The 96,205-nt window shown below is 69.7% G+C and carries 84 protein-coding genes, 3 tRNA genes and 1 pseudogene; 39 read left to right on the forward strand and 49 right to left on the reverse strand.

Features of this window, described 5'->3' with window-relative positions:
• Positions 1 to 255: 255 nt before the first annotated feature.
• From LIU39_RS18610 to LIU39_RS18625, 4 genes are all read right to left on the reverse strand, one after another.
• Positions 256 to 600 carry a rhodanese-like domain-containing protein gene (locus LIU39_RS18610; RefSeq protein ID WP_227047886.1) on the reverse strand — a complete coding sequence of 115 codons (345 nt, stop codon included), beginning with the start codon at positions 598 to 600 and terminating at the stop codon, positions 256 to 258.
• 10 nt (positions 601 to 610) lie between these two features.
• The gene (locus LIU39_RS18615) at positions 611 to 1,606 is read right to left on the reverse strand and encodes a J domain-containing protein (protein ID WP_227047887.1); all 996 of its coding nucleotides are present in this window, start codon (positions 1,604 to 1,606) and stop codon (positions 611 to 613) included.
• A gap of 403 nt (positions 1,607 to 2,009) precedes the next feature.
• A complete protein-coding gene (locus tag LIU39_RS18620) occupies positions 2,010 to 3,443 on the reverse strand; it encodes a DUF2252 domain-containing protein (RefSeq protein WP_227047888.1) in 1,434 nt (477 codons plus the stop codon).
• Positions 3,444 to 3,809: 366 nt separating this feature from the next.
• Positions 3,810 to 5,096 carry an ABC transporter permease gene (locus LIU39_RS18625; RefSeq protein ID WP_227047889.1) on the reverse strand — a complete coding sequence of 429 codons (1,287 nt, stop codon included), beginning with the start codon at positions 5,094 to 5,096 and terminating at the stop codon, positions 3,810 to 3,812.
• Between the two features lie 125 nt (positions 5,097 to 5,221).
• Here LIU39_RS18625 and LIU39_RS18630 point away from each other — a divergent pair, with 125 nt between their 5' ends.
• Entirely contained in the window at positions 5,222 to 5,656 is a 435-nt protein-coding gene (locus tag LIU39_RS18630; protein ID WP_227047890.1) for a MarR family winged helix-turn-helix transcriptional regulator, read from the forward strand.
• A 49-nt stretch (positions 5,657 to 5,705) separates the two neighbouring features.
• Here LIU39_RS18630 and LIU39_RS18635 read toward each other — a convergent pair whose 3' ends face one another.
• Entirely contained in the window at positions 5,706 to 6,068 is a 363-nt protein-coding gene (locus LIU39_RS18635) for a winged helix-turn-helix transcriptional regulator (protein WP_227047891.1), read from the reverse strand.
• 133 nt (positions 6,069 to 6,201) lie between these two features.
• Between LIU39_RS18635 and LIU39_RS18640 the strand changes: the two genes are divergently transcribed.
• Positions 6,202 to 6,852: an FMN-dependent NADH-azoreductase gene (locus tag LIU39_RS18640; RefSeq protein WP_227047892.1), complete on the forward strand. Its 651-nt coding sequence runs from the start codon at positions 6,202 to 6,204 to the stop codon at positions 6,850 to 6,852.
• Positions 6,853 to 6,961: 109 nt separating this feature from the next.
• Here LIU39_RS18640 and LIU39_RS18645 read toward each other — a convergent pair whose 3' ends face one another.
• A complete protein-coding gene (locus tag LIU39_RS18645; protein ID WP_227047893.1) occupies positions 6,962 to 8,164 on the reverse strand; it encodes an MFS transporter in 1,203 nt (400 codons plus the stop codon).
• 121 nt (positions 8,165 to 8,285) lie between these two features.
• Between LIU39_RS18645 and LIU39_RS18650 the strand changes: the two genes are divergently transcribed.
• The gene (locus LIU39_RS18650) at positions 8,286 to 9,176 is read left to right on the forward strand and encodes a LysR family transcriptional regulator (RefSeq protein WP_227047894.1); all 891 of its coding nucleotides are present in this window, start codon (positions 8,286 to 8,288) and stop codon (positions 9,174 to 9,176) included.
• Between the two features lie 208 nt (positions 9,177 to 9,384).
• On the opposite strand, the gene LIU39_RS18655 is transcribed toward LIU39_RS18650, so the two are convergent.
• Positions 9,385 to 9,468: transfer RNA gene (locus LIU39_RS18655), tRNA-Leu, on the reverse strand.
• A gap of 503 nt (positions 9,469 to 9,971) precedes the next feature.
• On the opposite strand from LIU39_RS18655, the gene LIU39_RS18660 reads away from it, so the two are divergent.
• The 6 genes from LIU39_RS18660 to pknB all read left to right on the forward strand — a co-directional run bounded on the left by LIU39_RS18660 (position 9,972) and on the right by pknB (position 18,035).
• Positions 9,972 to 10,802 (forward strand): FHA domain-containing protein, encoded by an 831-nt coding sequence (locus LIU39_RS18660; protein WP_227047895.1) that lies wholly within the window; start codon positions 9,972 to 9,974, stop codon positions 10,800 to 10,802.
• A 10-nt stretch (positions 10,803 to 10,812) separates the two neighbouring features.
• Positions 10,813 to 11,337, forward strand: a complete 525-nt coding sequence (locus LIU39_RS18665) for an FHA domain-containing protein FhaB/FipA (RefSeq protein WP_227047896.1) — start codon at positions 10,813 to 10,815, stop codon at positions 11,335 to 11,337.
• Between the two features lie 132 nt (positions 11,338 to 11,469).
• Positions 11,470 to 13,035, forward strand: coding sequence for a PP2C family protein-serine/threonine phosphatase (locus LIU39_RS18670; protein WP_227047897.1), 1,566 nt, complete (start codon positions 11,470 to 11,472; stop codon positions 13,033 to 13,035).
• 22 nt (positions 13,036 to 13,057) lie between these two features.
• Positions 13,058 to 14,443, forward strand: a complete 1,386-nt coding sequence (locus LIU39_RS18675) for an FtsW/RodA/SpoVE family cell cycle protein (protein ID WP_227047898.1) — start codon at positions 13,058 to 13,060, stop codon at positions 14,441 to 14,443.
• Positions 14,440 to 15,909, forward strand: coding sequence for a peptidoglycan D,D-transpeptidase FtsI family protein (locus LIU39_RS18680; protein ID WP_227047899.1), 1,470 nt, complete (start codon positions 14,440 to 14,442; stop codon positions 15,907 to 15,909). Before LIU39_RS18675 ends, LIU39_RS18680 begins: the two co-directional genes overlap by 4 nt.
• 146 nt (positions 15,910 to 16,055) lie before the next feature.
• On the forward strand, positions 16,056 to 18,035 hold the full coding sequence (gene pknB / locus LIU39_RS18685; RefSeq protein WP_227047900.1) for a Stk1 family PASTA domain-containing Ser/Thr kinase: 1,980 nt from the start codon (positions 16,056 to 16,058) through the stop codon (positions 18,033 to 18,035).
• Between the two features lie 138 nt (positions 18,036 to 18,173).
• Here pknB and LIU39_RS18690 read toward each other — a convergent pair whose 3' ends face one another.
• From LIU39_RS18690 to LIU39_RS18715, 6 genes are all read right to left on the reverse strand, one after another.
• A complete protein-coding gene (locus LIU39_RS18690) occupies positions 18,174 to 18,914 on the reverse strand; it encodes a class E sortase (protein WP_227047901.1) in 741 nt (246 codons plus the stop codon).
• Positions 18,915 to 18,939: 25 nt separating this feature from the next.
• On the reverse strand, positions 18,940 to 20,523 hold the full coding sequence (locus LIU39_RS18695; protein WP_227047902.1) for a class E sortase: 1,584 nt from the start codon (positions 20,521 to 20,523) through the stop codon (positions 18,940 to 18,942).
• Complete coding sequence (locus LIU39_RS18700; RefSeq protein ID WP_227047903.1) at positions 20,520 to 21,158, reverse strand: aminodeoxychorismate/anthranilate synthase component II; 639 nt, start codon at positions 21,156 to 21,158, stop codon at positions 20,520 to 20,522. Before LIU39_RS18700 ends, LIU39_RS18695 begins: the two co-directional genes overlap by 4 nt.
• Positions 21,155 to 21,331, reverse strand: coding sequence for a hypothetical protein (locus LIU39_RS18705; RefSeq protein WP_033266980.1), 177 nt, complete (start codon positions 21,329 to 21,331; stop codon positions 21,155 to 21,157). The genes LIU39_RS18700 and LIU39_RS18705 overlap by 4 nt, the downstream gene beginning before the upstream one ends.
• 83 nt (positions 21,332 to 21,414) lie before the next feature.
• Complete coding sequence (locus tag LIU39_RS18710) at positions 21,415 to 22,107, reverse strand: class E sortase (RefSeq protein WP_227047904.1); 693 nt, start codon at positions 22,105 to 22,107, stop codon at positions 21,415 to 21,417.
• A gap of 36 nt (positions 22,108 to 22,143) precedes the next feature.
• Positions 22,144 to 22,914, reverse strand: coding sequence for a DUF881 domain-containing protein (locus tag LIU39_RS18715; RefSeq protein ID WP_227047905.1), 771 nt, complete (start codon positions 22,912 to 22,914; stop codon positions 22,144 to 22,146).
• A 197-nt stretch (positions 22,915 to 23,111) separates the two neighbouring features.
• On the opposite strand from LIU39_RS18715, the gene crgA reads away from it, so the two are divergent.
• Positions 23,112 to 23,366: a cell division protein CrgA gene (crgA, locus tag LIU39_RS18720; RefSeq protein ID WP_227047906.1), complete on the forward strand. Its 255-nt coding sequence runs from the start codon at positions 23,112 to 23,114 to the stop codon at positions 23,364 to 23,366.
• A gap of 280 nt (positions 23,367 to 23,646) precedes the next feature.
• Here crgA and LIU39_RS18725 read toward each other — a convergent pair whose 3' ends face one another.
• Entirely contained in the window at positions 23,647 to 24,555 is a 909-nt protein-coding gene (locus tag LIU39_RS18725; RefSeq protein WP_227047907.1) for a rhomboid family intramembrane serine protease, read from the reverse strand.
• A 177-nt stretch (positions 24,556 to 24,732) separates the two neighbouring features.
• Complete coding sequence (locus LIU39_RS18730) at positions 24,733 to 25,266, reverse strand: peptidylprolyl isomerase (RefSeq protein ID WP_227047908.1); 534 nt, start codon at positions 25,264 to 25,266, stop codon at positions 24,733 to 24,735.
• 351 nt (positions 25,267 to 25,617) lie between these two features.
• Here LIU39_RS18730 and LIU39_RS18735 point away from each other — a divergent pair, with 351 nt between their 5' ends.
• On the forward strand, positions 25,618 to 26,334 hold the full coding sequence (locus LIU39_RS18735) for a DUF5324 family protein (RefSeq protein ID WP_227047909.1): 717 nt from the start codon (positions 25,618 to 25,620) through the stop codon (positions 26,332 to 26,334).
• Positions 26,335 to 26,554: 220 nt separating this feature from the next.
• On the opposite strand, the gene LIU39_RS18740 is transcribed toward LIU39_RS18735, so the two are convergent.
• Positions 26,555 to 26,627 (reverse strand) — tRNA-Ala (locus LIU39_RS18740).
• 128 nt (positions 26,628 to 26,755) lie between these two features.
• Here LIU39_RS18740 and LIU39_RS18745 point away from each other — a divergent pair.
• Positions 26,756 to 27,304 carry a helix-turn-helix domain-containing protein gene (locus LIU39_RS18745; protein WP_227047910.1) on the forward strand — a complete coding sequence of 183 codons (549 nt, stop codon included), beginning with the start codon at positions 26,756 to 26,758 and terminating at the stop codon, positions 27,302 to 27,304.
• A 54-nt stretch (positions 27,305 to 27,358) separates the two neighbouring features.
• Positions 27,359 to 28,699 carry a serine/threonine-protein kinase gene (locus LIU39_RS18750; RefSeq protein WP_227047911.1) on the forward strand — a complete coding sequence of 447 codons (1,341 nt, stop codon included), beginning with the start codon at positions 27,359 to 27,361 and terminating at the stop codon, positions 28,697 to 28,699.
• A 43-nt stretch (positions 28,700 to 28,742) separates the two neighbouring features.
• On the opposite strand, the gene LIU39_RS18755 is transcribed toward LIU39_RS18750, so the two are convergent.
• The 12 genes from LIU39_RS18755 to dnaA all read right to left on the reverse strand — a co-directional run bounded on the left by LIU39_RS18755 (position 28,743) and on the right by dnaA (position 45,353).
• A complete protein-coding gene (locus LIU39_RS18755) occupies positions 28,743 to 30,167 on the reverse strand; it encodes a hypothetical protein (protein WP_227047912.1) in 1,425 nt (474 codons plus the stop codon).
• Positions 30,161 to 32,137, reverse strand: a complete 1,977-nt coding sequence (locus LIU39_RS18760; protein ID WP_372463969.1) for a vWA domain-containing protein — start codon at positions 32,135 to 32,137, stop codon at positions 30,161 to 30,163. Before LIU39_RS18760 ends, LIU39_RS18755 begins: the two co-directional genes overlap by 7 nt.
• A 189-nt stretch (positions 32,138 to 32,326) precedes the next feature.
• Complete coding sequence (locus LIU39_RS18765; RefSeq protein WP_003958712.1) at positions 32,327 to 32,461, reverse strand: DLW-39 family protein; 135 nt, start codon at positions 32,459 to 32,461, stop codon at positions 32,327 to 32,329.
• Between the two features lie 190 nt (positions 32,462 to 32,651).
• Positions 32,652 to 32,725, reverse strand: a tRNA-Ile gene (locus tag LIU39_RS18770).
• A gap of 88 nt (positions 32,726 to 32,813) precedes the next feature.
• The gene (locus LIU39_RS18775) at positions 32,814 to 33,494 is read right to left on the reverse strand and encodes a DUF3566 domain-containing protein (RefSeq protein WP_227047914.1); all 681 of its coding nucleotides are present in this window, start codon (positions 33,492 to 33,494) and stop codon (positions 32,814 to 32,816) included.
• Between the two features lie 15 nt (positions 33,495 to 33,509).
• A complete protein-coding gene (gyrA, locus tag LIU39_RS18780; protein WP_227047915.1) occupies positions 33,510 to 36,134 on the reverse strand; it encodes a DNA gyrase subunit A in 2,625 nt (874 codons plus the stop codon).
• Positions 36,135 to 36,184: 50 nt separating this feature from the next.
• A complete protein-coding gene (gene gyrB / locus LIU39_RS18785; protein WP_308409397.1) occupies positions 36,185 to 38,239 on the reverse strand; it encodes a DNA topoisomerase (ATP-hydrolyzing) subunit B in 2,055 nt (684 codons plus the stop codon).
• A gap of 310 nt (positions 38,240 to 38,549) precedes the next feature.
• Positions 38,550 to 39,083 carry a DciA family protein gene (locus tag LIU39_RS18790; protein WP_227047916.1) on the reverse strand — a complete coding sequence of 178 codons (534 nt, stop codon included), beginning with the start codon at positions 39,081 to 39,083 and terminating at the stop codon, positions 38,550 to 38,552.
• Complete coding sequence (recF, locus tag LIU39_RS18795; protein ID WP_227047917.1) at positions 39,080 to 40,261, reverse strand: DNA replication/repair protein RecF; 1,182 nt, start codon at positions 40,259 to 40,261, stop codon at positions 39,080 to 39,082. The genes LIU39_RS18790 and recF overlap by 4 nt, the downstream gene beginning before the upstream one ends.
• Positions 40,262 to 40,299: 38 nt before the next feature.
• The gene (gene gnd, locus LIU39_RS18800) at positions 40,300 to 41,178 is read right to left on the reverse strand and encodes a phosphogluconate dehydrogenase (NAD(+)-dependent, decarboxylating) (RefSeq protein WP_227047918.1); all 879 of its coding nucleotides are present in this window, start codon (positions 41,176 to 41,178) and stop codon (positions 40,300 to 40,302) included.
• A 192-nt stretch (positions 41,179 to 41,370) separates the two neighbouring features.
• A complete protein-coding gene (gene dnaN, locus LIU39_RS18805) occupies positions 41,371 to 42,501 on the reverse strand; it encodes a DNA polymerase III subunit beta (RefSeq protein ID WP_227047919.1) in 1,131 nt (376 codons plus the stop codon).
• A 953-nt stretch (positions 42,502 to 43,454) separates the two neighbouring features.
• Complete coding sequence (dnaA, locus tag LIU39_RS18810) at positions 43,455 to 45,353, reverse strand: chromosomal replication initiator protein DnaA (protein ID WP_227047920.1); 1,899 nt, start codon at positions 45,351 to 45,353, stop codon at positions 43,455 to 43,457.
• Between the two features lie 377 nt (positions 45,354 to 45,730).
• On the opposite strand from dnaA, the gene rpmH reads away from it, so the two are divergent.
• From rpmH to LIU39_RS18855, 9 genes and pseudogenes are all read left to right on the forward strand, one after another.
• Positions 45,731 to 45,868 (forward strand): 50S ribosomal protein L34, encoded by a 138-nt coding sequence (gene rpmH, locus LIU39_RS18815; protein WP_143940007.1) that lies wholly within the window; start codon positions 45,731 to 45,733, stop codon positions 45,866 to 45,868.
• A 24-nt stretch (positions 45,869 to 45,892) separates the two neighbouring features.
• Positions 45,893 to 46,261: pseudogene (gene rnpA, locus LIU39_RS18820) on the forward strand (ribonuclease P protein component); the annotation flags it as partial.
• 62 nt (positions 46,262 to 46,323) lie between these two features.
• Positions 46,324 to 46,641 carry a membrane protein insertion efficiency factor YidD gene (gene yidD / locus LIU39_RS18825; RefSeq protein ID WP_227047921.1) on the forward strand — a complete coding sequence of 106 codons (318 nt, stop codon included), beginning with the start codon at positions 46,324 to 46,326 and terminating at the stop codon, positions 46,639 to 46,641.
• A 3-nt stretch (positions 46,642 to 46,644) separates the two neighbouring features.
• Positions 46,645 to 47,826: a membrane protein insertase YidC gene (yidC, locus tag LIU39_RS18830; protein WP_227047922.1), complete on the forward strand. Its 1,182-nt coding sequence runs from the start codon at positions 46,645 to 46,647 to the stop codon at positions 47,824 to 47,826.
• Positions 47,827 to 47,840: 14 nt separating this feature from the next.
• Entirely contained in the window at positions 47,841 to 48,347 is a 507-nt protein-coding gene (locus LIU39_RS18835) for a Jag family protein (RefSeq protein WP_227047923.1), read from the forward strand.
• Positions 48,348 to 48,485: 138 nt separating this feature from the next.
• The gene (gene rsmG, locus LIU39_RS18840) at positions 48,486 to 49,211 is read left to right on the forward strand and encodes a 16S rRNA (guanine(527)-N(7))-methyltransferase RsmG (RefSeq protein WP_227047924.1); all 726 of its coding nucleotides are present in this window, start codon (positions 48,486 to 48,488) and stop codon (positions 49,209 to 49,211) included.
• A gap of 297 nt (positions 49,212 to 49,508) precedes the next feature.
• Positions 49,509 to 50,579: an AAA family ATPase gene (locus tag LIU39_RS18845; protein WP_308409398.1), complete on the forward strand. Its 1,071-nt coding sequence runs from the start codon at positions 49,509 to 49,511 to the stop codon at positions 50,577 to 50,579.
• Positions 50,576 to 51,673 (forward strand): ParB/RepB/Spo0J family partition protein, encoded by a 1,098-nt coding sequence (locus LIU39_RS18850; RefSeq protein WP_227047925.1) that lies wholly within the window; start codon positions 50,576 to 50,578, stop codon positions 51,671 to 51,673. The genes LIU39_RS18845 and LIU39_RS18850 overlap by 4 nt, the downstream gene beginning before the upstream one ends.
• A 306-nt stretch (positions 51,674 to 51,979) precedes the next feature.
• Positions 51,980 to 52,597 (forward strand): GNAT family N-acetyltransferase, encoded by a 618-nt coding sequence (locus LIU39_RS18855; RefSeq protein WP_227047926.1) that lies wholly within the window; start codon positions 51,980 to 51,982, stop codon positions 52,595 to 52,597.
• A 74-nt stretch (positions 52,598 to 52,671) separates the two neighbouring features.
• Here LIU39_RS18855 and trxA read toward each other — a convergent pair whose 3' ends face one another.
• The 7 genes from trxA to LIU39_RS18890 all read right to left on the reverse strand — a co-directional run bounded on the left by trxA (position 52,672) and on the right by LIU39_RS18890 (position 62,396).
• Positions 52,672 to 52,998 (reverse strand): thioredoxin, encoded by a 327-nt coding sequence (gene trxA / locus LIU39_RS18860; RefSeq protein ID WP_227047927.1) that lies wholly within the window; start codon positions 52,996 to 52,998, stop codon positions 52,672 to 52,674.
• Positions 52,999 to 53,047: 49 nt separating this feature from the next.
• Positions 53,048 to 54,019, reverse strand: a complete 972-nt coding sequence (gene trxB / locus LIU39_RS18865; RefSeq protein ID WP_227047928.1) for a thioredoxin-disulfide reductase — start codon at positions 54,017 to 54,019, stop codon at positions 53,048 to 53,050.
• A 114-nt stretch (positions 54,020 to 54,133) separates the two neighbouring features.
• On the reverse strand, positions 54,134 to 55,063 hold the full coding sequence (locus LIU39_RS18870) for an anti-sigma factor family protein (protein ID WP_227047929.1): 930 nt from the start codon (positions 55,061 to 55,063) through the stop codon (positions 54,134 to 54,136).
• Entirely contained in the window at positions 55,060 to 55,755 is a 696-nt protein-coding gene (sigM, locus tag LIU39_RS18875) for an RNA polymerase sigma factor SigM (RefSeq protein WP_227047930.1), read from the reverse strand. Before sigM ends, LIU39_RS18870 begins: the two co-directional genes overlap by 4 nt.
• A 192-nt stretch (positions 55,756 to 55,947) precedes the next feature.
• The gene (locus tag LIU39_RS18880) at positions 55,948 to 57,642 is read right to left on the reverse strand and encodes a protein kinase family protein (RefSeq protein ID WP_227047931.1); all 1,695 of its coding nucleotides are present in this window, start codon (positions 57,640 to 57,642) and stop codon (positions 55,948 to 55,950) included.
• Positions 57,643 to 57,749: 107 nt separating this feature from the next.
• A complete protein-coding gene (gene murJ / locus LIU39_RS18885) occupies positions 57,750 to 59,996 on the reverse strand; it encodes a murein biosynthesis integral membrane protein MurJ (protein ID WP_227047932.1) in 2,247 nt (748 codons plus the stop codon).
• Between the two features lie 45 nt (positions 59,997 to 60,041).
• Entirely contained in the window at positions 60,042 to 62,396 is a 2,355-nt protein-coding gene (locus LIU39_RS18890; RefSeq protein WP_227047933.1) for a DUF6049 family protein, read from the reverse strand.
• Between the two features lie 179 nt (positions 62,397 to 62,575).
• Between LIU39_RS18890 and LIU39_RS18895 the strand changes: the two genes are divergently transcribed.
• Positions 62,576 to 64,057, forward strand: coding sequence for a CCA tRNA nucleotidyltransferase (locus LIU39_RS18895; protein ID WP_227047934.1), 1,482 nt, complete (start codon positions 62,576 to 62,578; stop codon positions 64,055 to 64,057).
• Between the two features lie 298 nt (positions 64,058 to 64,355).
• Here the strand turns inward: LIU39_RS18895 and LIU39_RS18900 are convergent, their stop codons facing one another.
• The 3 genes from LIU39_RS18900 to LIU39_RS18910 all read right to left on the reverse strand — a co-directional run bounded on the left by LIU39_RS18900 (position 64,356) and on the right by LIU39_RS18910 (position 67,518).
• On the reverse strand, positions 64,356 to 65,633 hold the full coding sequence (locus LIU39_RS18900) for an MFS transporter (protein WP_227047935.1): 1,278 nt from the start codon (positions 65,631 to 65,633) through the stop codon (positions 64,356 to 64,358).
• Between the two features lie 78 nt (positions 65,634 to 65,711).
• Positions 65,712 to 66,794 carry an inositol-3-phosphate synthase gene (locus tag LIU39_RS18905; protein ID WP_227047936.1) on the reverse strand — a complete coding sequence of 361 codons (1,083 nt, stop codon included), beginning with the start codon at positions 66,792 to 66,794 and terminating at the stop codon, positions 65,712 to 65,714.
• 46 nt (positions 66,795 to 66,840) lie between these two features.
• The gene (locus LIU39_RS18910) at positions 66,841 to 67,518 is read right to left on the reverse strand and encodes a PadR family transcriptional regulator (RefSeq protein ID WP_227047937.1); all 678 of its coding nucleotides are present in this window, start codon (positions 67,516 to 67,518) and stop codon (positions 66,841 to 66,843) included.
• Positions 67,519 to 67,879: 361 nt separating this feature from the next.
• Here LIU39_RS18910 and LIU39_RS18915 point away from each other — a divergent pair, with 361 nt between their 5' ends.
• Both LIU39_RS18915 and LIU39_RS18920 read left to right on the forward strand, forming a co-directional pair.
• Positions 67,880 to 70,525 (forward strand): transglycosylase domain-containing protein, encoded by a 2,646-nt coding sequence (locus tag LIU39_RS18915; protein WP_227047938.1) that lies wholly within the window; start codon positions 67,880 to 67,882, stop codon positions 70,523 to 70,525.
• Positions 70,526 to 70,657: 132 nt separating this feature from the next.
• Positions 70,658 to 72,133, forward strand: coding sequence for a glycosyltransferase family 87 protein (locus LIU39_RS18920; protein WP_227047939.1), 1,476 nt, complete (start codon positions 70,658 to 70,660; stop codon positions 72,131 to 72,133).
• Between the two features lie 95 nt (positions 72,134 to 72,228).
• Here LIU39_RS18920 and LIU39_RS18925 read toward each other — a convergent pair whose 3' ends face one another.
• The 3 genes from LIU39_RS18925 to LIU39_RS18935 form a co-directional block, all read right to left on the reverse strand.
• A complete protein-coding gene (locus tag LIU39_RS18925) occupies positions 72,229 to 73,260 on the reverse strand; it encodes an alanine racemase (RefSeq protein ID WP_227047940.1) in 1,032 nt (343 codons plus the stop codon).
• Between the two features lie 66 nt (positions 73,261 to 73,326).
• Positions 73,327 to 74,445, reverse strand: a complete 1,119-nt coding sequence (locus tag LIU39_RS18930; protein ID WP_227047941.1) for a lipid II:glycine glycyltransferase FemX — start codon at positions 74,443 to 74,445, stop codon at positions 73,327 to 73,329.
• Between the two features lie 173 nt (positions 74,446 to 74,618).
• On the reverse strand, positions 74,619 to 74,933 hold the full coding sequence (locus tag LIU39_RS18935) for a hypothetical protein (RefSeq protein WP_227047942.1): 315 nt from the start codon (positions 74,931 to 74,933) through the stop codon (positions 74,619 to 74,621).
• Positions 74,934 to 75,162: 229 nt separating this feature from the next.
• Between LIU39_RS18935 and rpsF the strand changes: the two genes are divergently transcribed.
• The 4 genes from rpsF (at position 75,163) to rplI (ending at position 76,940) form a co-directional block, all read left to right on the forward strand.
• Positions 75,163 to 75,453 (forward strand): 30S ribosomal protein S6, encoded by a 291-nt coding sequence (gene rpsF / locus LIU39_RS18940; RefSeq protein ID WP_003978891.1) that lies wholly within the window; start codon positions 75,163 to 75,165, stop codon positions 75,451 to 75,453.
• Positions 75,454 to 75,534: 81 nt separating this feature from the next.
• Positions 75,535 to 76,134 carry a single-stranded DNA-binding protein gene (locus tag LIU39_RS18945; protein WP_227047943.1) on the forward strand — a complete coding sequence of 200 codons (600 nt, stop codon included), beginning with the start codon at positions 75,535 to 75,537 and terminating at the stop codon, positions 76,132 to 76,134.
• Positions 76,135 to 76,238: 104 nt separating this feature from the next.
• Positions 76,239 to 76,475 carry a 30S ribosomal protein S18 gene (rpsR, locus tag LIU39_RS18950; protein ID WP_003978893.1) on the forward strand — a complete coding sequence of 79 codons (237 nt, stop codon included), beginning with the start codon at positions 76,239 to 76,241 and terminating at the stop codon, positions 76,473 to 76,475.
• An 18-nt stretch (positions 76,476 to 76,493) separates the two neighbouring features.
• Positions 76,494 to 76,940: a 50S ribosomal protein L9 gene (gene rplI / locus LIU39_RS18955; protein WP_227047944.1), complete on the forward strand. Its 447-nt coding sequence runs from the start codon at positions 76,494 to 76,496 to the stop codon at positions 76,938 to 76,940.
• Positions 76,941 to 77,025: 85 nt separating this feature from the next.
• Here rplI and LIU39_RS18960 read toward each other — a convergent pair whose 3' ends face one another.
• Together LIU39_RS18960 and LIU39_RS18965 are read right to left on the reverse strand one after the other, a co-directional pair.
• The gene (locus tag LIU39_RS18960) at positions 77,026 to 77,883 is read right to left on the reverse strand and encodes a trypsin-like serine peptidase (protein WP_227047945.1); all 858 of its coding nucleotides are present in this window, start codon (positions 77,881 to 77,883) and stop codon (positions 77,026 to 77,028) included.
• 40 nt (positions 77,884 to 77,923) lie between these two features.
• On the reverse strand, positions 77,924 to 79,261 hold the full coding sequence (locus LIU39_RS18965) for an MATE family efflux transporter (protein ID WP_227047946.1): 1,338 nt from the start codon (positions 79,259 to 79,261) through the stop codon (positions 77,924 to 77,926).
• A gap of 464 nt (positions 79,262 to 79,725) precedes the next feature.
• On the opposite strand from LIU39_RS18965, the gene dnaB reads away from it, so the two are divergent.
• The 4 genes from dnaB to LIU39_RS18985 all read left to right on the forward strand — a co-directional run bounded on the left by dnaB (position 79,726) and on the right by LIU39_RS18985 (position 86,135).
• Positions 79,726 to 81,198: a replicative DNA helicase gene (gene dnaB, locus LIU39_RS18970; protein WP_227047947.1), complete on the forward strand. Its 1,473-nt coding sequence runs from the start codon at positions 79,726 to 79,728 to the stop codon at positions 81,196 to 81,198.
• Positions 81,199 to 81,914: 716 nt separating this feature from the next.
• The gene (locus tag LIU39_RS18975) at positions 81,915 to 83,513 is read left to right on the forward strand and encodes a serine hydrolase domain-containing protein (RefSeq protein WP_227047948.1); all 1,599 of its coding nucleotides are present in this window, start codon (positions 81,915 to 81,917) and stop codon (positions 83,511 to 83,513) included.
• A gap of 125 nt (positions 83,514 to 83,638) precedes the next feature.
• Positions 83,639 to 84,775 carry a pyridoxal-phosphate-dependent aminotransferase family protein gene (locus LIU39_RS18980; RefSeq protein ID WP_227047949.1) on the forward strand — a complete coding sequence of 379 codons (1,137 nt, stop codon included), beginning with the start codon at positions 83,639 to 83,641 and terminating at the stop codon, positions 84,773 to 84,775.
• 679 nt (positions 84,776 to 85,454) lie between these two features.
• The gene (locus LIU39_RS18985) at positions 85,455 to 86,135 is read left to right on the forward strand and encodes a TetR/AcrR family transcriptional regulator (RefSeq protein ID WP_443742998.1); all 681 of its coding nucleotides are present in this window, start codon (positions 85,455 to 85,457) and stop codon (positions 86,133 to 86,135) included.
• Here the strand turns inward: LIU39_RS18985 and LIU39_RS18990 are convergent.
• Entirely contained in the window at positions 86,119 to 86,571 is a 453-nt protein-coding gene (locus LIU39_RS18990; protein ID WP_227047950.1) for a GNAT family N-acetyltransferase, read from the reverse strand. The two genes, LIU39_RS18985 and LIU39_RS18990, sit on opposite strands and share 17 nt — an antisense overlap.
• Positions 86,572 to 86,720: 149 nt before the next feature.
• Positions 86,721 to 87,245 carry a MarR family winged helix-turn-helix transcriptional regulator gene (locus LIU39_RS18995; protein ID WP_227047951.1) on the reverse strand — a complete coding sequence of 175 codons (525 nt, stop codon included), beginning with the start codon at positions 87,243 to 87,245 and terminating at the stop codon, positions 86,721 to 86,723.
• A gap of 170 nt (positions 87,246 to 87,415) precedes the next feature.
• Here LIU39_RS18995 and LIU39_RS19000 point away from each other — a divergent pair, with 170 nt between their 5' ends.
• The 4 genes from LIU39_RS19000 (at position 87,416) to LIU39_RS19015 (ending at position 92,522) form a co-directional block, all read left to right on the forward strand.
• Complete coding sequence (locus LIU39_RS19000; protein WP_227047952.1) at positions 87,416 to 88,648, forward strand: MFS transporter; 1,233 nt, start codon at positions 87,416 to 87,418, stop codon at positions 88,646 to 88,648.
• 148 nt (positions 88,649 to 88,796) lie between these two features.
• Entirely contained in the window at positions 88,797 to 89,432 is a 636-nt protein-coding gene (locus tag LIU39_RS19005) for an HAD family hydrolase (RefSeq protein ID WP_227047953.1), read from the forward strand.
• A 464-nt stretch (positions 89,433 to 89,896) separates the two neighbouring features.
• Positions 89,897 to 91,618, forward strand: coding sequence for a globin domain-containing protein (locus LIU39_RS19010; RefSeq protein ID WP_227047954.1), 1,722 nt, complete (start codon positions 89,897 to 89,899; stop codon positions 91,616 to 91,618).
• A 49-nt stretch (positions 91,619 to 91,667) separates the two neighbouring features.
• Positions 91,668 to 92,522, forward strand: coding sequence for a pyridoxamine 5'-phosphate oxidase family protein (locus tag LIU39_RS19015; protein ID WP_227047955.1), 855 nt, complete (start codon positions 91,668 to 91,670; stop codon positions 92,520 to 92,522).
• A 7-nt stretch (positions 92,523 to 92,529) separates the two neighbouring features.
• Here LIU39_RS19015 and LIU39_RS19020 read toward each other — a convergent pair whose 3' ends face one another.
• The 4 genes from LIU39_RS19020 to LIU39_RS19035 all read right to left on the reverse strand — a co-directional run bounded on the left by LIU39_RS19020 (position 92,530) and on the right by LIU39_RS19035 (position 95,223).
• On the reverse strand, positions 92,530 to 93,009 hold the full coding sequence (locus LIU39_RS19020; protein ID WP_227047956.1) for an NUDIX domain-containing protein: 480 nt from the start codon (positions 93,007 to 93,009) through the stop codon (positions 92,530 to 92,532).
• A 144-nt stretch (positions 93,010 to 93,153) separates the two neighbouring features.
• Positions 93,154 to 94,284: a cystathionine gamma-lyase gene (locus LIU39_RS19025; RefSeq protein ID WP_227047957.1), complete on the reverse strand. Its 1,131-nt coding sequence runs from the start codon at positions 94,282 to 94,284 to the stop codon at positions 93,154 to 93,156.
• Positions 94,281 to 94,769 carry a low molecular weight protein-tyrosine-phosphatase gene (locus LIU39_RS19030; RefSeq protein WP_264482985.1) on the reverse strand — a complete coding sequence of 163 codons (489 nt, stop codon included), beginning with the start codon at positions 94,767 to 94,769 and terminating at the stop codon, positions 94,281 to 94,283. The genes LIU39_RS19025 and LIU39_RS19030 overlap by 4 nt, the downstream gene beginning before the upstream one ends.
• 73 nt (positions 94,770 to 94,842) lie before the next feature.
• Positions 94,843 to 95,223, reverse strand: coding sequence for a phage holin family protein (locus LIU39_RS19035; protein WP_227047959.1), 381 nt, complete (start codon positions 95,221 to 95,223; stop codon positions 94,843 to 94,845).
• A 48-nt stretch (positions 95,224 to 95,271) separates the two neighbouring features.
• Here LIU39_RS19035 and LIU39_RS19040 point away from each other — a divergent pair, with 48 nt between their 5' ends.
• Both LIU39_RS19040 and LIU39_RS19045 read left to right on the forward strand, forming a co-directional pair.
• Positions 95,272 to 95,589 carry a cupin domain-containing protein gene (locus LIU39_RS19040; protein WP_227047960.1) on the forward strand — a complete coding sequence of 106 codons (318 nt, stop codon included), beginning with the start codon at positions 95,272 to 95,274 and terminating at the stop codon, positions 95,587 to 95,589.
• Between the two features lie 189 nt (positions 95,590 to 95,778).
• Positions 95,779 to 95,997, forward strand: a complete 219-nt coding sequence (locus LIU39_RS19045) for a DUF5326 family protein (RefSeq protein ID WP_227047964.1) — start codon at positions 95,779 to 95,781, stop codon at positions 95,995 to 95,997.
• Positions 95,998 to 96,205: the final 208 nt, after the last annotated feature.

A 96,205-nucleotide genomic window follows, 5' to 3' on the forward strand; every position in this document is an offset into this window, starting at 1 on the left:
GCGTACCGGTGCGGCATCCGGATCGCCGGCACGGAGGTCCGTGGCCCGCGGATACAGGAGCCCGCAAGCTTCTCGGAACCAACACGGGAACACAGCCCTCAGCCCGACCGCGCTTGTACCGCGGCCGAGGCATCTGCCAAACAGAACCAACCGAACCGACAGCCCGAACGAAGCCGCCCCGGGCTCAGCGAACCAAGAAGAACCGAAGCAGCCCGGTCCGAACCGGGCCGGCCCCCGCAATCGTACGAAGCGTCCTCAGACGACCGTGCCCGCGCCGCCCCGGCCGTCCGTGACGGGGCGTCCGGCGGCCTCCCACGCCTGCATGCCGCCGTCGACGTTCACCGCTTCAATGCCCTGCTGGATGAGGTACTGCGCGACCTGCGCGGACCGCCCACCGACCCGGCAGAGCACGTAAATCTTGCCGTCCGCGGGCGCGGCCTCGGTCAACTCGCCGTAACGGGCAACGAATTCGCTCATCGGGATGTGCAGCGCACCTTCAGCATGCCCCGCCTCCCACTCGTCGTCCTCACGCACGTCCAAGAGGAAGTCCTGGGGCGTGAGCGCGTCGACACCAACCGTGGGCAGAGAACCAAATCGCATGTCCCCGACGCTACCCGACCAGCTGGGCGAGGCGGGCCTCGCGCTCTGTGACATCGGCGAGCAGCTTCTCGGCGATCTCGTCCAGCAGGGCGTCCGGATCCTGTGGCGCCATCTTGATCATCGCGCCGATCGCGCTCTCCTCCAGCTCGGCGGCGACAGCGGCCAGCAGCTCCTTGCGCTCGGCCAGCCACTCCAGCCGCGCGTACAGCTCCTCGCTCTCGCTGAGCCGCTCCTCGGCAGGCGCAGGACCGGTCTCCCACTCCTGCGCCAGCTCACGCAGCGCCGCCTCGTCCCCCGCGCCGTACGCGGCGTTGACCCGTGCGATGAAGGCATCCCTGCGCTCCCGCTCCGCGTCGTCACGTGCCAGGTCGGGGTGTGCCTTGCGCACCAGGTCGCGGTACGCCTTGCGGGCGCCCTCGCTGGGCCGCACCTTCTGCGGTGGCCGCACCGGCTGCTCGGCGAGCATCGCCTGTGCCTCGGGGAACAGCCCTTCCGACCCGATCCAGCCGTGGAACAGCTCCTCGACATTCGGCATCGGCAGCACCGAAGCACGGGCCTCGCGTGCCTTGCGGACGTCCTCCGGATCGCCGGTACGGGCCGCGACCGCCTCGGCGATCTGCGCATCCAGCTCGTCCAGCCGCGCGTACATGGGGCCGAGCCGCTGGTGGTGCAACCGGGAGAAGTTCTCCACCTCCACCCGGAAGGTCTCCACCGCGATCTCGAACTCGATCAGCGCCTGCTCGGCAGCCAGCACCGCCTTCGCCAGCCGCCGGGTCGCCGCGTCCCCGGCCGCCAAGTCCCGCTCGCCGCCGGCCGACGCCTCCGCGGCCCCGGACGCGCTGCCCTCTCCGGACGCCGCCCGCCCGCCGGACTCACCAGGCGCTCCCGGCACACCCGTCGCATCCGGCGTGCCCGCCACCCCCGGTCCATCGGTGGCGTACGCCGCTCCCGGGGCGTCCGGTCGGTACTGGCCGTCCTGCGCGTTCTCCGCGTGCGAGTTCGTCACCCGGTCAGCGTACGGCCCCCTCCCCGGCACCCGGTTCAGCGGCCGGTCGGCCTGCCTCCGCCGCTGCTCCATGGGTTCCTGCCACGGAGGGGGAACGCCCACTGCGCCGACCAGGACCGGCGCTGGCCCTCTCCTCCGCCGCCTTACGCCCCTTCCCCCTCCCCCAACCCACCCACCCCGCCACCACCACACCCGCCCCATCAGGGCCCCCACCACACCAATGTCAGCCCACTCACCAGCCCCGGCCCGGCACCCGGACCCGGCCGCGCACCCGCACCCGCACCCGCACCCGCACCCGCACCCGCCACACAACGCCCGCCGGCGCACGACCCACTCATCGGCGTCCCGGCCGACGTCTCGACCGACACCCACACCGCCACCCGTCACCCCGCCCCGACGCGCCTCACACCCCCCTCTCCGCCGCGATACGCCCGCTGTCCACCGCCGCCACCAGCTCCGCGTGATCCCGCTCCGTACGGTCCGCGTAGGCCACCGCGAAATCCGCCATCGCGTCGTCCAGCTCCTCCGACTTGCCGCAGTAGCCGGCCACCACCCGCGGGTCGGCACTGTGCGCATGGGCACGGGCCAGCAGCGCGCCGGTCATCCGCGCGTAGTCGTCCAGCTGCTCGCCGGTCAGCGCGGACGGATCCACGCTGCCCTTGCGGTTTCTGAACTGGCGTACCTGGACGGGGAGTTCCCGGTACCTGCCGCATCCGGCAGCGGCTTCTCCCGGCAACGGTATTCGCACCGTCGCCCAGCCCAGCAGGATGTCGCTCACCACCTGCATCCTGCGCTGTCCCGTCACCACCCGGCGCCCTTCGTGCGCCACCGAAGGCACCGGGAAGCCGGCCTTCGCCACGAACGGTGCCAGCACCGAGCCGCGCGCCTCCTTCACCTGCAGCACCAGAGGCTCGCCCCGGTGATCGAGGAGCAGCACCACATACGAACGCAGGCCCACACTGCCCGTGCCGACCACCCGGAACGCGACGTCGTGCAGGGCGTACCGGGCCAGCAGCGGCAGCCGGTCCTCCGGCAGGGTCTCCAGATATCCGGCGAGCGAGGAAGCCACCGCTGCCGCCTCCTCGTCCGGGATCTGCCGCAGCACCGGCGGCGCGGCCACGAACCGGCGCCCGCCCTCCGGCGTCCGTTCCGTGGACTTGGCGGCGAACCGCGCGCTGGTGTTCCTGCGGGCCTTGGCCGCCACCCGCTCCAGCGTCCCCACCAGGTCCTTGGCGTCGGTGTGCGAGACCAGCGCCTCGTCGGCGACGGCATTCCACGCCTCGGTCACCGGCAGCTTCGCCAGCAGCCGCATCGTGCGACGGTACGCACCCGCCGCGTCCCGCGCCGCCGCCCGGCAGTCGTCCTCGCCCGCGCCCGCCTCCCGGCCTGCGAGCACCAGCGAAGCAGCCAGCCGTTTGAGATCCCACTCCCAGGGCCCGTGGAGGGTCTCGTCGAAGTCGTTCAGGTCGATGACGAGGCCGCCACGGGCGTCACCGTAGAGTCCGAAATTCGCCGCGTGGGCGTCCCCGCAGATCTGCGCTCCGACACCCGTTACGGGCGAGGCCACCAGGTCGTACGCCATCAGCCCGGCGGAGCCGCGGAGGAAGGCGAACGGGGAGGCGGCCATCCGGCCGACGCGTATCGGTGTCAGCTCCGGCAGCCGGCCGGCCTGGGACGTCTCCACCGCCGCGACCGCGTCCGGGCGGCCCGCCGCGATCGACAGCCCGGCCTGCGCCGCCCGCGGCGCCCGCTCCCGCAGCGCCCGGCCGACGGCCTTCGCCGACGGTCTGGGCGCAGCCGCCTGCGCGAACCCCGGTACGTATGGCAACCGCGACATCACGGCACCACCTCCCCCTTCGACGTCCCGCTCCGCCCGGCGTGAGCGGCGTCCGTCAGGCCCGCCCACCGACTCCGGCCTGTCCACCCACGACGTTACCGACCACGTCTCCCGTCCGGCAGACCTGTGGATAACTCCCCACGGGCCCAACGGGATCGGGCGGAAGGGAACCAAGAATGAGAGAGCCAGAATGGGGCAAAGGGTCCTGGCAGAGCGCCAGTTGACGGTGCTGCCCACACTCAGGCGCCACGGCCGAAACTGACGCCTCACCAGGCCGAACGCACCCCACCGCCACCCCAGACACCGCTACGGGCCGGGGCATCCCACGCCCCGGCCCGTACCAACCGCCCCTCCCTGCACACCCCGCTACACCCCCACAGCCTCCTCCATCTCCTCTTCCTCAGCCTCGGCTCCCGACTCCGCGTCACAGCCCCGCCGCCGGCCGTCCGCACGCGCTGCCTGCTCCGGGTGCCGTCCGCCGTCGGTCACCGTCGCGGCCACCGCGGCGGCCGCGACCGCCGTGGCCCGTTCCGCTGCCGCTTTCTCGGCGGCCTTCCTGCGGGATTCGGCCAGGCCGGCGATACCGGCCGACGCCGCGCCGATCACCAGCCAGATCACCAGCGTCCCTACGTGCCCGGCCAGTCCGTAGCCGTTGAAGTAGACGTGGCTGCGGGTGCCTTCGACGAAGCCTGCGCCGTTCCAGAACGAGTGCAGGGCGGCGAAGAATCCATTCTGCATCTCGGGCCGGAAAATGCCGCCGGACGAGGTGAAGTTGAGCATCACGAACAGGGCCATCACGCCGAGCGTGGTCCAGCGCTTGAGGAAGGTGTGCAGTCCCGTTCCGATCAGCAGGATGCCGGCGGAGTACAGCCAGGCCATGCTCCACAGCCCCCACATGCCGTGGTCGACGAGGTGGAAGACCGGGCCGGCGAAGAGCGTCCCGATGATGCTGACGACGAAGGAGGTGCCGACGGCAAGCAGCGCGCGCAGCCGCATCGGCAGCACCGCCCCGGCCCCGCCGATCACCGCGACCGAGGCGTACGAGCCGATGCTGATCGCGACCAGCAGGAAGAAGATGCCCTGGCCCGTCGGGTCGTGCTGCGCGGTCGGCGCGACGTCGGTGACCTTCAGGGGCCTGCCCTGCTGGGCGGCGATGGGGGTGAAGACCTTCTGCACCACGGAGGCGCTGGTGTCCGATCCGGCGGTCGCGACCATCAGTTCCGGCGCAGGTCCGGTCGTGCCCGCGGCCTTGGCGGAGCGGGCGGAGTCCGTGCCGTGGGTGCCCGAGGCGGTCGTTCCGCTCTTCCCGTGGGGGACGTAGGCGCCGAAGATGTCCTGGTGCCGCAGCTGTTCGGTCGCCGTCGCGCGGTCGGGGACCGTGCGTGCTTCCAGGTCGCCGCCCGCCTTGTCGTTGATCGACTGCGCCAGCAGCTGTGCGCTCTGTCCTGAGCCGACGACCGCGACCGGCAGGTGGTGCGGCGCCGGATCGGCGAACGCCCCGAGGTAGGCCAGGCCCATCCCGATGCACATCAGCAACGGTGTGACCAGGTGCAGCAGGACGTGGCGCAGCCCGGCCGTGTGGGGGCTTCGGCGGTCGGGGCGGTGATCAAGTCCGTGATCACGGTGGCGGTCGGAACGGCGGACCGGACTCATGGTGCCTTCTCAAGCTAGTCGGCTCGGATACAGCCAGTAGATGGCTTTTACAACTGTCGGTGGTTGGTTTATACAACTCCCAATCCACGTTGTACTATACAACTACTTCAACGAAAGGCAAGCCCGTGGCCCACCGCGACGACTCCGTCGAGACCATCCAGCAGGAGCTGACCGCCTTCGCCCGGCGGGCCCGCGCCACCGCGGCCCGCATCCATCCGGAGTTGTCGCTGGTCTCGTACACCCTGCTTGCGCACCTCGATGACCAGCAGGGATGCCGGGCGACGGACCTCGCGGCGCACTACCTCCTGGACAAGTCCACGGTCAGCAGGCAGATCGCCGCACTGGAGAGGCTCGGGTTCGTCGAGCGCCGCCTGGACCCCGCCGACCACCGCGTCCAGGTGCTGCACCCCACGGAGGAGGGCGCCCAGGTGCTGGCCAACGCCTCGAACAGCCGCCGGCAGGCGTTCCACGAGCGGCTGGCCGACTGGAGCGAGGCGGATCTCGACCGCTTCGCGCTGTACCTGCTGCGCTACAACGCCGCCCAGGAGCGGCTCGGCTGACCGCCGCCGCCCCATGACACCCCGGTCTCGACCGCGGCCCCGGTGTGCGCTACTTCCGGAAGCGATCCGGGCACTGCCCGCCCTCGGCCAGGTAGGTCTCGGCCCAGCGGGCCAGTTCCTTGAGTGAGGGCTCCATCGCCAGACCCGCCTCCGTCAGCCGGTAGGCGACCCGCAGCGGAGGCCCGGCGTCCACTTCGCGCACCACCAGGCCGGTCGCCGCCAGCTCCATGAGGCGGTCGGACAGCATCCGCTCGCTGATGCCGGGAATCGCCCGCCGCAGGTCGGCGAAGTGCACCGGTCCCGGCATCAGCGTGGCGACGATCAGGCCGGTCCAGCGCTTCCCGAACAGCTCGAAGACGCGCGTCATGCCGCCGTCGACCTGTCTGCACGTCGCCTCACTGTGATCCGCCATGCCCTCAGCGTACCGCTTTCCCGTTGGCTACTGCGGAAAAGTAAGTCACTGTGTTATGAATAGTGACGTACGGAATTCAACCATCGTGCCGCGGCCTCGCCCGCCGGCCGTGAACCTCTGAGGAACGATCACCATGGCCACGCTTCTGCACCTCGACTCCTCCGTTTTCCCCGAGACCGGCTCCGCCTCCCGCGCCGTGACCGCGGCCTTCCGTACGGCATGGCAGGAACAGCACCCCGACGGCACCGTCATCTACCGCGACCTGGCGGCCGACCCGCTGCCGCACCTCGACGGGACCGCCGCATCCGCCGGCTTCTCCGACCCCGCGACCCACTCCCCCGAGCAGCAGGCCGCCTTCGCGCTGCGCACCCGGCTCGCCGAGGAGCTGGAGCAGGCCGACGCGATCGTCATAGGCGCCCCGATGTACAACTTCACGATCCCCTCGACGCTCAAGGCATGGCTCGACCAGGTGATCATCATGGGCCGCACGGCCGGCGCCGAGCCGTCCGCCAAGGGCACCCCGGTCACCGTCGTCGCCAGCCGCGGCGGTTCGTACGCCCCGGGGACACCCCGTGCGGGCTTCGACTACGTGCAGAACTACCTGGAGGCCGTGCTGGGCAACGCCTTCGGCCTGGAGGTCGACTTCATCATCCCGGAGCTGACCATGGCGCCCGCCAACCCGGCGATGGCCGAGCTGGTCCCGCAGTACGAGGCGTCCCGCGAGAAGGCCCTCCAGGAGGCCGTATCGAAGGCCAAGGCCGTCGCCGAGCGCGCCGCCGCCTGACGCAGCGGCCACCGTCCCGTCCCACGGAACCGGCCCGCCCCGGGGAGCGCCGCCCGCACCGCGCTCCCCGGGGCGCCGTATGCCGGCGGCCCCAGGAGGCCCGCCGCCGTCATCCGGCCGCCGGCGCCCGGCCGACCCCCACCGTCACCAGCGCCCCCACCACGAGCACGCCGCCCAGCCAGAGCACGCCCACGGCGCCCCAGCTGGCCGCCGCCCGGCCGCCGGCCAGCGCGCCCAAGGCGATGGCCCCGTTGAACACCGCCACGAAGAGGGCCGAAGCCGCCTCGCGCTCACGTGGCGCCGCGGCCATCAACCAAATCTGGGTACTGACCGACACGCCCCCGTAGGCGAGCCCCCACGCCGCGAGCGCCACCGCGCCGCCCACAACACCCCACGCGCGCCCGGACACGGGCATCAGCAACACCGCCCCCGCCAGCACCGCGCAGATCACCAGCAACGCGCCACGCGGCGACCTGGCCGCCCCCGCACCGGCCACGAAGTTGCCGACGAGCCCCGCGACACCGAACACCAGCAGCAGGGTGCCGACGTGCGCGGCGTCGGCCCCCGCCACCTCCTCCAGCACCGGCCGCACATACGTGTACGCCGCGAAATGGCCCGTCACCAAGAGCGCCACCAGCGCAAGACCGGTCCGCACCGACGCCCTGCCGCACAGCGCCTGCACGCCGCCGAGCCGTACCGCCCCCGTGGACGGCAGCGACGGCAGCAGCACCGCCAGCGCCCCGCCCACCACGCCGCACACCACCCCCATCGCCACGAACGCCGCACGCCAGCCGCCGAGTTGACCGACCAGCGTGCCGACCGGTACGCCCAGCACCGATGCGGCGGCGACTCCGCTGAAGACCAGCGACGTCGCCGCCGACACTCGCCGCTCCGGCACCAGCCGCACCGCGAGACCCGCCGCCAGCGCCCACACCCCGCCCATTCCCAGCCCCACCAGCACCCGGGCCACCAGCAGCACCACGACGCCCGTAGCGGCCGCCGCCAGCAGATTCGCCGCCGCCAGTGTCCCCATCAGCGCGACCAGTACGGAACGCCGGTCCCAGCGCCCCACCAGCATCGTCAGCAACGGTGCCGACACCGCCGCGACCAGCCCCGTGACGGTGAGCGTCAGCCCCGCCGTCCCGTCCGAAACCCCCAGGTCACCGCCGATCGGCGTGAGCAGCCCCACCGGCAGCATCTCCGACGTCACCACCGTGAACGTCGCGGCCGCCAGCACACCCACGGCCGGCCAGCCGCCCCCGGCGCGCCCCAACACGCCGCTTTTCCCCACCACTTCACCGGTCTTCGTCATGCCCCCAGCCAACGCCCGCCCGCCGCAGGGAACAACGCCGAAGTTCTCACCCTTCCATGAGCAGGACTCATGGATCTTCCACAAGCAGACCCCCTGGCCGACACCCACCGAAGGGATCCCCGTGAGCGGCATGGACCTACGCGAGCTGGAGTGCTTCCTCGTACTCAGCGAGGAACTGCACTTCGGCCGCACCGGCGAACGGCTCCGCCTCTCGCAGAGCCGCGTCAGCCAGCTGCTGCGCGCCCTGGAGTCCCGCATCGGCGCCCGCCTCGTGGACCGCACCAGCCGACGGGTCCGTCTCACCCCTCTGGGAGAGAACTTCCGCACCACCCTGCGCCCCGCCTACGCGACCCTGCACGCCGCTTTCGACGCCACCCGCAGCGCCGCCCGGGGCATCGAGGGCACCCTCACCATCGGCTTCCAGGGCACCGCCGACCACCGCATGATGCGCGCCATCGACACCTTCCACACCCGGCACCCCGGGTGCGTCACCTCCCTCACGGAAATCCCGCTGTGCGACCCCTTCGGCGCGCTGCGCGCGGGCACCGTCGACGTCGCCGTGGTCCTGCTGCCGGCCGCCGAGCCCGACCTCGTCACCGGCCCGGTCTTCGCCGCCCAGCCGCAGACCCTCGCCCTCTCCGTACGGCACCCGCTCGCCGCCCGCGACGCCCTCGCCGCGGAGGACCTCGCGGCCGTACCGCTGATCTCCGTCGACGGCCCGGCCCCCGCCTACTGGCGCCGGGCGCACGCCCCCACGGCCACCCCCGGAGGCCGCCCGATCCCTCCGGGCCCCGCCGTCGGCACCCTCCAGGAGGGCCTCACCCTCGCCGCCGCAGGCCGCGGCGCGATGCTGCTGTGCCGCCCCACCGCCGACTACCACGCCCGCCGGGACCTCGCCTTCCTCCCCGTGTCCGGCCTGCCCGGCTCCGTCCTCGGGCTGCTCCACCACGGCGCACAGGAGACCGCCCGGATCCGCGCCTTCGGCACCGCGGTGGCGGACGTGGTGGCGTAGCCCACAACTCCCCGTCCCAGCGCCGCCGTCGGGCTTCCGGACGACGGTGCACATGCCCAACGCCCTTATGGGAAAGGGGAATTGCGTCCGCAGCGTCCTGCCGGCCAGGCGGCTTCCGGACAGGAACGGCCCGCGGGCCCGGCCGTTTCCGGACACAACGAAAGACCCCCGGTCTCCGGATTTCTCCGGAGACCGGGGGTCTCATCTGTGCGCGAGGGGGGAGTTGAACCCCCACGCCCTTTCGGGCACTGGAACCTGAATCCAGCGCGTCTGCCTATTCCGCCACCCGCGCATGGGTGCTGCCGAATGATTCTCTCACGCGATCCGGGCTCTTCGGTCCGGTTCTTGTGTGAGCGCCTTCCGACATGCAGAACATTAGCACGGCGTGGCGGGTGGTTTCACCTGCCCTTTCTGTGCCCCCGCAACGCGGTCCGCCGGGTGCTTCCGCACCGGCCGGCCGTCGCGGAAGCACTCACCCCCGGAGCGAGCGCCGGCGCACCCGCCGCCCCAGGTGACCCGGCGTCCGACGGGCCGGCCGGGACGCCATCGGGCAGCGTCCCGGCCCCCCGCCCGGCAAGAGAGGTCGGCGGTTGCGGGACACTGTCTTCGGGGCCCATCTACCATCGCAGTGCACAAGCAACCGGCCGAGGAGCGAGGAAGCAGCGGGCAACCCTGTGAGGGCGACACTCGTCACTCCGGGCGGGAAAGGGGAACCAGCCGATTTCCCGACGCGTGGATACGATCAGTAAGCAGTATCAGGACGACCCTGACGAAGCCTGAGGAAGGAGGTGTCCCGTGGGAGTACTGAAACGCTTTGAGCAGCGTCTTGAGGGGCTCGTCAACGGCACCTTCGCCAAGGTGTTCAAGTCCGAGGTGCAGCCCGTTGAGATCGCCGGTGCGCTGCAGCGCGAGTGCGACAACAACGCCACCATCTGGAACCGCGACCGCACGGTCGTCCCCAACGACTTCATCGTCGAACTGAGCACCCCCGACTACGAGCGGCTCAGCCCCTACAGCGGGCAGCTCGGTGACGAGCTGTCGGGCATGGTCCGCGACTACGCCAAGCAGCAGCGGTACACCTTCATGGGTTCGATCAAGGTGCACCTCGAAAAGGCCGACGATCTCGACACCGGCCTGTACCGCGTCCGCAGCCGCACCCTTGCCTCCAGCACATCCCAGGAACAGCCGGGCCAGGCAGCGGCCCCACGCGCCTCTTCGGCGCCGCGGGGCGGCTACACCGGCGGAGGTCACGTGGGCCCGCCCCCCATGCCCTCGTCCCCGCCTCCCGGCGCGCAGCCCGTACCCCGTACGGCGCCGCCAGGTGCAGGACCGCAGCCGCACGCACAGACCAGGCGCTGGATCGAGATCAACGGCACCCGCCATCAGATCTCGCGCGGCACTCTCGTGCTGGGCCGCAGCACCGACGCCGACGTACGGATCGACGACCCCGGGGTTTCCCGGCGGCACTGTGAGATCCGGGTCGGAACGCCCCCCATGATCCAGGATCTGGGCTCCACGAACGGGATCGTGGTGGACGGGCAGCACACCACCCGCGCTAATCTCCGCGACGGCTCGCGGATCGTCGTGGGCAGTACCACCATCGTTTACCGGCAAGCCGAAGGGTGAAGCGGGGGCAATGTCAGAGCTGACCCTCACGGTCATGCGGTTGGGTTTCCTCGCCGTACTGTGGCTGTTCGTCATCGTGGCCGTTCAGGTCATCCGCAGCGATCTGTTCGGCACGCGCGTCACACAGCGCGGCGCCGCCCGGCGGGGCGGCCAGGAGGCGCGTACGCAGCGCCAGCCCGCCACACCACCGCAGCAGCGCCGCCAAGAAGGCGGCCGCGGCAACAACCGCCAGCGCCGCGGTGCACCCACCAAGCTGGTGGTCTCCGAAGGCACCTTGCAGGGCACCACCGTCGCGCTGCAGGGCCAGACCATTTCGCTGGGCCGCGCGCACGATTCCACGATCGTCCTGGACGACGACTACGCGTCCAGCAGGCATGCCAGGATCTATCCGGACCGTGACGGCCAGTGGATCGTCGAGGACCTCGGTTCCACCAACGGCACGTATCTGGACCGGAGCCGGCTCACGACGCCGACCCCGATTCCGCTGGGAGCCCCGATCCGCATCGGCAAGACCGTCATCGAGCTGCGGAAGTAGTACGACAATGAGCGAGCGGAGCGAGCGAGCCGCGGCGGTCCACTCGACGGACCCGAGCGTGCTCCCGACCGGAGGGTGGGCAGTGTGGCTCGACGAGACCGGCTGTACCCCGAGCCGACGGGTGAGGTGCGCATGAGTCTGTCACTGCGCTTCGCCGCCGGATCGCACAAGGGCATGATCCGCGAGGGCAACGAGGACTCGGGCTATGCGGGCCCGCGCCTGCTGGCCATCGCCGACGGCATGGGCGGCCAGGCGGCCGGCGAGGTCGCCTCGTCCGAGGTGATCTCCACCCTGGTCCAGCTCGACGACGACGTCCCGGGCTCGGACATCCTCACCTCGCTGGGGACGGCCGTACAGCGCGCCAACGACCAGCTGCGGGTGATGGTCGAGGAGGACCCCCAGCTGGAGGGCATGGGCACGACCCTGACCGCCCTGCTGTGGACCGGTCAGCGCCTCGGCCTGGTGCACGTCGGCGACTCGCGCGCCTACCTCCTGCGGGACGGCGTCCTCACCCAGATCACCCAGGACCACACCTGGGTGCAGCGGCTCGTCGACGAGGGCCGGATCACCGAGGAAGAGGCCACGACCCACCCGCAGCGCTCGCTGCTGATGCGGGCGCTGGGCAGCGGCGATCACGTCGAGCCCGACCTGTCCATCAGGGAGGTCAGGGCCGGCGACCGGTACCTGATCTGTTCGGACGGGCTGTCCGGCGTGGTCAGCCACCAGACGCTGGAGGAGACCCTCGCCGGCTACCACGGCCCGCACGAGACCATCCAGGAGCTGATCCAGCTCGCGCTGCGCGGCGGCGGCCCCGACAACATCACCTGCATCGTCGCCGACGTCCTGGACGTCGACGGCAACGAAGCCCTGGCCGGGCAGCTCAACGACACCCCGGTCATCGTGGGCGCGGTCGCCGAGAACCAGAACCAGCTCAGCGACCCGAGCACGCTGCAGACGCCGGCCGCCCGCGCCGCCGAGCTCGGCCGCAACAGGGACGTCCCGCAACAGGCCGCCCCCGGTGGCGCGTTCGGGCCGCCAGGAAGCGGCGACGGTGACCTCGCCGGACCGCCCCAGGGTTCGTTCGGCGCGTTCACCGATGAGGACTTCCTCAAGCCCGAGCGGCGCGGGAAGTGGCTCAAGCGGTCGCTGGTCGCCGTCCTCGCGCTGGCCGTCGTCGGCGGTGGTCTCTACGGGGGCTACCGCTGGACGCAGACCCAGTACTTCGTCGGCGCCAAGGACGATCACGTCGCGCTCTACCGGGGCCTCAGCCAGGACCTGGCGTGGATCTCGCTGAACAAGGTCGACAAGGATCATCCCGAGATCGAACTCAAGTACCTGCCGGTGTACCAGCAGACCCAGGTCAAGGAGACGATCCCGGCCGACAGCCGCGACGAGGCGGCCGAGAAGGTCACCGAGCTGGGCAAGCAGGCCCACGCCTGCCTCGACAAGGCACAGCGGGAAGCCGCCGAGCGCGCCGCCGCGAAGACCAAGGGCCAGAGCCAGGCCGGCGGTACGTCGGGCAAGCACGGCGGCAAGTCCGGCGACAAGCCCGCCACCCCCGACAGCAAGACCGGGAAGACCGGCACCGGCGGCACCGTCGGCACGCTCGCGGCGACATCGACTCCCACTCCCACCACCAGCCAGGCCCCCTCCGAGGAGCAGCAGAAGCTGGAAAAGAATTGCAGCACCCAGCAGTGAGGGCGTAGGGGGCCGTACTTTTATGAGCAGCAGTACCACCAACACCACCACCATCGGCACCATCGGAGCGCCCAGCCGCCGTAACACCGAGCTGGCCATGCTCGTCTTCGCGGTGCTGATCCCGGTGTTCGCGTACATCAACGTCGGCCTGGCCAAGGACCACACCGTCCCGGCCGGTGTCCTGGGCTACGGCCTCGGCCTCGGTCTGCTGGCCGGGGTCACCCACCTCGTCGTCCGCAAGTGGGCGCCGTACGCCGACCCGCTGATGCTGCCGATCGCCACACTCCTGAACGGCCTGGGCCTGATCTTCATCTGGCGGCTCGACCAGGAGCCCACACTCGGCAAGGCCATGGCGCCGAACCAGCTGATGTGGTCGACCCTGGGTGTCGCGCTCTTCCTCGGCATCCTGATCTTCCTCAAGGACCACCGCGTCCTGCAGCGCTACACCTACATCTCCATGGTCGTCGCGCTGGTCCTGCTGATCGCCCCGATGTTCTTCCCCGGCGTGAACGGCGCCAAGATCTGGATCACCATCCCGGGCCTCGGCTCGCTCCAGCCCGGAGAGTTCGCGAAGATCATCATCGCGATCTTCTTCGCCGGCTACCTGATGGTGAAGCGGGACGCGCTGGCGCTGGCCAGCCGCCGGTTCATGGGCCTCTACCTCCCCCGCGGACGTGACCTCGGACCGATCCTCGTCATCTGGGCGCTGAGCCTGATGATCCTGGTCTTCGAGACCGACCTGGGCACCTCGCTGCTCTTCTTCGGCCTCTTCGTCGTCATGCTGTACGTCGCCACCGAGCGCACCAGCTGGATCGTCTTCGGCCTGCTGCTCAGCGCGGGCGGCGCGGTCGCCGTGGCGACCTTCGAGTCGCACGTCCAGGAGCGTGTGCACAACTGGCTCAACCCGCTGGCAACGCTCAACGGCGGCGTCACCGAGACCGCACAGGCCATGTACGCCTTCGGCTCCGGCGGCATCCTCGGCTCCGGCCTCGGCCAGGGCTACTCCCGGCTGATCCTCGGCATCGCGCCGAAGAGCGACTACATCCTCGCCACCGTCGGCGAGGAGATCGGCCTGGCCGGTCTGATGGCCGTTCTGCTGCTGTACGGCCTGCTGATCGAGCGCGGTATCCGTACGGCGCTGGCGGCCCGCGACCCGTTCGGCAAGCTGCTCGCCGTCGGCCTGTCGGGGGCCTTCGCCCTCCAGGTCTTCGTCGTCGCCGGCGGCGTCACGGGCCTGATCCCGCTGACGGGCATGACGATGCCGTTCCTCGCCCAGGGTGGCTCCTCCGTGATCGCCAACTGGGCGCTGGTCGCGATCCTGCTCCGCATCAGCGACACCGCGCGGCGGCCCGCCCCGGCCCCCGCCCCGTCCACCGACGCCGAGATGACCCAGGTGGTCCGTCCGTGAACAAGCCCCTGCGCCGGGTCGCGATCTTCTGCGGCCTGCTCGTGCTCGCCCTGCTCGTCCGCATCAACTGGGTGCAGTTCGTGCAGGCCGACGAGCTGAAGAACGACCCCAACAACCGCCGGGTCGCCATCGAGCGCTACGGCACCCCGCGCGGCGACATCATCGTCGACGGCAAGCCGGTCACCGGCTCGACGGTCACCGGCAGCGGCGACTTCAAGTACAAGCGGACGTACACGAACGGCAAGATGTGGGCGCCGGTCACCGGCTACGCCTCGCAGGCGTTCGACGCCAACCAGCTGGAGAAGCTCAACGACTCCATCCTGACCGGCACCGACGACAAGCTCTTCTTCAGCCGCACGGTCGACATGCTCACCGGCGGCAAGCAGGAGGGCGGCAACGTCGTCACCACCCTCAGCACCAAGGCCCAGAAGGCCGCCTTCGAGGGGCTCGGCGACAAGAAGGGCGCGGTCGCCGCGATCAACCCGGAGACCGGCGCGATCCTGGCGCTGGCCAGCGCCCCGTCGTACGACCCCTCCACCTTCGCGGGGATGAGCGACAAGGACTCCAAGGCGTACAACGCGCTGCTGAAGCAGAACAACCCGGACGATCCGACGCTCAACCGGGCGCTGCGCCAGACCTACCCGCCCGGCTCCACCTTCAAGGTCGTCACCGCGTCGGCGGCGCTGGAGAACGGCCTCTACACCGACATCGACGCCAAGACGCGCTCGCCGCTGCCCTGGACGCTGCCCGACACCGCCGGCCAACCGCTGAACAACGAGGGCGACCTCCCCTGCGAGAACGCCAGCCTCCGCGAGGCGCTGCGGGTGTCGTGCAACAGCGTCTTCGGCAAGATCAGTGCCGACCTCGGCAACAAGACGATGAAGGCCGAGGCGGAGAAGTTCGGCTTCAACAATGCGAAGGTCGACACCCCGGTCCGGGCGTCCGAGAGCGTCTACCCGGAGGACAACCGGCCGCAGAACGCCATGGCGGGCATCGGCCAGGCATCCAACCGCGCCACTCCGCTCCAGATGGCCATGGTGACCGCCGCGATCGCCAACGGCGGCAAGCTCATGCAGCCGTACATGGTCGACAAGCTGGTCGCGCCGAATCTGAACGTCGTGCAGCAGCACACTCCCAAGGAGATGAGCAAGCCGCTGTCGCCGGAGAACGCGCAGAAGATCCAGGACATGATGGAGACCGTGGTCGAGAAGGGCACGGGAACCACCGCCCAGATCGACGGCGTGAAGGTCGGCGGCAAGACGGGTACCGCCCAGCACGGTGCGAACAACAAGGACAACCCGTACGCCTGGTTCATCTCCTACGCCAAGACCGGCAAGGGCACCCCGGTCGCCGTCGCCGTCGTCATTGAGGGCTCCGACACACTTCGCGGCGACATCGCGGGCGGCAAGCTCTCCGCCCCGATCGCGAAGAGCGTGATGGAAGCGGTGCTCAGCGACAAGAAGTGACCCTGGGCATGGCCATACCGGTCGGATATCAGGTTGCGGCTACGGCCCGGACCGGAGCAGTGCGCCGGGTACGGTATGCCCGGACAGCACACCGCCGGACCACACACGGGTGCGGTCGGGACTGACGGAGAGGGCTGGAGAAGCTTATGGAAGAGCCGCGTCGCCTCGGCGGCCGGTACGAGCTGGGCTCGGTGCTCGGCCGCGGTGGCATGGCCGAGGTGTACCTCGCGCACGACAGCCGCCTGGGCCGCACCGTAGCGGTGAAGACGCTCCGGGTGGACCTCGCCCGCGACCCGTCTTTCCAGGCCCGGTTCCGCCGTGAGGCCCAGTCGGCCGCCTCGCTGAACCATCCGTCCATCGTCGCGGTCTACGACACCGGCGAGGACTACGTCGACGGCGTCTCGATCCCGTACATCGTCATGGAGTACGTCGACGGTTCCACCCTGCGGGAGCTGTTGCACTCCGGGCGGAAGCTGCTGCCCGAGCGGTCGCTGGAGATGACCACCGGGGTGCTTCAGGCGCTGGAGTACTCGCACCGGGCCGGCATCGTGCACCGCGACATCAAGCCGGCCAACGTGATGCTGACCCGCACCGGCCAGGTCAAGGTCATGGACTTCGGTATCGCCCGCGCGATGGGCGACGCCGGAATGACCATGACGCAGACCGCCGCGGTCATCGGCACCGCCCAGTACCTCTCCCCGGAACAGGCCAAGGGCGAGCAGGTCGACGCCCGGTCCGACCTGTACTCCACCGGCTGCCTGCTCTACGAACTGCTCACCGTGCGGCCGCCGTTCATCGGCGACTCCCCCGTCGCCGTGGCCTACCAGCACGTGCGCGAAGAACCGCAGAAGCCCAGCAACTTCGATCCCGAGATCACGCCGGAGATGGACGCCATCGTCCTCAAGGCGCTGGTCAAGGACCCCGACTACCGCTATCAGTCGGCCGACGAGATGCGGGCCGACATCGAAGCGGCCCTGGACGGGCAGCCGGTGGCGGCCACCGCGGCGATGGGCGCCGGCGGCTTCGACCAGGACCAGCCCACCACCATGCTGCGCCCGCAGGACCCGGCGGGCCAGACCTCCATGCTGCCGCCGATGAACCCGGACGACGGCGGCTACGACGACCGGGCCGACCGGCGCCGCGGCGGGGCCTCCAGCGGCCAGAAGAAGAGCCACACCTCGACGGTCCTGCTCGCCGTCGCCGGCGTCCTCGTCCTGGTCGGGGCGATCTTCATCGGCAAGGCGATGTTCAGCGACAACAAGACCAGCGGTTCGGTGCCGGTGCCGCCTCTCATCGGCAAAACGCTGGACCAGGCCAAGGAGTCGGGCCGCAACGGCAGCTTCAAGGTCGTCAAGGGCGGCAGCGAGTCCTGCGACAACGCCGACAAGGGCCAGGTCACCAAGCAGGCCCCGGAGGCCGACAGCAACGTCGACAAGGACGGCACGGTCACCGTCACGATGTGCACCGGGCCGGTCGAGATCTCGGTCCCGAGCCTGACGAACCTCACCGAGGCCGACGCCCGGGCCGACCTCAAGGACAAGGGCTTCACCAACATCGAGACCCAGCCCGTCGTCTCCAACCGGGAACCCGGCACGGTGGTCTCGCAGGACCCGAAGCCGGGCACGAAGAAGCCCAAGGACACGACGATCACGCTGTCCATCGCCAAGGCGAACCCGAAGGTCAAGGTCCCCGACGTCGTCGGCAACGACTTCGCCGCGGCGGAGAAGCAGCTCAAGGACCTCGGCCTGCAGGTGACCAAGCAGGAGCAGGACGTGTCCGACCCGGCGCAGGTCGGCAAGGTCACCGCGATGAACCCGCCGGGCACCACCGAGGTCGAGAAGAACTCGATGGTCACGCTGACCGTCGGCAAGGCCGCCGCGCAGACGCCGGTGCCGAGCGTGCTCGGCCAGAAGGTGAAGGACGCCAAGAAGGCCCTGGAGCAGGCGGGGTTCACCAACGTCCAGTTCGCCGACGGCAGTTCCGATGACGACAACGCCCACGTGGTCTCGCAGGACCCCGCAGGGCAGACCCCGTCCGACCCGAAGTCGACGACCGTGACGCTGACCACCATCGGTGGCGGCGGCAATGGCAACGAAGACGGCGGCCTCTTCGGCTGGCACCACTGACGGCCCGCTGTGGCCCCGGCTCCCAGGCCGCAGCGCGAACAAGTACGACGTGAGCCCCGGCGGCCCTGGAAAGGGCCACCGGGGCTCACGTCATGGGTGCCGTCCGTGCCACGCCGGCCCGCCCGCGGCGGCGGTGCCTCAGCGGATCTCCGGGGGCGGCGTACGGTCGGCGTCGACCTTCTCCGTGCGTTCCAGCTCGCCCCAGACGATGTAGCGGTAGTCCGAGGTGTAGACCGGGGTGCAGGTGGTGAGCGTGATGTAGCGGCCCGCCTTGCGCTTGCCGGACTCCTTGGGGACCGCGTCGAGGACATCGACGTTGTACTTCGAGGTCTGGGGGAGCGTCGCGTAGACCTTGTAGATGTACCAGGTGTCCTTGGTCTCGAAGACGATCGGGTCGCCGTCCTTGAGCTTGTCGATGTTGTGGAACTTGGCGCCGTGTCCGTCACGGTGGGCGGCGAGCGTGAAGTTGCCCTTTTTGTCCTGCGGCAGCTCCGACTTGACCGGCTTGGTGTAGTAGCCGGCCACCCCCTCGTTGAGGATCGTGTCCTCGGTGCCCTGCTTGACCAGCACCTCACCGTTCTTCATCGCCGGTACGTGCAGGAAGCCGATGCCGTCCTTGGTGTCCAGCTTTCCCGGCCCCTTCGGAGCGCTGGACGCCCAGTGCTTACGCACCTCGTCGCTCTGCTTGTGGGAAGCGCGGTCGGCGAGGACGTTCGTCCACCACAGGGAGTAGACGACGAACAGGCCCAGGATCAGCCCCGCGGTGATCAGCAGCTCGCCGAAGACGCTGATCACGGAGGCGATCGCCCCTCGCACCCGGCGTGGGCGGCGTGACGGCGTGGACCGGTCGGTGTCCTGTTCGTGGTCCGTGGCAGTCACCGCGTAATACCCCTCTTACCCTCGGTCAGCCGGTGAGCGCAGCCGGTTCGCCCTTGCTCCGCGGCCGCTCGTCGACCATCTTGCCCCAGACGATCATCCGATAGGTACTGGTGAATTCCGGAGTGCAGGTCGTCAGTGTGATGTAGCGGCCCGGCCCCTTGAACCCGGACGCCTGCGGCACCGGTTGGATGACGCTGACGTTCTGCGGGCTGGTCTGCGGGAGGATGCTCTCCATTTGGTACGTGTAGTACGTACTCTGCGTCTCCACGACGATCTTGTCGCCCGGAGTGAGCTTGTTGATGTAACGGAACGGCTCGCCATGGGTGTTGCGGTGGGCGGCCACCGAGAAGTTGCCCTTCTTGTCCCACGGCATCGCGGTCTTGATTCCGCTGCTCTTGTCGTAGTGCCCGACCATGCCGCGGTCCAGCACCGTGTGCTTGTCGATCCCCTCGGCCACCGGCGCCTTCACGTCCAGCTTGGGGATATACATGATCGCGAAGCGCTCGCCGGGTGTGAGCGTCTTCTTCTCCTCGCCGCCCTCGTCCCAGGTGTGCTGGAGGGTACTGGCGGCGCCGCCGGCCTCTTCGTTGGCCAGCACGTTCGTCCACCACAGCTGGTAGGTCACGAACAGCAGCATCAGCACGCCGAGCGTGATGAACACCTCGCCCACGGCGCGGCTGGCGATCAGGCCGAGGCTGTCCTTGGCAGCTCGGGCCGCGCGGCGGGCCTCCAGCCGTGAGGTGGGCGCGGGCGGCGGCTCGGCCGCGGCCGGTGCGGCGGCCGCACCACCGTGCTTGCCGCGCTTGCCGCCGCGCTTGGCCGCTTGCTGGGCGGCCTTGCGCCGGGCAGCACGTCCGCCCGGCGCCGGGTCGGTTTCACGTGAAACCGACCGGCTCAGCGCCGAGTTGGTTTCACGTGAAACGCCGTCACCGTCACCGCCCGCAGCGCTCTGGCCGCCGGTCGCCGCAGGCTCCTCGGCCTGACGCAGCGCCATCGTCGACTCGTCCAGCCCTGGGCCGGGACGGGACGACGGGACCGGGGAAGAAGCCGGCGAGGGCACCGCCGCGGAACGGGAAGGGCGGGCGGCGGCCGGGCGCGGGGCCGCCGGCTCGCCGCCGGAGAACGGATCGGCGGCGGGCGGAACGGATATCGGGTCGCCGTGCACCGAGTGAGGTTCGTAGCCGGTGCCGTACGCGCCGCGGGGCTTCGGGGGGTAGCCGCCGCCGTGAGGCTGCTCGCCGCCGTGGGGAGCGGTCGCGTCGCCCGACGGCTGCGGTGTCTGGAGGTGCGGGCGGAACCAGGGGGAGCCCTGCCCGCCCGGCGCCTGTCCGGCCCGCTCGCTCCCGGGCCCGGCCCGGCCCGCGGCGCCCTGCTGCTGCCCCGCCGAGCCGTCCGGCCCGTCCAGGGGATCGGCCGCGCCCGCGCCGTACGTCCCGGCGGGCGGTCCGGCCGGGCCCGGCAGCGGATCCGTCAGCGGGTCGTTGAGCTGTCCCACCGCCGCCTCGAAGGCCGCATCGCCCCCGTACGGATCGGCGGCCTCGTACCCGGGCGACGGCTGGTCGTACGGATCCTGGGATCTGCCGTCACGCTCGGGGCGCGTGGTGGTCACGCGCCGGCCTTGCCGACCACCGGGGCAAGCCCCGTCGAACGCTCCGCTGCTCCCGTGTCGCCGCAATCCACCAGCCAGTTGGCCAGCATCCGGTGGCCCCATTCGGTCAGCACCGACTCGGGGTGGAACTGCACGCCCTCGACGGGCAGTTCACGGTGCCGCAGCCCCATCGGAATGCCGTTGCCGGTCCAGGCGGTGACGGTCAGTTCGTCCGGCACGGTGCCCTGCTCGACGGCCAGCGAGTGATAGCGGGTGGCGGTGAAGGGCGAGGGCAGGCCGCGGAAGACGCCGGCGCCCTCGTGCGAGACCAGCGAGGTCTTGCCGTGCAGCAGCTCGGGCGCCCGGCCCACCACACCGCCGTACGCGACCGCCATCGACTGCATCCCCAGGCAGACGCCGAAGACCGGCACGCCGGTGTCCGCGCAGTGCCTGACCATGTCGACGCAGACACCCGCCTGCTCGGGGGTGCCGGGGCCCGGGGAGAGCAGCACGCCGTCGAAGCCGTCCTGGGCGTGGCTCAGGGCGACCTCGTCGTTGCGCAGCACCTCGCATTCGGCGCCCAGTTGGTAGAGGTACTGCACGAGGTTGAAGACGAAGCTGTCGTAGTTGTCGACGACCAGAATGCGTGCGCTCATCGGACGGCTGCCATCCCTTGATCGACCGTGACGTCATTGAAGGGGAGCAGCGGCTCCGCCCACGGAAAGACGTACTGGAAAAGCACGAAGACGACCGCCAGCACCAGCACCAGTGAAATCAGCGCCTTCACCCATGTGTTGCCCGGCAGATGCCGCCAGATCCAGCCGTACATGCTGTCGCTGCCCCTACTTGCCGATGACGATGACGATGTCGATTGCCCCTCCAGACTAAGGGGAGAGGGTGGGGGCACGTGGGTCAGCCGGGCAAAGCCGATGGCCTTCCCTGTGCCAAGGGTTGGGTGGAATCCAGATGCGCCCAGGTGATCAGCCGGTGACTGTGGCCCCATTCCGGCTCGCAGGTCGTCAGCGTCAGGTAGCGGCCTGGACCGTTGTACCCGGAGGCGCGGGGCACCGGGTCGATCACGCCGATGTCGCTGGGCAGCGTGGTGTAGGGACGCCTGTCGATGCGGTACGTGAACCAGGTGGTGCCGTCGGTCAGCACCACGGCGTCGCCGGGCCGCAGCCGCGGGAAGTCCTTGAACGGGTCGCCGTAGGTACGGCGGTGCCCGGCGACGGCGAAGTTGCCGACCACGCCGAGCCGCGCGGTGCCCGCGTAGTGACCGAGACCACGCTTGAGGACGTCGGTCGCGGTGCCTTCGATGACGGGCTTGGACCAGTCCGTCCCGAGGCGCGGGATGTACATGACGGCGAAGGGCCTGCCCGCTTCGTAGGGGCGTGGCCGGGCGGACGGCGCCGGGCCGGGTGTGTCGTGGTGCCCGGCGGCCGGGGCGGCCGACCACTGCTCGCGCAGCGTGCCGAGTTCGCCGTCCATCGCGTCGTCGGCCCGCACCCCGGTCCAGAACAGGGTGTAGACGACGAGGAGGACGATCAGGGTGCCGGCGGTGACACAGATTTCGCTGAGGGTCCGTACGATCCACCGCACCGTCATCCGGCCCCGCCCCTCCCCGCCGGCCCGGCGGGCGGGCTACGGCTTCACAGGCTGTGCGTAGTGGAGTTCCACTGTGCCGGAGTAGCCGGGAAGAGTCACCGCCTCGTGCTGCTCGACTTTCCAGCCCAGGCCGTAGGCGTTCACGTACTGCAGGTAGTTCTGGATCGCGGGCGAGGCGTTGAGCGCCTTGCTCAGCGCCTCGCGGTCACCGATCGCGGTGATCGTGTACGGCGGTGAGTAGACGCGGCCCTGGAGGATCAGGGTGTTGCCGACGCAGCGCACCGCGCTGGTGGAGATCAGCCGCTGGTCCATGACCCGGATGCCCTTGGCGCCGCCCTGCCACAGCGCGTTCACCACGGCTTGCAGGTCCTGCTGGTGGATGACGAGGTCGTTGGGCTGCGGCTCGGGGACGCCGGGGATCTTGGCGGTCGCGTTCGGCGGGGCATCGGTGAGGCTGACGGACATGCCCTGGCCGCGCAGCTTCTCGGTTCCGGCGTTCTCCTCCAGGGCCTTGACCTTGGCGTCCTGGGCCTCGGAGCTGCCGTTGTCGCGCCGGGCGAGTGCCTCGACGTCCTCGCGCAGGGCGGCGTTGCGCTCGTCGTGCGTACCGTTCTTCTGGCTGCGTTCCTGGATGAGGTCCGACAGCCGGAGCATGGAGTCGTCCGAACGCAGATCCGTGCCGCGGGCGGTGTCAAAGCTCAGCCAGAACATCAGCCCGGCGAGGGCGAAGACCGCGAGAGTGAGCAGACGCACAGGCCGCAGACGCGAGCGGGGCGGGCGTGCGGAGGAGTCGGCGGAAGTGCTCAACGTACCCTTGCTCCTTACGACGCCGCGGAAGCACTACGCTAACGGACGCCCCGGGGCGAGGAACCGCTCCCCGGCGCTTCCATCCGGCACCCATCCCGTACGCCCCCGCCATCCCGTACGCCCCCGCGTGGAAGGGGCACCTCCCGCTCGACGGAAGTCGAGAGTGGGGGAGCAGCGCATCGACAGGAGAGTTCCTCGTGCCGAAGTCACGGATCCGCAAGAAGGACGACTTCACGCCGCCGCCGGCGAAGACCACCAGCCTGAAGGTGCATTCAGGCCGTGGCTGGGTCGCGCCGCTGATGCTGGCGATGTTCCTGATCGGTCTCGCCTGGATCGTGCTGTTCTACGTGTCCGAGGGCGATCTGCCGATCAAGGCCATGGGCAACTGGAACATCGTGTGCGGATTCGGCTTCATCGCGGTGGGCTTCGGCGTCTCCACACAGTGGAAGTAGCGCAAGCCCTGCCCAAGGCCATCCACACGGTTATCCACAACCGGGGAAAACTTCAGAAGATCTGTGGATAACCTCTCGGATGTTGACGCCGGTGTGACCGGTGGCACCCCCACCGACCCCCCTGCGCCCCCTGTCCTTACTGGGGAAACGCAGGTCCGTGCAATCCGGGGCAGGTGTTCCCCACAGCGTGCACAAGATCCGCCACGCGCTGTGGACAACTTGACGGAACGGGGCCTCGTGCCCTAGTTACCCCCAGCCCCGACGAGGCGCAGCGGGCCCTTCAGCCCACCAGCTGGAGGGTCCGTACCCACACCACGGCGACGATCGCCAGCAGCGCGACCACGCACGTCAGGGTGTGCACCAGCGTCCGGCGGTCGCGCGGCGCGTGCACCATGCCGTACGCGACCGCGGCGCCCATCACCAGACCGCCGACGTGCGCCTGCCAGGCGATATTCGGCCACAGGAAGGTGAAGACGAGGTTGAGGGCGAGCAGGATCAGGACCGGCTTCATGTCGTGGTTCAGCCGGCGCAGCAGCACTGCCGTCGCGCCCAGAAGCCCGAAGATCGCGCCGGAGGCGCCGAGCGAGGGCTGGTTCTGCGCGGCGAGGAGATACGACAGGGCGCTGCCGCCGAGCCCGGCGATCATGTAGAGCGCCACGAAGCGGACCCGGCCGAGCGCCGCTTCGAGGGGCGGGCCCAGCCACCACAGCGACAGCATGTTGAACGCGATGTGCGCGATCTGCTGGTGCAGGAACATCGCGGTGACCAGGCGGTACCACTGGCCCTCCGCGACGCCGACGAGCTGGTACTGATCCGGGTCGAAGGCCAGGCCGATCAGGTCGAGGCGGCCGACCAGGCCGGCGTCGGCCGCGGACACCGCGATGAAGAGGGCCACGTTGAGGCCGAGCAGGATCTTGGTGATCAGCCGCGGGTCGGCGGCGATCGTGCCGCCCGCGATCGTGCGCGGGGCCGTCGCGTGCGCCGAATGTCCGGTGCCGCTGCCGTCGCGTACGCAGTCCTGGCACTGGAAGCCGACCGAGGCGCTGACCATGCACTCCGGGCAGATGGGCCGCTCGCAGCGGGTGCAGTGGATGCCGGTCGCACGGTCCGGATGGCGGTAGCAACCGGGGAGGCCGCGCTCGCCGTCCGCGTTCTGCGGCTCCTGTGGGCTGCCTGGCACCTGATCCATCGGTCCCTCGTCCTCTCTGCGGCTGAGCGCGTCATCACAGCACACCCGCCGGTCGCCCGGCCAGCGCCCATGGCAGGCATCGCGGCCTTGGTACGCCGCCCGGACACGCTGTACGCCCCGCCTGGTCTACGACCGGGCGGGGCGCAATGGTTCCCTCGGGCGGGATGCCCGTGTGCGTCAGCCTTCGCGGGTCTCCACGACGACCGACTCGATGATGATGTCCTGGACGGGACGGTCGGTGCGCGGGTTGGTCCCGGTGGCACCGATGGCGTCCACGACCTTCTTGCCGGCCTCGTTGCCGACCTCACCGAAGATGGTGTGCTTGCCGGTCAGCCAGGCGGTCGGGGCGAGGGTGATGAAGAACTGCGAACCGTTCGTGCCGGGGCCGGCGTTGGCCATGGCCAGCAGGTACGGCTTGGTGAAGGCCAGCTCGGGGTGGAACTCGTCGCCGAATTCGTAGCCGGGTCCGCCGGTGCCGTTGCCCAGCGGGTCGCCGCCCTGGATCATGAAACCGCTGATGACACGGTGGAAGACGGTGCCGTCGTACAGCTTGTCCGTGGACTTCTTGCCGGTTGCCGGGTTGGTCCATTCCCGCTCGCCGGTGGCGAGTTCGACGAAGTTCTTGACCGTCTTGGGTGCGTGGTTCGGCAGCAGCCGAATCTCGATGTCGCCCTGGTTGGTCTTCAGGGTGGCGTAGAGCTGCTCAGCCACGGATCTACCTTCCATAAGTCTTCGCTGTCGGTTCCCGATCCTCGCACGGGGCGGCTCCCTCGTCGCCCGGCCACCGCTCTCCGGGCGGGCATGGCGGCTCTTTTCCGCCGCCGCCCCGCCGCGCCTCCGGACGACGCGCGACGGGGGCCCGCCGGATCCGGGGCGCGGTGCGGCAAACCGTGGCATTGTCATCCCAAGGCTCCGGAAGGTCCCCAATGACCCGGATGCCCGCCAGCACCTGCCGTGCGATGAGCGAGCGGGCATGATCTTCAATCGGGTGGACAGGCGACACAGCAGACATGGGGGAGCAGCCCCCACAGCCCCGGACACGCCACCGAGGAGGAGGATCCCGTGACCCGCAAGGACAGCGTGCGCGCCGCGACCGGTACGGCCAAGGACAGCGTGCGGCACGCCGCGGAGGTGGTGGCTCCGTATGCCGGTACGGCCAAGGACACCGCGGTGCAGTTCGCCCAGGAAGCGCGTACGCGCATGACACCGCTGATGGCGGAGGCCGCCCAGCAGGCCCGCGACCGGTACGACGCCCATCTCCACCCGCGGATCGAGCACGCCCGTGGCGCGCTGCCGCCCCGGGTCGACGCGGCGGCGACCCGGGCCGCCTGCCGTACCCGCAGCGCCGCCAGGCAGGCCGCCGACTACACCGCGCCCCGGGTGGAGAGCGCCGTGCACACCGCGCGCGCGGCGGCCGAACCGGTGCGCGATGAGGCGTTCGCCCGTGGCAGCGCCGCGCTCGCCGCGCTGCGCGGGCAGGTGACGGCGGCCGAGATCGAGAAGCTCGCGAAGAAGCACCGCAGGCGCTGCAGGACCGGCAAGGTGGCCAAGCGGCTCGTGGTGGTCGGCATCCTGGCCGGCGGTGCGGTCGCCGCCTGGAAGTGGTGGGACAAGCAGGCCAACCCCGACTGGCTGGTGGAGCCGCCGGCCCCGACCGAGGTCAGCGGCCGGGGCCGGCTCAGCTCGGTCGACGGCAGCGAGGGCGCGGCTCTGGACCCGGAGGTCCAGGCCAAGCAGGCCGAGGCCGACGAGCGCGGCAAGGGCGGCAGCAGCGCCTGACCGGCGGCGGCAGGTGTGCCGGCGGTGCCCGTCATCCCACGGTGGGGTGACGGGCACCGCCGTGCCGGCAGCCACTACCGGGTGGCCTGCACGACCGTGGCGCCGCCCGGCGGACGGGCCGGTCGCCAAGGAGGTTTCGGGCCCCCGCGGCCGTCTCGCCCGCGGCAACGAAAAGACCCCCTCCGGTCCGCTGTGATGCGGTTCGGAGGGGGTCTGGCTGTGGAGCCTAGGGGAGTCGAACCCCTGACATCTGCCATGCAAAGACAGCGCTCTACCAACTGAGCTAAGGCCCCTTCGCGGACCAGGGTACCTGGTGCTCCGGTGGTTTCCCGACCGGGTATCGCCGGACACCGTCGCTCTCCGTAGGATGCACCGCGAGATTCGCGGCAGCGAAGCGGGATCGGGGAGATGGGGAGACGGCATGGATACAGCACAGCAGGAAGCCACCGCGCGGGCCCGGGAACTACAGCGCAGTTGGTACGGGGAACCTCTGGGTGCGCTGTTCCGCCGTCTCATCGATGATCTCGGTCTCAACCAGGCGCGGCTCGCCTCCGTTCTCGGTCTTTCCGCCCCGATGCTGTCGCAGCTGATGAGCGGTCAGCGCGCGAAGATAGGCAACCCGGCCGTGGTGCAGCGGGTGCAGGCGCTGCAGGAACTGGCCGGCCAGGTCGCCGACGGCAGTGTGAGCGCCGCCGAGGCCACCGACCGCATGGACGAGATCAAGAAGACCGCCGGAGGCTCGGTGCTGAACAACACCGCGCAGGCGGCGTCGTCGACCGGTGCGACGACGGTGCGGCGCGTAGTGCGCGAAATCCAGTCACTCCTGCGGTCTGTTTCGGACGCAGGCGACATCATCGATGCGGCGAACACCCTCGCCCCCACTCACCCCGAACTGGCAGAGTTCCTCAGGGTCTACGGTGCCGGTCGCACCGGCGACGCGGTCGCGCACTACGAGGCGCACCAGGGTTAAGCACAGCGCGGACCCGCAGCGGAGCGAGCGGATTTCGGGAGCGGACGGGGCACCATGGGTGAGATCTTCGCCGGTCGGTACGAGCTGATCGACCCGATCGGACGCGGTGGTGTGGGTGCGGTCTGGCGCGCCTGGGACCACCGGCGCCGCCGCTACGTCGCGGCCAAGGTGCTCCAGCAGAGCGACGCGCACACCCTGCTGCGGTTCGTCCGCGAGCAGGCGCTGCGGATCGACCATCCGCACGTGCTCGCCCCGGCGAGCTGGGCAGCCGACGACGACAAGGTGCTGTTCACCATGGATCTGGTGAACGGCGGCTCGCTGGCGCATCTGACCGGTGATTACGGCCCGTTGCCCGCACGGTTCGTCTGCGTTCTGCTGGACCAGTTGCTGGCCGGGCTGACCGCGGTGCACGCGGAGGGTGTGGTGCACCGCGACATCAAACCGGCGAACATCCTGCTGGAGTCGACCGGCACCGGCCGCCCGCATCTGCGGCTCTCCGACTTCGGGATCGCGATGCGCAAGGGTGAGCCGCGGCTCACCGAGACCAACTACGTGGTGGGCACGCCGGGTTACTTCGCGCCCGAGCAGATGTGGGGCGCCGAACCGGACTTCCCCGCCGATCTCTTCGCCGTCGGCCTGGTCGCGCTGTATCTGATCACGGGCGTCAAGCCGGACTCCGAGGCGCTGGTGGGGCACTTCTTGGAGCACGGTGTCCCGAACGCGCCCGAAGGGGTGCCGGAGCCGCTGTGGCAGGTGCTGGCCACGCTGCTGCACCCGGACCCGGAATCGCGGTTCAGGACGGCGACGGGGGCGCGCAAGGCGGTGCTCTCCGCGGCCGAGCTGCTACCCGAGGCGACGATCGAGGAAGAGATCGTCGAGGTCTTCGACCACATAGGGCCGCTGCCTTCGGGCTTCGGTCCCGACGGGCCGCTGCGCGCCGCGAAGGGCGGCGACGGCATCGGGGGCGGCACTGCGCCGGCGGCCGGGCAGACCTCGATGTCCGACACCGGAAGCTTCGTTCTCGCGCCTCCTGGTGGGCAGTTGCCCGTGCCGCAGCCGCCGAGCGCCCCGCCGACGCCGGTGCCACCACGGCCGGATACCGATCCTCCGGTGCCGCGGATGCCCGCCGCGCAGGCCGGGCCGCCCCCGGGAGCGGGGTACCGGCCGACCGCGGCGGTGCAGCAGGATCCACCGGCGACCCGGCCGTACACGGCGGCTCCGCACCCGGCCACCGGACAGCCCCCGGTCATGGCGCCCGGTGGGCACCCGCCCCTGGCACAGGCCGTCGCCGCACCGGCGAGACGGCCGGGACCGCCCCCGAAGGTGGCGGTCCCGGTACTGATCGTCGCGCTGCTGTGCATCGCGTTCGGGGTCTGGGCGCTGCTCTCCTCCTGACACGCCGGTCCTGCGGGCGCCGGGGCGGGCGGCCCCGGCGGCACTACCAGCCCCGCGGCTGCCCGAACTGCTCCGGCGGCAGGCCCTCTTGGGACGGCGGGGCAGGCGGTGCCGGGCGCTGCTCCGTGGTCCGGGACGGGGACACCTGCTGCGGGAGGGACGGCGGCGCGGCCGGGACCTGCGCGGCCCCCTGCCGTCGCGCCATGAGCGTCCAGGCCGCCAGGCCGGCCAGCAGCACCACACCCGCGCCCAGCCCGGCGTAGCCCAGCGCCCGCAGGCTGCCGCCGTCCGCCGCCTGCTGCGCGGTCAGGCCCTTGTCCGCCGTCTCACGGTCATCGGGTGTGACGGTGAAGTCGCGGGTCGGCTCGGCATATCCGGGCCCGGCGTGGGCCTTTCCCCGGACATCGACCCGCAGGGTGAGGTCGGTGCCCTTGGGGAAGAACGGGGCCGTGTCGGGGTGGAGGGTGACCTCCAGGTAGTACCAGCCCGCGAACCGCATCGCCTGGACGGAATCGCTGTAGCCGAAGCGGTTCCCGTAGTCGACCGGCGCGGTGAACAGCTTGGCGGCGGCCGGCTTCCCGTCGTACGGGACGAAGGCGTTGTCGTCGACCGTGCCGCGCGCCGGGTTGTAGACGGTCAGGCCGAGTGCATCCGGGACGTGCGCGGAGGCGGTGGCGGTGGAGTTGGGGAGTTCGGCGCTCAGGTTCAACCGCTGGCCCCAGTCGACGGGCACCCGGTAGAAGCGGGTCTCGCCCGGCCGGATGCGGTCCTTCCACAGGCCCTGTCCGACGGATCCCGCGTCGTTGAAACCCGTGCCGCCCCGCGCCTTGCGCTTGCTGCCCGTGGTGGGCGGGGGCGGCGTCCCGGTGGGCCGGCTGCCCTCGGCGGGTTTGCCCGGGGTGCTGCCCTTGAGGGCGGGCTCGGTGAGGCGGGTCAGCTCGATCGGCCAGGGGTCGGGCCCGGAAGTGGCCGAGCCCTCGCGGCCGACGACGAGGTAGTACGGGCCGGCGCTCTGGCAGGCCGTACGGTCGGGGCCGATCCGGCGGGTGGCGTAGTCCGCGATGGGATAGGGCGCGCCGCCGCCGTGGAAGGCCGCATCGGCGTCCCTGTCACAGGTGGTGCCGCTGCTGTCCTGCACGCTGAGGGTCAGCTTGTCCCTGTGGTCCTCGACCTTGGCGCCGTGCGGCGGTGCGGCGACCACGGAGAAGTAGGCGTTGGTGCGGGCGTCCAGAGGGATCGCGTAGTACTTCCGCTCACCGCGCTTGAGGGTGTCGGTGTGCGGACCGTTGCCGAACTCCGGTACATCCGCCGTGCTGGCGGCGCCCCTGATCGGTGTCGCACCGTCCGCCGTCCGGTACGCGGGGAGGCCGTCGGCCGAGGCCACGCCCACCGCTCCCGGCATGATGGTCACCGCCGCCAGCGCCGTCAGTACGGCGAGCCCTCTGTGCGTCGTACGCCCCGTCACCACGATCCACCCCTCGTCGGATCTGCCTTCCCGCCGTCCGGCCGCGGCTTCCTGCGCGCGCGCAGGAAGGCCACCGCGAGGCCGGCGAGCAGCAGCACGCCCACACCGATGGAGACAACCGGCAGCCACGGACCGGAAGTCCATCCTCCACCGCGGCCGGGCCCGTTGTCCGCCGAGGCGGTGGAATGGTCCGGTGCGGCCTCCGCCAGCGCGGCCGAGCCGGCCTGCGGGCCGGCCTTCGCCGTGCCCAGCACCGCAACCCGCAGCACCACACCGATCTGCCGATCGCGGGCGATCTCGGCGGCCTTGGCGCCCAGCGTCACCGCGATGTAGAAGTCGCCCTTGCTGTGCACCGGCGTCACGTTGGGGTTCGTCTCGTAGCGGTTGGTCCAGGCGACCGGCACGGTCCCCATCCGGAGCGAGGCGGGGCGTCCGGTGTAGAGGGTCTGCGAGGTGAACTCGCCGGTTCCGCTGCCCACCGGGGCGCGGTGGGGCGTGTAGACCTGGGTGCGCCCGAAGGAGAAGCGCCCGCCGCGTCCCTTGACGGTCGGTTCGTTGGCGAACTCTACGTCGTAGCGCAGCTGCTGGCCCCAGCCGACCGGCACCTTGTACCAGAGGGTCTGTGCGGGCAGCAGGCGGTCCCGCCACACGCCCTGGCGCAGCGCGCGGGCGTCATTGAAGCCGGTGCCGCCCGTGACGTCCTGAGGGGCTCCTGTGGGCAGCGAGGCGCCCTTGCCGCCCGCGCCGTACTCCGGCTCCGACTGTGCCGGCGTGACGCCCTTCTTGAGCGGATGTTCCACGTGAAACATCAGCTCCAGCGGCCAGCGCGCGGCGTCCGACCCCTTGGCCGCCTTGCGTTGGACGGCCAGCCAGTAGCGGCCGGCCTTGTCACAGCCGCCGGTGCCGCTCTGGGACGGGATGCGGCTGACGGCAGAGGCGAGCGGAGTGGCTCCCTCGCGCTGGCCGAACAGTTCCGTGGTGGAGCCGCAGGAGCTGTCGGTGCCGTGCACGACCCGGGTGTTCAGGGCGTCGAGGGAGTCGACGGCGGCGCCGGGCTGCGGCGCCACGGTCGCCGAGAAGTCGGCGGTCGAGGTGGCGTCGAGGTCCGTGGCGTAATAGCGGGTCTCGTTGGGGCCGATGGTGTCGAGGTACTGCCCGGGAACAATGCCGGGGGCGCCCGTGCGGGCGGTCGTGCCGCGGACCTTCTCGCCCTTGAAACGGTAGCCGTCGGCGGAGAGTTGGCCGGCCCTGTGGAGCTGACGGGCCAGCGACCGGGCGTCCGGCGCATCGTAGTAACGGCCGTTGCCCGCCTTGGCGATGCACTCCAGCTGTTCCCTGGCCTGGCCCGCGACCTGGAAGCCGATCGCGTCGATCCGCAGGCCGTCGCCGCCCTTGCCGAGCTGTGCCGCCACCTCACAGGGCGGCGGCGTACGGCAGTTGTTCTCGCCGTCGGAGATCAGCAGGATCGTCCGGCTGCCGGCGGAACGGGCGCTGCGGGGCGGCAGATCCTTCGCTGCGCTGCGCAGGGACAGCCCTACGGGGGCGTCGCCCTGGGGCTGGACGGCGGCCACCGCCTTCTTGATGCCGGCCCGGTCCAGCGCGGTGACCGGCTGGGCGAGGCGGGTGCCGGCGCAGCCCTTGGGCCGGTCCGCTCCGTAGACCCGCAGTCCGGTGGGGTATCCGTCGGGCAGTGCGTCCACGGCCGTCCCAACGGCCTTGCGTGCGGCGGCGATTCGGGTGCTGCCTGAGCCGTCACTGCCGGCCATCGAGCCGGAGGAGTCCAGCACCATCACCATGCCGGAACCGTCGCCGGCCGGCGCTGCGGGCGCGGCCGGAGCGGCTGCGGCGGCCTGGAGCGGCGCCGCGCACAGGGCCAGCAGCAGCCCGCCGACCAGCGCCGCAGCCCGTCCTCGATGTCGTCGTAACACGTCCCTCTTCCCCCCTTGCGCCCCGTGCGGCACGCTCGCCCACATCAATTTTGCCAATGCAACTCAATAATGTGCTGTAGCAAACTCACGAGTGAGGCGTCACGGTCCCACAACGGCGGCCGCAGGCCCACCCGCCCGCGGCATTGACCGCAGCCCCGCCCGTCCCGCGACGCACGGAACCCCGGCCGCCAACAGGCGACCGGGGTCCGTACGAAATGTGCTGTGCGTCTGGTCTCACACACCCGAACCTGCGGGCACGGAGTCGGTCGCCTCCGTCCACAGATCCTGCTCGGCGCGATCCGCCTGGATCTGGCGGTACACGAGGAGCCCGCCGATGGCGGCCAGTGCGACCAGGAGAAGCTTCTTCACCGCGCGACCTCGTCTTTCGTTGACGTAGGGGACCTATGTGGGCCGATGATACACACCGGTCGATACCGATCGGTTACCTAGTCCACCGTTGGCAACGACCTGGCTCCGGCGCCGCGCGCAGCACCAACTTCCGTCCCCTGCAAAAGCATCGGCCCGGCCGGAGAAATCTCCGGCCGGGCCGATGCTGCGGTGCGGCTACCAGGACTTGAACCTGGGGCCTCTTCCTTATCAGGGAAGCGCTCTAACCGTCTGAGCTATAGCCGCTCGTTCGCTGCACCGAAAGATTAGCGCACTTCAGAGGCGTTCCCAAAATCGGTGAGCGGGCCGCCTCCACGGCCCGCTCACCGACCCGCTATTCGTCCTCGGCGAGCGTCAGCTCCACCCCGCCGACGAAGCCCGCCGACAGGTTGTAGATGAACGAACCGAGGGTCGCCAGCGCCGTCGCGAGCACCACGTCGATCACCGCGATGATCGTGGTGAACAACAGCACCCGCGGCAGCGAGAGGAACGACTCCAGGTCGAAGCCGCTGCCGTCGCTCGATCCGGTCGCCTGGCTGATCGTCCCGCCGACGGTGGTGAAGACGCCCATCGCGTCCATCACCATCCACAGCACGGCGACCGCCACGATCGTGCAGACACCCAGCGCGATGGACAGCAGGAAACTGACCTTCATCACGGACCACGGATCGGCCCGCGCCACCCGCAGCCGGGCCTTGCGCGTCCGCGGCGCCGTACGGGCCCCGGTGCGGGGCAGCCGCACCGACGGGGCGTCACCCTTGCCGCCGCCCGTGGCGTACGCCTGGGGCGGCTCGTAGGGCTGCCGGCCCGGCTGCTGCGCGGGCTGCGGCTGTGATTGCTGCGGGTACGGCTGGCGTGTATCGGTCACGGTTCCCCCCTGGTGCGAGCCCTCTTCCCGGGGGCCGCCGGATACGGCGGAGCCACGGGCGCTGTCATCCGTCACGGTTGCGGGTCCGGACGACGAGCCCTTCCCGGCTCCCGATCCACCCGCCGCAGCGCCCGTGGCTCCACTCACGACCTACTCCTCGTGCTATTCCGCCGCGGGCTGCCCGCCCTCGGCCGCCGCCGGCTCGGTCCCCTCGGCCTCAGTGGTCTCATCGGGCCCCTCGACCCCATCGACCTCTTCGGCCTCGCGTCCGGCCTCGGCGTTCCGTGCGATGCCGACGACGGCATCACGCTTGCCCAGGTTGATCAGTTGGACGCCCATGGTGTCACGGCCGGTCTCCCTGACCTCGCTGACCCGCGTACGAATCACGCCACCGCCGAGCGTGATCGCCAGGATCTCGTCGCTCTCCTCGACGACCAGCGCCCCGACCAGCGAACCACGGTCCTCCACGATCTTGGCCGCCTTGATGCCCAGACCGCCGCGGCCCTGGACGCGGTACTCGTCCACCGGTGTGCGCTTGGCGTACCCGCCATCGGTCGCGGTGAAGACGAAGGTATCCGCACGCACCACATTCATCGAGAGCAGTTCGTCATCCGTGCGGAAGCTCATGCCCTTCACACCGGAGGTCGCACGGCCCATCGGGCGCAGGGCTTCGTCCGTGGCCGTGAAGCGGATCGACTGCGCCTTCTTGCTGATCAGCAGCAGGTCATCGGCGCCCGACACCAGCTCGGCGCCGATCAGTTCGTCGTCCGTGCCGTCCTCCTGCTCGCGCAGGTTGATCGCGATCACGCCGCCGGACCGCGGCGAGTCGTAGTCCTTGAGCGGGGTCTTCTTCACCAGGCCCGCCTTGGTGGCGAGCACCAGGTACGGGGCGGCGTCGTAGTCCCGGATCGCCAGGATCCGGGCGATCTGCTCGTCCGGCTGGAAGGCCAGCAGGTTGGCCACGTGCTGGCCGCGCGCGTCCCGTCCGGCGTCCGGCAGCTCGTACGCCTTGGCGCGGTAGACCCGGCCCTTGTTCGTGAAGAACAGCAGCCAGTGGTGGGTGGTCGAGACGAAGAAGTGGTCGACGATGTCGTCTTCCTTGAGCTTCGTACCGCGTACGCCCTTGCCGCCGCGCTTCTGCGAGCGGTAGTCGTCGGTCTTCGTCCGCTTCACGTAGCCGCCGCGGGAGATCGTGACGACGATGTCCTCCTCGGCGATCAGGTCCTCGATGGACATGTCGCCCTCGAAGGGCACCAGCTTGCTGCGCCGGTCATCGCCGAACTTGTCGACGATCGCGGCCAGTTCGTCGCTGATGATCTGCCGCTGCTTCTCCGGCGACGCGAGGATCGACTTGTACTCGTTGATCTTCTGCTGGAGTTCGTCGTGCTCCGCGGTGATCTTCTGGCGCTCCAGAGCGGCCAGTCGGCGCAGCTGCATCTCCAGGATCGCGTTCGCCTGGATCTCGTCGATGGACAGCAGGCCCATCAGACCCTCGCGCGCCACGTCGACCGTGTCGCTGCGCCGGATCAGCGCGATGACCTCGTCGATCGCGTCCAGCGCCTTGAGCAGACCGCGCAGGATGTGCGCCCGCTCCTCGGCCTTGCGCAGCCGGAACTTCGTCCGGCGGACGATGACCTCGACCTGGTGGTTGACCCAGTTGCGGATGAACGCGTCCAGGGAGAGGGTGCGCGGCACCCCGTCCACCAGCGCGAGCATGTTGGCGCCGAAGTTCGTCTGGAGGTCGGTGTGCTTGTAGAGGTTGTTGAGGACGACCTTGGCGACCGCGTCCCGCTTGAGGACGATGACCAGCCGCTGGCCGGTGCGCGAGGACGTCTCGTCGCGGACGTCCGCGATGCCGCCGATCTTGCCGTCCTTCACCAGGTCGGCGATCTTCTGCGCGAGGTTGTCCGGGTTGACCTGGTACGGCAGCTCCGTGACCACCAGGCACTGGCGGTTCTGGATCTCCTCGACCGCCACCACCGCACGCATCGTGATCGAGCCACGGCCGGTGCGGTACGCCTCCTCGATGCCCTTGCGGCCGACCACCAGCGCGCCGGTCGGGAAGTCGGGGCCCTTGATGCGCTCGATCAGCGCTTCCAGCAGCTCCTCGTTGGACGCCTCGGGGTTCTCCAGCGCCCACTGGGCACCGGCGGCGACCTCGCGGAGGTTGTGCGGCGGGATGTTCGTCGCCATGCCGACCGCGATGCCGGCCGAGCCGTTGATCAGGAGGTTCGGGAACCGCGCCGGCAGGACCGTCGGCTCCTGGTTACGGCCGTCGTAGTTGTCCTGGAAATCGACGGTTTCCTCGTCGATGTCCCGCAGCATCTCCATGGAGAGCTGCTTCATCTTGCACTCGGTGTACCGCATGGCCGCGGCCGGGTCGTTGCCCGGGGAACCGAAGTTGCCGTTGGAGTCGACCAGCGGCATCCGCATCGACCACGGCTGCGCCAGGCGCACCAGGGCGTCGTAGATCGAGGAGTCGCCGTGCGGGTGGTACGTACCCATGACGTCACCGACGACGCGGGCGCACTTGTAGAAGCCCTTCTCGGGCCGGTAGCCGCCGTCGTACATCGCGTACAGCACGCGGCGGTGCACCGGCTTGAGGCCGTCGCGCACATCGGGCAGCGCACGCGAGACGATGACGGACATCGCGTAGTCGAGGTAGGAGCGCTGCATCTCCGTTTCGAGCCCGACGGGCTCGACGCGCATGCCCACGCCTTCAATGGCGGCAGGGGCGCCCTCGGCGGTCACGCCGTCCGGGATGATCGGGGGGTTCTCGTCGGCCATGCTGGTTCAAAATCCTTTCGAGCTGCGGCTGTTGTACGGGCCGACAGGGCTCAGATGTCGAGGAAACGGACGTCCTTGGCGTTGCGCTGGATGAACGAGCGGCGCGCTTCGACGTCCTCACCCATCAGCACCGAGAACAGGTCGTCCGCGCGGGCCGCGTCGTCCAGCGAGACCTGGCCGAGCACCCGGTGGTCGATGTCCATGGTCGTCACCCGCAGCTCCTCGGCGTTCATCTCGCCGAGACCCTTGAACCGCTGGACCGAGTCGTCCTTGATCCGCTTGCCGGCCTGCTTGCCCATCTGGATCAGCGCGTCGCGCTCCGGGTCGGAGTAGGCGTACTCGAAGTCGTCCCGGCCCCACTTGATCTTGTAGAGCGGCGGACGGGAGAGGTAGACGTGTCCGGCCTCGACCAGCGGCCGCATGAAGCGGAAGAGGAAGGTGAGCAGCAGGGTGTTGATGTGCTGGCCGTCGACGTCGGCGTCCGCCATCAAGATGATCTTGTGGTATCGGAGCTTCTCGATGTCGAAGTCCTCGTGGACTCCGGTGCCGAACGCCGAGATCAGCGCCTGGACCTCGTTGTTCTGCAGGATCTTGTCGACCCGCGCCTTCTCGACGTTGAGGATCTTGCCCCGGATCGGAAGGATCGCCTGGTACTCGGGGTTACGGCCGGACTTCGCCGAGCCGCCGGCCGAGTCGCCCTCGACGATGAAGATCTCGCACTTCGTCGGGTCGTTGGACTGGCAGTCGCTGAGCTTGCCCGGCAGCGACGCCGTCTCCAGCAGCCCCTTGCGGCGGGTCAGATCGCGCGCCTTACGGGCGGCGACCCGGGCGGTGGCCGCCTGGATGCCCTTGCGGATGATGTCCGCAGCCTCGTTGGGGTTGCGGTCGAGCCAGTCGGTGAGGTGCTCGTAGACCACCTTCTGGACGAAGGTCTTCACCTCGGTGTTGCCCAGCTTGGTCTTGGTCTGGCCCTCGAACTGCGGCTCGGCGAGCTTGACCGAGATGATCGCCGTCAGGCCCTCGCGGATGTCCTCACCCGTGAGGTTGTCGTCCTTCTCGCGCAGCAGCTTCTTGTCCCGCGCGTACCGGTTGATCAGGCCCGTCAGCGCCGCGCGGAAGCCCTCTTCGTGGGTGCCGCCCTCATGGGTGTGGATGATGTTCGCGAAGCTGTAGACGCCCTCGGTGTACTGGGTGTTCCACTGCATCGCGATCTCGACCGAGAGCATCCGCTCCTTGTCCTCGGCCTCCACGTCGATGACCGTCGGATGCACCAGCTCGCCCTTGCGCGAGTTCAGGTACGTCACGAAGTCGACGATGCCGCCCTCGTAGTGGTAGCGCACGGAGAGCGGCTTGCCCTCCTCGTCCACGTGATCGGGCCGCTCGTCGCGCAGCGAGATCGTCAGGCCCTTGTTGAGGAACGCCATCTCCTGGAAGCGCCGGGACAGCGTCTCGAAGCTGTAGACGGTGGTCTCGAAGATGTCGCCGTCGGCCCAGAACGTCACCGAGGTGCCGGACTCGTCCGTCGCCTCCTGCTTGGCGAGCGGCGCGGTCGGCACACCGAGCTTGTACTCCTGCGTCCATCGGTAGCCGTCCGTGCGGACCTCGACCGCCACCCGCTGCGACAGCGCGTTCACGACGGAGACACCCACGCCGTGCAGACCACCGGAGACCGCATAGCCGCCGCCGCCGAACTTACCGCCGGCGTGCAGCACCGTCATCACGACCTCGACGGCCGGCTTGTTCTCCGACGGCACGATGCCGACCGGGATACCGCGGCCGTTGTCGACCACGCGCACCCCGCCGTCGGGCAGGATCGTCACGTCGATGGTGTCCGCGTGACCGGCCAGCGCCTCGTCGACGGAGTTGTCGACGACCTCCTGGACGAGGTGGTGCAGACCCCGCTCACCCGTCGAGCCGATGTACATGCCGGGGCGCTTGCGTACCGCGTCCAGGCCCTCAAGGACGGTGATCGCGCTGGCGTCGTACGACGTCTCCACCGAGGAGTCGCCCATGGCGCCGGCCGGAACCCCCTCTTCGGTAGAAGCCGTGTTGTTCTCGTTGAGGTCGCCGGAGTCGGCCACGAAGCGCCCTTTCTGGCACAGCACGAGCCCTTCCGCGCCTGTGGGGAAAACCCCTGACAAGACAGGCGGGAGCGGCTGCGTCGTTCGACATGTTCCGCAAGTGGGCGGGATTGCCATCAGTCTACCGGTAGCGCCGACACTCATGGGGGTTTGCAGGCACCTGAGTCGTCATGTGCCGCCCTGAACTCACGTCCGCCGAATCCCCATATCCGAGAAGGGGCCCCAGGACGCTCACGCGGGCACTCAGCGCTTCGGGCTGTCAACCGGCCGCAACCGTGAGCGGGGTCTCACCGGAACCGCTCCCGGACGCCCGTCACCAGGGCTTGTGCACGGCTCAGCCGTACGTGTCCCCCGGGCCCTTGCTGCCCGGCGCCCGCAGCGGTCCGTACCGCCGCGCGGGGCCGCCGGGCCCCAGCACCTTGATCAGCTTGACGGTGCCCTGCCCCAGGTCCTGGTTGAGCCGCGCCACCAGCTGCGGCGCCAGCAGCCGCAGCTGCGTCGCCCATGCCGTGGAGTCGCACTGCACCGTCAGCACCCGGGCGTCCTCGTCGTACTTCTGCGGCTCGCAGTGCTGCGCCACCTCGGGCCCCACCAGCTGCGGCCACCGCCCCATCACGCCGCCGACCGCCGCCGGCGTCTCCCAGCCGCGCTCCGTGATCAACCGGTTGATCGCGGCGCCCAGCGGCAGCGGATCCCGGCCGTCCGCCCGCGCGCCCGACCGCAGCCCGCCGCGCCTGGCCTGCTTCTTCTGCTGCACGGCCGCGCCGCGCGCCCGCGCCTGCTCCTTCGCCGCCACCAGCGCCTGCCGCGCCAGATCGACGCCGGACAGCTCCGGCGGTTTGGGCGGCTCCGGCTGTTGGCCCGTCACGGCGCCAGCTTTTCCGCGGTGCCGTCGGACACCGCGAAGCGCGCACCGGCCAGCACCCCCGGCACGTCCTCGGCCACCGCAGCCGTCACCAGCACCTGCTCGCCCGGCGCCACCAGCTCCGCCAGCCGCTCCCGGCGCCGCGCGTCCAGCTCCGCGAAGACGTCGTCGAGGACGAGGACCGGCTCGCCCACCCGCCGTTCGCCGCCCTCCTGGGCGAGCCCCGCGGAGTGCTCCCCCTCCGACCGCAGCAGGTCGTAGGAGGCCAGCCGCAGCGCCAGCGCGTACGACCAGGACTCGCCGTGGCTCGCGTACCCCTTCGCCGGCAGCTGACCGAGCTTCAGCAGCAGGTCGTCCCGATGCGGCCCGACCAGCGTCACCCCACGCTCGATCTCGTTCTTGCGCGCCCCGCCCAGCGCCTCCAGCAGCACGCCGTACAGCTCCTGACGGGTCGAAGCCTCGGCCATCGCCTCGCCCGCCGAGCCGCGGTACTCAAGCCCCACCGGGCCGCCGCCCGGCGCCAGTTGCTCGTACGCCTTGTCCACCAGCGGCTGCAGCGTGGCGATCAGATCGAGCCGCTGCGCCAGCAACTCGGCGCCCGCGCGGGCCAGATGCTGGTCCCACACGTCCAGCGTCGACAAGTCCATCTGACGCCCGCCGTGCCGCCGCGCCAGCGCCGCGGTCTTCAACAGGGTGTTGCGCTGCTTGAGCACCCGGTCGTAGTCCGAACGCACCCCGGCCATCCGCGGCGAGCGGGCGGTGATCAGCTCGTCCAGGAACCGGCGGCGCTCGCCCGGGTCGCCCTTGACCAGCGCCAGGTCCTCCGGCGCGAACAGCACCGTCCGGACGATCCCCAGCACGTCCCGCGGCCTGACCTGCGAGGACCTGTTGATCCTGGCGCGGTTCGCCTTGCCCGGATTCAGTTCCAGCTCGACCAGCTGCTGCCGCTCGCCCTGGACGACGGCGGCCCGGATGATCGCGCGCTCGGCGCCCATCCGCACCAGCGGTGCATCGGACGAGACCCGGTGGCTGCCGAGCGTGGCCAGATAGCCGACCGCCTCGACGAGGTTGGTCTTGCCCTGGCCGTTGGGGCCCACGAACGCCGTGACGCCCGGTTCGAGCGGGACCTCGACCCGGGCGTACGAGCGGAAGTCGGCGAGCGACAGATGCGATACGTGCATGGAGCTGCGCCGACCTCCCGCGGCTGCGGACCTGCTGGTTACTTCTTGTTCTCCACCGCGTGACCACCGAACTGGTTGCGCAGCGCGGCGATCATCTTCATCTGCGGGGAGTCGTCCTGACGGGACGCGAACCGTGCGAACAACGATGCGGTGATCGCGGGCAGCGGCACGGCGTTGTCGATCGCGGCCTCGACCGTCCAGCGGCCCTCGCCGGAGTCGGCGGCGTACCCCCGCAGCTTGTCGAGGTGCTCGTCGTCGTCCAGGGCGTTGACCGCGAGGTCGAGCAGCCAGGAACGGATGACCGTGCCCTCCTGCCAGGAGCGGAAGATCTCCCGCACGTCGGTGACGGAGTCGACCTTCTCCAGCAGCTCCCAGCCCTCGGCGTACGCCTGCATCATGGCGTACTCGATGCCGTTGTGGACCATCTTCGCGAAGTGGCCCGCACCGACCTTGCCGGCGTGCACCGAGCCGAAGTCGCCCTCGGGCTTGAGCGCGTCGAAGATCGGCTGCACCTTGGCGACGTCCTCAGCGGAGCCGCCGTACATCAGCGCATAGCCGTTCTCCAGGCCCCAGACACCGCCGGAGACGCCACAGTCGACGAAGCCGATGCCCTTGGCCTTCAGCTCCTCGGCGTGCTTCTCGTCGTCGGTCCAGCGGGAGTTGCCGCCGTCCACGACGATGTCACCGGGCGAAAGCAGCTCGGCCAGTTCGTCGACCGTCGCCTGGGTGGCGGCACCGGCCGGCACCATGACCCAGACCACCCGCGGACCCTTGAGCTTGCCCACAAGCTCTTCGAGGCTGGGGACATCCGCCAGGTCAGGGTTGCGGTCGTATCCGACGACGGTGTGGCCGGCGCGGCGGATGCGCTCGCGCATGTTGCCGCCCATCTTGCCGAGACCGACGAGACCGAGCTCCATCAGAGACCCTCTTTGCACGTAGTCGTTGCTTTTCGTACCTGCATCGAGCCTACGCCCGAAGGTGCGTGCACACCTGTGGGCTCAAGCGCTCATAAGCCGGTCGCCCCAAGGGGTCCGGGCCGCCCCCGCCCGGTGCCTCGCCAGGCCGATCGCCTGACGTGGCCGTCCGGACGGGCGCCCGGCTCCGGGCCGTCAGCCCGAGAGCCGCACCGGCATGATCAGGTACTTGTACGCGTCGTCCGCCTCGGCGTCCTTGGCGGGCCGGCCGCTGAGCAGCGCGGGCTTCGTCGAGGTCGTGAAGGACAGCTGGGCCACCGGGGAGTCGATGGCCGACAGGCCCTCCAGGAGGAAGCCGGGGTTGAAGGCGATCGAGATGTCGTCGCCCTCCAGGTCCGCGTCGACGCGTTCCACAGCCTGTGCATCGTCGCTGGAGCCGGCCTCCAGGATGAGCACACCCTGCTCGAAGCTCAGCCGGACAGGAGTGTTCCGCTCGGCCACCAGCGCCACACGCTTGACCGCCTCGACGAACGGCGCGGTCTCGATCACCGCCACGGAGTTGAACTCGGTCGGGAAGAGCGTGCGGTACTTCGGGAGGTCGCCTTCCAGCAGCCGGGTGGTCGTACGGCGCCCGGCCCCCTCGAAACCGATCAGCCCCTCACCGGAGCCGGAGCCCGACAGCGCCAGGGTCACGGTGTCCCCGCTGCTCAGCGACTTGGCGGTGTCCAGCAGCGTCTTGGCCGGGACCAGCGCGACGGCCGACGCATCCGGGTTCTCCGGCTTCCACAGGAACTCGCGGACCGCGAAGCGGTAGCGGTCGGTGGAGGCCAGGGTGACGGTGTCGCCCTCGATCTCGATCCGCACACCGGTGAGCACCGGAAGGGTGTCGTCACGGCCGGCGGCGATGGCCACCTGGGCGGCGGCAGCGGCGAAGACCTCACCGGGGACGGTGCCGGTCGCGGTGGGCATCGTCGGCAGGGACGGGTACTCCTCCACAGGCAGGGTGTGGAGGGTGAAGCGGGAGGAGCCGCAGACGACGGTCACGCGTACACCGTCGGTGGAAATCTCCACCGGGCGGTTGGGGAGAGCGCGGCAGATGTCGGCGAGCAGCCGGCCGGAGACGAGGACCGTGCCCTCCTCATCGACCTCGGCGTCCACCGAGACGCGTGCCGAGACCTCGTAATCGAAGCCGGAGAGGCACAGGGTGCCGTCCTCCGTCTTCAGCAGCAGGCCCGCGAGGACGGGCACCGGCGGACGGGCCGGGAGGCTCTTGGCCGCCCAGGCCACTGCCTCCGCGAGTACATCGCGCTCCACCCGGATCTTCACCGGAAACCGCCTCCTGCTGTTGCTGGCTCTCGCCCTGCTGGCTTTCGTCGTCGGCTGAGTTGCCGGAGACCAGTCTGACGTACGCCACCGACAGTCGGTGCTGCTCGGGGTCAAGTCGGCTCGGCGGGCGGTCGGCGCTCCGGGCCCGAGTTGTGCACAGGCCCCGTTTCCGAGCAAGTTCCCCGGTAGATATCCGTGGTCGTAGTAGTAGGGCCTGTGGAAACCGTGGACAACTGCTTTTTCGCAGGTCAACACCGATTTTTTGTCCACCGGCCCTGTGGGCGGCGGTCGTGGATAACCCGGGCTTTCTGTGGACCGCCCAAAGTTCTGCACACCCGATACACAGGCGAGGGCCACTTCTCCCCAGCGCCGTCCCCAGCTTTACCCACGTTCCCCACAGCCCAACCCACCACCTTGGTGTGACCGCTTTCACTCGGCACGGTGAGGGCGGGTGTTGCGTTGCCGAACAGTGGACAGGGGTGTGGAGAAGCTGGGGACAACCCCCGCTCACCTGTGGGCAGCCGGTGGACAAGTGAAACCTGCCCCTGTGGACGGATTCTTCGTCCACAGCCTGTGGATTACGGTTGGCCACAAATCCACAGCCCTCTGACCTCGTCCGATGATCCGTCAGGACACCGGCCTGTGGATCCCACAGGGATAACTTTCCAGTCCCCAGGGTGTGGACGGAAGATTCTTGCCCAATCTGTGGAGAGAGGCCGTGACCTGCCACGGAATCGAACAGAGCCGGCGCCTTCCACAGGTTCGGGACGGCGGATGACAGCGCCAGGAAGCCCGGATCCGGCGTCCGGAGGACCGCACACCGCCGCCTCGGAGGCTCCGCGGGAGGGCGCCGCCGCCCGCAGAATCCCGTACGGCGAAGGGCGCCCCGGGAACCCGTCCCGGAGCGCCCTGGAGCACGGCAGCGGCGGCCCGCACGGCCTCCGGCCGGCGCGTCAGCCGTTCTTGATGCGGTTGGTCAGCTCGGTGACCTGGTTGTAGATGGAACGGCGCTCGGCCATCAGCGCCCGGATCTTGCGGTCGGCGTGCATCACCGTCGTGTGGTCGCGGCCGCCGAACTGCGCGCCGATCTTCGGCAGCGAGAGATCGGTCAGCTCCCGGCAGAGGTACATGGCGATCTGGCGGGCCGTCACCAGGACCCGGCTGCGTGAGGATCCGCAGAGGTCGTCGACGGTCAGCCCGAAGTAGTCCGCGGTCGCCGCCATGATCGCCGTCGCCGTGATCTCCGGTGCCGCGTCCTCGCCGCCAGGGATGAGGTCCTTGAGCACGATCTCGGTCAGCCCCAGGTCCACCGGCTGGCGGTTGAGCGAGGCGAACGCGGTGACCCGGATCAGCGCGCCCTCCAGCTCGCGGATGTTGCGCGAGATCCGCGAGGCGATGAACTCCAGCACCTCCGGCGGGGCGTTCAGCTGCTCCTGGACCGCCTTCTTGCGGAGGATCGCGATCCGGGTCTCCAGCTCGGGCGGCTGGACGTCGGTGATCAGACCCCACTCGAAGCGGTTGCGCAGCCGGTCCTCCAGGGTGACCAGCTGCTTGGGCGGCCGGTCACTGGACAGCACGATCTGCTTGTTCGCGTTGTGCAGCGTATTGAAGGTGTGGAAGAACTCCTCCTGCGTCGACTCCTTGCTCGCCAGGAACTGGATGTCGTCGACGAGCAGGATGTCCATGTCGCGGTAGCGCTTGCGGAACGCGTCCGCCTTGCCGTCGCGGATGGAGTTGATGAACTCGTTGGTGAACTCCTCCGAGCTCACGTACCGCACCCGGGTGCCCGGGTACAGGCTCCGCGCGTAGTGCCCGATCGCGTGCAGCAGGTGGGTCTTGCCGAGGCCGGACTCGCCGTAGATGAACAGCGGGTTGTACGCCTTGGCCGGAGCTTCGGCGACGGCGACCGCAGCGGCGTGCGCGAAGCGGTTCGACGCACCGATGACGAAGGTGTCGAAGAGGTACTTCGGATTCAGCCGGGCGGTCGGCTCTCCCGGGCCCGTCGCGGGCGCCGGCTGCGCGGCGAGCGGACTCGGTGCACCACTGGGCGCGGGCAGCTGGGAACCGGGCCCGGCGTGCCGGCCGTGCGAGGGCTGGTGCTCGGAGAGGTCACGGCGCGGCGGCTGTTGGTCGTACTGCCCCCGGCCGTCCGAGTGCTGCGGTCCGCCGGAGCGCTCGGGCCCCTGCGAGCGGTAGTCGTTCTGCGGCTGCTGATGCTGGGGGTGCTGCTGCTGTACGTGTGAGGGCGGCGGCGAGGCGTACGGGTCGCGCTCGGGGAAGCCGCCGAGACGCTGCTGCTGCCAGCCGTACTCCTCGCGCGGACCGGCGCCCATGGAAGAGGAGTGCTGCGGCCAGGAACCGGGCTCGTGGCGGGGCTGCTGGTGCTGCTGCTGATAGTCGGGGTACGCGGGCCGGACGTTCGGCAACTCGTCGCCCTGGCGGCCGTAGCCCTGCCGGTTGTCGTAGCCGTCGTAGGCATCGTGCTGCTGCTGCGGATGCGACTGCTGCTGTTGGTTCTGGCCCTGGTGCTGCTGCGGCTGCTGGTACTGCGGGGGTGCCTGCGGCGCCGAGGGTTCCTCGGCGGAGTCGTCGACCGTGATCGCGATCCGGATCGGGCGGCCGCACTCGTGGCTGAGGGCCTCCCCGATCAGCGGCGCCAGCCGGCCTTCGAGCACGCCCTTGGCGAATTCGTTGGGGACAGCGAGCAGTGCGGTGTCGGCGACCAGCGCCAGCGGCTGCGTCCGCTTGAGCCAGTCCTGGTCCTTGGGCTTGAGACCGTCGCCGTCCGCCCGTAGGAGGTGATCGAGTACGCGCGGCCACACTGCGGCAAGATCGGCAGGTACATCAGCCACGGGGCACGCTCTCTCAGCAGTCCCACGAATGTGTGATTCTCAGGACGGGCGGGAAGGAATCGGGGTTCGGCCACGGTAGTCAGGCCGGGCCTGGGGTTTCAAGTCGTTGTCCACAGGCTGTGCATAGTGTGTCCTGACAAGAGTCCGGTACGGGGCCCGGTACCACCGGTTTGACCGGATGGCGTAGCCGCGCGTACCGTGACCAGGTCGAGTTGTCGATGGCTGCTGCCGCCTGCCTCCGATGGGCAAAGATCACTCTCAGTGGTCATGAAGCGGTGCACTTGGGCGTTGCGAGCTACTCGTGGGCGCACGGTGACAGCCAGTCGACGCCCCACATCTGTCTCGCATGAGGCAACAAGCATTCCTGGAGCCCCCGAGTGAGCAAGCGCACCTTCCAGCCGAACAACCGTCGCCGCGCGAAGACCCACGGCTTCCGTCTGCGCATGCGGACCCGCGCCGGCCGCGCCATCCTGGCCTCCCGCCGTGGCAAGGGTCGCTCCAGCCTGTCGGCCTGAGCAGCCAGACCCTAGGTCCATGACGTGCTGCCTACCGAGCATCGGCTGAGGCGGCGCGAGGACTTTGCGACCGCGGTACGCCGGGGACGCAGGGCCGGGCGCCCGCTCCTTGTCGTTCATTTTCGTAGCGGTGCAACGGACCCGCACGCAGCGGGGGAACACGCTTCCCCCGCGCGTGCGGGTTTCGTCGTGAGCAAGGCCGTTGGGGGCGCCGTCGTCCGCAACAAGGTCAAGCGCCGACTGCGTCATCTCCTGCGCGACCGGCTGTACCGGCTGCCCGCCGGTAGCCTGGTTGTCGTACGGGCGCTGCCCGGTGCGGGTGAGTCGGGCCATGATCAGTTGGCCCGGGACCTGGACGCCGCCTTGGAGCGGCTGCTGGGTGGGGTGCCGCGCAGCTGCAATCCCACGGGGGGCAACCCTCGGATCCCCGGTCGGGAACCGGGAGGGAGCGCACAGTGAAGTACCCGCTGCTGCTGTTGATCAAGCTGTATCAGTGGACCATCAGCCCCTTGCTGGGCCCGGTCTGCAAGTACTACCCGTCGTGCTCGCACTATGGCTACACCGCCATCGACCGGCACGGCGCGGTAAAAGGGACTGCGTTGACCGCCTGGCGCATCCTGCGTTGCAACCCGTGGTCGCTCGGTGGCGTCGACCACGTTCCTCCCCGGAAGCGTCCGGTTTGGCATCAGCGGCTGAGGAGCCGCCTGGGTGGGACCGACGTCCCTGAGCCCGTCGCCCAGCCCGAGACTCAGCCCAACGCCCAAGGAGCCTGATTCGTGGACACGATCCTCAAACCTCTCTATTACGCCGTTTCCTGGATCATTGTCCAGTTCCACTCGTTCTACAGCCTCATTTTTAACGAGAACAGTGGCGCGGCGTGGGGGCTGTCCATCGTCTCGCTGGTGGTGCTGATCCGCATCTGCCTGATCCCGCTCTTCGTGAAGCAGATCAAGTCGACGCGGAACATGCAGGCGCTCCAGCCGAAGATGAAGGCCATCCAGGAGCGCTACAAGAGCGACAAGCAGCGCCAGTCCGAAGAGATGATGAAGCTCTACAAGGAGACGGGCACCAACCCGCTTTCGAGCTGTCTCCCGATTCTGGCCCAGTCGCCGTTCTTCATCTCGCTGTACCAGGTCCTCAGCCACATCGCCCAGAACAAGACCGTCGGCGTCATCGACCCGTCGCTGCTGCAGAGCGCGCAGAAGGCTCACATCTTCGGCGCCCCGCTGGCCGCGAAGTTCATGGACAGCGCCGACAAGATCCAGTCCCTGGGTGCTTCGCTGGTCGACGTCCGGGTGGTCACGGTCATCATGATCGTGCTGATGTCGGGCTCGCAGTTCTACACGCAGCGCCAGCTGATGACCAAGAACGTCGACCTGACGGTGAAGACGCCGTTCATGCAGCAGCAGAAGATGCTGATGTACGTCTTCCCCATCATGTTCGCCGTCTTCGGCATCAACTTCCCCGTCGGTGTCCTCGTCTACTGGCTGACCACCAACGTGTGGACCATGGGCCAGCAGATGTTCGTCATCCGTCGTAACCCCACTCCGGGCAGCAAGGCGTTCACCGAGCGCCAGGAGCGGCTGCGGGCCAAGGGCAAGATCGTCGAGGACCCGGCCGAGATCGAGGCGAAGCAGGCCGCCGAGGAAGCCCGGCAGAACCGCCAGCAGCCCAAGCGCCAGCCGAAGTCCAAGCGGCAGACGTCCACCACCGTCGGCGGCGCCCGTCCCGCAGGCACGCCGGGTGCGCGCACCCGTGCCGGCACGCAGTCCGCGGCCGACCAGGACGCTTCGAAGAAGCAGTCGCTGGAGAAGAAGGCTCCGCAGGACAGCAAGACCACCCAGAGCGGCAAGGGGAAGGGCGGCTCTGCGGAGAAGGGCGGCTCCTCCGGATCCCGCACCACCAAGTCCGGACAGCGCAAGGGCCAGCAGCGCCCCAAGCACCCGTCCAAGAAGTAAGAAGGAGTCCTTTCGTGACGGACACGACCCCTGCCGCCAAGGGCGCCGACACCCTGACCCGTCTGGAGCAGGAAGGGGAGATCGCCGCCGACTACCTTGAGGGCCTGCTGGACATCGCGGACCTCGATGGCGACATCGACATGGACGTCGAGGCCGACCGTGCCGCAGTGTCGATCATCAGCGACTCGACCAGCCGCGACCTGCAGAAGCTGGTGGGCCGCGACGGTGAGGTGCTGGAGGCGCTGCAGGAGCTGACCCGTCTCGCGGTGCACCGCGAGACCGGCGACCGCAGCCGTCTGATGCTCGACGTCGCCGGTTTCCGCGCGCGGAAGCGCGAGGAACTGGCCGAGCTGGGCGCGAAGGCGGCGGAAGAGGCCAAGAGCACGGGACAGCCGGTGAAGCTGGACCCGATGACGCCGTTCGAGCGCAAGGTCGTCCACGACGCCGTGGCGGCGGCGGGCTTGCGCAGCGAGTCGGAGGGCGAGGAGCCGGAGCGCCGAGTGGTTGTCCTCCCGGCCTGACCCGGCTCCACACATCCAGATGTCTTTGGCCCCGTCTGCACGCAGGCGGGGCCAAAACTTGTCAGCCTTCTGTGTTATCCCGGGGGACACATCCCCGGTTCCCGGCAGCATCAGCAGTCCAGAGGAAGGGCGGTTCCCGTGACGGAGGCAGCAGCAGAGCTCCCTCCCGCGCCGAAAGAGGCGCAGGAGGTATTCGGTGAGCGCTTTGCGGAGGCCGTGCGGTACGGCGAGCTGCTCGCCGACGCCGGTGTGACGCGGGGGCTGATCGGCCCACGTGAGGTGCCACGGCTGTGGGAGCGGCACCTGCTCAATTGCGCGGTGCTCTCCGAGGTGGTTCCCGAGGGCGTCTCGGTCTGCGACGTGGGCTCCGGCGCCGGTCTCCCCGGTATCCCGCTGGCCTTGGTGCGCCCGGACCTGAAGATCACGCTGCTGGAGCCGCTGCTGCGGCGTACGAACTTCCTGCAGGAGGTCGTCGAACTGCTCGGCCTCGATCACGTCACCGTTGTACGGGGGCGCGCTGAGGAAGTGATGGGGAAGATGCCGCAGGTCCATGTGGTGACCGCACGGGCGGTTGCCCCGCTCGATCGTCTTGCCGGCTGGGGCGTGCCGCTCCTGCGTCCCTACGGTCAGATGCTGGCGCTCAAGGGCGATGCCGCCGAGGAGGAGCTGAAGGGGGCGCGGGCCGCTCTGAGCAAGCTCGGCGTGGTGGAGACTTCGGTGGTGCACGTCGGCGAGGGGATCGTGGATCCGCTCTCGACCGTGGTGCGTGTCGAGGTGGGCGAGAGTCCTGGCGGTGTGCGGTTCGCTGCCAAGCGGGCGAAGGCGGCACGGGCAAGTCGGGTGTCGCGAGCGCGGCGCCGCTGACGCGGGAGGCGCGCAGCTCGGGATGGGCACGAGGGCGGGCCTCCAGCAGCGAGCGGGTGCAGGTGCTTGCCGCAAAGGCGACCAAATGGGCACAAGGCGGAGTGTCGCGGCTTAATCGGGCGCGACGCTGGCATCGTGTTTCACGTGAAACGTCGTTCTCTGTTGCAAGGGATCATCGGGCGTGGTCGAGCGGCTGCCGCGCCACGACACCACAAACCCACACGGGCCACCGAAGTATCCACAGAGGTGGATTCATCCACAGGAGAACGGACCTCACTGGTTCGTGGCACCGAAAGCATGGCAGGCTCTGAACATTGCGAGCCTGATGTCGAGGAGAGTGAATCCGTGCGGTCCGACGCCAACATCGCGGGACCGATGACCGATCCGGTCCCCGGTCCCCGAAGCGAGTCGCTCGGGGAGGACGTTTCACGTGAAACGCCGCCCCCGATGGACGACACCCCGATCGGTCGTGCAGCTCAGTTGGCGGTGGAGGCACTTGGCCGCGCAGGCGAGGCGCTGCCGCGGCCTGAGCAGACACGAGTCATGGTGGTCGCCAACCAGAAGGGCGGGGTTGGCAAGACCACGACCACGGTGAACCTGGCCGCTTCCTTGGCGCTGCACGGAGCCCGTGTCCTCGTCATCGATCTCGACCCCCAGGGCAATGCCTCCACCGCGCTGGGAATCGACCACCACGCCGAAGTGCCGTCCATCTATGACGTGCTGGTGGAGAGTAAGCCGCTCTCCGACGTGGTGCAGCCGGTGCCCGACGTCGAGGGCCTTTTCTGTGCGCCCGCCACCATCGACCTGGCCGGCGCCGAGATCGAGCTGGTCTCGCTGGTCGCACGTGAAAGCCGCCTGGACCGGGCGATTCAGGCGTATGAACAGCCGCTGGATTACATCCTGATCGACTGTCCGCCCTCACTCGGCCTGCTGACTGTGAACGCTATGGTCGCCGGCGCAGAGGTGCTGATCCCGATTCAGTGCGAGTACTACGCGCTGGAGGGCCTGGGCCAACTCCTGCGCAACGTCGAACTGGTGCGGGGCCACCTCAACCCCAAGCTCCACGTCTCGACGATCCTGCTCACCATGTACGACGGCCGCACGCGTCTGGCTTCCCAGGTCGCCGACGAGGTGCGCAGCCACTTCGGCAACGAGGTGCTCCGTACGAGCATCCCCCGCTCGGTGCGCATCTCAGAGGCGCCCAGCTACGGGCAGACGGTGCTCACCTACGACCCGGGATCCAGCGGCTCGCTCTCGTACCTTGAAGCGGCCAGAGAGATTGCCCTGCGCGGCGCGGGACGGACCGCGGGCCAGGGGCTGAGTGTGAACTATGAAGCGCAGCACAGCACGCCGGAGGGGACGCAATGAGCGAACGACGTAGAGGGCTCGGCCGTGGGCTCGGTGCGCTGATCCCCGCGGCACCGCAGAGCACCGAGCAAGGAGGGCCCACGGTGGGGCGGGGGACGACATCGCCGTCGGCCGTACCGGTCCTGACTCCCGAGCGGGGCGTGGCAGCGGCAAAGGTCGCCTCACTTCCGGCCGCCGCTGTTTCCCGTGAAACAGCGGCACCCGCCGCGGAAGTGGAGCCGGCTGCCGAACGGGAAGTCGCCGGCGCGCATTTCGCCGAACTACCGCTGGATTCGATCACACCGAACCCCCGGCAGCCGCGCGAGGTCTTCGACGAGGACGCGCTCGCCGAGCTGGTCACCTCCATCCAGGAGGTGGGGCTGCTACAGCCGGTGGTGGTGCGTCAGGCCGCACCGGAGCGGTACGAGCTCATCATGGGCGAGCGCCGCTGGCGTGCGTGCCGTGAGGCCGGCCTGAAGAAGATCCCGGCCATCGTGCGGGCCACGGACGACGAGAAGCTGCTGCTCGACGCACTGCTGGAGAACCTGCACCGGGCTCAGCTCAACCCGCTGGAAGAGGCGGCCGCCTACGACCAGTTGCTCAAGGACTTCAAGTGCACGCATGACGAACTGGCGGACCGTATCGGGCGTTCGCGACCGCAGGTCTCCAACACGCTGCGCCTTCTGAAGCTGTCGCCGACCGTGCAACGCCGGGTCGCGGCAGGCGTGCTCTCCGCGGGCCATGCCCGTGCGCTCCTGTCGGTCGACGATTCGGAGGAGCAGGACCTTCTTGCCCGCCGCATCGTGGCGGAGGGCCTCTCCGTCCGGGCGGTCGAGGAGATCGTCACGCTGATGGGTTCGCAGCCGGCCGGCGCGAACAAGGCCAAGGGCCCCCGCGCGGGCACCCGGGTCTCCCCCGCGCTCACCGGCCTTGCTTCCCGGCTGTCCGATCGCTTCGAGACACGCGTGAAGGTCGACCTCGGGCAGAAGAAGGGAAAGATCGTCGTCGAGTTCGCCTCGATAGAGGATCTGGAGCGGATTCTTGGCACGTTGGCTCCCGACGAGGGGCCCGTTCTGGGAACGTCACTGTCCGAGGAAAGCGACGACGAAGACTGAGCTGACCGCCGCAGGCTCGGAGGGCGGGCCGTGTTCCGGAATTCACACCGGGACACGGCCCGCCCTTTGCGTTCTCGCAGTACCCGCGCCCATAAAGGGTGGATACGATGCGACCGGTATGGCACATCCAGATGGAGACGCCTCACATCGAGGAGAGAGCCATGCGATCGGTGAGCCGCACCGGACTGCCGGCCGTGGGATTCGCCTGGCAGCCGCCGGAGGGTTCGTCGGCGGCCTGCTCGGTGAGCGGGCGGCGCTGACAGCACTCTGCAGTGCGGCAGGCGAGGGAAGTGAGGACCTGGCTTCATGGGCCGTCGGCTCGTACCGCTCACATTGGACAACCTTCCGGACGTCCCCAAGCGCTGCCGCTCCTGTGTGTTCTGGGAGCTGGATCCCGTCAGCGGCGAGGCCGCGGTAAAGGCGGGCCGGCCCGACCTGGAGAAGGAAGCCTGGATCTCGGCAGTGCTGCTGGAGTGGGGATCCTGTGGGCGGGTGGTCTATGTCGACGACGTACCTGCCGGGTTCGTGCTGTACGCCCCTCCTGCCTACGTGCCGCGTTCCACAGCATTCCCCACCAGCCCGGTGTCCGCTGATGCTGTCCAGCTGCTGACCGCGCGGCTGCTGCCCGGATTCCAGGGGCAAGGACTGGGGCGGGTGATGGTCCAGACGGTCGCCAAGGACCTCATCCAGCGTGGCTTCAAGGCCATCGAGGCGTTCGGGGACGCCCAGTGGTCCGAGCCGGCGTGTGTATTGCCGGCTGACCATCTCCTTGCGGTGGGCTTCAAGACCGTCCGGCCGCACCCGCGGTTTCCGCGGCTGCGGCTGGAACTGCGATCCACCATCTCGTGGAAGGAAGACGTGGAGTTGGCTCTCGATCGCCTGCTGGGCGCCGTCCAGAAGGAACCCGCCCTGCGGCCTTTGTGAAACGAACGGAAACAGAGAACGGGCCCACCCCTTGGAGGGGCGGGCCCGTTTCCCGTGAAACGTTACGGCGTGCCTCAGGCGAGGTAATCCGACAGGTCGCGCTCGATGGCGGCCTTCGGCTTGGCGCCGACGATGGTCTTCACGACCTCGCCGCCCTGGTAGACGTTCATGGTCGGGATCGACATGACGCCGTACTTGGCGGTGGTTCCCGGGTTCTCGTCGGTGTTCAGCTTGGCGATGACGATCTCGTCGTGCTCGGCGGCAATGGCCTCCAAGGACGGAGCGACCTGGCGGCACGGGCCGCACCAGGTGGCCCAGAAGTCCACGAGGACGGGCTTGTCGCTCTTGAGGACGACCTCTTCGAAGTTGTCGTCCGTCACGGTTACCGTGGCGCCGGCCATGGCAATCTCCTTACTGGGTGGGTGGTGAAAAAGCTGGGGAGTTGAAGGATCAGACGGCCGGGGTCTTCTCGGGCTCGGCTGCCTGGCCGTCCGCCAGCGCCGCGAGGAAGCGCTCGGCGTCGAGCGCCGCGGAGCAGCCGGTGCCGGCCGCGGTGATGGCCTGACGGTAGGTGTGGTCGACGACGTCTCCGGCGCCGAAGACGCCTTCGAGGTTCGTGCGGGTGCTGGGCGCGTCCACCTTGAGGTAGCCGTCGTCGTCCAGCTTCAGCTGGTCCTTGAACAGCTCCGTGCGCGGGTCGTGGCCGATCGCGATGAACAGGCCGGTCACCGGCAGCTCGGACGTCTCGTCGGTCTTGAGGTTGCGCAGCGTCAGCCCGGACAGCTTGTTGTCGCCGTGGATCTCGGCCACCTCGCTGTCCCACACGAACTTGATCTTCGGGTCGGCGAAGGCACGCTCCTGCATGGCCTTGCTTGCCCGGAGGGTGTCGCGACGGTGCACGATCGTGACCGACTTGGCGAAGCGCGAGAGGAAGGTGGCCTCCTCCATCGCGGTGTCGCCACCGCCGATCACGGCGATGTCCTGGTCCTTGAAGAAGAACCCGTCACAGGTGGCGCACCAGGAGACACCACGACCGGACAGCTCGTCCTCACGGGGCAGGCCGAGCTTGCGGTGCTGCGAGCCAGTGGTCACGATGACGGTCTTCGCGCGGTGCACCGTGCCTGCGGTGTCGGTGACGGTCTTGATCTCCCCGGAGAGGTCGACCGAGACGATGTCGTCGGGCACCAGCTCGGCGCCAAAGCGCTCGGCCTGTGCCCGCATGTTGTCCATCAGGTCCGGGCCCATGATGCCTTCGCGGAAGCCGGGGAAGTTCTCCACGTCGGTGGTGTTCATCAGCGCACCGCCGGCGGTGACGGCACCTTCGAAGATCAGCGGCTTCAGGGACGCGCGGGCCGTGTAGAGCGCAGCGGTGTAACCCGCGGGCCCGGAGCCGATGATGATCACGTTGCGGACGTCGCTCACGGGTGTCTTCCTTGTCTCTGCCGACTGCTTGCTGGGGCTCTGGGAACTCTCACCCCACCCAACGGATCCTACGGGTCGAGCATTCCCGCCGTGCCGCAGCGCACATGCCGCCGTTCAGTCTCGCGGGTACGAGTGGATCAGCAGGACCTTGCCGGGAGACGGCGGTGCGGCGGAGACGCAGGACGAGTCGACGACGTACGCCGTGACGCGCTTGGGGTCCGAAGGGTCAGGAAGAACGACGAGGTAGGCGTCCTTGCCTTGGTACCGGCTCTGGCGAGAGGCGATCGGAGCCTCGGGACGGCCGATGCCCCGGCTGACGCAGGAAGGAACAGTACTGGCGCTGCCGCGCATCGGGGTCTCGGGCTCGCTGCGCGTTCCGACCTCGGGAGATTTCTGCGATCCCTTGGACGCGAGCAGATCACGGACCTGCGTCCCGAGAGTCGCGGACGTCAGGCCGGGATGGCCGCCCGTGCTGCCCTCGGCCGCCGTCGTGGGCCGGTCCCGGCCGCCGTCGTGGCCGGCATTGTCCGTGGCGTTCTGGATCAGGAGCCCGCCGACGCCGAACACTGCCGCGGCCGCGGCAGTGCCCAGCAGGATCCTGGGCCAACGGCGAGCCCGGGGCGAGCGGCCACCGGCCGTGCGCCGCCCGGGGCCGGAGGAGCCTCGCGGGTGTCCTGCGGGTCGGCTCGGGCCACCGGCAAGGGAAGTCCCGGTGGCTGTTTCACGTGAAACAGTGTCCGAGCCCTCTGCCGTTTCACGTGAAACATTGGGTTTCACGGCGGGCGAGGTGGCGTCGAGCAGCGCCTCGGCCGCCAATGCCGCATCGATGCGGCCGGCGATGTCCGCCGGCATCCGCACGGGGCCGGGAAGCTCCCCGAGCAGTCCCCGGATCTCCTCCAGCGAGGCGTGGACGTCTTCACACAGTGCGCATGTGGCGAGATGTTCGCGCAGCTCGGCGGTGCGGGACGGAGAAAGAAGTCCGTCCGTGAGGTCGGAGATCTCTGCGACCTCCGGGTGCTCATCCGTGCCGGTTGTCGACGTCATGTTCGCCCACCTCCGCCCTTCACGGCACCTGTGTCTTCGGGTCCTGGTGTCGGTGGGACGGATGTCCTCGGCACCTGGTTCCTTGCCGTGTCCTTCGTTCTCCCGTCGCCGTCATCGGTGCGGAGATGACGGACCAAGGGGAGGAGCCGGGCGCGGCCTCGTGCGCAGCGGCTTTTCACCGTGCCGGTGGGTACCTCAAGGATTTCCGCCGCCTCGGCAACGGGATATCCCTGCATGTCGACGAGGACGAGAGCGGCCCGCTGCTCCTCGGGGAGCGTGCGCAGAGCACCGAGCAGTTCGCGGTGCAGATCCTGCCGCTCCACCGGAAGAGCGGCCGATTCCTCCGGCTCCAGGAGCTGGTCCAGGTGCTCGGTCTCGGCGATGGGAGAAGTGCGTCGGGACGCGGCCTTGCGGGCGCGGTCCAGGCAGGCATTCACGGTGATCCGGTGCAGCCAGGTCGTCACGGCGGACTGGCCGCGGAAGGTGTGGGCCGCGCGGTACGCGGAGACCAGGGCGTCCTGGACGGCGTCGGCCGCTTCTTCACGATCGCTCAGGGTCCGGATCGCCACTGCCCAGAGACGGTCGCGGTGCCGTCGGACGATCTCCCCGAAGGCATCGGGGTCGCCTTTCACGTGCAGGGCAAGGAGGTCGGCGTCGGTTGGTGGCGAAGCCTCATCGCTCTCGGTGGACACTGGCCCCCCGGCCGTAGCTGCGTGATCTCGGTCCATTGAATCCTGCGGCACAGGGAATGTAAATGAGAGCGGTCGGCGGCTCTCTGCCGCAAGTCGACGCGTATCCGGGGGCGGAGTGGTATTGACGCGATACCTGGCGCGAAATGGTGCCTGTGTCGGCCGAGGCGGATCGCAGCGCGCCAGGTAAGGACGTCAGCCGATGACCTTGATGTCCGTGACCTTTCCGCGGTAGTCGCCACCGGTGTCCTGCGGGATCTTTGTCAGCCAGACCAGGACGTACCGCGTCTCCAGAGGCTTCGAAGGCTTGAGGTTCACCTTGCTGCCGGAGCCCTCCGCGACCTTGGTGAAGGCGTCGAAGCTGGTCGGCATCTCGGTGGCGTCCTTGGACGCCGCCAGCAGCTGGACGGAGGTGTCGCCGATGAAGGTGACGTCGGTGCTGCCGATGCGCTGCTTCTTGCCCAGGTCGAGGATGAGCCCGACGCCGGGCTTGAGGCGCCCGAAGTTGGGCCAGTTCCGGTACGACGACGTGGGCCAGTACGAGTTCGGGTCGGAGTCGTACGCCTTGCCGGTCTCGTCGGGGTTCTCGCTTTGGTCTCCGAAGGGGTCGAAATCCTTCGCGGTGACGATGCTCAGGGGCTTGCCCGTCAGCTTGTCCTTGCTCTTCTGGGACGGCTGGGAGTGGGGCTGCGGCTCCTGCTTTTCGCCCTTCAGCAGGGTATCCGCCAGCTGCCAGCTGCCGAGCCCCAGAGCGGCGATCAGCAGGGCGGAGACACCCCACTTCAGTACCTTGCCGGTACGGCTCTGCAGCGGCGGCGGGGGGCTGGGGACGGGCTGCGTGGCCCGGTTCGGCTGGCCGTTGCGCGCCGCGGGCTGGCCGTAGCTGCCCTGCTGGTACTGGGTCCGCTGATACGGCGGCGGGGTGGTGAAGGAGGTCTCCGGGGGCCGGATGCGCGGCAGGGCGGCGACCGCCTTGGCCAGCTCGTCCGGGGTGGTGCACGGCTGTTCCTGGCGCGATGCGGTGGCACCGTCATTGACCACTGCGCGCATGGCGAGCTCGGACAGCCCGCGGTGGACGCCGGCCCGTACCTGGTCGGGGGCGATCAGCCCGACACCCTTCGGCAGCCCGGACAGGCCGTACGCGTCGTTCTCGTAGGGCCAGCGCTGGGTCAGCGCGGCGTAGAGCAGCGCGCCGATGGCTTCGGTGTCGGTGCGCTGCGGCTCGTCGCACGTGATGCCGCGCAGCGCGGCCATGATGGCGAGGCCGCGGATGCGGTACTGCCCGGACTCCGTGCGCAGCACCGAGCCGGGATTGATCCGCAGGTGGGCCAGGCCCTCGCGGTGCGCGGCGGCCATGGCTTGGGAGACCTGGCTGACGAGCTGGTAGGCGTCATGCGGTTCCAGTGGCCCGGCGGCGAGTACGGCGGACAGTTCGGTCGCGTCCGGCAGCCACTCGTGGACCACGTAGACGAGGTCGTTTTCCTCGACCGCGTCGAGGACCTGCACGAAGCGGGGATCTCCGAGGAGCGCGGCGGAGCGGGCTGCGGAGAGTACGGGGCGGGCCCGCGGGTGGTCGGCGGGCAGGATGTGCACGCCCACGGCCCGGCGCAGCTTTTCGTCGACCGCGCGCCAGCTGCTGAACCCCTCCAGACGGGTGACGCACTCCTCAAGGCGGTAGCGTCTGGCGAGCTTGTGGCCGCTGTGCAGCTCGGGCGGCTCTGTTTCGGCCGCTGCTGCCGTTGCGTCATCGGTGCCCGCGGCATCCTTCTCCGCGTCGGACACCTTGTCGGCCTTCGCACCGTCGTCCGTGGCCTTACCCGCCTTGGCGGTCAGCGGTTCCTCACCGCTTGTGTCGGCCACGTCGACGGCAGCCGTGCTCCGTTCCGCCACCGTCGTTCCTGCCTCCCCATCCGTTGCAGGCTCAATGAGCCAAGACAATTGTGCCCACAGTCCGCCACTATGCACGACACGCGGTGGCGGTCGATGGTTGTGCGTCCTCAGCGCCCCAGCTTGGCGCGGACCATGCCGACCAGTGCGGTGAGCTCTTCGATCCGCATTTTCCGTGCGGCCACGTAGAAGACCCCCAGAAGAGCGACGCAGCCGACGATCAGCGCGGCCAGCGAGCCGAGAACGTTGCTGCCGAGTCCTTGCATGATGCCGTACACCGCCGCACCGGCGACGAGGGTGGCCGGAATGCTCGCACCCGCCAGCCGTGCGTACGTCCGCACGATGCGGGCGCTGTCCAGGTCGCCGCCCATCCGCTTGCCCAGACGGCGCCAGGCCACGCCGACGCCGATCATGTAGGCGAGGCCGTAGGAGGCCGCCATGCCGATCACTGCCCAGCGCGCGGGGAGGATCAGGAAGCAGGCTGCCGAGGCGACCGCGTTGACGGCGGCGACGATCACCGTGTTGTAGAACGGCGTCCGGGTGTCCTCGTACGCGTAGAAGGCGCGCAGTACGACGTACTGCACCGAGAACGGGATCAGGCCCACGCCGAAGGCCATCAGCATGTAGCCCATCGGTACCCCGGCGCCGGACGAGCCGTAGACCAGGGTGCACAGCGGGATGCCGAGGGCGAGGAAGCCGAAGGAGATCGGGACGATGGCGACGGCGGAGGTGCGAAGGCCCTGGGAGATGTCGTCCCGGACGGCTCCGGTGTCTCCGTCATGGGCCGAGCGGGACAGGCGGGGCAGCAGCGCCGCCATCACGGAGACGGTGATGATGGCCTGCGGCATGTTCCAGATCAGCTGGGCGCTGGCGTAGGAGATGAAGCCGGTGCCGGGGTGGCCCTGCCGGTCGGCGGTGTTGCCGGCCCAGGTGGAGAGCTGGGTCACGACGAGTACGCCGGCCTGGTTGGCGAGGACGAACAGCACCGTCCACTTCGCGAGCTTGGCGGCCTTGCCCAGCCCGTGGCCGCGCCAGTCGAAGCGCAGCCGGAACCTGAAGTCGGCGTCCCGCAGGTACGGGATCATCGCCAGCGCCTGGACGACGAGACCGAGCAGCGTGCCGATGCCCAGCAGCCGGATGCCGTCCGTGGGGATGGTGGTGACGCCGATGTCGGAGGTCTCGGCGGTGCCGTACACCCAGATGAACAGCCCGAAGGTGGCGATCATGACGATGTTGTTCAGGACCGGGGTCCACATCATCGCGCCGAACCGGCCGCGGGCGTTGAGGATCTGTCCCATCACGACGTGCAGACCCATGAAGAAGATCGTGGGAATGCAGTAGCGGGTGAAGGCGACGGCGACTTCGTTGGCCGCTGGGTCGCGGGAGATGTCGAACGACACCAGTTTCACGAGGAGTGGCGCCGCGAAGACGGCCACGACCGTGAGGATGCCGAGGACCACGATCACCAGCGTGAGCAGCCTGTTGGCGTATGCCTCGCCGCCGTCGTCGTCCTCCTTCATCGCGCGCACCAGCTGCGGGACGAACACCGAGTTCAGTCCGCCGCCGATGGTCAGAATGAAGATCATCGTCGGGAGCTGGTAGGCCACCTGCCAGGAGTCGCCGAGTACGGCGCCACCGAGCGCGGCGACGATCAGCGCCGACCGGATGAAGCCGGTCAGCCGGGAGACCATCGTGCCGGCCGCCATCACCGCGCTGGACTTGAGCAGGCTGGAGGCACGGCCCCCGGACGGCTTTCCGGCGGCCGCCACCGGACCGGCTTCCTGCGCCGGCTGCTCCGGTACGGACTCCGGGCCCGGAGCTCCTCCGGCCTCTACGGGCCCCGGCTCGGGCACGACGGGACGGCGCTGTGGCTCGTACGACTGCTGCTGATCGCGGAAGAGGTGCGCGAAGGCGTCAGGCTCGGGACGTTCGTCGGCGGCCTGGGTGACCAGATCGTCGACGCCTACGAACTGCGTCGGCCCAGCGGCGTCACCGTACGGAAGATTGCGGCCCGGTCCCTGCGGCTCGGGCGCCGGCGGCGCGGCCCACAATTGCGGGTCGGGCGTGTGCTGCCCCGCGGGCGGCTGCTGGTAGAGCTGGTGCTCGGGCGCCGGTCCTGGCGGGGGCGGGGGGTGCGAGGCACGGTCGTAGAGCGCTTCGGTGACCGGGTCCTGGACCGCCGGATCGTGCGCACGGTGCGGGTCGTGGCGATACGCGTCCTGGACGTACGGGTCCTGCGCGTAGGGGTCCTGCGCGTAAGGACCCGGGGCCCCGGGTCCTTGCGGCGCCGGTGGGACCGGCCCCGCGGGTTCGCCATTGGCGCCCCGGCCGCGGTCACCGTCATACGGCGCGTTCATCGCTGCCCACCTCATCCGTCGCCGGCCATCCGGCCCCGCCATATATCAACGGTCCACTTTCTCACCTGAGCCGGACGGGCCCGTGTTTTCCGAACCGGTGTCCGGCGTGGGGTCACTCGGCTGCTCGGCCCCATCGCTGCCTGCATCGCCGCTGTTGTCGTCCTTGCCGCCGGGGCCGTCCGTACCGTCCTCGTCATCGGGCCCGTCAGCGGATTCGGGGCCGTCCTCGCCGTCGGGACCGTCCTCGGCCCGACGGGTGGCCGCCCGCTTGCGCTGGAGGTAGATCCGCACGCCGGCCAGGACGAGCAGCAGTACTCCGCCTGCGATGACGAGCATGACCGTGGCGGTGATCTCGGTGACGTTCACGACGAACGTCATCGCGTTACCGTACGGCGTCCCGTCCGCGGTGTAGAGCTGGGCCTTCACCCGCACCGGGCCGTTGGCGTTCGCCGTGGTGTCGAACTTGAACGACTGGCTGTGCCCGCCGTCGACCTTGATCCGCTGCGGTTTGCCCGCGTCCAGCCGGTTGGGCTGCGAGGACGTCAGCTCCAGCGTCATGCCCTCGACGCCCTGGAGCAGGTTGTTCTGCACCGTCACCGGAATCGTGGCGCTGCGGCCGGAGAGCGTGGCCTCCGACTTCTGGATCAGGTGGACCTTCTTGGTCAGACTGGCGAGATAGCTCCGGACCGAGGTACGGAACGTGCCGGCGCCGGTCCTGTTGCCGCGCCATTGCGTCGACATCTCGCGCATTATGGCGTTCCCGAACGGGGTCACCACGCGCTCCGGCTGGTCCAGGATCACCCGGAAGGCGTCCAGCGCGGACTGGGTGTCCTGGATCTGCTGGAACGCCGCGGTGGGCAGCTCCTGGCGGCGCAGAGCGGATGGGTAGGAAGCACTGCTCGGAATGTGGCGGGTGGCCGCGGAATCGGGCTCCGCCTTGGCGGCTCCGCTGAGGTTCAGCGGCCGGCTCCAGCGGCTGGAGTCCAGATTCCGCAGGGCGGACGCCATGGCCTGGGCCTGGCCGACGGACGGCATACGCTGCGGTGCGACGACGATGCTGCGCTGCCGGCCCGGGTCCTGGAGGCTGATCATCTGGGTCTGGGCGAGGAAGTTCTGGACCGCGCGGGTGGCGTTGCCGGCCCGCGACAGGTCGCCTTCGAAGGCCCGGGACAGCTGCTCGTCCGCGACGATCGCGGTGTTGCCGCCGCCGATGGGCCGCGCGGCCGTCGGCGTGTACAGCAGCCCGCCGGTCTCCCGAAGGCTGTCGCTCCGGGTGATGACGTTGTGCGCACCCGCGGAAGTGGCGACGTCGACGATCGAGGAGTCGATCGCCCCGTCGACGGGCCAGGCGAAGTCCGTGCGCGGCTTCACTCCGAGGATGGTGTCCACGGTCTTGGAGGCCAGCTCGGTGGCCGGGCCGAGGTGGCCGAGGGAGCTGGGAACGCTTTTGCCGTGGTGGGCCAGCGACGCCAGGTCCGGGTCGGCGAACGGCAGCGCGACGACCTCGTGGGTCTTCACCGCGTCCTCAAGCTGGTTCAGCCACTGCTTGGCGACCGCCTGGTTCTTGCCCGCGGGGCCGTCCGGGCCCTGCACCTTGTACGTCTTGGTCATCGCGTCGACCGTGGCGAGCAGGTCGGGATCGATGACGAAGGTGACGGGGAGGTTCTTGCCGAGCGCGACCATCTGCTGCAGACGCCCGCCGGGGGCGATCTCCGCCGCGAGGTCGTCATCGCGGAAGACCGGCGTCTGCTCGGCGTCGGCGTCGGTCTCGGCGGTGAGGTGGGTGGTGGAGATCAGCGGCCACATATAGGTGAGCTGAGTCTTCTTGTCGGCGTCCTTCTCCTGCCAGGGCAGGAAGGTCCGCTCGATGCCGAGGACCTGTTCGAGGGGCGCGGACCGCGTCTTCCCCGAGAGCGAGATGCCGAGCTGGTAGACGCCGTCCTCGCCGAGGTCGAGATCCTTGACCGGCACGCTGAGGGAGAAGGAGCGGCTGATGCCCGGCTCCAGCTCGGCGACCTTCGCGGTGTGCCCTTCGGCCTCTTCGCCGTCCGCGCCGGGGGAGAAGCCGGTGCGGTGCGAGGCGGTGTCGATGGCGCTGCGTCCGTTGAGCGAGGGGCCGCGGCGCATGGCGACGTGCGCGTCAGTGACCGCGGAGCTGCCCTTGTTGGTGAGCGTCCCGGAGACGGTGACCGTATCGCCCTTGTCAGGGGCGGAGGGAGACAGGGAATCGATGCTGACGTCCACCGTGCGCGACCCGGTGGGGATTGCGTGTGCTGCGGGGGCGTGCGGAATCTGCAGCAGCCCCACGAGAAGGGGCACTCCGGTGAACAGCGCCACGGTGCGTCGTAGCCATCGACCACGCGGCCGTTCAGTCCACTGGAACCTTGCCGCATCGGCCACGCGCTCGCCCGTCCCTCGTCGTCGTCAGTGGTCGTCGGAATGTGCGTCCACGAATGGTAACGAGGCTCGCTGTGGCGTGGTGCCGCGGAGTGCGCCACATGATCGATAAGACCGGCGGGGATGCGCCGGCGTGGGCAACGTGACGCCTGGTACGGCACGGGCACGTACCCTGTCCTGTTGTGCCGAACGCCAACAATGACATCCCCGCCCCGCAGCCCGAGCGGACTCCGCAGTCGACGAACGCGCTGAGCCATGTACAGCGACGTGCCGTGAGCGAACTGCTGCGGGTGTCCCCCGTGGCGGACGACCTGGCCCGCCGCTTCCAGGAGGCCGGGTTCACGCTTGCCCTGGTCGGCGGCTCGGTGCGGGACGCGCTCCTGGGCCGGCTCGGCAACGATCTTGACTTCACCACCGACGCGCGGCCCGAGGACGTCCTGAAGATCGTCCGGCCGTGGGCCGACGCGGTCTGGGAGGTCGGCATCGCTTTCGGCACCGTCGGCTGCAAGAAGAGCTCGTTCGACATCGAGGTCACGACCTACCGTTCCGAGGCGTACGACCGGACCTCGCGCAAGCCCGAGGTGTCCTACGGCGATTCCATCGAGGAAGATCTGGTCCGCCGGGACTTCACGGTGAACGCCATGGCCGTGTTCCTCCCGCAGAAGGAGTTCATCGACCCGCACGACGGCCTGGAGGACCTGGCCGCCCGGGTGCTGCGGACGCCAGGGACGCCGGAGGAGTCGTTCTCCGACGATCCGCTGCGGATGATGCGCGCGGCCCGCTTCGCCGCGCAGCTGGACTTCGACGTCGCGCCCGAGGTCGTCGCCGCGATGACGGCGATGTCGGACCGCATCGAGATCGTGTCGGCGGAGCGCGTACGGGACGAGCTGAACAAGCTCATCCTGGCGCCGCACCCGCGCAAGGGACTGAAGCTGCTCGTCGACTCGGGCATCGCCGACAAGGTCGTGCCGGAGCTTCCCGCGCTGCGGCTGGAACGTGACGAGCATCACCGCCACAAGGACGTCTACGAGCACTCGCTGACGGTCCTGGAGCAGGCGATCGACCTCGAAGAGGACGGGCCGGACCTGGTCCTGCGGCTGGCGGCGCTGCTGCACGACATCGGCAAGCCGAGGACGCGCCGGTTCGAGAGCGACGGCCGGGTCTCCTTCCACCACCACGAGGTGGTGGGAGCGAAGATGACCAAGAAGCGGATGACCGCGCTGAAGTACTCGAACGACATGGTCAAGGACGTCTCCCGGCTGGTGGAGCTGCATCTGCGCTTCCACGGCTACGGCACGGGCGAATGGACCGACTCGGCCGTCCGGCGGTACGTCCGGGATGCCGGTCCGCAGCTGGAGCGGCTGCACAAGCTGACCCGCTCGGACTGCACCACGCGCAACAAGCGCAAGGCCAGCGCGCTTTCCCGGGCCTACGACGGCCTGGAGGACCGCATCGCGCGCCTCCAGGAGCAGGAGGAGCTGGATGCGATCCGGCCGGACCTGGACGGCAACGAGATCATGCAGATTCTCGGCATCGCCCCGGGGCCGGAAGTCGGCAAGGCGTACAAGCAGATGCTGGAGATCCGGCTGGAGCACGGGCCGATGGAGCGCGAGGAGGCCGTCGCCGCGCTCAAGGAGTGGTGGGCCACGCAGAGCCAGGGCTGACGACGGGGGCGGTGTTTCACGTGAAACACCGTCGGTCCGGTTCGCTGGTTTCACGTGAAACGGGTCAGGATCCTGCCCTGTTTCACGTGAAACGGCGCGCGCGTTCTCGCTGAGGGCAGGGAGTCCGTCCGTACGGTGACTGATCGTAGGGCTGCTGTCCGTATGGATTCTGGCCTTGCGGCGGTGTGGTCATGAGTGTCCCCCGATGCTGATCCGTGCAGGTGTGTGCGGCGTGCGGATGACGCCCCCGCAAGGTTTCCGGTCGCGCGACGCTGTCGTAGCGGTTGTCGGCCTTGTGTCAGACGCCTGGGCGGCGCTGCACGACGCCCAGGCGGGCCATCCCCGCGAGCGTGGCTGCGTAGAGCCCGGACACCACGACCAGCAGTCCGACCGACTTCCCGTCCGGCGGCAGCATGAGGGCCGCGACCGCGGCGGCGCCGACGAAGGCAATGTTGTACAGCACGTCGTAGACGGCGAACACCCGGCCGCGGTAGGCGTCGTCGACCGTGTATTGGACCACTGTGTCGGTAGCGATCTTCGTGCCCTGGGTGCTGAGGCCGAGGACGAAGGCGGCGGCCAGCATCGGGCCCGGAGCGAACGGCAGCCCCAGAGCCGGCACCAGCACCGCGCCCAGGGCGGCGCAGCAGGCGATCCATCCGAACGGCGTGAGCCGGGCGATGGCCCAGGGGGTGACGAGCGCCGCGGCGAAGAAGCCCGCTCCCGAGACGCCGACGGTGACTCCGAGCAGCGCCAGCCCTTCGGGCTCGGTTGCGGACCAGGCGTAGCGGCACAGCATCAGCACCATGACCGTCAGAGCGCCGTAGCAGAACCGGACCATCGTCATCGCTATCAGCGCACGGGCCGGAACCTGCCGCTGCACGAGGTGCCGCAGGCCGTCATGCAGGCCCCGCGCGGTGCTCAACAGGGTTTCTTTCAGGCGGCCTTGAAGCTGTGACGGGTCCGGCCCGAGCAGGTCGGGTGCCATGCGCAGGGCGGTGAGGGACGAGCACAGGTAGAGGGCCGCGCTGAGCAGTACGACGAGCGCATCCGCTTGCGGCCCGGTGAGCCGGACCGCGAAGGCCAGCCCTCCGCCCGCCGTCGCGGCGAGCGTTCCGGCCGTGGGGGAAAGGGAGTTGGCCACCACCAGCTGTTCTTCACCCGCCACCACCCGGGGCAGCGCGGCGGAGAGCCCGGCCAGTACGAAGCGGTTCACGGCGGTGACGGACAGCGCCGATGCGTAGAACAGCCAGTCGGGGACGCCGATGAGGATCAGGGCGGCGGTCGCGGTGGCGAGGACGGTGCGCAGCAGATTGCCGCGGAGCAGTACCTGGCGTCGGCGCCAGCGGTCCAGCAGGACGCCGGTGAACGGGCCGAGCAGGGAGTACGGCAGCAGCAGGATCGCCATGGCGGAGGCGATGGCGGCGGGCGAGCTCTGCTTCTCCGGAGAGAAGACGACGAAGGTGGCGAGCGCCACCTGAAAGACGCCGTCGGCTGCTTGCGAGAGCAGCCGTGCGGTCAGGAGTGAACGGAAGTCGCGCAGCTGGAGTAATACGCGGAGATCGCGCACGGCAGGCATGGCGCACAGCCTCACACAGCCCGCGGGCCTCCGGGAGTCATATCCGGAGGCCCGCGGGGAGACGTGGGGACGGGTGCGTCAGCGCTCGACCTCGGCCTTGATGAACTTCTCGACGTTTTCGCGTGCCTCGTCGTCGAAGTACTGCACCGGGGGCGACTTCATGAAGTAGGAGGACGCGGAGAGGATCGGCCCGCCGATACCACGGTCCTTGGCGATCTTCGCGGCGCGCAGCGCGTCGATGATGACACCCGCGGAGTTGGGGGAGTCCCAGACCTCGAGCTTGTACTCAAGGTTCAGCGGTACATCGCCGAAGGCGCGGCCCTCAAGGCGGACGTACGCCCACTTGCGGTCGTCGAGCCAGGCCACGAAGTCGGAGGGCCCGATGTGGACGTTGTCCTCGCCCAGCTCGCGGTCCTTGATCTGGGAGGTGACGGCCTGCGTCTTGGAGATCTTCTTGGACTCCAGGCGCTCGCGCTCCAGCATGTTCTTGAAGTCCATGTTGCCGCCGACGTTCAGCTGCATCGTGCGGTCCAGGACGACGCCCCGGTCCTCGAAGAGCTTCGCCATCACACGGTGCGTGATGGTCGCGCCGACCTGCGACTTGATGTCGTCTCCGACGATCGGCACACCGGCCTCGGTGAACTTGTCCGCCCACTCCTTGGTGCCGGCGATGAAGACCGGAAGGGCGTTGACGAAGGCGACCTTGGCGTCGATGGCGCACTGGGCGTAGTACTTCGCGGCGTCCTCGGAGCCGACAGGGAGGTAGCAGACCAGGACGTCGACCTGCTTGTCCTTGAGGACCTGGACGATGTCGACCGGAGCCTGCTCGGACTCCTCGATCGTCATGCGGTAGTACTTGCCCAGACCGTCGAGGGTGTGGCCCCGCTGGACCGGCACATCGGCGTTCGGCACGTCGCAGATCTTGATGGTGTTGTTCTCGCTGGCGCCGATGGCGTCCGAGAGGTCGAGGCCGACCTTCTTGGCGTCGACATCGAAGGCGGCCACGAACTCGATGTCCCGCACGTGGTATTCGCCGAACTGCACGTGCATGAGACCGGGCACGCGAGTGTCCGGGTCGGCGTCCTTGTAGTACTCGACGCCCTGTACCAGCGAGGCGGCGCAGTTGCCCACGCCGACGATGGCTACGCGAACCGAACCCATTCCGGTTGCTCCCTGTGTGCTCGCTGAGGCCCTGCTGGGCAGGCCCTCATGTGGTGGTGTCATCGGACGGGTCCGGCCGGGTACCACCCCGGTGCCGGGGCAGGCCGCCCGTATCTCCTGACTGATCCTGCTTGTCCCGTGCTGCGGACTCCGGCGCGCGCTGATCGCGGCCGGAGCGTTCACTTTCGATGAGCTCGTTCAACCAACGGACCTCACGTTCCACGGATTCCATGCCGTGGCGCTGCAGTTCGAGGGTGTAGTCGTCCAGCCGCTCGCGGGTGCGGGCCAGTGAGGTGCGCATCTTTTCGAGGCGTTCCTCCAGCCGGCTGCGGCGGCCTTCCAGCACGCGCATCCGTACGTCCCGCGATGTCTGGCCGAAGAAGGCGAAGCGGACGCCGAAATGCTCGTCCTCCCACGCATCCGGCCCGGAGTGGGAGAGCAGTTCTTCGAAGTGCTCTTTCCCCGCCGTGGTCAATCGGTAGACGATCTTTGCCCGGCGTCCCGTCAGTGCCGCTGGTGCGCCCTCCGGGGCGCCGCCCGTCTCCTCGATGAGCCAGCCGGTCGCGACCAGCCCTTTGAGGCAGGGGTAGAGGGTGCCGTAGCTGAACGCACGGAAGACCCCGAGCGAGGTGTTGAGCCGTTTCCGCAGCTCGTAGCCGTGCATCGGGGACTCGCGCAGGAGGCCCAGGACGGCGAATTCGAGGATGCCGGAACGTCTGCTCATCCTCCGCCTCCTTGGCCTCGTGCGTTCTTTATGTCGTGCTGATGTATCGACTCGATACATCCAGACGATAGAACGACCACCAGGGTGGAACAAGGAAGGAGACGGTGAACGGCGTCACATCACCGATTCTTACTACCCAACCTGCCTGATTTGGAGTGAATTTCGACGGTGGGCAGGTTTTGGCCCTGCGTAGTCTGTGCGGCATGCAGACTGCCGGGAACCGAGGGCCTATACGTGGCGTCCCCGTCCTCGGTGCAGCGCGACCCGCGCGTCAGGAACGGGTCGTGCATCGGGGGGACCTGAAGCCAACTGCCGCCTTCAGGCGACGAGATAGCGCGCCTGCCCGAGGAGTAGCCGTTCCATGAGCGAGCACCGTCGCAAACCACCACAGCCGCAGGGTGGTGGACGCGCCGCGGCCCGACGTGCCGCACAGCAGTCATCGGGGCGGCGCGCATCGCCGTCACGCAGCACTGCTGATGACGCCACGTCCGTTTCCGCCGCGCACGGCCAGGAACGGCCGGCGGGCGGGCGGGCCGAAGCGCGCCGGGCCGCGCAGCGCGGAGGTCGCCGGCGGGCGCCCGAGACTGCGGGGGGATCTGGCGGGGGACGCGGCGGCCATGGCGGCCGAGGGCGTCGAACCGGTGGTGGGCCGGAGGGAGGACGTGGCCGCGGCCGTGGCGGGAGCGGCCCGGCGAAGAAGCGTCTCATCGACTACCCGCGGGCCAACAAGGTTGGCTGGCGGCGGTTCGTGCCGTCCTGGAAGCAGGTCACGGCGCTGTGCGTCGGCTTCATCGGCCTGATCGTCGGTGTCTCCGGCATAGCGCTCGCACTGGTGCAGGTACCTCTGGAGAGCGCCGCAGCGCGGCAGGAGAACAACGTCTACTACTGGGCCAACGGCGACATCATGGCCCGTGACGGCAAGACGAACCGTCAGATCGTGGACATCAGCGATATCCCGCGGTCGATGCAGAACGCGGCGATCTCCGCCGAGAACGCGTCGTTCGAGAAGGACTCCGGCGTGGACCCGAAGGGGATCTTGCGCGCCGTGGTCAAGATGGCCCAGGGCGGCGACACCCAGGGCGGTTCGACCATCACCCAGCAGTACGTCAAGAACGCCATGCTCTCGCAGGAGCAGACGCTCGACCGCAAGTTCAAAGAGCTCTTCATCTCCATCAAGGTCGGCGGGACGGTCCCGAAGCCCAAGATCCTCCAGGGCTACCTCAACACCAGCTACTACGGCCGGAACGCCTACGGCATCCAGGCCGCCGCGCAGGCGTACTACGGCAAGGACGCCAAGGACCTCAAGCCGGACGAGAGCGCCATGCTGGCCACCGTCCTCAAGGGCGCGGACCTCTACGACCCGGCCGGCGGCACCGGGCCGCACTCCACGCGGCAGGCCAACACCGCCCGCGCACAGTCGCGTTGGTCCTGGATCCTCGACCGTGAAGTCGAGGTCGGCCGCATGTCGAAGAGCGAGCGGGCCAAGTACAAGAAGTTTCCCCAGCCGCAGGAACCGAAGCCGGTGGCCAGTAAGGGCGGCCAGATCGGCTACCTGATGGACACCGCCAAGAAGTACGTGCTCAAGAACACCGACATCAGCGAGGCGGCCTTCGACAAGGGCGGCTACCAGATCCACACGACCTTCGAAAAGAAGAAGGTCGAGGATCTCGCCGCCTCGGTGAAGAAGGTCAACAAGCGCTATATCGATCCGGAGAAGCGGTCCAAGGACAAATACGTCCAGTTCGGTGGCGCCTCCGTGGTCCCCGGCACGGGCAAGATCGTCGCGCTCTACGGCGGTGAGGGCTACGACAAGGGCCACTTCAGCAACAACGCCGACACGTTCGGTGTGCCGGTCGGCTCGACGTGGAAGCCGTTCGTCCTCGCCGCCGCGATGAAGTACGGCACGAAGCACAGCGACGGCCAGGCGATCTCCCCCGACAGCCGCTACAACGGCAACGACCACCTCAAGGTGAAGGACGCGGACGGAAATTACGTCCTGAAGCAGGACGGCTCGCCCTTCTACCAAGTGAACGAGAGCAATCACCCCTGGGGCTACATCAGCCTCATGAAGGCGATGGAGCAGTCCGTCAACACCCCGTTCGTCCAGCTCGGTATGGACGTCGGGATGAAGAACGTCCGGGACATGGCCCAGGCGGCGGGCATCGCCGAGGCCAGCTTCGACAAAAACCTCAACCCGTCCTTCGCACTGGGTACTTCCACACCCAGCGCGATCCGCATGGCCAATGCCTATGCGACCTTCGCGAAGTCGGGCACCAAGGTCGAGCCGTATTCGGTGACCGAGGTGACACACAAGGGCGAGTCCGTCGATGGGCTGGACGCGCCGTCCAAGGAGTCGGCGATGGATCCCAACATCGCCAACAACGTCACCAAGGCTCTGGAGAACGTCATCCAGAACGGTACGGCGACGGAGGCGAAGAAGCTGGGCCGGCCGGCGGCCGGCAAGACCGGTACCACTGACGAGAACAAGTCGGCCTGGTTCGTCGGCTACACCCCGCAGCTCTCGACGGCCGTCACGATGTTCCGCGAGGACCCCAAGAATCCCCGCCAGCTCTCCATGAACGGCGTCGGTGGCTTCGACTCGATCCATGGTGGTGCCCTGCCGACCCAGGTATGGACCCAGTACATGATGCAGGCGGTAGCGGGCCAGCCCGTGCAGCAGTTCCCAGCCGCCGACCCGATCGGACAGCGCACGGACGAGGAGGGCATGCCGACGCCGACGCCGACGCCGACGCCGTCCGATAAGCCGTCCGATAAGCCGTCCGATAAGCCGTCCGATAAGCCGACGCCGTCGCACTCGCCGTCCCCCACTCCGACGGAGACCTGCGCGGACTGGGACATCAACTGCAAGAACCACGGGGGGACGACCGGCGATCCGGGTGGTGAGACCGGCGGCGATCCGGGCGGGGACGGCAGCCCGACACCCGACCCCGGCGGAACCGACAGCGGTGGCGGCTTCATCGCCGGCTCCAATGGGGAACGCCCCTGATGATCCCGCCCGGTTTCACGTGGAACAGCGTCTGTTTCACGTGAAACCGCGGAAACCCGAAGCCCCCGACCCGGCTCGACCGGGCGGGGGCTTCGCCGCGTTCTGCTCAGGAGCGTGCGGCAGGATGGGGCCATGACGAGCGTGCGACAGGACGAGTCCGTACGACCTACGCAACGAGACGAGGTGGCGGCGGGCGGGAGCGAGCTGATCGGAGGTCCGATCGGACGGCACGCCTTGCTCGGCATGAGCCGTCTGACGCCGGTACGGGTCATCGCGTTGGTCGCCCTCGGCATGTTCGCGCTCGGCATGGTGCAGAAGCTGCCCTGCTACAACGGCGGCTGGTTCTTCGGCGCCACGACCCAGTACACCCACGCCTGCTACTCCGACATCCCCCACCTCTACGCGGGGCGCGGCTTCGCCGACGGACTCATCCCGTACTTCAACCGGTTGCCCGGCGAAATGCAATACCTGGAGTACCCGGTGCTGACGGGGCTGTTCATGGAGGTCGCCTCCTGGATGACCCCGCACGGGGGCGGGATCCAGCAGCGTGAGCAGATCTACTGGCTGGTCAATGCCGGCATGCTGATGGTCTGCGCCGTCGTGATCGCCGTCTGTGTGGCCCGTACACACCGCCGGCGCCCGTGGGACGGATTGCTCGTTGCCCTGGCGCCCGCCTTCGTGCTCACCGCCACCGTCAACTGGGACCTGCTGGCCGTCGCGCTGACCGCCGCAGGAATGCTGATGTGGTCGCGCAGCCGTTCCCTGGCCGCCGGGGTGCTGATCGGGCTGGCCACCGCGGCGAAGCTGTACCCCGTTCTCCTGCTGGGGCCGCTGCTGATGCTCTGCTGGCGGTCCGGGGCCTGGCGCGCGTACGGGCGGTGCCTGACGGGGGCCGTGGCCGCGTGGCTGGTGGTGAATCTGCCCGTGATGATCGCGCACAACGGAGCCGGCTTTCATCTGCGCGAGGGATGGGCGAAGTTCTACACCTTCAGCCAGGAGCGCCCGATCGACTTCGGGTCGGTCTGGCTGCTGATCTCGCAGCGCACCGGCAACCCGCTGGAAGCCAATCTCTACGCGACGCTGCTGATGATCGTCGGCTGCGCGGGCCTGGGCCTGCTGACCCTCTACGCACCACGCCGGCCCCGCTTCGCGCAGCTCGCGTTCCTCGTCGTCGCGCTCTTCATCCTGACGAACAAGGTCTACTCGCCGCAGTACGTGCTGTGGCTCATCCCGCTGGCCGTGCTCGCCCGGCCGCGCTGGCGGGATTTCCTGATCTGGCAGGGCTGCGAGGTCATGTACTACCTCGGGATCTGGATGTACCTGGCCTACACGGGCAGCGGCGACAAGCATCAGGGCCTACCGCTGGAGGGCTACCAACTGGCCATCGTGCTGCACCTGCTGGGCACGCTCTACCTCTGCGCCGTCGTCCTCCGGGACATCCTGATGCCGGAACGCGACGTGGTCCGCAGGGACGGCGACGACGATCCGTCGGGCGGGGTCCTGGACCACGCGCCGGACGTCTTCGTGCTCGGGCGGGCGTACCACGTGCCACGGCACGCGGCGCACTTCGAAGGCCCGCCGGTCCGCTGGGGCGCCGTCCGGGAATGACTCCCGGACCTGCGGAACGACGAGGGGCCCGGCGCCCGCAGAGGAGTTCTGCGGGCACCGGGCCCCTTCCGGTCCGGGGGCGCCGGCCGATGGCGTCAGCGGTCGACGATGCGGTCGAACTGAGTGGTGGTGTGGCGCAGATGGGCCACCAGTTCCTCGCCGACCTGCGGCTCGGGTGCGTCACCCGGCACGAAAAGGATCGACACCTGCATGTGCGGGGGCTCCGCGAACCAGCGCTGCTTGCCGGCCCAGACATACGGTGCGAGATTCCGGTTGACGGTCGCGAGGCCCGCGCGGGCGACACCCTTCGCCCGCGGCATCACGCCGTGCAGCGCCTTGGGCGACTCCAGGCCGACACCGTGCGAGGTGCCGCCGGCCACCACGACCAAGTAGCCGTCGGACGCGGCCTTTTGCTGGCGATAGCCGAAGCGGTCGCCCTTCGCGACGCGGGTGACGTCGAGGACCGAGCCGCGGTACTCGGTGGCGTCGTGGTCGCCGAGCCACAGCCGGGTGCCGATCCGGGCGCGGAAGCGGGTCTGTGGGAACTGCTGCTGCAGACGGGCGAGTTCACCGGCCTTGAGGTGGCTGACGAACATCGTGTGCAGCGGGAGGCGGGCGGCGCGCAGGCGGTCCATCCAGCCGATGACCTCATCGACGGCGTCCGAACCGTCGGTGCGGTCCAGCGGCAGGTGGATCGCGAAACCCTCCAGCCGGACGTCCTCGATGGCGGTGGCCAGCTTCGGCAGGTCCTCCGGTGTGACACCGTGCCGCTTCATGCTGCTCATGACCTCGATGACGACCCGGGCACCGACCAGGCCGCCCACGCCTTCGACCGAGGAGACCGAGCGGATGGCGCGGTCGGGCAGCGGCACCGGCTCCTCGCCGTGCCGGAACGGGGTGAGGACGAGGAGGTCGCCGCTGAAGTAGTCCTTGATGCGGGCTGCTTCGTAGGTCGTGCCGACGGCGAGGATGTCGGAGCCCAGGCGGGTGGCCTCGTCGGCGAGGCGCTCATGGCCGAAGCCGTAACCGTTGCCTTTGCAGACCGGGACCAGCCCGGGGAACTGCTGGAGAACGCTCTGGTGATGCGCCCGCCAGCGCGCGGTGTCGACGTAGAGGGTGAGCGCCATGGCCGGGCCCGGAACCTTTCTCGTGGCTGGGGTTGTGACAGAGGGACGAACGGTGAGGTGGTGCGGTCAGCGGCGGGACATGTACATATCGAGAGCCTTGTGCAGCAGCTTGTTGAGCGGGAAGTCCCACTCGCCGAGGTACTCCGCTGCCTGCCCGCCCGTGCCGACCTTGAACTGGATCAGGCCGAAAAGGTGGTCGCTCTCGTCCAGCGAGTCGCTGATGCCGCGGAGGTCGTACACCGTGGCGCCGAGCGCGTAGGAGTCGCGCAGCATCCGCCACTGCATCGCGTTGGACGGCCGGACCTCGCGCTTGTGATTGGCCGAGGCGCCGTAGGAGTACCAGACGTGGCCCCCGACGATCAGCATCGTGGCGGCGGCCACGTTCTCGCCCTCGTGGCGGGCGAAGTAGAGCCGCATGCGGTTGGGGTCCTCGCTGTTGAGGGCCGTCCACATCCGCTGGAAATAGCCTAGCGGCCGCGGCCTGAAGTGGTCGCGCTCCGCGGTGACTTCGTACAGGCGCTGCCACTCGGCGAGGTCCTCGTAGCTGCCCTGGACCACCTCGACGCCGGCCTTCTCGGCCTTCTTGATGTTGCGGCGCCAGAGCTGGTTGAAGCCCTTGTGGACGTCCTCCAGGGAACGGTTGGCCAGCGGGACCTGGAAGACGTAGCGGGGCTGCACGTCACCGAATCCGGCGCCGCCGTCCTCGCCCTGCTGCCAGCCCATGCGGCGCAGCCGGTCGGAGACCTCGAATGCACGCGGCTCGATGTGCGTCGCCTCGACGTCCCGCAGGCGCTTGACGTCCGGGTTCTGGATGCCGGCCTTGATGGCGGTGGCATCCCAGCGGCGGATGATGACCGGCGGGCCCATCTTCACGGAGAACGCACCCTGCTGCTTGAGATGCGCGAGCATCGGCCGCAGCCACTCCTCCAGGTTCGGCGCGAACCAGTTGATCACCGGTCCCTCGGGGAGGTACGCCAGGTAGCGCTTGATCTTGGGGAGCTGGCGGTAGAGGACCAGGCCCGCACCGACCAGCTCGCCGGCGGCGTCGAACCATCCCAGGCTCTCCGAGCGCCACTCGGACTTGACGTCTGCCCAGGCCGGGACCTGCATGTGGCTCGCCGCGGGCAGGCTCTGGATGTATGCCAGATGCTGCTCTCGGCTGATGGTCCTCAGGGTCAGGCTCATGCGGGGCGCTCCTCGGCAGGTGTGTCCCCATGGTCGGGGCTCCGGCTCTCGCGCCGAAGCCTACTGGGGAGCGCTCCGTTCGGGCGTACGGGAGCCGGGCGCACGCCCGTCCCGTCATGGGGAGACGACGGCGCGGGCCGCGTCCGCCACCGGACGCGGCCCGCAGGAGATGCCTAGAAAACGCCGCCGAAGAGGCCGCCGTGCGCCAGGCCGAGGTAAAAGCCCATGGCGGATGCCCCGAGGCCGACGATCAGCAGGAAGCGTTCGCCCGTCGTCGACGAGATGAACTGGCCCCAGAGGCCCGTACCGATGCCGACCAGGCCGACCCAGGAACTCACGAGGTGCAAGCCGGGCGACAGCGTGGTGAAGACGGCGATGGCGCCGAGCACCACCGTCACCGCGGCGAGGGTGTTCTCGACTGGATGCGCCTTGCCGTCGCTGTTGAGCAGTGAGAGCAGATTCCGTTGGGGCCTTACTGCCTGTGCCATGCGGCACCTCCCATGACAGGGCGGCGAACTGTAACGCCGCTCACACCCGATGGGTTCCAGATTGAGGGGTCCTGCGGTCGGATTTCAACCGGAAGCACTCAGGCAGGTACTCTGTACGGTCTGCGCCCATGTCTGTCCGGATCCTCCGGCGGAGTCGGCGCGGAACGCATCACGACCCTCCTGCCACGGAACGACCGTGGCCGCTGAGTCCAAAGGAGGTGGGTTCCACATGCGTCACTACGAGGTGATGGTCATCCTCGACCCCGATCTCGAGGAGCGCGCTGTCTCCCCGCTGATCGAGAACTTCCTCTCCGTCGTCCGTGAGGGCAACGGAAAGGTCGAGAAGGTCGACACCTGGGGCCGTCGTCGTCTCTCGTACGAGATCAACAAGAAGCCCGAGGGCATCTACTCGGTCATCGACCTGCAGGCCGAGCCTGCGGTCGTCAAGGAGCTCGACCGTCAGATGAACCTGAACGAGTCGGTCCTCCGGACCAAGGTCCTCCGTCCCGAGACCCACTGAGCGCGTCAGCGTCAGCGGTAACCGGGTCCGAGCAGTAGCAACACCAGCAGCCAGCAGCACACCCGCCGAGAGGTTCCCCTAATGGCAGGCGAGACCGTCATCACGGTCGTCGGCAATCTTGTCGACGACCCCGAGCTGCGCTTCACCCCGTCCGGTGCGGCGGTCGCGAAGTTCCGCGTCGCGTCCACTCCCCGCACCTTCGACCGTCAGACCAATGAGTGGAAGGACGGCGAGAGCCTGTTCCTGACCTGCTCGGTGTGGCGTCAGGCGGCGGAGAACGTCGCCGAGTCCCTCACACGGGGCACCCGTGTCGTCGTGCAGGGCCGCCTGAAGCAGCGGTCGTACGAGGACCGCGAGGGCGTGAAGCGCACGGTCTACGAGCTCGACGTCGAGGAAGTGGGCGCGAGCCTCAAGAACGCCACGGCCAAGATCACCAAGACCAGCGGTCGCGGTGGTCAGGGTGGCGGCGGCTTCGGCGGCGGTCAGCAGGGCGGTGGCGGCCAGGGTGGCGGCGGCTGGGGCGGCGGCCCCGGCGGCGGTCAGCAGGGCGGCGGCGGGGCTCCCGCCGACGACCCGTGGGCGACCAGCGGTCCGGCCGGCGGCGGCCAGCAGCAGGGTGGCGGCGGCGGTGGCTGGGGCGGTAGCTCCGGCGGCGGCTACTCGGACGAGCCGCCCTTCTAGGTCCGTACGGCCGACTGCGTCTGTTTCACGTGAAACGGGCGCGTGCACCGGCCGGCGGCCTGAGGGCGTCAGCACAAACTTCTTGAACTCACTGGAGAGAGACAATGGCGAAGCCGCCTGCTCGCAAGCCTAAGAAGAAGGTTTGCGTGTTCTGCAAGGAGAAGATCTCCTACGTCGACTACAAGGACACGAACCTGCTGCGGAAGTTCATTTCCGACCGCGGCAAGATCCGTGCCCGCCGGGTCACCGGCAACTGCACTCAGCACCAGCGTGACGTCGCCACGGCTGTGAAGAACAGCCGTGAGATGGCGCTGCTGCCCTACACGTCCACCGCGCGATAAGGGAAGGGTGACCGAATCATGAAGATCATCCTCACCCACGAGGTCTCCGGCCTCGGCACCGCCGGCGACGTCGTTGACGTCAAGGACGGATACGCCCGTAACTACCTGGTCCCGCGTGGTTTCGCGATCCGCTGGACCAAGGGTGGCGAGAAGGACGTCGAGCAGATCCGTCGCGGTCGCAAGATCCGCGAGATCGCCACGATCGAGCAGGCCAACGAGGTCAAGGGCCAGCTTGAGGGCGTCAAGGTGAAGCTCGCGGTCCGTGCCGGCGACGCCGGCCGCCTGTTCGGCTCCGTCACCCCGGCCGACGTCGCCTCGGCGATCAAGGCCGCCGGTGGTCCGGACGTCGACAAGCGTCGTGTCGAGCTCGGCTCGCCGATCAAGAGCCTGGGCGCGCACCAGATCTCCGTGCGTCTGCACGCCGAGGTCGTCGCGAAGCTCGGCGTCGAGGTCGTCGCCGCGTAATCGCACCGCAGCACCACGCCGAAGGGCCGCATTCCGGAAACGGGATGCGGCCCTTCGCCGTTCCGGCGTCCGGGCCGGTGCGGGCTCAGTCCTCGTCCTGGGCCCGGCGGTAGAGATTGGCGATGTCGTCGTCGAAGTAGGCGGCGTAGGAGATGTCGTCCTCGTCGCCGCCGCCCTGATGGCCGCCCAGCACGCCGATGACCGTCCCGGTCTGGCTCCTGGGGTCGTAGTCGGCGAGCCAGGGACTGCCGCTCGTGCCACCGGCGAAGTCGGTGCAGTGGACGCGCATCTGTGTGTTGCTGAACTTCGTGGTGCGGTTCTGGCAGGAGATCGGGGTGCCGCGGCTGGACGGATAGCCGGTGATCTTGACTTCGTTGTCGAAGCCGCGGTCTATGCCGAGAGTGTTGCCGCCCAGGACGTCCTGGATCTGTTTGCCGTCCTTGCCGTCCAGGGTGAGGAAGGCGACGTCGAGGTCCGCGTCGTTCGACTTGGCCCAGCGGTCGTCGACGACGACCTTTTTGACCTTCCACAGGCCGGTCGGTTCGTCGCCGTCGCGGTAGTCCGGGGCGAAGACGAGGTCGTCGACGGGCTTGCCCGCCTCGCTGTCGAAGGCGCAGTGCGCTGCCGTGACCAGCATGTTCCGGCCGGGGCTCTGCACCACGCTCGCGGTGCAGAAGTGGGCGCCGGAGTCGTCCTTCTCGAAGACCGTGCCGATGCGGGCGTTCTCCTCGGTCCGGCGGGGCGTGTAGGCGCTGCCGTCGGATGCGGGCGCCGTCGCGGCGGGGTCCTGGTCCTGGGCCTCCCCCGGGCCGCCTGACTTGCCGAAGCCGTCACGTCCGGCGAGGACGGTGTGGCTCTCCTCCGAGGAGTAGCCCACGACGACACCGGCCCCGATGACGAGGAGCGTCAGGGGCAGCACGGATTTCCTGGCAAGGGGGCGCACGCCGTCATTATCGACAACGCTCCGGAATTCCGGAGGTGGTTCAACGCGAGGCCCCGGTCACAATCCACCGGCCTGAGCGGGCCCGCAGCCACAGCGTCAGCAGGCGCACGGCCATCATCAGGCCCATGGCCCACCACAGGGCCGTCAGCCCGCCGCCGAGCGCCGGGACGGCCAGCGCCACCGGCGCGAACAGGGCCAGCGTCACCAGCATCGCCCCCGCCAGGTAAGGTCCGTCGCCGGCGCCCATCAGCACGCCGTCGAGAATGAAGACGACGCCGGATACCGGCTGGGTGAGGGCTACGACCAGAAGAGTGGTGAACAGCGGTCCGCGCACGGTGGGGTCGGAGGTGAACAGCGGGATGAACAGCGGCCGGGCCAGGGCCACCAGAACGCCGAGCACGATGCCGGAGGCGATGCCCCACTGCACCATGCGGCGGCAGGCGGCCCTGGCGCCGTCCCGGTCGTCGGCGCCGAGGTAACGCCCGATGATCGCCTGACCTGCGATGGCGATGGCGTCGAGCGCGAAGGAGAGCAGGGACCAGAGGCTGAGCACGATCTGGTGCGCGGCGATCTCGGCGTCTCCGAGGCGGGCGGCGACGGCGGTGGCGATCATCAGCACCGCGCGCAGCGAGAGGGTCCGGACGAGGAGGGGGACGCCGGCCTGGGCACAGGCCCGGATTCCGGCCGCGTCGGGGCGGAGCGAGGCGCTGTGCCGGCGTGCGCCCCGGATCACCACGCCGAGGTAGACCGCCGCCATGCCGCACTGTGCGATGACCGTGCCCCAGGCGGAGCCGGCGATGCCGAGGCCGGCGCCGTAGACGAGGGCGACGTTGAGGACGACGTTGGCGGAGAATCCTCCGATGGCGACGTACAGCGGGGTCTTGGTGTCCTGGAGGCCGCGCAGCACTCCGGTCGCGGCCAGCACGACGAGCATCGCGGGGATGCCGAGTGCGCTGATGCGCAGGTAGGTGGCGGCGTACGGGGCGGCGGTGCCGGAGGCGCCGAAGAGTTCCACCAGCCACGGGGCGGTGGGCAGCACGGCGGCGATGACGGCGGCGCCGATGAGGAGGGCGAGCCAGATGCCGTCCATGCCCTGCCGGACGGCCGCGGTGAGGTCGCCGGCGCCGACCCTGCGGGCGACCGCGGCGGTGGTGGCGTAGGCGAGGAAGACGAAGACGGAGACGGCGGTGGTCAGCAGCGCGGCGGCGACGCCGAGGCCGGCCAGCTGGGGGGTGCCGAGGTGGCCGATGACGGCGCTGTCGGCCATGACGAACAGGGGTTCCGCGACGAGGGAGCCGAAGGCCGGCAGGGCGAGAGCGAGGATCTCGCGGTCGTGGCGGCGGTCGGTGCGCCGTGGCGTCGCGGGAGCCTGTGTCATGCGGTCAATCTAATCTTCCACAGGTAAGTGATGCAAGTGTCATGCAGTCCTTACTTTCCGCTGTGCGGAGTTCCCTTCTCCGTGCCGTTTGTGGCGATCATGAACAGGTTGCCGAAGTTTTTCTCCCCCACAGCCTATGGATGAGAAAGTCGCAGGTCAGGGTGGTGGTGGCAGCGTGATTGTGTGCTTGTCCACAGATGTTTCCCCCGGCCCGTGCACAGGTTCGGGGGACTTCTCCACAGCTGAAGGCCAGTCATCCACATGGCCTGTGGATAACCAGATTGGCGGACGGTGCGTGCGGGCCTACCGTGGTCCGGCGCCCGCCACCTGTTTCCGGCCCGGAAGTCATCCGAACTCGACGCACCATAACCGGAGTCGGGCGTCTCGATTGTCAGAGCTGTGCCGTAAGAAAGAAGGGCACAGTGAGGTCCGCGTCGCGGACGGGAGGAGGTGCCAGGGTGAGCATGGCCGAACCCGTGGAGGACCCCTGGGCGGACTCCGGTCCGAGCGACCGGCTGCCGGCCGGCCGCTTCCGTCGAGGTGACGGCAAGGGCCGTGGCCGAGGCGACCGCCAGGACCGTGAGGACGACGGCCAGGGTTCCTGGGGCGGCGGCTTCGAGCGGGTGCCCCCGCAGGATCTGGACGCCGAGCAGTCCGTGCTCGGCGGCATGCTGCTCTCCAAGGACGCCATCGCGGACGTCGTCGAGGTCCTCAAGGGCGAGGACTTCTACCGGCCGGCCCATGAACTCGTCTTCCAGGCGATTCTCGACCTGTACGCCAAGGGCGAGCCGGCCGACCCGATCACCATCGCGGCGGAGCTGACCAAGCGCGGGGAGATCGCCCGGGTCGGCGGCGCGTCGTATCTGCACACCCTCGTGCAGTCCGTGCCGACGGCCGCGAACGCCGAGTACTACGCGGAGATCGTCCACGAGCGCGCCGTGCTGCGCCGCCTGGTCGAGGCCGGCACCCGCATCACGCAGATGGGATACGCGGCGGACGGCGACGTCGACGAGATCGTCAACAGCGCCCAGGCGGAGATCTACGCCGTCACCGAGCAGCGCACCAGCGAGGACTACCTCCCGCTCGGCGACATCATGGAGGGCGCGCTCGACGAGATCGAGGCGATCGGCTCCCGCCAGGGCCAGATGACGGGTGTGCCCACCGGGTTCACCGACCTCGATTCCCTGACGAACGGCCTGCACCCGGGCCAGATGATCGTCATCGCGGCCCGTCCCGCCATGGGTAAGTCGACCCTCGCGCTGGACTTCGCGCGCGCCTGCTCGATCAAGAGCAACCTCCCGAGCGTGATCTTCTCCCTCGAAATGGGACGCAACGAGATCGCGATGCGCCTGCTGTCGGCAGAGGCCCGGGTGGCGCTGCACCACATGCGCTCCGGCAGCATGACGGACGAGGACTGGACGCGGCTGGCCCGCCGGATGCCGGATGTCTCCGCCGCGCCGCTCTACATCGACGATTCGCCGAACCTCTCGATGATGGAGATCCGTGCGAAGTGCCGTCGCCTGAAGCAGCGCAATGAACTGAAGCTGGTCGTCATCGACTACCTGCAGCTGATGCAGTCCGGCGGCTCCAAGCGCGCCGAAAGCCGCCAGCAGGAGGTTTCGGACATGTCCCGAAACCTCAAGCTGCTGGCCAAGGAACTCGAACTCCCCGTCATCGCGCTCTCGCAGCTGAACCGTGGCCCCGAACAGCGCACGGACAAGAAGCCGATGGTCTCCGACCTGCGTGAATCCGGCTCGATCGAGCAGGACGCCGACATGGTGATCCTGCTGCACCGCGAGGACGCGTACGAAAAGGAATCCCCCCGCGCGGGCGAGGCCGACCTGATCGTCGCCAAGCACCGAAACGGCCCGACGGCGACGATCACGGTGGCGTTCCAGGGCCACTATTCGCGGTTCGTGGATATGGCACAGACGTGATGCGGGAGCTGTAGGGGCTCAAGATCCGTGGCCCAGTCTCAGTTTCGGTGGCACGAGGGCAGCACATATGCCGTTGTCGTGAGACGTGCAGGTCGATGCCTCCACTCTTTTTGGTTGAGCGAGGGCGGGAGCGGGACCGTCGTCGTACGGCGCGCCTGGCACCTTGGCTGCGTGGGTGGTAGCCCGCGGAGTGGGGGCGCGCGGTGGGGGATTCCACAGCAACGGTCAGTCTTCGGGTGCCGATGTCGATCCGGCGGTTCTGGTGCCCGCGTTGGAGGCCGGAGTGGGGCCCGACGTGCTCCTGGAGATCGCCTCGGCGGGGCAGCACGTCGTGGTCCGTTCCGCAGATCAGGGGCAGTTTCAGCACGCTGGTGATGCCGTTGCGTGAGGGTGGCGGTGTCGCCTGCTCCGCTGTGGAGGGCTGAACCTCCTTGGTGTGGCCGGGCGTTGGGGCGTAAGAGGGGAAGGCCGGGGCCTGCCGGGTGTGGCTCCGGAGGTGCCGGAACGTGCTGACCGGGCTGTTCGCGCCGGCGCGACGGTCGGGTGCGGGGCGTCCCGCGGTCCCCTCTCCGTGTGATCGTCCCGTGATTGCCCGGACGTATCGGGCCTCATAGCGGTCGCAGGACGGGGGCACTGGCGTCGTTTCGGGCCTCGGGAGAGAGTGATCGGCGGCGGGCAGCGGCCCGTTGCTGAGTTGAACGCCGTCAAGGAGTGCCATGACCACCGCACCGTCCGCGGGGGCCGCCGAGCCCCGGCCCGAGTTCGTATCCGAGTCTGTGCCCGTGCCCGATTCCGTTCCCGGGCGGCAGCCGGGGCCGGGCAGCGCGGAATCCGGTGCGTCCGTCGGGGAGGTGTACCGGGTGGTGGAACGCGAGGGCGACTTCACCGGGCTGCTGCCCGAGACGCGGCGGGCGCTGCTGCGGCGGCTGGCGGTCGGGCAGGCCGACGGGCGGGCACCGGCGATGGCCGGGGCGGTCGTGCGCGACGGGCGGCAGGTGTGGGCGGGGGCCAGGTCGTCGGCCGTGGACGGGCGGTCGCATGAAGTCGGGGAGCCCGTTGGCGGCGCGGCGTCGCACGGTGCGGTGCAGTACCGGATCGGGTCGCTCACCAAGACCTTCGTGGCGGTGCTGGTCCTGCGGTTGCGGGACGAGGGACGGCTCCGCCTGGACGATGCGGTCGGCAGGCATCTGGACGGCACTCCGGTGCCGGACGCCACGATCGTGCAGCTGCTCGCGCACAGCTCCGGACTGGCGGCCGAACCGCGCGGGCCGTGGTGGGAGCGGACTGCGGGCACGCTGCGGCGGGAGCCTTCCGACCTGTTCGGGGAGCGGCCGCAGCGCCTTCCGGCAGGCCGTCGGCACCATTACTCGAACCTCGGCTACGCCCTGCTGGGCGCGCTCGTGGAACGGCTTCGGGACGGTCGGCCGTGGGACGAGGTGCTGCGGCGGGAAGTGCTGGAGCCGCTGGGCATGGACCGTACGACGCTTCTGCCGGTGCCGCCGCACACGCAGGGCTGGGCGGTGCATCCGTGGGCCGACGTGCTGCTTCCCGAACCGGCCCAGGACACCGGCCTCATGGGTCCTGCGGGACAGCTGTGGTCCACGAGGGACGACCTGTGCCGGTGGGCCGCGTTCCTGCTGCGTGGTGACGACCGTGTGCTGTCCGCGGCGGGTGTCGCCGAGATGCGGATGCCCGCCGTGCCGCCCGAGGGCGAGGACTGGGAAGGCGGTTACGGTCTGGGGCTGCAGCTCGTGCGGCGCGGCCCGCAGCCCGGCGCGGGACAGCGGGACGGCGGCCGCGTGCTGGCGGGGCACACCGGCTCGATGCCCGGTTTCCTCGCGTCCCTGTGGCTCGACCCCGAGGAGGACCTCGCCGGGATCGCCCTCGCCAACTGCACCTCGGGCCCTGAGATCGGTGGGATCGCGGCCGGCCTGTTGGAGATCGTGGCCGACCGCGAACCGCGGATCCCGGCTCCGTGGCAGCCGCTGCCCGGCCCGCCGGACGAAGCGCTGCTGGCGCTCACCGGGCCCTGGTACTGGGGCGCGAAGCCGTTCGCGCTGCGGCTGCGGGACGAACGTGCCCTGGATCTGACGCCGTTGGCCGGTTCGGGACGGGCCTCGCGGTTCCGCGCCGAGGCCGACGGCACCTGGACCGGCCTCGACGGCTACTACGCCGGGGAGACGCTGCGCGTGGCGCGGGCGGCGGACGGCACGGTCAGCCATCTCGACCTCGGCACGTTCGTCTTCACCCGGGGACCGTACGATCCGGCGGGACCGGTGCCCGGCGGGGTGGATCCGGCGGGCTGGCGGGTCTGAGCGCCGGGCCTCAACGGCCGCTGGCAGCCGGGGCCGTAGGACGGGGGCGGCAGGCGCGGACGTACAGTCGTGCCAGATATCAGGAGCCGCCCCACCGCGCGGCTCGTTACCGCTGGAAGGCCACTGTGACTGCCGTGACTGCGAATGCTGATGCCCCGGTCCTGCTCGATCTGCCGCCGCTCGACGCAGCCCACTTCGCACGGATCGAGGACAAGGTCGCCGCGCTGATGCGGACCCGCTGCGATGTGGTGGCGACCCAGGGCGAGGCGCTGCTGCCGCTTGAGGCGTGCATCCGCTCGGCGGTACGGCCCGGCAGCACGGCGCTCAACATCATCACCGGTCCGTACGGCGAGACCTTCGGCGGCTGGCTGCGGTCCTGCGGCGCGGAGGTCGTGACCCTCACCGCACCGTTCACCGGGGCCGTCGCCCCGCAGCAGGTGGCCGATGCGCTGCGGGAGCATCCGGCGATCGACTTCGTCAGCCTGGTGCATGCCGAGGCGGCGACCGGCAACACCAACCCGGTCGCCGAGATCGGCCGTGTGGTGCGGGAGCACGGCGCGCTGCTGATGCTGGACGCGGTCGCGTCGGTGGGCGCCGAGCCGCTGCTCACCGACGAGTGGGGAGTGGACCTGTGTGTGATCGGCGGGCAGAAGGCGCTGGCCGGCCCTGCGGGTGTTTCGGCGGTGTCGGTCAGCGCCCGCGCCTGGGAGCGCATCGCCGCCAATGAGCAGGCGCCGCGGCGCTCGTACCTCTCGCTGCTGGACTGGAAGCAGCGCTGGATCGACGGTGGCCGTACCGCGCTGCCGCACGCTCCGGCGCAGTTGGAGATGCTGGCTCTGGAGCAGGCGGTCGACCGTGTCGAGGCGGAAGGGCTGGACGCGGCCCTCACCCGTCATCGTGCGGCGGCCGCGGCGGTCCGCGCCGGTACGCGGGCGCTCGGCGGGCTCACTCCGTATGTGATCCGGGACGAGGACGCGGCTCCCGTGGCGACGACCCTGCGTGTGCCGGCCGGTCAGGATGCCGGCGATGTGGTGTCCGCGGCACTCGCCGTCGACGGTTCGGTTCCGGTGCTGGCCGCCGCGGGCGGGCCGGCCCAGGAAATGATCCGGGTGAATCACTACGGCCGCGCCGCGGACCGCGGTGTGGTGCTGGACTCGCTGGCGGCCCTCGCCGAGGCGATGCGGGCGCTGGGCGCGGAGACAGCCTCGGGCGCCGCGGCGGACGCGGCCGCCGCGGCGTGGGAGGAAACCATCGTCGGCTGAGAGCCGTCGACCCGGCGCTGACCGGACGCCGGACGCCGGACGCCGGCCGCCGGCCGCCGGCCGCAGGGCCAAAGGGGTGGGGCCGTGTTTCACGTGAAACACGGCCCCACCCCTTTGACATGCGCGAAATAGCCGTTCTCCTGCCGGTCGGGTCGGTCGGGTCCGTGAGTTCTTTCGGTCCGTCGGTTTCCCCCGGCCGTCGGTGCTCCGCCCCGTTTCGCCGTTCGCCGACTTCCCTGTGGGGTTCTACCGACTACTCAACTGCCCAACCATTCCCAGGAGTTGAGGCGGGAGGCGGCTGGGTAGATGGGGAGGGCGCGCGCGTTGGCTGCCTGGCCTGGCCGCGACGTTCCGGCGGCAGCGAAGGCGCTCCCGCCATCCGAGGCGTCCCGTCCCGTCGCCACTCCGCAGCCGCTCCCGCTCCCGCCGCGGCTCCCGCTCCCTCCCTCCCGACGCCCCAGCCGCAGCCACCGCCAGGCGTGTTTTGGATCCAGATCAGAAACGGAATGATCGGCCCGTTTAAAATCGGGTGCGATAGCTGGGTGTGTTCCTCGTTTTCGGGAGGTCGTGGGTGACGGAATGGACGGTGGGCGGGGGTGTGGCGACACCTCGTGCGGATGCCAGGCGCAATCGTGCGCTGGTGCTCCAGGCGGCCCGATCCGCCTTTGCCGAGCGGGGGTTGGCGGCTTCACTGGCGGAGATCGCGCGTCGCGCCGGGGTCGGAGCCGGGACCGTCCATCGTCATTTCCCGTCCAAGGAAGCCCTGTTCGAGGCCGCGGTAGAGGAACGGCTCGGGCTTTTTGCCGACGCGGCAAGGGACTTGGCCGATGTCGAGGATCCCGGCGAGGTGTTCTTCCGTTTCCTGGCCTCGGTGGTCCGGCTGGCCTCGGACAACAAGGCGCTGTGCGAGGCGCTCGCCACGGCGTCCGAGGGCGGGCCAGGGGCGCGGTCGGCGTCCGGGCGGGACTTCGGCGAGGCGCTGGACGTGCTGCTGGTACGGGCCCAAGAGGCGGGCGCCGTACGGAAGGACGTGGCGGGGGATGACGTGCGGGCGCTGCTGGCCGGGTGCGTGTCGATGGAGCGGTGGCGGCCGCGCGGGGCGGGTGCCGATGGTGCTCAGGGCCGGATGACGGCGCTGATGTGTGACGGGCTGCGGGCCGGCCGCGGTGTGACGAAACTGCCGGAAGAGGCCCGAGGGCGTAACGCAGCAGGGTGTGAGGTGTGCGGGCAGCCGGTCGGGGCGGCGCGCACCGGCCGGCCTGCGCGTTTCTGCGGTGGCGCCTGTCGGCAGAAGGCGTACCGCGCCCGGCGCGCGCGTCCTGGCGGCGGCACTCCTGGCGGCGTCAGAGCTGGAGCTTGAAGCCCAGGTGGGACGCCTCGAAGCCGAGCCGTTCGTAGAAGCGGTGGGCGTCGATGCGGGTCGCGTCCGAGGTGAGCTGGACGAGGTGGCAGCCGAGGGTGCGGGAGGTGGCGACGGCCCATTCGATGAGCTGGGTGCCCAGGCCGTTGCCCCGCTCGTCGGCGTGGATGCGGACGCCTTCGATGATCGAGCGGGTCGCGCCGCGGCGGGAGAGGCCGGGGACGACGGTGAGTTGGAGGGTGCCGACGACGCGGCCCTCGCGGACCGCGACGACCAGGTGCTGGTGCGGGTCGGCAGCCAGCACTTCGTAGGCGGCGCGGTACGGGGTCAGGTCGTCCGGGGACTCGCGGGTGGCGCCCAGCGGGTCGTCGGCCAGCAGCGCCACGATGTCGTGGAGGTCGGTCGCGGCGGCGCGGCGTATCTCGATATCGCTCATGGGCGGGACCTTATGCGGTGCGCGCGGGACGCGGTGCGGCTGGTGGGGGCGATGAGGCGGAGGCGGGCCGTAGCGGAGGGGGCCCGGATGCGGTCCGGCGGGCCTTTCTGCCCTCACTCATGCGGGCAGACGCGAGGGCGGGGACGCCGTTACGCGGACGGGGCGAGCGTCTCGACGGCCTTCACCAGGGGCGCCAGCTCAGGTCGCTTCGCCGCCTCCTGGAGCGCCTCACGCAGGGCGGTGTCGTGGGTGGGCCTGGCCTCGGCGAGCAGTGCGAGTCCGTCGGCCGTGACATTGGTGTAGATGCCGCGGCGGTCGTCGACGCAGAGGTAGCGCGAGAGGAGGCCGCGCTCTTCGAGCCGGGTGACCAGGCGGGTGGTGGCGCTCTGGCTGAGGACGACGGAGTCGGCGACCTGGTGCATCCGCAGGTGGCCGCCCGGCCCGTCGTGCTGCTCGCTGAGGACGTTGAGTACCGAGAACTCACGGACGCTGAGGTCGTGACCGGCCTGGAGGGCGCGCTCGATGTGCGACTCGATCCGGCCGTGCAGGGCGGAGAGCGCGCACCAGCCCTGGGCGAGCCCGCGCGAGGAGGCCGGCGGGCAGCTGGGTGCGCCGGCGGGTGTCGCCTGCGGGACCTGTGCTGCCTGTGGTGTCTCGTGCGTCTGCTGCGTCATCGAAGACCTCCTCGGGGGCGTACGCACCAGGATAGGTCACATATGAAATATACGGCGCTTGCAAGTAAGTGCGTCTGCAATTAATGTGGGCGCATGTAAGGGCGGTGCGTCATCGATGCCGCACGCCATTCGTCATGCCATCGATGACGCACCATCCGAAGGGATCCGTCATGCCTCTCGCACTCCTGGCTCTCGCCATCGGTGCCTTCGGGATCGGAACGACCGAGTTCGCGGTCATGGGCCTGCTGCCCGACATGGCGGCCGACTTCGGTGTCTCCATCCCGCTCGCCGGCTACGCGACCACCGTCTACGCCCTGGGTGTGGTCGTCGGCGCGCCGCTGATGACCGTCCTCGGCACGCGGTTCACGCGCAAGCAGATGCTCACGTTGCTGATGGGCCTGTTCGTGGTGGGCAACGTGCTCACCGCGCTGGCGCCGGCCTTCGGCGTGCTGCTGGCAGGCCGGATCGTGGCCGCCTTCGCGCACGGGGCGTTCTTCGGTATCGGGGCGCTGGTCGCGGCCGATCTGGTCGCCCCCGGCAAGCGGGCCACCGCGATCTCGCTGATGTTCAGCGGCCTGACCGTCGCCAATGTGGTGGGTGTGCCCGCCGGCACCATGGTCAGCCAGCAGTTCGGCTGGCGCACCACCTTCTTCGGCATCGCCGCGCTCGGCGTGATCGGCCTGCTGGGCATCGTCAAGCTGATACCGGCGCAGCGGGCCAAGGCGGCGGCCCGTATCGGCAGCGAGCTGGCGGTCTTCCGTAACCCGCAGGTCGGCCTCGCGATGCTGATGACGGTGCTCGGCTTCGGCGGTGTCTTCGCCGCCGTCACCTACCTCGCGTCGATGATGACCGAGGTCACCGGCTTCGCCCCGTCGTCCGTGATCTGGCTGACGGCCGTCTTCGGCGTCGGCATGGTCGCCGGGAACCTGATCTCAGGGCGCTTCACCGACCGGGCGATGATGCCGATGCTGTACGTGTCGCTGGCCGGCCTGGTGCTGGTGCTGGCCGCGTTCACCTTCACCGCGCACAACAAGGTGGCGGCCACCGTCTCCATCGCGCTGATCGGTGCCTTCGGGTTCGCGACCGTACCGCCGCTGCAGAAGCGGGTGATGGACCAGGCCGCGTCGGCTCCCACCCTCGCCTCCGCGGGCAACATCGCCGCTTTCAACTTCGGCAACGCGGTGGCCGCCTGGCTGGGCGGCCTGGTCATCTCGGCCGGTCTCGGCTACACCGCACCCAACTGGGTCGGCGCGGTGATGACCGTGTCGGCACTGGGTGTGGCCGTCCTCGCCTCCGCGCTGGAGCGGCGCGCGGCAGGCCGCGGCACGGTTGTGGACTCCGGTGGCAGCGGCACGTCCACGGGGGCGGCGGCCGAGGCCCCGGTTCCGGCGGCGCGGACCTGAACGGGCGGCGCACGGCCGGGGGCAGCACGAGGGATCACCGGCCGGCCGACGGACCACGGCGCCACGGACGAGGAGGACGGCCCGGCGGACGGTGCGGACTTCACGGACCCGGCGGCGGGCTTCAGCGGCACGCCCTAGGCTCCGGCCCATGGGAAAGCTGCATCTGTTCGATATGGACGGGACCTTGCTGCACGGCTCGGCCGCCGCCGTCGAGATCTCCCGGCAGCTCGGTCTCGACCGGGAGATCGCCGAGCTGGAGCGCGGTTTCGCGGCCGGTGAGCTGACGCCGCCGGAGTTTGCGCAGCGGGCCTGCGACCTGTGGGCGGCGGAGTTGACGGAGCCGCAGGTGGCCGCCGCGTTCGAGGGCGCGCCGTGGCTGGCCGGCATCCGCGAGGTGTGGGCCGATATCCGGGCGCGCGGGGAGCGCTGCGCGGTGATTTCGCTGTCGCCCGGCTTCTTCGTCGAACGGCTGCTGGGCTGGGGCGTCGATGTGGCGCGCGGTTCGCGCTGGCCCGCCGTGCCGATCCGGGAGAGGGTGCGGCCCGACGGCATTCTCTCCGCGGCCGCGAAGGTCGAGATCGCCGATGAACTCTGCGTCCGGTACGGCCTGACCAGGGCCGACTGCGTGGCGTACGGCGACTCCATGTCGGATGCCGCGCTCTTCGCCGCGGTCCCGGTTTCCGTGGCGGTGAATGCCGATCACCATGTCAGCGGGCTGGCCTCCGCCGCGTACGCGGGGCGTGATCTCCGCGAGGCGTACGAACTGGTGGTTACCAATGGGTAATTCACGGATTCCGCAGCGGATTCGCCTGCCGAATGGGCCGAATTGCCCCCTGTGGGAAGGGTCACTGCTATCGGATGTGCCGCGTGAAGAGCGGGCGAACGGGGCGCGGGCTGCCTCCGCATCAGGGACTTGTGGTTTCAACTACTGCCGGTATGGTCGAGTCGGTTCGGCGGGACGAGGGCTCGTGTGCCCGCGAGGCGCGGGCAAAGTGAGGCCCGTCCGGTGGCGAAGTGGCTTCCGGTATCCGGACTTTGTAGAGGTGTCCGTTGTGAGGAACCGGAGCGGCATGAGGCAGAGGCGGTTCCCGGTTGCATTATCGGGATGTGAGTTTTGTCCGCGTTGCCGGGCATTGCCGGAATGACTTGAGTCGTTGAAGAATTCCGGGGCAGGGTGGGGGAATTCAAGGCACGTTCCGGCCAGTGGAAGTGCGACGACAACGAAAGACGTTCGAGGCGAGGCAAACCATGGACGCTCCGACCACCGCGACGGCCGATAACGGCTCCTCCGGCGGCAGCAGTGGCGATTGGGGTTGGTTCACTCCGTCGAAGAAGTCCTCCGAAGAACTGCCGGAGAGATCGGACGGCGCAGCCGGCGGGGGCGACGACCGCGAGGGCGGCCGGCCCGCGACCCGGGAAGCCGTCCCGCGCGACGCGTACGGCGACGGCGGCCACGGCGCACCGGGCGCCCACGACGGCCCGGCAGACCGCAATGCGTACGAAGCCCCGCACTCCGGGCGCGTTCCGGAGCAGATACCCGCGCCCCAGCAGGAGCGGATACCCAGCCGGCCGGTGAACCCGATACGGCCTGTCGGCACCGCGGCCGCCCGCGAGGTCCCGCCGGCGCCCGCCCCCGAAGCGGCCCCCGCTCCGGCCCGCGCACCGTTCTCCGCCTTCGCGCAGCGCCCGGCTCCTGCGTCGCCTGTGCACCCTGCGGCCCCTGAGCCCGTGGCATCACCTGCGGCCCCCGCCGCCCCCACGGCCCCGGCAACTCCTGCCACCCGCATGGCCGCAAACGCCCCAACTGCCCCCGCGGCCCCTGCCGTCAAGGCATCCCCCGACGCGATCCTCATCCGCCGCACCATGGCCGAGATCGAGCCGGTGGCCGACAAGGTCACCTCGTACTTCTACGCGATGCTCTTCGTGCAGCACCCGGAGCTGCGGCCGCTGTTCCCCGCCGCGATGGACACCCAGCGCGACCGGCTGTTCAAGGCCCTGCTCACCGCGGCCCAGAACGTCGACGACGGCGAGCGGCTCACCACCTACCTCTCGCATCTCGGCCGCGGCCACCGCAAGTACGGCACCCAGCCCGAGCACTACCCGGCGGTCGGCGAATGCCTGCTCGGCGCGCTGTCGCGCTATGCGACGTCGAGTTGGGGCCCGGAGGCGGAGGCCGCGTGGGTCCGCGCGTACACCGCGATCTCGCAGATCATGATCGACGCGGCTGCCGAGAACGAAGCGGTCGCGCCCGCCTGGTGGCAGGCCGAAGTGGTCTCGCACGAGCTGCGGACGGCCGAGATCGCGGTGGTGACGGTCCGCCCCGACCAGCCGTACCCGTTCCTCGCCGGGCAGTACACCAGCCTGGAAACCCCCTGGTGGCCCCGGGTGTGGCGGCACTACTCCTTCGCCGCGGCGCCCCGTTCCGACGGGCTGCTCTCCTTCCACGTCAAGGCGGTTCCGGCCGGCTGGGTCTCCAACGCGCTGGTGCACCGCGCCCGCCCCGGCGACATCCTGCGCCTCGGCGGCCCCACCGGTTCGATGACCGTCGACCACAGCACCAGCAACGGACTGCTGTGCGTGGGCGGCGGCACCGGCATCGCCCCCATCAAGGCCCTGGTCGAGGACGTCGCCACGCACGGCGTCCGGCGCCCCGTCGAGGTCTTCTACGGCGCCCGCAGCGATCACGACCTCTACGACATCGACACCATGCTGGACCTGGAGCAGGCCCACCCGTGGCTCTCGGTCCGCCCGGTCGTCGCCAGCGGGCCGGCCGGCGGCCGCTCGAACGGCGTCAGCGGCGAACTCCCGGACGCCGTAAGACAGTACGGCCCGTGGGACGAGGTCGACGCCTACCTCTCGGGGCCGCCAGGACTGATCCGCAGCGGCGTCGACGCACTGGTAGGGGTCGGCATTCCGTCCGACCGGATACGGCACGACTCCATCGACGAGCTGGTCGCGGCGGGTGATTGAGGAATTGGCAGCACAGGGCGAAAACGGCTGGTCAGGAGAGGGACAGGACATGCGGCACGCGCGTCCGGGCAGCGACGGCGAGCACTTGGTCCAGCAACGTCTCGGCACCACCGAGCGCGCCGACCGGTTCTACTCGGAACAGGTCCTCGACCATCTCAACCACCGTATGCGGGAGTTCGTGGCCCGCCAGGAGATGCTCTTCCTGGCCACATCCGACCGGCACGGCGCGTGCGACTCCTCGTTCCGGGCCGGCCCGCCGGGCTTCGTCCAGGTGCTGGACGACCGGACGCTCGCCTACCCCGAGTACCGCGGCAACGGCGTGATGGCCTCGGTCGGCAACCTCGCGGAGAACCCGCAGCTGGGCATCCTGATGGTCGACTTCCTGCGCGACCGCATCGGCCTGCACGTCAACGGCCGGGCGCGGGTGGCACTGGACGCGGAGATACGGCAGCAGTACCCGTGGCTGCCGGCCGACCCGATCCCCGGGCGGCGCGCCCAGCTGTGGGTGACGGTCGAGGTCGAGGAGGCGTACATCCACTGCGCCAAGCACATTCCGCACCTCCAGAAGGTGCCGGCGCAGACGCGCAGCGCGCGGGCCTGGGGCACCGACGACAACCGGCGCAAGGGCGGCGACTTCTTCGGCGCGGCGGCCGACGCGGCCGGGCGGGCACCGTTCCGGCGCGCCGAGCACGCCGACGGCCCGCGGCCCGGCCAACTGCACGAGGACCGGGCGGCCGGCCGGCGCCGCGGCATTCCCGACGGGGTCGTCGAGGAGCTGAACGACGGCTTCCGGATGGAGGTCGAGCGGGTGCTGGCACGGGCGCGGCAGCGCAGCCCTGCGGACGACATCGGCTTCCGCGGCTGGTTCGCCGAGGGCGGCAGGCTGGGCGCCACCGACCGCTGAGGGGCCTTCAGCCCAGGTCGGGCGCGTGCATCGCCCGTACGCCCTCGATGTTGCCGTCCAGGTAGTGCCGCAGCGAGAGCGGCACGACCTCGACGGAGGCGATGCCGACGCGGGTGAACGGCACCCGCACGATCTCGTACTCGCCGCACGGCTCGTCGACCTCGGGGCCGTGCCGCCGGGAGAGATCCATCGCATCCAGCCGGCAGACGAAGAAGTGCTGCACTTTCACGCCGTCCACGCCGCCCGCGCTGAGGTGCTCGACGGTGTCGACGAAGACCGGGACGACGTCCGTCACCTTGGCGCCCAGCTCCTCGTCCAGCTCGCGGTGGAGGGCGTCGATGACGGTCGCGTCCCCGGGCTCCACACCGCCGCCGGGAGTGATCCAGTACGGAGCCCGGCCCGGCTTGGTGCGCTTGATCAGAACGAGGTCCGCGCCGTCGAGCAGAATCGCGCGGGCGGTGCGTTTCACGACTGGCCGTACCGTCATACGGGACAGATGCCGCAGCGACGGCCCGGCGAAACCCGCCACCACGACACCGCTTTCCGGAACGCCGGGCCTACCGGTAGCTTCCGTTCCGCCCGCGCGCCGGGACGCCGGCGGCCGCCCCTCCCGGCCGCCGCCCGCCCCGGTTCAGGCCCCTCGCCGCGCCGCGTCCAGAGCCTGCCGGACATCCGCGACCAGGTCGTCGGGGTCCTCGACACCCACCGAGAAGCGGATGAAGCCCTCCGGAACGGCGTCGCCGCCCCAGCGGGCGCGCCGCTCGGCCGTGGACCGTACGCCCCCGAAGCTGGTCGCGTCGTCGACCAGGGTCAGCGCCGCCAGGAACCGTTCGGCATGGGCCTTGTCGGGCAGCGTGAAGGACACCACGCAGCCGAAGCGGCCCGGACGCATCTGGGCCACGGCACGTGGGTGTGACGGGTCGGACGGCAGGCCCGGGTGGCGCAGCCCGGTGACGTCGTCGCGTTCGCGCAGCGCTTCGGCGAGCGCCAGCGCGCCCGCCGCCTGCTGCCGGACCCGCAGCGCGAGGGTGGCCAGCGAACGGTGCGCGAGCCAGCTCTCCATCGGCCCAGGAATGGCGCCGACCGTCTTGCGCCACAGCTGCACGGAATCGGCCAGGGCCGCGTCGCGGGTGCAGACGTATCCGAGCAGGACGTCGCCGTGGCCGGTGAGCGCCTTGGTTCCGCTGGCGACGGAGAAGTCGGCGCCCAGGTCGAGCGGGCGCTGGCCGAGCGGGGTGGCGAGGGTGTTGTCGACGGCCACCAGGGCGCCACGGTCGTGCGCGGCCGCGGCCAGCCGACGGATGTCGCAGACGTCCAGGCCGGGGTTGGAGGGGGTTTCCAGCCACAGCAGCCGGGCGCCGTCCAGGACGCCGAGTTGGGCATCGTGCGCGGTCGGCGCGGTGCGGACCTCGATGCCGTAGCTCTCCAGGCGGGTGCGGACGGCGGGCAGCAGCTGGTACCCGTCATTGGGGAGCACCGCCACGTCGCCCGCGCGCAGTTGGGAGAAGAGGACAGCGGTGATCGCGGCCATCCCGGAGGCGAACGCCACGGTGTGCGCGGGCTCGTCCGGCGACTCCAGCTCGCCGATGGCCGCCTCCAGGCGGGTCCACGTCGGGTTGGACACCCGGCCGTAGCTGTACGGTCCTTCGGCGTCGCCCGGGAGGTGGAAGTGTGCCGCGAAGACCGGCCCGGGGAGGGCCGGTTCGTAGGCCGCCGGCTCCGGAAGCCCGGCCCGTACGACGCGTGTGCCGTCGCCCGTCATGCGTCCTCCTTCTTCTGCGGTGGATGGTGCGGGACGTGCTTCTGGCTCGTGGCGGCCAGGGCGGCGCGTACCGCCTCCAGGAGGCCGTCGGCCGCCGCCTCGATCATCGCCAGGCATTCCTCGAAGCCGGCGTGTCCGCCGTAGTAGGGGTCGGGTACGTCGAGTTCCCGCCCCTGGCTCCCGGGATCCGTATACGAGCGCAGCAGGCGGACCTTGGCGGCGTCGTCAGGCCCGGGGGCGAGCCGGCGCAGTGTGCGCAGGTGCCCGCTGTCCAGCGCGATGACCAGGTCGAGCCCGGCGAACCAGGAGGCGGTGAACTGCCGTGCCCGGTGCGCGATGGGGTAGCCGGCCGACGCGAGGACGGAGACGGTACGCGGATCGGCGCCGTCCCCTTCGTGCCAGCCGTCGGTGCCCGCGCTGCTGATCTCGACCAGGCCGCCGAGCCCGGCGTCCGCAACGTGCGCGCGGAAGACGGACTCGGCCATCGGCGAGCGGCAGATGTTGCCGGTGCAGACGAAGCAGACGCGGAATACGGCGTTCACGGTGTCGGTGCTCCGGTCAGTCCTCGTCGGGCAGCAGGACGTGCATCGCCCAGGACACGACCGAGACGATCACGCCACCGAGTACCGCGGTCCAGAAGCCGTCCACATGGAAGGCGAGATCGAGGGTGCCGGCGAGCCATGAGGTCAGCAACAGCATCAGCGCGTTGATGACGAGCGTGATCAACCCGAGCGTGAGGATGAACAGCGGGAAGGACAGCAGTTTCACCACGGGTTTGACGACGAAGTTGACCACTCCGAAGATCAGCGCGACGAGAATCAACGTCAGTGCCTTGCGGCCGGTGTTGTGACCCGTCAGCGAGATGTCCGGTTCGAGCAGCCAGACGGCCACGGCAAGCGCCGCGGCGTTGGCGATCGTCTTGACCAGAAAATTCTTCATGGTGAGATCGTCGCAGACGAGTCCGAATCATTGAGGGGTGCGAACGGCATGAGGGCTTTCAGACTGGACGAGCTGGAAGCGGAGCGGGCCGCGAACGACGGCGCGTATCTGCAGTTCCTCCGGGAACGCAACATGTCGGTCGGGCTGTACGCACTCGACGCCGGCAGCGCCGATCCGCAACAGCCGCACGCCCAGGACGAGGTGTATCTCGTGGTCAGCGGCCGGGCGGCGATCACTGTTGGCGCGGAGACGCAGTCCGTGGCGCGCGGCAGCGTGGTGTACGTACCGGCCGGGGTGCCGCACAAGTTCCATCACATCAGCGAGGACCTGAGGGTCATGGTGGTCTTCTCTCCGCCCGAGAGCTGAGGGCCGCACCCCCGAACCCGTAGGGGACGGGTCAGGGGAGCGCCGGGGATGCGAAGCCCCCACAACAAGCCGCGGAACCCTAGCATCGTGGTGGTAGGGGAGCGGACCGCAGCCGACGGCACGGCAACCGCACAGGGCAATCGGCACGGCAATCGGCACGGCAACAGACAGAGAAAGCAGGGCAGAGCAGTGGCTGGTAAGGGGATACTCGCAGGGCTTCCGTGGTGGGTCACCTGGGTCGTGGTGCCCGTGATCCTGCTCGTCGTCTTCGGCGGCCTGATCGCCAGCGCGGTCGGCTTCCTGATCGGCCTGCTGTTCAAGATCCTTATAGCGGTGGCGCTGATCGCCGGAGTGATCTACCTGGTACGCAGGTTCAGCGGTTCCTCGTCGTCGAAGGGCGACTGGTAGACCGCACACCGACGACCGACCGACGCCGTCGTCCCCGCGCACCCGGTGCCCCGCTCCGCCCCTGGAACGGGGCACCGGCGCGTGAAGGGCGAGCTGCCGGGGCGGCGCCGGGGTGTGAGACGTCGATGCGGAGAGCACAGTGCGTGGGCGCGGCGCACGATGCGTCGCTGCGAGGCAGGTGTGGCGCGGAGCGCTGGGTGGCGGGACG

The sequence above is a fragment of the Streptomyces pinistramenti genome (assembly GCF_020564935.1).
Taxonomy (GTDB): domain Bacteria; phylum Actinomycetota; class Actinomycetes; order Streptomycetales; family Streptomycetaceae; genus Streptomyces; species Streptomyces pinistramenti.

Coding starts and splice junctions, on each gene's coding strand:
- LIU39_RS18610 (WP_227047886.1), bottom strand. CDS start 600: ATGCGATTTGGTTCTCTGCCCACGGTTGGTGTCGACGCGCTCACGCCC.
- LIU39_RS18620 (WP_227047888.1), bottom strand. CDS start 3,443: ATGTCGCGGTTGCCATACGTACCGGGGTTCGCGCAGGCGGCTGCGCCC.
- LIU39_RS18625 (WP_227047889.1), bottom strand. CDS start 5,096: ATGAGTCCGGTCCGCCGTTCCGACCGCCACCGTGATCACGGACTTGAT.
- LIU39_RS18635 (WP_227047891.1), bottom strand. CDS start 6,068: ATGGCGGATCACAGTGAGGCGACGTGCAGACAGGTCGACGGCGGCATG.
- LIU39_RS18640 (WP_227047892.1), top strand. CDS start 6,202: ATGGCCACGCTTCTGCACCTCGACTCCTCCGTTTTCCCCGAGACCGGC.
- LIU39_RS18645 (WP_227047893.1), bottom strand. CDS start 8,164: ATGACGAAGACCGGTGAAGTGGTGGGGAAAAGCGGCGTGTTGGGGCGC.
- LIU39_RS18665 (WP_227047896.1), top strand. CDS start 10,813: ATGTCAGAGCTGACCCTCACGGTCATGCGGTTGGGTTTCCTCGCCGTA.
- LIU39_RS18670 (WP_227047897.1), top strand. CDS start 11,470: ATGAGTCTGTCACTGCGCTTCGCCGCCGGATCGCACAAGGGCATGATC.
- LIU39_RS18675 (WP_227047898.1), top strand. CDS start 13,058: ATGAGCAGCAGTACCACCAACACCACCACCATCGGCACCATCGGAGCG.
- pknB (WP_227047900.1), top strand. CDS start 16,056: ATGGAAGAGCCGCGTCGCCTCGGCGGCCGGTACGAGCTGGGCTCGGTG.
- LIU39_RS18700 (WP_227047903.1), bottom strand. CDS start 21,158: ATGAGCGCACGCATTCTGGTCGTCGACAACTACGACAGCTTCGTCTTC.
- LIU39_RS18705 (WP_033266980.1), bottom strand. CDS start 21,331: ATGTACGGCTGGATCTGGCGGCATCTGCCGGGCAACACATGGGTGAAG.
- LIU39_RS18710 (WP_227047904.1), bottom strand. CDS start 22,107: ATGACGGTGCGGTGGATCGTACGGACCCTCAGCGAAATCTGTGTCACC.
- LIU39_RS18725 (WP_227047907.1), bottom strand. CDS start 24,555: ATGGATCAGGTGCCAGGCAGCCCACAGGAGCCGCAGAACGCGGACGGC.
- LIU39_RS18745 (WP_227047910.1), top strand. CDS start 26,756: ATGGATACAGCACAGCAGGAAGCCACCGCGCGGGCCCGGGAACTACAG.
- LIU39_RS18750 (WP_227047911.1), top strand. CDS start 27,359: ATGGGTGAGATCTTCGCCGGTCGGTACGAGCTGATCGACCCGATCGGA.
- LIU39_RS18760 (WP_372463969.1), bottom strand. CDS start 32,137: ATGTGGGCGAGCGTGCCGCACGGGGCGCAAGGGGGGAAGAGGGACGTG.
- gyrA (WP_227047915.1), bottom strand. CDS start 36,134: ATGGCCGACGAGAACCCCCCGATCATCCCGGACGGCGTGACCGCCGAG.
- recF (WP_227047917.1), bottom strand. CDS start 40,261: ATGCACGTATCGCATCTGTCGCTCGCCGACTTCCGCTCGTACGCCCGG.
- gnd (WP_227047918.1), bottom strand. CDS start 41,178: ATGGAGCTCGGTCTCGTCGGTCTCGGCAAGATGGGCGGCAACATGCGC.
- LIU39_RS18845 (WP_308409398.1), top strand. CDS start 49,509: ATGGCAGGCTCTGAACATTGCGAGCCTGATGTCGAGGAGAGTGAATCC.
- LIU39_RS18850 (WP_227047925.1), top strand. CDS start 50,576: ATGAGCGAACGACGTAGAGGGCTCGGCCGTGGGCTCGGTGCGCTGATC.
- LIU39_RS18855 (WP_227047926.1), top strand. CDS start 51,980: ATGGGCCGTCGGCTCGTACCGCTCACATTGGACAACCTTCCGGACGTC.
- trxA (WP_227047927.1), bottom strand. CDS start 52,998: ATGGCCGGCGCCACGGTAACCGTGACGGACGACAACTTCGAAGAGGTC.
- LIU39_RS18870 (WP_227047929.1), bottom strand. CDS start 55,063: ATGACGTCGACAACCGGCACGGATGAGCACCCGGAGGTCGCAGAGATC.
- murJ (WP_227047932.1), bottom strand. CDS start 59,996: ATGAACGCGCCGTATGACGGTGACCGCGGCCGGGGCGCCAATGGCGAA.
- LIU39_RS18900 (WP_227047935.1), bottom strand. CDS start 65,633: ATGCCTGCCGTGCGCGATCTCCGCGTATTACTCCAGCTGCGCGACTTC.
- LIU39_RS18905 (WP_227047936.1), bottom strand. CDS start 66,794: ATGGGTTCGGTTCGCGTAGCCATCGTCGGCGTGGGCAACTGCGCCGCC.
- LIU39_RS18910 (WP_227047937.1), bottom strand. CDS start 67,518: ATGAGCAGACGTTCCGGCATCCTCGAATTCGCCGTCCTGGGCCTCCTG.
- LIU39_RS18915 (WP_227047938.1), top strand. CDS start 67,880: ATGAGCGAGCACCGTCGCAAACCACCACAGCCGCAGGGTGGTGGACGC.
- LIU39_RS18920 (WP_227047939.1), top strand. CDS start 70,658: ATGACGAGCGTGCGACAGGACGAGTCCGTACGACCTACGCAACGAGAC.
- LIU39_RS18925 (WP_227047940.1), bottom strand. CDS start 73,260: ATGGCGCTCACCCTCTACGTCGACACCGCGCGCTGGCGGGCGCATCAC.
- LIU39_RS18930 (WP_227047941.1), bottom strand. CDS start 74,445: ATGAGCCTGACCCTGAGGACCATCAGCCGAGAGCAGCATCTGGCATAC.
- LIU39_RS18935 (WP_227047942.1), bottom strand. CDS start 74,933: ATGGCACAGGCAGTAAGGCCCCAACGGAATCTGCTCTCACTGCTCAAC.
- rpsF (WP_003978891.1), top strand. CDS start 75,163: ATGCGTCACTACGAGGTGATGGTCATCCTCGACCCCGATCTCGAGGAG.
- LIU39_RS18945 (WP_227047943.1), top strand. CDS start 75,535: ATGGCAGGCGAGACCGTCATCACGGTCGTCGGCAATCTTGTCGACGAC.
- rpsR (WP_003978893.1), top strand. CDS start 76,239: ATGGCGAAGCCGCCTGCTCGCAAGCCTAAGAAGAAGGTTTGCGTGTTC.
- rplI (WP_227047944.1), top strand. CDS start 76,494: ATGAAGATCATCCTCACCCACGAGGTCTCCGGCCTCGGCACCGCCGGC.
- LIU39_RS18965 (WP_227047946.1), bottom strand. CDS start 79,261: ATGACACAGGCTCCCGCGACGCCACGGCGCACCGACCGCCGCCACGAC.
- dnaB (WP_227047947.1), top strand. CDS start 79,726: ATGGCCGAACCCGTGGAGGACCCCTGGGCGGACTCCGGTCCGAGCGAC.
- LIU39_RS18975 (WP_227047948.1), top strand. CDS start 81,915: ATGACCACCGCACCGTCCGCGGGGGCCGCCGAGCCCCGGCCCGAGTTC.
- LIU39_RS18990 (WP_227047950.1), bottom strand. CDS start 86,571: ATGAGCGATATCGAGATACGCCGCGCCGCCGCGACCGACCTCCACGAC.
- LIU39_RS18995 (WP_227047951.1), bottom strand. CDS start 87,245: ATGACGCAGCAGACGCACGAGACACCACAGGCAGCACAGGTCCCGCAG.
- LIU39_RS19000 (WP_227047952.1), top strand. CDS start 87,416: ATGCCTCTCGCACTCCTGGCTCTCGCCATCGGTGCCTTCGGGATCGGA.
- LIU39_RS19005 (WP_227047953.1), top strand. CDS start 88,797: ATGGGAAAGCTGCATCTGTTCGATATGGACGGGACCTTGCTGCACGGC.
- LIU39_RS19010 (WP_227047954.1), top strand. CDS start 89,897: ATGGACGCTCCGACCACCGCGACGGCCGATAACGGCTCCTCCGGCGGC.
- LIU39_RS19015 (WP_227047955.1), top strand. CDS start 91,668: ATGCGGCACGCGCGTCCGGGCAGCGACGGCGAGCACTTGGTCCAGCAA.
- LIU39_RS19020 (WP_227047956.1), bottom strand. CDS start 93,009: ATGACGGTACGGCCAGTCGTGAAACGCACCGCCCGCGCGATTCTGCTC.
- LIU39_RS19025 (WP_227047957.1), bottom strand. CDS start 94,284: ATGACGGGCGACGGCACACGCGTCGTACGGGCCGGGCTTCCGGAGCCG.
- LIU39_RS19030 (WP_264482985.1), bottom strand. CDS start 94,769: ATGGCCGAGTCCGTCTTCCGCGCGCACGTTGCGGACGCCGGGCTCGGC.
- LIU39_RS19035 (WP_227047959.1), bottom strand. CDS start 95,223: ATGAAGAATTTTCTGGTCAAGACGATCGCCAACGCCGCGGCGCTTGCC.
- LIU39_RS19040 (WP_227047960.1), top strand. CDS start 95,272: ATGAGGGCTTTCAGACTGGACGAGCTGGAAGCGGAGCGGGCCGCGAAC.